101 protein-coding genes, 3 tRNA genes and 3 pseudogenes (1 of these 107 cut by a window edge) are annotated in these 112,569 nt (G+C 70.6%); 60 read left to right on the top strand and 47 right to left on the bottom strand.

The window, feature by feature from the left end; translation table 11 throughout:
• The 3 genes in view from yidD to rpmH are tightly spaced (at most 21 nt apart) and all read right to left on the bottom strand, a layout consistent with a single transcriptional unit that may run on beyond the window.
• Window positions 1–129: the beginning of a membrane protein insertion efficiency factor YidD gene (gene yidD / locus ACZ5NH_RS16465; protein WP_468775807.1), read on the bottom strand. Its footprint begins 237 nt before the window's first position; 129 of the gene's 366 nt are visible here — the first part of the coding sequence; its start codon is at window positions 127–129; the stop codon falls past the left edge of the window.
• On the bottom strand, window positions 126–497 hold the full coding sequence (rnpA, locus tag ACZ5NH_RS16460; RefSeq protein WP_388622802.1) for a ribonuclease P protein component: 372 nt from the start codon (window positions 495–497) through the stop codon (window positions 126–128). Before rnpA ends, yidD begins: the two co-directional genes overlap by 4 nt.
• A gap of 21 nt (window positions 498–518) precedes the next feature.
• Entirely contained in the window at window positions 519–656 is a 138-nt protein-coding gene (rpmH, locus tag ACZ5NH_RS16455; RefSeq protein ID WP_003956500.1) for a 50S ribosomal protein L34, read from the bottom strand.
• A 397-nt stretch (window positions 657–1,053) separates the two neighbouring features.
• Between rpmH and dnaA the strand changes: the two genes are divergently transcribed.
• The 9 genes from dnaA (at window position 1,054) to ACZ5NH_RS16410 (ending at window position 14,043) form a co-directional block, all read left to right on the top strand.
• A complete protein-coding gene (gene dnaA / locus ACZ5NH_RS16450) occupies window positions 1,054–3,036 on the top strand; it encodes a chromosomal replication initiator protein DnaA (RefSeq protein WP_468775805.1) in 1,983 nt (660 codons plus the stop codon).
• Window positions 3,037–3,990: 954 nt separating this feature from the next.
• Window positions 3,991–5,121 carry a DNA polymerase III subunit beta gene (gene dnaN, locus ACZ5NH_RS16445; protein ID WP_388622807.1) on the top strand — a complete coding sequence of 377 codons (1,131 nt, stop codon included), beginning with the start codon at window positions 3,991–3,993 and terminating at the stop codon, window positions 5,119–5,121.
• A 189-nt stretch (window positions 5,122–5,310) separates the two neighbouring features.
• Entirely contained in the window at window positions 5,311–6,186 is an 876-nt protein-coding gene (gene gnd, locus ACZ5NH_RS16440; protein WP_450981530.1) for a phosphogluconate dehydrogenase (NAD(+)-dependent, decarboxylating), read from the top strand.
• A gap of 81 nt (window positions 6,187–6,267) precedes the next feature.
• Window positions 6,268–7,425 (top strand): DNA replication/repair protein RecF, encoded by a 1,158-nt coding sequence (gene recF / locus ACZ5NH_RS16435; RefSeq protein ID WP_451556307.1) that lies wholly within the window; start codon window positions 6,268–6,270, stop codon window positions 7,423–7,425.
• Window positions 7,422–7,970, top strand: coding sequence for a DciA family protein (locus ACZ5NH_RS16430; RefSeq protein WP_450981528.1), 549 nt, complete (start codon window positions 7,422–7,424; stop codon window positions 7,968–7,970). Before recF ends, ACZ5NH_RS16430 begins: the two co-directional genes overlap by 4 nt.
• A 375-nt stretch (window positions 7,971–8,345) precedes the next feature.
• Window positions 8,346–10,442, top strand: coding sequence for a DNA topoisomerase (ATP-hydrolyzing) subunit B (gyrB, locus tag ACZ5NH_RS16425; protein WP_468776188.1), 2,097 nt, complete (start codon window positions 8,346–8,348; stop codon window positions 10,440–10,442).
• Window positions 10,443–10,484: 42 nt separating this feature from the next.
• Complete coding sequence (gene gyrA, locus ACZ5NH_RS16420) at window positions 10,485–13,079, top strand: DNA gyrase subunit A (protein ID WP_468775801.1); 2,595 nt, start codon at window positions 10,485–10,487, stop codon at window positions 13,077–13,079.
• Between the two features lie 18 nt (window positions 13,080–13,097).
• Window positions 13,098–13,832 carry a DUF3566 domain-containing protein gene (locus ACZ5NH_RS16415; RefSeq protein WP_388622819.1) on the top strand — a complete coding sequence of 245 codons (735 nt, stop codon included), beginning with the start codon at window positions 13,098–13,100 and terminating at the stop codon, window positions 13,830–13,832.
• 134 nt (window positions 13,833–13,966) lie between these two features.
• A tRNA-Ile gene (locus tag ACZ5NH_RS16410) sits at window positions 13,967–14,043 on the top strand.
• A 197-nt stretch (window positions 14,044–14,240) separates the two neighbouring features.
• Here ACZ5NH_RS16410 and ACZ5NH_RS16405 read toward each other — a convergent pair.
• Together ACZ5NH_RS16405 and ACZ5NH_RS16400 are read right to left on the bottom strand one after the other, a co-directional pair.
• The gene (locus ACZ5NH_RS16405) at window positions 14,241–18,338 is read right to left on the bottom strand and encodes an nSTAND1 domain-containing NTPase (protein ID WP_468775799.1); all 4,098 of its coding nucleotides are present in this window, start codon (window positions 18,336–18,338) and stop codon (window positions 14,241–14,243) included.
• Between the two features lie 353 nt (window positions 18,339–18,691).
• A complete protein-coding gene (locus ACZ5NH_RS16400) occupies window positions 18,692–19,225 on the bottom strand; it encodes a hypothetical protein (RefSeq protein ID WP_468775797.1) in 534 nt (177 codons plus the stop codon).
• Between the two features lie 252 nt (window positions 19,226–19,477).
• Between ACZ5NH_RS16400 and ACZ5NH_RS16395 the strand changes: the two genes are divergently transcribed.
• Both ACZ5NH_RS16395 and ACZ5NH_RS16390 read left to right on the top strand, forming a co-directional pair.
• Complete coding sequence (locus ACZ5NH_RS16395) at window positions 19,478–19,909, top strand: hypothetical protein (RefSeq protein WP_468775795.1); 432 nt, start codon at window positions 19,478–19,480, stop codon at window positions 19,907–19,909.
• Between the two features lie 106 nt (window positions 19,910–20,015).
• Window positions 20,016–20,216, top strand: a complete 201-nt coding sequence (locus tag ACZ5NH_RS16390) for a ferredoxin (RefSeq protein ID WP_468775756.1) — start codon at window positions 20,016–20,018, stop codon at window positions 20,214–20,216.
• A 16-nt stretch (window positions 20,217–20,232) separates the two neighbouring features.
• Here ACZ5NH_RS16390 and ACZ5NH_RS16385 read toward each other — a convergent pair whose 3' ends face one another.
• Window positions 20,233–21,051 (bottom strand): glycosyltransferase family 2 protein, encoded by an 819-nt coding sequence (locus tag ACZ5NH_RS16385; protein WP_468775754.1) that lies wholly within the window; start codon window positions 21,049–21,051, stop codon window positions 20,233–20,235.
• Window positions 21,052–21,193: 142 nt separating this feature from the next.
• Entirely contained in the window at window positions 21,194–21,541 is a 348-nt protein-coding gene (locus ACZ5NH_RS16380; RefSeq protein ID WP_468775752.1) for a DUF6344 domain-containing protein, read from the bottom strand.
• Window positions 21,542–21,889: 348 nt separating this feature from the next.
• Between ACZ5NH_RS16380 and ACZ5NH_RS16375 the strand changes: the two genes are divergently transcribed.
• Both ACZ5NH_RS16375 and ACZ5NH_RS16370 read left to right on the top strand, forming a co-directional pair.
• Complete coding sequence (locus tag ACZ5NH_RS16375; RefSeq protein ID WP_003999697.1) at window positions 21,890–22,018, top strand: DLW-39 family protein; 129 nt, start codon at window positions 21,890–21,892, stop codon at window positions 22,016–22,018.
• Between the two features lie 191 nt (window positions 22,019–22,209).
• Window positions 22,210–23,637: a hypothetical protein gene (locus ACZ5NH_RS16370; protein WP_468775750.1), complete on the top strand. Its 1,428-nt coding sequence runs from the start codon at window positions 22,210–22,212 to the stop codon at window positions 23,635–23,637.
• Here the strand turns inward: ACZ5NH_RS16370 and ACZ5NH_RS16365 are convergent.
• Complete coding sequence (locus ACZ5NH_RS16365; RefSeq protein WP_468775748.1) at window positions 23,601–24,989, bottom strand: serine/threonine-protein kinase; 1,389 nt, start codon at window positions 24,987–24,989, stop codon at window positions 23,601–23,603. The two genes, ACZ5NH_RS16370 and ACZ5NH_RS16365, sit on opposite strands and share 37 nt — an antisense overlap.
• Before the next feature lie 238 nt (window positions 24,990–25,227).
• Window positions 25,228–25,776 (bottom strand): helix-turn-helix domain-containing protein, encoded by a 549-nt coding sequence (locus ACZ5NH_RS16360; protein WP_388622841.1) that lies wholly within the window; start codon window positions 25,774–25,776, stop codon window positions 25,228–25,230.
• Window positions 25,777–25,961: 185 nt separating this feature from the next.
• Between ACZ5NH_RS16360 and ACZ5NH_RS16355 the strand changes: the two genes are divergently transcribed.
• Window positions 25,962–26,034: transfer RNA gene (locus ACZ5NH_RS16355), tRNA-Ala, on the top strand.
• Window positions 26,035–26,188: 154 nt separating this feature from the next.
• On the opposite strand, the gene ACZ5NH_RS16350 is transcribed toward ACZ5NH_RS16355, so the two are convergent.
• Complete coding sequence (locus tag ACZ5NH_RS16350; RefSeq protein WP_468775745.1) at window positions 26,189–26,893, bottom strand: DUF5324 family protein; 705 nt, start codon at window positions 26,891–26,893, stop codon at window positions 26,189–26,191.
• Between the two features lie 282 nt (window positions 26,894–27,175).
• On the opposite strand from ACZ5NH_RS16350, the gene ACZ5NH_RS16345 reads away from it, so the two are divergent.
• Window positions 27,176–27,706 carry a peptidylprolyl isomerase gene (locus ACZ5NH_RS16345; RefSeq protein WP_388622845.1) on the top strand — a complete coding sequence of 177 codons (531 nt, stop codon included), beginning with the start codon at window positions 27,176–27,178 and terminating at the stop codon, window positions 27,704–27,706.
• A gap of 101 nt (window positions 27,707–27,807) precedes the next feature.
• The gene (locus tag ACZ5NH_RS16340; RefSeq protein ID WP_468775743.1) at window positions 27,808–28,701 is read left to right on the top strand and encodes a rhomboid family intramembrane serine protease; all 894 of its coding nucleotides are present in this window, start codon (window positions 27,808–27,810) and stop codon (window positions 28,699–28,701) included.
• Window positions 28,702–28,934: 233 nt separating this feature from the next.
• Here ACZ5NH_RS16340 and crgA read toward each other — a convergent pair whose 3' ends face one another.
• Window positions 28,935–29,189: a cell division protein CrgA gene (crgA, locus tag ACZ5NH_RS16335; protein ID WP_365720215.1), complete on the bottom strand. Its 255-nt coding sequence runs from the start codon at window positions 29,187–29,189 to the stop codon at window positions 28,935–28,937.
• Window positions 29,190–29,342: 153 nt separating this feature from the next.
• Here crgA and ACZ5NH_RS16330 point away from each other — a divergent pair, with 153 nt between their 5' ends.
• The 6 genes from ACZ5NH_RS16330 to ACZ5NH_RS16305 are packed head-to-tail and all read left to right on the top strand — an operon-like array spanning window position 29,343 to window position 33,630.
• Window positions 29,343–30,131, top strand: a complete 789-nt coding sequence (locus ACZ5NH_RS16330; protein ID WP_388622851.1) for a DUF881 domain-containing protein — start codon at window positions 29,343–29,345, stop codon at window positions 30,129–30,131.
• A gap of 54 nt (window positions 30,132–30,185) precedes the next feature.
• Window positions 30,186–30,893: a class E sortase gene (locus ACZ5NH_RS16325; protein WP_468775741.1), complete on the top strand. Its 708-nt coding sequence runs from the start codon at window positions 30,186–30,188 to the stop codon at window positions 30,891–30,893.
• 52 nt (window positions 30,894–30,945) lie between these two features.
• Window positions 30,946–31,107, top strand: a complete 162-nt coding sequence (locus ACZ5NH_RS16320) for a hypothetical protein (RefSeq protein WP_451004930.1) — start codon at window positions 30,946–30,948, stop codon at window positions 31,105–31,107.
• Window positions 31,104–31,742 carry an aminodeoxychorismate/anthranilate synthase component II gene (locus ACZ5NH_RS16315; RefSeq protein ID WP_351601151.1) on the top strand — a complete coding sequence of 213 codons (639 nt, stop codon included), beginning with the start codon at window positions 31,104–31,106 and terminating at the stop codon, window positions 31,740–31,742. The genes ACZ5NH_RS16320 and ACZ5NH_RS16315 overlap by 4 nt, the downstream gene beginning before the upstream one ends.
• Window positions 31,739–32,845: a class E sortase gene (locus ACZ5NH_RS16310; protein WP_468775738.1), complete on the top strand. Its 1,107-nt coding sequence runs from the start codon at window positions 31,739–31,741 to the stop codon at window positions 32,843–32,845. The genes ACZ5NH_RS16315 and ACZ5NH_RS16310 overlap by 4 nt, the downstream gene beginning before the upstream one ends.
• 29 nt (window positions 32,846–32,874) lie before the next feature.
• The gene (locus ACZ5NH_RS16305) at window positions 32,875–33,630 is read left to right on the top strand and encodes a class E sortase (protein WP_468775736.1); all 756 of its coding nucleotides are present in this window, start codon (window positions 32,875–32,877) and stop codon (window positions 33,628–33,630) included.
• Window positions 33,631–33,726: 96 nt separating this feature from the next.
• On the opposite strand, the gene ACZ5NH_RS16300 is transcribed toward ACZ5NH_RS16305, so the two are convergent.
• Entirely contained in the window at window positions 33,727–34,758 is a 1,032-nt protein-coding gene (locus ACZ5NH_RS16300; RefSeq protein ID WP_468775734.1) for a restriction endonuclease, read from the bottom strand.
• 133 nt (window positions 34,759–34,891) lie between these two features.
• Here ACZ5NH_RS16300 and ACZ5NH_RS16295 point away from each other — a divergent pair.
• Window positions 34,892–35,164 (top strand): annotated as a pseudogene (locus ACZ5NH_RS16295) (sortase domain-containing protein); the annotation flags it as partial.
• Window positions 35,165–35,228: 64 nt separating this feature from the next.
• On the opposite strand, the gene pknB reads toward ACZ5NH_RS16295, so the two are convergent.
• From pknB to ACZ5NH_RS16265, 6 genes are all read right to left on the bottom strand, one after another.
• A complete protein-coding gene (gene pknB / locus ACZ5NH_RS16290) occupies window positions 35,229–37,208 on the bottom strand; it encodes a Stk1 family PASTA domain-containing Ser/Thr kinase (RefSeq protein ID WP_468775732.1) in 1,980 nt (659 codons plus the stop codon).
• Window positions 37,209–37,397: 189 nt separating this feature from the next.
• Window positions 37,398–38,873 carry a peptidoglycan D,D-transpeptidase FtsI family protein gene (locus ACZ5NH_RS16285; protein WP_388622870.1) on the bottom strand — a complete coding sequence of 492 codons (1,476 nt, stop codon included), beginning with the start codon at window positions 38,871–38,873 and terminating at the stop codon, window positions 37,398–37,400.
• Complete coding sequence (locus tag ACZ5NH_RS16280; protein WP_388622872.1) at window positions 38,870–40,321, bottom strand: FtsW/RodA/SpoVE family cell cycle protein; 1,452 nt, start codon at window positions 40,319–40,321, stop codon at window positions 38,870–38,872. Before ACZ5NH_RS16280 ends, ACZ5NH_RS16285 begins: the two co-directional genes overlap by 4 nt.
• 27 nt (window positions 40,322–40,348) lie before the next feature.
• A complete protein-coding gene (locus tag ACZ5NH_RS16275) occupies window positions 40,349–41,893 on the bottom strand; it encodes a Stp1/IreP family PP2C-type Ser/Thr phosphatase (protein WP_468775729.1) in 1,545 nt (514 codons plus the stop codon).
• A gap of 132 nt (window positions 41,894–42,025) precedes the next feature.
• Window positions 42,026–42,556: an FHA domain-containing protein FhaB/FipA gene (locus ACZ5NH_RS16270; protein ID WP_388622877.1), complete on the bottom strand. Its 531-nt coding sequence runs from the start codon at window positions 42,554–42,556 to the stop codon at window positions 42,026–42,028.
• A 10-nt stretch (window positions 42,557–42,566) separates the two neighbouring features.
• On the bottom strand, window positions 42,567–43,430 hold the full coding sequence (locus ACZ5NH_RS16265; protein WP_468775727.1) for an FhaA domain-containing protein: 864 nt from the start codon (window positions 43,428–43,430) through the stop codon (window positions 42,567–42,569).
• Window positions 43,431–44,048: 618 nt separating this feature from the next.
• Between ACZ5NH_RS16265 and ACZ5NH_RS16260 the strand changes: the two genes are divergently transcribed.
• Window positions 44,049–44,132: transfer RNA gene (locus ACZ5NH_RS16260), tRNA-Leu, on the top strand.
• Between the two features lie 382 nt (window positions 44,133–44,514).
• On the top strand, window positions 44,515–45,180 hold the full coding sequence (locus ACZ5NH_RS16255; RefSeq protein WP_468775725.1) for a DUF4097 family beta strand repeat-containing protein: 666 nt from the start codon (window positions 44,515–44,517) through the stop codon (window positions 45,178–45,180).
• A 105-nt stretch (window positions 45,181–45,285) separates the two neighbouring features.
• Here the strand turns inward: ACZ5NH_RS16255 and ACZ5NH_RS16250 are convergent, their stop codons facing one another.
• Window positions 45,286–46,074: an Fpg/Nei family DNA glycosylase gene (locus tag ACZ5NH_RS16250; RefSeq protein ID WP_388622886.1), complete on the bottom strand. Its 789-nt coding sequence runs from the start codon at window positions 46,072–46,074 to the stop codon at window positions 45,286–45,288.
• 426 nt (window positions 46,075–46,500) lie between these two features.
• On the opposite strand from ACZ5NH_RS16250, the gene ACZ5NH_RS16245 reads away from it, so the two are divergent.
• The 3 genes from ACZ5NH_RS16245 to ACZ5NH_RS16235 all read left to right on the top strand — a co-directional run bounded on the left by ACZ5NH_RS16245 (window position 46,501) and on the right by ACZ5NH_RS16235 (window position 49,239).
• Complete coding sequence (locus ACZ5NH_RS16245) at window positions 46,501–47,934, top strand: DUF2252 domain-containing protein (protein WP_468775723.1); 1,434 nt, start codon at window positions 46,501–46,503, stop codon at window positions 47,932–47,934.
• An 82-nt stretch (window positions 47,935–48,016) separates the two neighbouring features.
• Window positions 48,017–48,823, top strand: a complete 807-nt coding sequence (locus ACZ5NH_RS16240) for a hypothetical protein (protein ID WP_468775721.1) — start codon at window positions 48,017–48,019, stop codon at window positions 48,821–48,823.
• A gap of 86 nt (window positions 48,824–48,909) precedes the next feature.
• Complete coding sequence (locus ACZ5NH_RS16235) at window positions 48,910–49,239, top strand: rhodanese-like domain-containing protein (RefSeq protein ID WP_468776186.1); 330 nt, start codon at window positions 48,910–48,912, stop codon at window positions 49,237–49,239.
• A gap of 31 nt (window positions 49,240–49,270) precedes the next feature.
• Here ACZ5NH_RS16235 and ACZ5NH_RS16230 read toward each other — a convergent pair whose 3' ends face one another.
• The 6 genes from ACZ5NH_RS16230 to paaA all read right to left on the bottom strand — a co-directional run bounded on the left by ACZ5NH_RS16230 (window position 49,271) and on the right by paaA (window position 54,249).
• On the bottom strand, window positions 49,271–50,413 hold the full coding sequence (locus tag ACZ5NH_RS16230; protein WP_468775719.1) for an acyl-CoA dehydrogenase family protein: 1,143 nt from the start codon (window positions 50,411–50,413) through the stop codon (window positions 49,271–49,273).
• Window positions 50,414–50,584: 171 nt separating this feature from the next.
• Complete coding sequence (locus ACZ5NH_RS16225) at window positions 50,585–51,649, bottom strand: 2Fe-2S iron-sulfur cluster-binding protein (RefSeq protein WP_468775717.1); 1,065 nt, start codon at window positions 51,647–51,649, stop codon at window positions 50,585–50,587.
• Window positions 51,649–52,176 (bottom strand): 1,2-phenylacetyl-CoA epoxidase subunit PaaD, encoded by a 528-nt coding sequence (gene paaD / locus ACZ5NH_RS16220; RefSeq protein WP_468775715.1) that lies wholly within the window; start codon window positions 52,174–52,176, stop codon window positions 51,649–51,651. The genes ACZ5NH_RS16225 and paaD overlap by 1 nt, the downstream gene beginning before the upstream one ends.
• A complete protein-coding gene (paaC, locus tag ACZ5NH_RS16215; protein ID WP_468775713.1) occupies window positions 52,170–52,901 on the bottom strand; it encodes a 1,2-phenylacetyl-CoA epoxidase subunit PaaC in 732 nt (243 codons plus the stop codon). The genes paaD and paaC overlap by 7 nt, the downstream gene beginning before the upstream one ends.
• Window positions 52,898–53,185 carry a 1,2-phenylacetyl-CoA epoxidase subunit PaaB gene (gene paaB, locus ACZ5NH_RS16210; protein ID WP_190016117.1) on the bottom strand — a complete coding sequence of 96 codons (288 nt, stop codon included), beginning with the start codon at window positions 53,183–53,185 and terminating at the stop codon, window positions 52,898–52,900. Before paaB ends, paaC begins: the two co-directional genes overlap by 4 nt.
• Complete coding sequence (gene paaA, locus ACZ5NH_RS16205) at window positions 53,182–54,249, bottom strand: 1,2-phenylacetyl-CoA epoxidase subunit PaaA (RefSeq protein ID WP_468775710.1); 1,068 nt, start codon at window positions 54,247–54,249, stop codon at window positions 53,182–53,184. Before paaA ends, paaB begins: the two co-directional genes overlap by 4 nt.
• Before the next feature lie 366 nt (window positions 54,250–54,615).
• On the opposite strand from paaA, the gene ACZ5NH_RS16200 reads away from it, so the two are divergent.
• From ACZ5NH_RS16200 to ACZ5NH_RS16190, 3 genes are read left to right on the top strand one after another with little or no spacing between them, the layout of a single operon-like run.
• On the top strand, window positions 54,616–55,545 hold the full coding sequence (locus tag ACZ5NH_RS16200; protein ID WP_468775708.1) for a DUF5819 family protein: 930 nt from the start codon (window positions 54,616–54,618) through the stop codon (window positions 55,543–55,545).
• On the top strand, window positions 55,542–56,765 hold the full coding sequence (locus ACZ5NH_RS16195) for an HTTM domain-containing protein (protein ID WP_468775706.1): 1,224 nt from the start codon (window positions 55,542–55,544) through the stop codon (window positions 56,763–56,765). Before ACZ5NH_RS16200 ends, ACZ5NH_RS16195 begins: the two co-directional genes overlap by 4 nt.
• On the top strand, window positions 56,762–57,517 hold the full coding sequence (locus tag ACZ5NH_RS16190) for a TrmH family RNA methyltransferase (protein ID WP_468775704.1): 756 nt from the start codon (window positions 56,762–56,764) through the stop codon (window positions 57,515–57,517). The genes ACZ5NH_RS16195 and ACZ5NH_RS16190 overlap by 4 nt, the downstream gene beginning before the upstream one ends.
• On the opposite strand, the gene paaN is transcribed toward ACZ5NH_RS16190, so the two are convergent.
• A complete protein-coding gene (gene paaN, locus ACZ5NH_RS16185) occupies window positions 57,514–59,205 on the bottom strand; it encodes a phenylacetic acid degradation protein PaaN (protein ID WP_468775702.1) in 1,692 nt (563 codons plus the stop codon). The two genes, ACZ5NH_RS16190 and paaN, sit on opposite strands and share 4 nt — an antisense overlap.
• Window positions 59,206–59,365: 160 nt before the next feature.
• On the opposite strand from paaN, the gene ACZ5NH_RS16180 reads away from it, so the two are divergent.
• Together ACZ5NH_RS16180 and ACZ5NH_RS16175 are read left to right on the top strand one after the other, a co-directional pair.
• On the top strand, window positions 59,366–60,883 hold the full coding sequence (locus ACZ5NH_RS16180; protein ID WP_468775700.1) for a 3-hydroxyacyl-CoA dehydrogenase: 1,518 nt from the start codon (window positions 59,366–59,368) through the stop codon (window positions 60,881–60,883).
• A complete protein-coding gene (locus ACZ5NH_RS16175) occupies window positions 60,880–61,467 on the top strand; it encodes a TetR/AcrR family transcriptional regulator (RefSeq protein WP_388622922.1) in 588 nt (195 codons plus the stop codon). The genes ACZ5NH_RS16180 and ACZ5NH_RS16175 overlap by 4 nt, the downstream gene beginning before the upstream one ends.
• 15 nt (window positions 61,468–61,482) lie before the next feature.
• On the opposite strand, the gene ACZ5NH_RS16170 is transcribed toward ACZ5NH_RS16175, so the two are convergent.
• Complete coding sequence (locus tag ACZ5NH_RS16170; protein ID WP_468776184.1) at window positions 61,483–62,001, bottom strand: Lrp/AsnC family transcriptional regulator; 519 nt, start codon at window positions 61,999–62,001, stop codon at window positions 61,483–61,485.
• A 190-nt stretch (window positions 62,002–62,191) separates the two neighbouring features.
• Here ACZ5NH_RS16170 and pdhA (ACZ5NH_RS16165) point away from each other — a divergent pair, with 190 nt between their 5' ends.
• The 6 genes from pdhA (ACZ5NH_RS16165) (at window position 62,192) to ACZ5NH_RS16140 (ending at window position 69,207) form a co-directional block, all read left to right on the top strand.
• Complete coding sequence (pdhA, locus tag ACZ5NH_RS16165; RefSeq protein WP_468775698.1) at window positions 62,192–63,346, top strand: pyruvate dehydrogenase (acetyl-transferring) E1 component subunit alpha; 1,155 nt, start codon at window positions 62,192–62,194, stop codon at window positions 63,344–63,346.
• The gene (locus ACZ5NH_RS16160) at window positions 63,343–64,347 is read left to right on the top strand and encodes an alpha-ketoacid dehydrogenase subunit beta (RefSeq protein WP_468775696.1); all 1,005 of its coding nucleotides are present in this window, start codon (window positions 63,343–63,345) and stop codon (window positions 64,345–64,347) included. The genes pdhA (ACZ5NH_RS16165) and ACZ5NH_RS16160 overlap by 4 nt, the downstream gene beginning before the upstream one ends.
• A complete protein-coding gene (locus ACZ5NH_RS16155) occupies window positions 64,347–65,786 on the top strand; it encodes a dihydrolipoamide acetyltransferase family protein (protein ID WP_468775694.1) in 1,440 nt (479 codons plus the stop codon). The genes ACZ5NH_RS16160 and ACZ5NH_RS16155 overlap by 1 nt, the downstream gene beginning before the upstream one ends.
• 69 nt (window positions 65,787–65,855) lie before the next feature.
• Window positions 65,856–66,767, top strand: coding sequence for an NTP transferase domain-containing protein (locus tag ACZ5NH_RS16150; protein WP_468775692.1), 912 nt, complete (start codon window positions 65,856–65,858; stop codon window positions 66,765–66,767).
• On the top strand, window positions 66,764–68,113 hold the full coding sequence (locus ACZ5NH_RS16145) for a molybdopterin molybdotransferase MoeA (protein WP_468775690.1): 1,350 nt from the start codon (window positions 66,764–66,766) through the stop codon (window positions 68,111–68,113). Before ACZ5NH_RS16150 ends, ACZ5NH_RS16145 begins: the two co-directional genes overlap by 4 nt.
• A 113-nt stretch (window positions 68,114–68,226) precedes the next feature.
• Entirely contained in the window at window positions 68,227–69,207 is a 981-nt protein-coding gene (locus ACZ5NH_RS16140; protein ID WP_388622938.1) for an NAD(P)H-quinone oxidoreductase, read from the top strand.
• Between the two features lie 131 nt (window positions 69,208–69,338).
• Here ACZ5NH_RS16140 and ACZ5NH_RS16135 read toward each other — a convergent pair whose 3' ends face one another.
• Complete coding sequence (locus tag ACZ5NH_RS16135) at window positions 69,339–70,130, bottom strand: hypothetical protein (RefSeq protein WP_468775688.1); 792 nt, start codon at window positions 70,128–70,130, stop codon at window positions 69,339–69,341.
• A gap of 174 nt (window positions 70,131–70,304) precedes the next feature.
• On the opposite strand from ACZ5NH_RS16135, the gene ACZ5NH_RS16130 reads away from it, so the two are divergent.
• Entirely contained in the window at window positions 70,305–70,850 is a 546-nt protein-coding gene (locus ACZ5NH_RS16130; RefSeq protein WP_388622944.1) for a bacterial proteasome activator family protein, read from the top strand.
• 121 nt (window positions 70,851–70,971) lie between these two features.
• Here ACZ5NH_RS16130 and ACZ5NH_RS16125 read toward each other — a convergent pair whose 3' ends face one another.
• Window positions 70,972–72,624 carry a Stk1 family PASTA domain-containing Ser/Thr kinase gene (locus ACZ5NH_RS16125; RefSeq protein ID WP_468775686.1) on the bottom strand — a complete coding sequence of 551 codons (1,653 nt, stop codon included), beginning with the start codon at window positions 72,622–72,624 and terminating at the stop codon, window positions 70,972–70,974.
• 343 nt (window positions 72,625–72,967) lie between these two features.
• Between ACZ5NH_RS16125 and ACZ5NH_RS16120 the strand changes: the two genes are divergently transcribed.
• On the top strand, window positions 72,968–74,599 hold the full coding sequence (locus ACZ5NH_RS16120; protein WP_468775684.1) for a protein kinase domain-containing protein: 1,632 nt from the start codon (window positions 72,968–72,970) through the stop codon (window positions 74,597–74,599).
• Window positions 74,600–74,660: 61 nt separating this feature from the next.
• Here the strand turns inward: ACZ5NH_RS16120 and ACZ5NH_RS16115 are convergent, their stop codons facing one another.
• Complete coding sequence (locus ACZ5NH_RS16115) at window positions 74,661–75,677, bottom strand: phosphotransferase (protein WP_451551571.1); 1,017 nt, start codon at window positions 75,675–75,677, stop codon at window positions 74,661–74,663.
• Window positions 75,678–76,196: 519 nt separating this feature from the next.
• Between ACZ5NH_RS16115 and pdhA (ACZ5NH_RS16110) the strand changes: the two genes are divergently transcribed.
• Genes pdhA (ACZ5NH_RS16110) through ACZ5NH_RS16100 form a run of 3 tightly spaced genes read left to right on the top strand, consistent with a single transcriptional unit; the run spans window position 76,197 to window position 79,777 of the window.
• A complete protein-coding gene (gene pdhA / locus ACZ5NH_RS16110; protein WP_451551570.1) occupies window positions 76,197–77,396 on the top strand; it encodes a pyruvate dehydrogenase (acetyl-transferring) E1 component subunit alpha in 1,200 nt (399 codons plus the stop codon).
• A 1-nt stretch (window position 77,397) separates the two neighbouring features.
• Entirely contained in the window at window positions 77,398–78,375 is a 978-nt protein-coding gene (locus ACZ5NH_RS16105) for an alpha-ketoacid dehydrogenase subunit beta (protein ID WP_388622954.1), read from the top strand.
• Between the two features lie 10 nt (window positions 78,376–78,385).
• Window positions 78,386–79,777: a dihydrolipoamide acetyltransferase family protein gene (locus ACZ5NH_RS16100; protein WP_388622957.1), complete on the top strand. Its 1,392-nt coding sequence runs from the start codon at window positions 78,386–78,388 to the stop codon at window positions 79,775–79,777.
• 84 nt (window positions 79,778–79,861) lie between these two features.
• On the opposite strand, the gene ACZ5NH_RS16095 is transcribed toward ACZ5NH_RS16100, so the two are convergent.
• Both ACZ5NH_RS16095 and ACZ5NH_RS16090 read right to left on the bottom strand, forming a co-directional pair.
• Entirely contained in the window at window positions 79,862–80,860 is a 999-nt protein-coding gene (locus ACZ5NH_RS16095) for a BRO family protein (protein WP_468775681.1), read from the bottom strand.
• 112 nt (window positions 80,861–80,972) lie between these two features.
• On the bottom strand, window positions 80,973–81,251 hold the full coding sequence (locus tag ACZ5NH_RS16090; protein WP_468775679.1) for a hypothetical protein: 279 nt from the start codon (window positions 81,249–81,251) through the stop codon (window positions 80,973–80,975).
• A 96-nt stretch (window positions 81,252–81,347) separates the two neighbouring features.
• On the opposite strand from ACZ5NH_RS16090, the gene murJ reads away from it, so the two are divergent.
• The 3 genes and pseudogenes from murJ to ACZ5NH_RS16075 form a co-directional block, all read left to right on the top strand.
• Window positions 81,348–82,916: a murein biosynthesis integral membrane protein MurJ gene (gene murJ, locus ACZ5NH_RS16085; protein ID WP_468775677.1), complete on the top strand. Its 1,569-nt coding sequence runs from the start codon at window positions 81,348–81,350 to the stop codon at window positions 82,914–82,916.
• Between the two features lie 232 nt (window positions 82,917–83,148).
• The gene (locus ACZ5NH_RS16080) at window positions 83,149–83,895 is read left to right on the top strand and encodes a hypothetical protein (RefSeq protein ID WP_468775675.1); all 747 of its coding nucleotides are present in this window, start codon (window positions 83,149–83,151) and stop codon (window positions 83,893–83,895) included.
• Between the two features lie 65 nt (window positions 83,896–83,960).
• Window positions 83,961–84,752: pseudogene (locus ACZ5NH_RS16075) on the top strand (alpha/beta hydrolase); the annotation flags it as partial.
• Window positions 84,753–84,911: 159 nt separating this feature from the next.
• Here ACZ5NH_RS16075 and ACZ5NH_RS16070 read toward each other — a convergent pair.
• From ACZ5NH_RS16070 to ACZ5NH_RS16060, 3 genes are all read right to left on the bottom strand, one after another.
• Window positions 84,912–85,937, bottom strand: coding sequence for a DUF1648 domain-containing protein (locus ACZ5NH_RS16070; protein WP_468775673.1), 1,026 nt, complete (start codon window positions 85,935–85,937; stop codon window positions 84,912–84,914).
• Window positions 85,934–86,284, bottom strand: a complete 351-nt coding sequence (locus ACZ5NH_RS16065; protein WP_388622974.1) for a GntR family transcriptional regulator — start codon at window positions 86,282–86,284, stop codon at window positions 85,934–85,936. The genes ACZ5NH_RS16070 and ACZ5NH_RS16065 overlap by 4 nt, the downstream gene beginning before the upstream one ends.
• Before the next feature lie 100 nt (window positions 86,285–86,384).
• Window positions 86,385–87,296, bottom strand: coding sequence for a D-alanyl-D-alanine carboxypeptidase family protein (locus tag ACZ5NH_RS16060; RefSeq protein ID WP_388622977.1), 912 nt, complete (start codon window positions 87,294–87,296; stop codon window positions 86,385–86,387).
• A gap of 213 nt (window positions 87,297–87,509) precedes the next feature.
• On the opposite strand from ACZ5NH_RS16060, the gene ACZ5NH_RS16055 reads away from it, so the two are divergent.
• Both ACZ5NH_RS16055 and ACZ5NH_RS16050 read left to right on the top strand, forming a co-directional pair.
• The gene (locus ACZ5NH_RS16055; protein WP_468775670.1) at window positions 87,510–88,184 is read left to right on the top strand and encodes a GntR family transcriptional regulator; all 675 of its coding nucleotides are present in this window, start codon (window positions 87,510–87,512) and stop codon (window positions 88,182–88,184) included.
• Complete coding sequence (locus tag ACZ5NH_RS16050) at window positions 88,181–89,488, top strand: MFS transporter (protein WP_468775668.1); 1,308 nt, start codon at window positions 88,181–88,183, stop codon at window positions 89,486–89,488. Before ACZ5NH_RS16055 ends, ACZ5NH_RS16050 begins: the two co-directional genes overlap by 4 nt.
• A gap of 63 nt (window positions 89,489–89,551) precedes the next feature.
• Here ACZ5NH_RS16050 and ACZ5NH_RS16045 read toward each other — a convergent pair whose 3' ends face one another.
• Window positions 89,552–90,376: a maleylpyruvate isomerase family mycothiol-dependent enzyme gene (locus tag ACZ5NH_RS16045; RefSeq protein ID WP_468775666.1), complete on the bottom strand. Its 825-nt coding sequence runs from the start codon at window positions 90,374–90,376 to the stop codon at window positions 89,552–89,554.
• 181 nt (window positions 90,377–90,557) lie between these two features.
• Between ACZ5NH_RS16045 and ACZ5NH_RS16040 the strand changes: the two genes are divergently transcribed.
• Window positions 90,558–91,352, top strand: coding sequence for a carbon-nitrogen family hydrolase (locus tag ACZ5NH_RS16040; RefSeq protein ID WP_468775664.1), 795 nt, complete (start codon window positions 90,558–90,560; stop codon window positions 91,350–91,352).
• 16 nt (window positions 91,353–91,368) lie between these two features.
• On the opposite strand, the gene ACZ5NH_RS16035 is transcribed toward ACZ5NH_RS16040, so the two are convergent.
• Together ACZ5NH_RS16035 and ACZ5NH_RS16030 are read right to left on the bottom strand one after the other, a co-directional pair.
• Window positions 91,369–91,863, bottom strand: a complete 495-nt coding sequence (locus ACZ5NH_RS16035) for an LURP-one-related/scramblase family protein (RefSeq protein ID WP_388622991.1) — start codon at window positions 91,861–91,863, stop codon at window positions 91,369–91,371.
• Window positions 91,864–91,971: 108 nt separating this feature from the next.
• Window positions 91,972–93,012, bottom strand: coding sequence for a helix-turn-helix domain-containing protein (locus ACZ5NH_RS16030; protein WP_388622994.1), 1,041 nt, complete (start codon window positions 93,010–93,012; stop codon window positions 91,972–91,974).
• 52 nt (window positions 93,013–93,064) lie between these two features.
• Here ACZ5NH_RS16030 and ACZ5NH_RS16025 point away from each other — a divergent pair, with 52 nt between their 5' ends.
• The 3 genes from ACZ5NH_RS16025 (at window position 93,065) to ACZ5NH_RS16015 (ending at window position 95,768) form a co-directional block, all read left to right on the top strand.
• On the top strand, window positions 93,065–93,463 hold the full coding sequence (locus tag ACZ5NH_RS16025; protein ID WP_468775662.1) for a cupin domain-containing protein: 399 nt from the start codon (window positions 93,065–93,067) through the stop codon (window positions 93,461–93,463).
• A 263-nt stretch (window positions 93,464–93,726) separates the two neighbouring features.
• Complete coding sequence (locus ACZ5NH_RS16020; protein WP_468775660.1) at window positions 93,727–93,930, top strand: hypothetical protein; 204 nt, start codon at window positions 93,727–93,729, stop codon at window positions 93,928–93,930.
• Between the two features lie 29 nt (window positions 93,931–93,959).
• Window positions 93,960–95,768: an NHL domain-containing thioredoxin family protein gene (locus ACZ5NH_RS16015; protein ID WP_468775658.1), complete on the top strand. Its 1,809-nt coding sequence runs from the start codon at window positions 93,960–93,962 to the stop codon at window positions 95,766–95,768.
• A 31-nt stretch (window positions 95,769–95,799) separates the two neighbouring features.
• On the opposite strand, the gene ACZ5NH_RS16010 is transcribed toward ACZ5NH_RS16015, so the two are convergent.
• The 3 genes from ACZ5NH_RS16010 to ACZ5NH_RS16000 all read right to left on the bottom strand — a co-directional run bounded on the left by ACZ5NH_RS16010 (window position 95,800) and on the right by ACZ5NH_RS16000 (window position 99,352).
• A complete protein-coding gene (locus tag ACZ5NH_RS16010) occupies window positions 95,800–96,057 on the bottom strand; it encodes a DUF6458 family protein (protein ID WP_468775656.1) in 258 nt (85 codons plus the stop codon).
• Between the two features lie 66 nt (window positions 96,058–96,123).
• Window positions 96,124–97,422 carry a M18 family aminopeptidase gene (locus ACZ5NH_RS16005; RefSeq protein ID WP_388623003.1) on the bottom strand — a complete coding sequence of 433 codons (1,299 nt, stop codon included), beginning with the start codon at window positions 97,420–97,422 and terminating at the stop codon, window positions 96,124–96,126.
• 103 nt (window positions 97,423–97,525) lie between these two features.
• Window positions 97,526–99,352 (bottom strand): acyl-CoA dehydrogenase, encoded by a 1,827-nt coding sequence (locus tag ACZ5NH_RS16000; protein WP_468776181.1) that lies wholly within the window; start codon window positions 99,350–99,352, stop codon window positions 97,526–97,528.
• 669 nt (window positions 99,353–100,021) lie between these two features.
• Between ACZ5NH_RS16000 and ACZ5NH_RS15995 the strand changes: the two genes are divergently transcribed.
• The 4 genes from ACZ5NH_RS15995 (at window position 100,022) to ACZ5NH_RS15980 (ending at window position 102,079) form a co-directional block, all read left to right on the top strand.
• Complete coding sequence (locus ACZ5NH_RS15995; protein WP_031172737.1) at window positions 100,022–100,486, top strand: SseB family protein; 465 nt, start codon at window positions 100,022–100,024, stop codon at window positions 100,484–100,486.
• A 6-nt stretch (window positions 100,487–100,492) separates the two neighbouring features.
• Window positions 100,493–100,801 (top strand): hypothetical protein, encoded by a 309-nt coding sequence (locus ACZ5NH_RS15990; protein WP_468775653.1) that lies wholly within the window; start codon window positions 100,493–100,495, stop codon window positions 100,799–100,801.
• Between the two features lie 2 nt (window positions 100,802–100,803).
• A complete protein-coding gene (locus tag ACZ5NH_RS15985) occupies window positions 100,804–100,995 on the top strand; it encodes a hypothetical protein (RefSeq protein WP_468775651.1) in 192 nt (63 codons plus the stop codon).
• A 106-nt stretch (window positions 100,996–101,101) separates the two neighbouring features.
• Window positions 101,102–102,079 carry a pirin family protein gene (locus tag ACZ5NH_RS15980; protein WP_451551552.1) on the top strand — a complete coding sequence of 326 codons (978 nt, stop codon included), beginning with the start codon at window positions 101,102–101,104 and terminating at the stop codon, window positions 102,077–102,079.
• Window positions 102,080–102,136: 57 nt separating this feature from the next.
• Here ACZ5NH_RS15980 and ACZ5NH_RS15975 read toward each other — a convergent pair whose 3' ends face one another.
• Complete coding sequence (locus ACZ5NH_RS15975; protein WP_468775649.1) at window positions 102,137–102,772, bottom strand: MerR family transcriptional regulator; 636 nt, start codon at window positions 102,770–102,772, stop codon at window positions 102,137–102,139.
• Window positions 102,773–102,871: 99 nt separating this feature from the next.
• On the opposite strand from ACZ5NH_RS15975, the gene ACZ5NH_RS15970 reads away from it, so the two are divergent.
• Window positions 102,872–104,011, top strand: a complete 1,140-nt coding sequence (locus ACZ5NH_RS15970) for an AI-2E family transporter (RefSeq protein WP_468775647.1) — start codon at window positions 102,872–102,874, stop codon at window positions 104,009–104,011.
• On the opposite strand, the pseudogene ACZ5NH_RS15965 reads toward ACZ5NH_RS15970, so the two are convergent.
• A pseudogene (locus ACZ5NH_RS15965) lies at window positions 103,975–106,095 on the bottom strand (SpoIIE family protein phosphatase); the annotation flags it as partial. The gene ACZ5NH_RS15970 and the pseudogene ACZ5NH_RS15965 sit on opposite strands and share 37 nt — an antisense overlap.
• Before the next feature lie 229 nt (window positions 106,096–106,324).
• Here ACZ5NH_RS15965 and aspS point away from each other — a divergent pair.
• Complete coding sequence (aspS, locus tag ACZ5NH_RS15960; RefSeq protein ID WP_450981452.1) at window positions 106,325–108,088, top strand: aspartate--tRNA ligase; 1,764 nt, start codon at window positions 106,325–106,327, stop codon at window positions 108,086–108,088.
• Between the two features lie 63 nt (window positions 108,089–108,151).
• On the opposite strand, the gene ACZ5NH_RS15955 is transcribed toward aspS, so the two are convergent.
• Both ACZ5NH_RS15955 and ACZ5NH_RS15950 read right to left on the bottom strand, forming a co-directional pair.
• Entirely contained in the window at window positions 108,152–108,835 is a 684-nt protein-coding gene (locus ACZ5NH_RS15955) for a hypothetical protein (protein ID WP_468775645.1), read from the bottom strand.
• 79 nt (window positions 108,836–108,914) lie between these two features.
• Window positions 108,915–109,262, bottom strand: a complete 348-nt coding sequence (locus ACZ5NH_RS15950; RefSeq protein ID WP_468775643.1) for a hypothetical protein — start codon at window positions 109,260–109,262, stop codon at window positions 108,915–108,917.
• 38 nt (window positions 109,263–109,300) lie between these two features.
• Between ACZ5NH_RS15950 and ACZ5NH_RS15945 the strand changes: the two genes are divergently transcribed.
• On the top strand, window positions 109,301–109,432 hold the full coding sequence (locus ACZ5NH_RS15945) for a hypothetical protein (RefSeq protein WP_468776219.1): 132 nt from the start codon (window positions 109,301–109,303) through the stop codon (window positions 109,430–109,432).
• A 66-nt stretch (window positions 109,433–109,498) separates the two neighbouring features.
• Here the strand turns inward: ACZ5NH_RS15945 and metG are convergent, their stop codons facing one another.
• Both metG and ACZ5NH_RS15935 read right to left on the bottom strand, forming a co-directional pair.
• Window positions 109,499–111,223, bottom strand: a complete 1,725-nt coding sequence (metG, locus tag ACZ5NH_RS15940; protein ID WP_468775641.1) for a methionine--tRNA ligase — start codon at window positions 111,221–111,223, stop codon at window positions 109,499–109,501.
• A 149-nt stretch (window positions 111,224–111,372) separates the two neighbouring features.
• A partial coding sequence (locus ACZ5NH_RS15935; RefSeq protein WP_468775640.1) for a VWA domain-containing protein occupies window positions 111,373–112,569 on the bottom strand: 1,197 nt, incomplete at its 5' end.

Below are 112,569 nucleotides of genomic sequence, written 5' to 3'. Positions count from 1 at the left end.
CGCACCGTGCCGGTCGATGGCCGTGTAGCCGTAGTGGGAGCACGACGGGTAGTACTTGCACACCGGCCCCAGCAATGGACTGATCGTCCACTGGTACAGCTTGATCAGAGCCAGCAGCGGGTACTTCATCGCGCGCCCCCTCCCAGCAGCCGCTGAACGGCGGCGTCCAGGTCTCGGGCCAGCTGTGCGTGGTCTGCGTCGCCCGCTCCGGGCAGCGCTCGTACGACTACCAGGCTACCGGGGGGAAACAGGGCGACTCGGTCACGCATCAGATGACGCAGTCTGCGCTTCACTTTGTTGCGCACGACCGCGCCACCCACGGCCTTGCTCACGACGAAACCCGCACGCGTCGAGGGAGCGCTCTCCCCAGGCGCGTGCGGGTCCGTGGCACCGCTACGAAGGTGGACGACGAGGGTCGGGCGTCCTGCCCGGCGACCTCGTCGGACCGCGGTCGCGAAGTCCTCGCGCCGCCTCAGCCGGTTCTCGGTGGGCAGCACGACGTCATGACCCGATCGGGATCAGGCGGACAGACGGGCGCGACCCTTGCTACGGCGGGACGCGAGAATCGCGCGGCCGGCACGGGTGCGCATACGCAGCCGGAAGCCGTGGGTCTTCGCGCGACGACGGTTGTTCGGCTGGAAGGTGCGCTTGCTCACTCGGGGGCTCCAGAAAGAAATCGGTAGTTGCGGGGTGCCGTCTTGGCTGTCACCGTGCGCCCACGAGTAGCTCGCGTCACGCCCGAGTGCACCGCTTCCCGATCACCTGACGTGACCTGTGCCCATCGGAGGCAGGCGGCAGCAGCCATCGACAACTCGACCTGGTTACGGTACGCGGGGCTGCGCCATCCGGTCAAACCGAGGGTCACGGAGAGACACTATCCACAGGCTGGGGACAACAACTTGAACCGCACCCGCCGCGCTGACTACCGTGGCTGAACTCCGATTCGTTCTTTTGTCCCCCGCCCCGGCGGGTTTGACCCACCCGACCACCCGAAGTACCCCCCGACCCGTCCCGCGATCACACGTTCGTGGGACCTGTGAGAGAGCGTGCCCTGTGGCTGACGTACCCGCCGATCTTGCCGCAGTGTGGCCGCGAGTACTGGAGCAGCTCCTCGGAGAGGGCCGCGGACAGGGTGTCGAGGCGAAGGACGAGCACTGGATCCGGCGCTGCCAGCCGCTCGCGCTGGTCGCGGACACCGCTCTGCTCGCCGTACCGAACGAATTCGCGAAGGGCGTACTGGAGGGCCGTCTCGCGCCGGTCGTCAGCGAGACACTGAGCCGCGAGTGCGGCCGCCCCATCCGTATCGCCATCACCGTGGACGACTCCGCGGGCGAGCCGCCGGCCCCCACGGCGCCGGTGCAGCAGCCGCCCAAGCCGCGCTACGAAGAGCCCGAGCTGCCGTCCGGCCCGTCCTACGAGGAACGGTCCTACGAGGAACGGTCCTACGAGGGCTACGGCCGCCACCGTGCCGTCGAGCAGCCGCCGGCCGAGCAGCAGCCCCGCCCCGACCAGCTGCCCGCCGGCCGCGCGGACCAGCTTCCCGTCGTACGCCCGGCTTATCCCTCCGAGTACCAGCGCCGCGAACCCGGCGCCTGGCCGCGGCCCACCCAGGACGAGTACGGCTGGCAGCAGCCGCGGCTCGGCTTCCCCGAGCGCGACCCGTACGCATCACCGTCGTCCCAGGACGCCTACGGCTCCGGACCGGAGGGCTACGGCTCGCCGTCCCCGGACTACCGCTCGCCGGGCCGGGACCGGCCGTCGTACGAGCAGCAGCGCGGCGACTACGACAATCCGCGCGCCGACTACGACTCGGGGCGTCCGGACTACGACTCCATGCGCACCGAGTACGACCAGCGCGACCCCGTCCGCCGTGAGCTGCCCGAGCAGCCGACGGGTGGCGGCCCGGCGCACCGCGGCGGCCCCGGCCGCCCGGACCTGCCCGCGACAGGCGCCCCCGGCCCGCTGGCCGCACAGCCCGCGCCGGCGAGCGGTCCCGGCGAGCCGACGGCACGGCTGAACCCGAAGTACCTCTTCGACACGTTCGTCATCGGCGCCTCCAACCGGTTCGCGCACGCGGCCGCGGTCGCCGTCGCCGAAGCACCGGCGAAGGCGTACAACCCCCTCTTCATCTATGGGGAGTCGGGGCTCGGCAAGACGCATCTGCTGCACGCGATCGGGCACTACGCGCGAAGCCTCTACCCGGGCACGCGCGTGCGCTATGTGAGCTCGGAGGAGTTCACCAACGAGTTCATCAACTCCATCCGCGACGGCAAGGGCGACAGCTTCCGCAAGCGCTACCGTGAGATGGACATCCTGCTCGTCGACGACATCCAGTTCCTCGCGGACAAGGAGTCGACGCAGGAGGAGTTCTTCCACACCTTCAACACGCTCCACAACGCCAACAAGCAGATCGTGCTCTCCTCCGACCGGCCGCCGAAGCAGCTGGTCACGCTGGAGGACCGGCTGCGGAACCGTTTCGAGTGGGGTCTGATCACCGATGTCCAGCCGCCCGAGCTGGAGACGCGTATCGCGATCCTGCGCAAGAAGGCGGTGCAGGAACAGCTGAACGCGCCGCCGGAGGTGCTGGAGTTCATCGCCTCCCGGATCTCGCGGAACATCCGTGAGCTGGAGGGCGCGCTGATCCGGGTGACGGCGTTCGCCTCGCTCAACCGGCAGCCGGTCGACCTCGGCCTGACCGAGATCGTCCTGAAGGACCTGATCCCCGGTGGCGAGGACTCCGCCCCCGAGATCACGGCCACGGCGATCATGGCGGCCACCGCGGACTACTTCGGGCTGACGGTGGAGGACCTGTGCGGCACCTCGCGCGGTCGCGCGCTGGTCACCGCGCGGCAGATCGCCATGTACCTGTGCCGGGAGCTGACCGATCTGTCGCTGCCGAAGATCGGGGCGCAGTTCGGCGGGCGTGACCACACCACCGTCATGCACGCCGACCGCAAGATCCGGGCGCTGATGGCCGAGCGGCGGTCGATCTACAACCAGGTGACCGAGCTGACGAACCGGATCAAGAACGGCTGACGGCGGCTGCGCCTGGCCTCCGCCGACGTCGAGGGCGCCTTCGGGACACATGTCCCGGAGGCGCCCTTTGGCATGCGCCCCCGTGCCGCGCGCGGGGTCTCCCGGGCCCCTGAGGCACCGGGGGAGGTACGGCTGCCCGCCGCTGCATGGGCACGGCCGAGGGCTGTGGAGTGTTCCTCGTTCGCCCACCGGGTGTTCGATTAAGTGCCGGGTTACGGCCATCCTCCACAGATTCGCTGGGTTTCTTCCGTCCACATGCTGGGGACTGTCGAGTTGTCCCGAACGGCGTCCACAGGGAGCCCGTTCATACGACGTTCGCCCAGCTCAGCTGCCTGTGGAATCGTGGATGAACGATCTCCACAGACTGTGGACGAAGGAAAGATCCACAGGCTGTGCACGAAGTTTTCCACTGACACCCCACAGGCTGGAGCCGGTTGTCCCCAGTGATCACCGGCTTCTCCACATGGCTGTCCACTGTTCGGCAACGCGACGCACCCGCTCACCTCGTCGAGTGAAAGCCGTCACACGAAGGTGCCGGATTGGGGTGTGGGAAACGTGGGTAAACCTGGGGACGCAGCTGGGGAGAACTGCCCTCAGGCTGTGGGCGGGGTGTGCAGAACTTTCCGTTCTCCACAGATGCACCCGGTTGTCCACCGCCGCCACCCACAGGCCCCGTGGACAAAATCTCGGCTCTGAGCTGGGCAAACGAGGTTATCCACGGTATCCACAGGCCCTACTACTACTCCCGACTAGAGAGAGTCCGGCAATCGATTTGAAGCGGGGCCTGTGCACAACTCGCCGTCTCGTGCCCGGCTGCCTCCCGGAGCGACTTGACCCCGACGGGCACCTACTGTCAGTGCGGTGCGTCAGACTGGTCCCCGGTGTCCTTCCCTTCGCAGCGGGCGGTGACACCGAGTCGGAGGACTCAGTAGCAACAGCAGGAGGCGGCTTACGGTGAAGATCCGGGTGGAACGCGACGTACTCGCGGAGGCAGTGGCGTGGGCGGCACGCAGCCTCCCGGCCCGTCCGCCGGCGCCTGTCCTCGCCGGCCTTCTCCTCAAGGCCGAGGACGGCCAGCTGAGCCTGTCGAGCTTCGACTACGAGGTCTCCGCGCGGGTGTCCGTGGAAGCCGAGGTCGAGGAGGAGGGCACCGTCCTCGTCTCCGGCCGACTGCTCGCCGACATCTCCCGCGCTCTGCCCAACCGGCCGGTGGAGATTTCCACAGACGGTGTACGGGCGACGGTGGTCTGCGGGTCCTCCCGGTTCACCCTGCACACCCTGCCTGTGGAGGAGTACCCGGCGCTGCCGCAGATGCCGAACGCCACCGGCACCGTCCCCGGCGAGGTCTTCGCGGCCGCCGTGTCCCAGGTGGCCATCGCGGCCGGCCGGGACGACACGCTGCCCGTCCTCACCGGTGTGCGCATCGAGATCGAGGGCGACACGGTCACCCTGGCCTCCACCGACCGCTACCGCTTCGCCGTCCGCGAGTTCCTGTGGAAGCCGGAGAACCCGGACGCCTCCGCGGTCGCCCTGGTCCCGGCCAAGACGCTGCTGGACACCGCCAAGTCCCTCGGCGCCGGTGACAGCGTCACCCTGGCGCTGTCCGGCTCGGGCGCGGGCGAGGGCCTGATCGGTTTCGAGGGCGCCGGGCGGCGTACGACCACCCGGCTGCTCGAGGGCGACCTGCCGAAGTACCGCACGCTGTTCCCGACCGAGTTCAACTCCGTCGCCGTGATCGAGACCGCGCCCTTCGTGGAGGCCGTCAAGCGCGTGGCGCTGGTGGCCGAGCGGAACACCCCGGTGCGGCTGAGCTTCGAGCAGGGCGTGCTGATCCTGGAGGCGGGCTCCAGCGACGACGCACAGGCTGTGGAAAGGGTCGACGCCCAGCTGGACGGCGACGACATCTCCATCGCCTTCAACCCGACGTTCCTGCTGGACGGTCTGAGCGCGATCGACTCCCCGGTGGCTCAGCTGTCGTTCACGACGTCCACGAAGCCGGCGCTGCTCAGCGGGAGGCCGGCGCTGGATGCCGAGGCCGACGACGCGTACAAGTACCTGATCATGCCGGTCCGGCTCAGCGGCTGACCGTTCGTCCACAGCTGTGCACAGCGCCGGGTGCCTGGTGTGGGCGCCCGGGTGCCTGTGGAAAAGCGCAGGTCGCAGGCCCCACGCATGAGCGCGTATGCCCACAGCTGTGCGTGAAGGGGCGGGTTTAGGCTCGCCTTCGGCACCTCGTGCCTCTCACGCCACACAGCGACCTAAGGAACACAACTGATGGAGCTCGGTCTCGTCGGCCTCGGCAAGATGGGCGGCAACATGCGCGAGCGGATCCGCCGCGCGGGCCACACCGTCATCGGATACGACCGCAACGCGGACCTCGCGGATGTCCACAGCCTGGAAGAGCTTGTGGGCAAGCTCAGCGGTCCGCGCGTGGTCTGGGTGATGGTCCCGGCCGGCGAGCCCACCCAGTCGACCATCGACCAGCTGGCCGAGCTGCTGGAGCCCGGCGACGTGGTCGTGGACGGCGGCAACTCCCGCTGGACGGACGACGAGAGGCACGCCGAGGAGCTGGCGGCCAAGGGCATAGGCTTCGTCGACTGCGGCGTCTCCGGCGGCGTCTGGGGCCTGGAGAACGGGTACGCGCTGATGTACGGCGGCGACGCCGAGAACGTCGCCAAGGTGCAGCCGGTCTTCGACGCGCTGAAGCCGGAGGGCGACTTCGGCTCGGTGCACGCCGGCAAGGTCGGCGCGGGCCACTTCGCGAAGATGGTCCACAACGGCATCGAGTACGCCATGATGCAGGCCTACGCCGAGGGCTGGGAGCTGCTGGAGAAGGTGGACTCCGTGGAGAACGTCCGCGAGGTCTTCCGCTCCTGGCAGGAGGGCACCGTCATCCGCTCCTGGCTGCTCGACCTCGCGGTCAACGCGCTGGACGACGACGAGCACCTGGAGGGCCTGCGCGGTTATGCACAGGACTCCGGTGAGGGACGCTGGACTGTGGAGGCCGCGATCGACAACGCGGTGCCGCTGCCGGCGATCACCGCGTCGCTGTTCGCGCGGTTCTCCTCCCGCCAGGAGGACTCGCCGCAGATGAAGATGATCGCCGCGCTGCGCAACCAGTTCGGCGGTCACGCCGTAGCGAAGAAGTAATCCACAGATCCACCGGGGCGCCCGGCGCGTCCTGTGGATCCACAGCTCATCAGCACTCTGGGGAAGGCCGGCGAAACGACCATGCACGTCACGCATCTTTCGCTGGCCGACTTCCGCTCGTACGCCCGGGCCGAGGTTCCGCTCGACCCGGGCGTCACCGCCTTCGTCGGCCCCAACGGGCAGGGCAAGACCAACCTGGTGGAAGCCGTCGGATACCTCGCGACCCTCGGCAGCCACCGGGTCGCCTCCGACGCGCCCCTGGTCCGCATGGGCGCCGAGCGGGCCGTCATCCGGGCGCAGGTCCGGCAGGGCGAGCGGCAGCAGCTGGTCGAGCTGGAGCTGAACCCCGGCAAGGCCAATCGCGCCCGCATCAACCGGTCCTCGCAGGTCAGGCCCAGGGACGTACTGGGGATCGTACGGACCGTGATGTTCGCGCCCGAAGATCTCGCCCTCGTCAAAGGCGACCCGGGCGAACGGCGGCGGTTCCTCGACGAGCTGATCACGGCCCGGTCGCCGCGCATGGCCGGGGTGCGCTCCGACTACGAGCGGGTCCTCAAGCAGCGCAACACCCTGCTCAAGACAGCGGCCCTGGCGCGCCGGCACGGCGGGCGGAGGGGGGCACCTCCCGGGCGAGCGGATTCGAGCCTGGGGGCGGATCTGTCCACGCTCGACGTGTGGGACCAGCATCTCGCGCGCGCGGGCGCCGAACTGCTCGCGCAGAGGCTGGACCTGATTGCCGCGCTGCAGCCGCTGGCCGACAAGGCGTACGAGCAGCTGGCCCCCGGCGGTGGACCGCTGGCGCTGGAGTACAAGCCGTCCGCGCCCGGCGACGCCCACGCGCGTGAGGATCTCTACGCCCAGCTGATGGCGGCGCTGGCGGAGGCGCGCAAGCAGGAGATCGAGCGCGGTGTCACCCTCGTGGGCCCTCATCGGGATGATTTGATTCTCAAACTCGGCCAGCTCCCCGCCAAGGGGTACGCCTCCCACGGCGAGTCCTGGTCCTACGCGCTCGCCCTGCGCCTGGCCTCCTACGACCTGCTGCGGGCCGAGGGCAACGAGCCGGTGCTGGTCCTGGACGACGTCTTCGCCGAGCTGGACACGCGCCGGCGGGAACGGCTCGCCGAGCTGGTCGCACCCGGCGAGCAGGTGCTGGTCACCGCGGCCGTGGACGACGACGTACCCGACGTGCTGACCGGGGTGCGGTACGCCGTGGCCGACGGGACGGTGGAACGCGTATGAGCACCGACGAACCCACCCCCCGCAACCCGAAGAAGGACGGGGACGAACCCTCCGGTGTCGACCTCGCGCGCGTGGCGTTGCGCGCTGCGAAGGAGCAGGCACGCGCGCGTGGGGACGCGGCGCGGCAGAAGAAGCAGGCCCGCCGCGGTGGCGGGCTGCGCTCCGGCGCGCGCGCCGACGGCCGCGACCCGATGGCGTTGGGCGCCGCGATCAACCGGCTGCTGACCGAGCGCGGCTGGGAGACCCCCGCGGCGGTGGGCGGGGTGATGGGCCGCTGGCCGCAGATCGTCGGCGAGGACCTGGCCAAGCACTGTGTGCCGCAGCGGTACGACGAGGACGAGCGCGTGCTGGTCGTCAGCTGCGACTCGACGGCCTGGGCGACCCAGCTGCGCCATCTCGCGCCCGCGCTGGTCGCCCGCCTCAACGAGGATCTCGGGCACGGCACCGTGCGGATGATCAAGGTGCTGAATCCGGGCGGCCCGGCCCGGCGCTACGGCCCGCTGCGGGCGCCGGGGAGCTCCGGGCCCGGCGATACGTACGGGTGACGTACATCACGTCGAAGAGTGGGGCCGTGCCGTCGGGGCGGCGCCGTATCACACGTGTGGAGAGCCGCCGCGGCACCGGCGGATCGCCATCTGACCCCCCAGTAGCCAAGGGTTGACGGCTCGAAGCGCTGAGTGCCGCTGTGAGCCCCTCGGAGCCCCCATCCGTATATCGGGACCCGATCGAGGCCGGTTCAGGGCGGCACATGGGGACTCAGGTACCGGCAAACCCCCATCGATGTCAGAGCTACCGGTAGACTGGAAGACAATCCCGCCCCATCGTGGGGACCGCCCGGGAAAAGCTGAGCAACGCTGATCAAGGCTTACCACCGCAACATGCCGCAGCCGCTCCGGCAAACCCGCCGACGAGCCCGGCTCGTGCTGTGCCAGAAAGGGCGCTTCGTGGCCGATTCCGGCAACCCCAACGAGAACATCCCGTCCACCGACGCCGGCGCGAACGGCGAGCCCGCCGGGGCCACCGTGAACGCCGAGGCCGCGGCCTCGGCTTCCTACGACGCCAGCGCCATCACCGTGCTCGAAGGGCTGGACGCGGTCCGCAAGCGGCCCGGCATGTACATCGGTTCCACGGGCGAGCGCGGTCTGCACCACCTGGTGTACGAGGTCGTCGACAACTCGGTCGACGAGGCGCTGGCCGGGTACGCGGACACGATCGACGTCACGATCCTCGCCGACGGCGGCGTCCGGGTCGTCGACAACGGCCGCGGCATCCCGGTGGGCATCGTGCCCTCCGAGGGCAAGCCGGCGGTCGAGGTCGTGCTGACCGTGCTGCACGCGGGCGGCAAGTTCGGCGGCGGCGGTTACGCCGTCTCCGGCGGTCTGCACGGTGTGGGAGTGTCCGTCGTGAACGCGCTGTCCACGAAGGTCTCCGTCGAGGTCAGGACCGACGGGTACCGGTGGACGCAGGACTACAAGATGGGCGTTCCGACCGCCCCCCTGGACAAGCACGAGGCGACCGAGGAGACCGGCACGTCGGTCACCTTCTGGGCCGACCCGGAGATCTTCGAGACCACCGAGTACTCCTTCGAGACGCTGTCGCGGCGTTTCCAGGAGATGGCGTTCCTCAACAAGGGTTTGACGATCAAACTCACCGACGAGCGCGAGTCGGCGAAGGCCACCAGCGGCGCGGACGAGGCGGGCGCGGACGAGAAGGCCGAGGTCAAGGCCGTCACGTACTACTACGAGGGCGGCATCGTCGACTTCGTGAAGTACCTCAACTCCCGCAAGGGGGAGGCGGTGCACCCCACCGTCATCGACCTGGAGGCCGAGGACAAGGACAAGAGCCTGTCCCTCGAGGTCGCGATGCAGTGGAACAGCGGCTACACCGAGGGCGTGTACTCCTTCGCGAACATCATCCACACCCACGAGGGCGGTACGCACGAAGAGGGCTTCCGCGCCGCGCTGACCTCGCTGATCAACAAGTACGCGCGCGACAAGAGGCTGCTGCGCGAGAAGGACGACAACCTCACCGGTGACGACATCCGTGAGGGTCTGACCGCGATCATCTCGGTGAAGCTGAGCGAGCCGCAGTTCGAGGGCCAGACGAAGACCAAGCTGGGCAACACGGAGGCCAAGACCTTCGTGCAGAAGGCGGTCTACGAGCACCTCAACGACTGGCTGGACCGCAACCCGGTCGAGGCCGCGGACATCATCCGCAAGGGCATCCAGGCGGCCACCGCGCGTGTGGCGGCCCGCAAGGCCCGCGACCTGACCCGCCGCAAGGGCCTGCTGGAGTCGGCGTCCCTGCCGGGCAAGCTCTCCGACTGCCAGTCGAACGACCCCACCAAGTGCGAGATCTTCATCGTCGAGGGTGACTCCGCCGGCGGCTCGGCCAAGTCCGGCCGGAACCCGCAGTACCAGGCGATCCTCCCGATCCGCGGCAAGATCCTCAACGTGGAGAAGGCCAGGATCGACAAGATCCTGCAGAACCAGGAGATCCAGGCGCTGATCTCGGCCTTCGGCACGGGTGTGCACGAGGACTTCGACATCGAGAAGCTCCGCTATCACAAGATCATCCTCATGGCGGACGCCGACGTCGACGGCCAGCACATCAGCACCCTGCTGCTGACCTTCTTGTTCCGCTTCATGCGGCCGCTGGTCGAGGCCGGGCACGTGTACCTGTCCCGTCCTCCGCTGTACAAGATCAAGTGGGGCCGGGACGACGTGGAGTACGCGTACTCCGACCGCGAGCGCGACGCACTGATCGAGATGGGCCGCCAGCGCGGCAAGCGCGTCCGCGAGGACTCGATCCAGCGCTTCAAGGGTCTCGGCGAGATGAACGCCGAGGAGCTGCGCGTGACCACGATGGACCAGGAGCACCGGGTCCTCGGCCAGGTCACCCTCGACGACGCCGCCCAGGCCGACGACCTGTTCTCGGTCCTCATGGGCGAGGACGTCGAGGCCCGCCGCCAGTTCATCCAGCGCAACGCCAAGGACGTCCGCTTCCTCGACATCTGAGTCGGTCTCAGCTGACCGCACCAGGAAGGATCTTCACCAGCTATGGCCGACGAGAACACTCCGCAAACCCCTGAGACCGAGGGCGGCGAGCTCGCGATGCGCGTCGAGCCCGTCGGGCTCGAGACGGAGATGCAGCGCTCGTACCTGGACTACGCGATGTCCGTCATCGTGTCGCGTGCGCTGCCCGACGTCCGGGACGGCCTCAAGCCCGTCCACCGGCGCGTGCTGTACGCGATGTACGACGGCGGCTACCGCCCCGACCGCGGCTTCTACAAGTGCGCCCGTGTCGTCGGTGACGTCATGGGCAACTACCACCCGCACGGCGACAGTTCGATCTACGACGCGCTGGTGCGCCTCGCGCAGCCGTGGTCGATGCGGATGCCGCTGGTGGACTCCAACGGCAACTTCGGCTCCCCGGGCAACGACCCGGCGGCCGCGATGCGGTACACCGAGTGCAAGATGGCGCCGCTGTCGATGGAGATGGTCCGCGACATCGACGAGGAGACCGTCGACTTCACGGACAACTACGACGGCCGCTCCCAGGAGCCGACCGTCCTGCCGGCCCGCTTCCCGAACCTGCTGATCAACGGCTCGGCCGGGATCGCGGTCGGCATGGCGACCAACATCCCGTCGCACAACCTGCGCGAGGTCGCGGCCGGCGCCCAGTGGTACCTGGAGAACCCGGAGGTCTCCCACGAGGAGCTGCTCGACGCGCTGATGGAGCGCATCAAGGGCCCGGACTTCCCGACCGGCGCCCTGGTGGTGGGCCGCAAGGGCATCGAGGAGGCGTACCGCACCGGGCGCGGCTCCATCACGATGCGCGCGGTCGTCGAGGTCGAGGAGATCCAGGGCCGGCAGTGCCTGGTGGTGACCGAGCTGCCGTACCAGGTCAACCCGGACAACCTGGCGCAGAAGATCGCCGACCTGGTGAAGGACGGCAAGATCGGCGGCATCGCGGACGTCCGTGACGAGACCAGTTCCCGTACGGGCCAGCGGCTGGTCATCGTCCTGAAGCGGGACGCGGTCGCCAAGGTCGTGCTGAACAACCTGTACAAGCACACCGACCTGCAGACGAACTTCGGCGCCAACATGCTGGCGCTGGTCGACGGCGTGCCGCGCACGCTCTCCCTGGACGCGTTCATCCGCCACTGGGTGACGCACCAGATCGAGGTCATCGTCCGCCGTACCCGCTTCCGGCTGCGCAAGGCCGAGGAGCGGGCGCACATCCTGCGCGGTCTGCTGAAGGCCCTGGACGCGATCGACGAGGTCATCGCGCTGATCCGGCGCAGCGAGACCGTCGAGATCGCGCGCGGCGGCCTGATGGACCTGCTGGAGATCGACGAGATCCAGGCCAACGCGATCCTCGAGATGCAGCTGCGGCGCCTGGCGGCCCTTGAGCGGCAGAAGATCGTCCAGGAGCACGACGAACTCCAGGCGAAGATCAGCGAGTACAACGAGATCCTCGCCTCCCCGGTCCGTCAGCGCGGGATCGTGAGCGAGGAGCTGGCCGCGATCGTCGAGAAGTACGGCGACGACCGTCAGACCAAGCTGATCCCGTACGAGGGCGACATGTCCATCGAGGACCTGATCGCCGAGGAGGACATCGTCGTCACGGTCACCCGCGGCGGCTATGTCAAGCGGACCAAGACGGACGACTACCGGGCGCAGAAGCGCGGCGGCAAGGGCGTGCGCGGCACGAAGCTGAAGGAAGACGACATCGTCGACCACTTCTTCGTCTCCACCACCCACCACTGGCTGCTGTTCTTCACCAACAAGGGCCGGGTGTACCGGGCGAAGGCGTACGAGCTGCCGGAGGCCGGCCGGGACGCGCGCGGGCAGCACGTGGCGAACCTGCTGGCCTTCCAGCCGGACGAGGCGATCGCCGAGATCCTGGCGATCCGGGACTACGAGGCGGCGCCGTACCTGGTGCTGGCCACCAAGTCCGGTCTGGTCAAGAAGACGCCTCTGAAGGATTACGATTCGCCCCGCTCCGGCGGCGTGATCGCGATCAATCTGCGCGAGCGCGAGGACGGTTCGGACGACGAGCTGATCGGTGCCGAGCTGGTCTCGGCGGACGACGATCTCCTTCTGATCAGCAAGAAGGCCCAGTCGATCAGGTTCACGGCCACGGACGACTCCCTGCGCCCGATGGGCCGCGCCACCTCCGGTGTGAAGGGCATGAGTTTCCGTGAAGGCGATGAACTTCTGTCGATGAATGTTGTTCGACCCGGTACGTTCGTGTTCACTGCCACCGACGGCGGGTACGCGAAGCGGACCGTTGTCGACGAGTACCGCGTCCAGGGCCGCGGTGGCCTCGGTATCAAGGCCGCCAAGATCGTGGAGGACCGTGGTTCGCTCGTCGGGGCGCTGGTCGTCGAGGAGACCGACGAGATCCTCGCGATCACCCTCTCCGGCGGCGTGATTCGTACGCGAGTCAATGAAGTCAGGGAGACGGGCCGTGACACCATGGGCGTCCAACTGATCAACCTGGGCAAGCGCGATGCCGTGGTCGGTATCGCACGTAACGCCGAGGCGGGGCGCGAGGCGGAGGAGGTCGACGGCGAGGAGGCCGTCGATGCCGCCGAGGGTGCTCAGGCCGGCGGCATGGACGAGGGTGAGGCGCCCTCGGCCGAGTAGCACGAGGAGAGAGTCATCGTGAGCGGAGCCACGGGCGCCGGATCGGCCGGTACCCCCACGGGTACGGAAACGGACGGCGGCGGCCGTGGCTCCGCCGCGCACGGGGCGGGTGCGGGGAGCGTGACCGACCCGCACACGACCAACCTGAAGCCGGTGAAGGTGTCCGCCAAGGACTCCGCCGGCACGTCTGGATCCCAGGGGGGAACTGTGACGGACACCCGAGGCCCGGCCGCGGCCGGCGAGGCGCAGTCGTCGTCTCCGCTCCCCGGGGAGCGGAGCCCGGAGCAGCCCTCCGGGCCGTACCACCCGCCGCAGGCGTATCCGGCGCAGCCGCCCGCCGACGCCGTACGACGGCCCCGTACCGGCGCGCGTACGGCGCCACGCACCCGTAAGGCGCGGCTGCGGGTGGCCAAGGCCGACCCCTGGTCGGTGATGAAGGTCAGCTTCCTGCTCTCCATCGCGCTCGGCATCTGCACGATCGTCGCCTCGGCGGTGCTGTGGATGGTCATGGACGCGATGGGCGTGTTCTCGACGGTGGGCGGCACGATCTCCGAGGCGACCGGTTCGAACGAGGGGAACGGTTTCGATCTCCAGTCGTTCCTGTCGCTCCCCCACGTCCTGATGTTCACGACGATCATCGCGGTCATCGACGTGGTCCTGGCCACGGCGCTCGCGACGCTCGGCGCGTTCATCTACAACCTCTCCGCCGGCTTCGTGGGCGGCATCGAGCTGACGCTGGCGGAGGACGAATAGGCCCTCCGGAGGGCGTACGGACACCCTGCGGGTCCCCTGACCTGACGGTCCCCCGACAACCGATTTTGGGACTGACGTGGTCGTGCGCTAATCTTCAGGAGTCAGCGCGCGGGACACACACCGCACAGCGCGGCGGGGCTATAGCTCAGTTGGTTAGAGCGCATCCCTGATAAGGATGAGGCCACAGGTTCAAATCCTGTTAGCCCCACCAGCACGAAGACCCCCGGTCCGGATGGATCGGGGGTCTTTGGCGTTCGTGGCGTACATGTGTCCGTGGCGCACAAAGGGAACAGAAAAGGCCCGACCGCTGGCGACGGGGGATGCACCAGCGATCGGGCTGTGGCCAAGGGTAACAAGACCGGAGGCCTTGCGGGGCGAAGTCGGGCAGGAATAAGTCAGGTTGGCCGATCAGTGGTCACACGGAGGGTCGTAGGAGAGACGGGGCAGGTACTCGTGCCACTTCTGCGGGGTCAGTACGCCCCGGGTGACCGAGCAGATGTGGTCGATCGCCGCGTCGGACTCCAGGCTCCACAGGCGGACCGTGTCCGTGCCGCTGGAGACGCCGAGGACGCGGCTTCCGGGGCTGAAGGACAGGAACGTGCCCGACTTGGCGTTGGGGCTCATCGACTGGCCGATGGGGGTCGCCGAGTCGGGGTGGCTGACGTTCCACAGCCGTACCGTGTTGTCGTTGCCGCCGCTGGCCAGAACGTGCCCGTCCGGGCTGAATGTCAGCAGTTTCACCGCCTCGGTGTGGCCGGTGAGCGGCCCGCCCAGCGCGGCTGCCGAGGCGGGGTGGCTGATATTCCACAGCCGGACCGTGTCGTCGTCGCTGCCGCTGGCCAGAACGTGCCCGTCCGGACTGAAGGCGATCGCGTTGACCGGGCCCGAGTGCTCGGTGAGCCGGCCGAGCACGGTCGGCCGGGCCGGGTCGGTGACGTTCCAGAGGCGGATCGTGCTGTCCGCGCTGCCGGAGGCCAGGGTGCGGCCGTCGGGGGAGAACGCGAGCGCGTTGACGTAGCCGCGGTGGCCGGTCAGTGGTCTGTCGAGCGCCACGGGGTGCGCGGGGTCGGTGACGTTCCACAGCTGAATGGTGGCGTCGTCGTAGGCGCTGGCCAGGGTGCGGCCGTCCGGGCTGAAGGCGAGCGTGTCGGGCCCCGCGAAGCGCGTCCGCAAGCGGATGGGCGGGCCGGCGGCGACCGGGTGGGACGGGTCGCGGACGTTCCACAGGTACACCGACTGGTTGTTGGTGAGGACGGCCAGGGTGCGGCCGTCGGGGGAGAACACCGGTGCACGATGGCCGCCGTCCGCTTGCATGAACGGTTCCCCCAGTGGCGCGGGCCGCGCGGGCCGCGTCACGTTCCACAACCGGAGCCTGCCGTCCCGGTCTGCCGTGGCCAGCACCCGTCCGTCCGGCCGGAACGCGCCGGTGCGGCCGATGATGTCCGAGGTCGACAGCGACCACAGGCGCACCTTGCTGTCGCCGCTGCCGGTGGCCAGGGTCCGCCCGTCGGGGCTGAACCCCAGCGCGTACATCTCCCCGCTGCTGCCCGCGAGCGGCCCCCCGACCTGTGACGGGGACGACGGATCGGTCACGTTCCACAGGCTGGCGGTGCTGTCCGCGCTCGCGGCGGCGAGCCGGTTGCCGTCCGGACTGAAGGCCACCGACCAGATCGGGCCGGTGTGCCCGGCCAGCGGCGAGCCGAGCACGGACGGGTGCGCGGGGTCGGTGACGTGCCAGAGGCGGATCGTGTCGTCCGCGCTGCCGGAGGCGAGGGTGTGGCCGTCAGGGCTGAACGCCACCGAGTGCACGAGGTCCGTGTGGCCCTTGAGCGCGGTGGGGTACTGCTTCGGCCGGCGGGGGTCGGCCGTGTTCCACAGCAGGATCGTGTTGTCGTCGCCGCCGGCCGCGAGGGTGTGGCCGTCGGGGCTGAACGCGACGCTGCGCACCGCGGCGCTGTGCCCGCGCAGGGCGGTGAGCTCGCTCGGCCGGCGCCGATCGGTCACGTTCCACAGCCGTACCGTGTGGTCCTCGCCGGCGCTGGCGAGGGTGCGGCCGTCCGGGCTGAAGGCGACCAGATAGATCGTGCCCCGGTGGCCGGTGAGCGGACTGCCGAGCAGTCTCGGGCGGGCGGGGTCGGTGACGTCCCACAGCCGGATCGTGCCGTCGTCGCCGGCGCTGGCGAGGGTGCGGCCGTCCGGGCTGAAGACGGCGCTGCTCACCCAGCTGGTGTGGCCGGTCAGGGGCCTGCCCAGCGACCTGGGGTGGCGTGGGTCGGCCACGTTCCACAGCCGGACGGTCCGGTCGTAGCTGGCCGTGGCCAGCGTTCTGCCGTCGGGGCTGAAGGAGGTGAGGTAGACGGCACCGGTGTGGCCGGACAGGAGGGTGGCCAGCGGCGCGTTCACGATCGAGATCAGCCTGCTGTACGTGCCCTCGTCGGCCGGGCGCAGATGGTGCGCGACCAGGTCGAGCTGGGCGGCCAGGGACGGATCCGTGTGCTGGACCCGGTCGGCCTCGGCGAGCACCTGCTCGAAGACGGCGTCGTCCCGCTGCTGCCAGGCGATCACCGCCGACCCGCCCGCGACCAGGGACAGCACCACCAGCGCCGCGACGGCGGCCCGGCTGATCCACACCGTGCGCTTGCGCAGCCGGACGGCCGCGGCCAGGAACTCCATCGCGCTGCGGGTCAGATACGTGTCCCCGGCCGACCGCGCCCAGTTGCGTGCCTGCTCCAGCCGGGAGCCCCGGTAGAGCAGCGAGCTGTCCCGGCCGGAGTCCTCCCAGGCCCGGCCGTCCTCCTCCAGGCGCTGGCGCAGCAGTTGGTCGCCCCGGTCGTCGTCGATCCAGTGCCGCAGCCGGGGCCAGGCGTGCAGCAGCGCCTCATGGGTGATCTCCACGGTGTCCGCGTCCAGCGTCACCAGCCGGGCCTGTACGAGGGCCTCCAGGGACTCCTCCGTCTTGCCGGGGTCCGCCGACTCCTCCGCCAGCTGCCGCCGGGTGCCCCGCCGCCGTGTGGCCTGGGTGTCCTCGCCCAGCCGGACCAGCCGCAGCAGGAGCAGCCGGGCGGCCGTACGGGCCGCGGGGTCCAGCCCCGACCAGGCACGCTCGGCGGTGGCCGCGACCGCCCCCTGGATCCCCCCGGCCGCGCGGTAGCCGGCCAGCGTCAGCCGTCCGGCCTTGCGGCGCTGCCAGGTGGCGAGCAGGGCGTGCGAGAGCAGCGGGAGCACGCCCGCGTCGTGTGCCCCGCGCGGTCCGTCGGCGCTGACCTCGCGGACGATCAGCTCGGCGAGCCCCGGTTCCAGCTCCAGGCCCACCGCCTTGGCCGGACCGGTCACCGCCTCGCGCAGCTCGGCGCTGGTCAGCGGGCCGAGCACCATATGCCGGTGCTGGAGCGCGTCGGCCAGTTCCGGATAGCCGAGGCACTGCTCGTAGAAGTCGGCGCGGATGCCGAGGACGACGAGCACCGGTGCGGGCTCGTCCGAGTCGGGGGGCGGGGTGCAGGCGGCGTGCAGGAGCTGGAGGAACGTGCGCCGGTCCGCCTCGTCGGAGCAGAGCGTGAACGCCTCCTCGAACTGGTCCACGACGACGACCGGGCGGCATTCGGCGGTCGTCTCGCGGCGGGCCCACTCCGACACGGCCTCGCGGGCGGCCCGAGCCACCCATGGGGAGTCGGAGCCGGGAACCACCGGATTCTCCGTGGCCTCCTGTTCGGCCCGACGCGCGTCGGCGGCGACCGTGCCGAGATCGGGGATACGGCGGACCAGCTCACCGAGGGGGTCGGCACCGGGGACCAGGTACAGGACGCAGTCGGCGGTGGTTTCCTGCGGAGCCCGGGGTGGTGCGGCGCTGGTGTGAGGTGCGGCGCTGGTGTGCGGTATGCCGGTGCGTCCGTCGTGGAGCGCGCCGCCGCGTACGGCGGGGACCAGGCCGGCGTTCAGCAGGGAGGACTTCCCGGCTCCCGAGGCGCCCACCAGCATCACCAGGCCGCCGGTCCGCTCGGCCGCGCGGAGCTGGGCGATGAGTGCGCTCGTGCTCCGTTCCCGGCCGAAGAACCACCGGGCGTCCTCCTGCCGGTAGGGCGCGAGCCCTCGGTAGGGGCAGACGCCTCCCGTGACGGGCGGGTCCTGAGCGGGAGGCCGCCGGTCGTCTTCCGAGGGCGACGCGGGCCGGTCGCCCACCGGGTCGGCCAGCGCCCGCTCCCACAGCCGCTGCCAGTGCACGAGGTCGTACAGTCCTGTGGACACCGGCGCGGGCCGCAGTCGGCGTGCCTCCGGTATCAGGATGTGCAGCACCGCCGCCAGGGCGGTGAACTGGGCCGGCACGTTCTTGGCCCGGCGCCAGTCGCTGATCCGCTGCGCGGACACCCGCACGGGCCGCCCGCGCTCGTCGACCCGCTGCAGTCGTACGACCGCCTCGGAGACGCTCTTGAGGGGAGGGTTTCCAGCCTCCTTGTACAGCAGCGCGAGGCGCTCGGCGAAAGCTGTGCGTGCCCCTGAGTCGGAACTCAAGGCCCCACCCCTTTACGTTCCCCCGCATCTGGACGTCCGGACCGGAAAACCCACCCTATACGCCTGACCTGCGAATAAGCACCGGACCAGAAGTCGCGGTCTCCTCGGCGTGAGCAACAGATGGCAGGATCCGGACCCGGTGGTGGAACCGTCACACACCGTCCGGACAGGCCACGGCCCCGTGCTCGGACGGAGAGCCCCTGATGCCGAAGGATCTCGGCCAATTTCCATCGAACACCTCTGCCCGTCCGCTACCGGTCCCCACGAGGGGAGGGACCGGTACCGGACGGGCAGAGGGGTGTGGTCCGGGGGCGGGGGGATGTTTCACGTGAAACACCGCCCATGCCGCCGCTTCAGCCGGTTGTCGTGTTCACCTTGAGCCATCCGGCCGCGCGGGCCATGACCACGGCGTGGCGTTCGGCCTCCTCGGCTGAGGCGTTCAGGGCCGCATCCCGCCCCAGCGCACCGCCACCGGCCGCGAGAGCGGCGGCCTGGGACGCCGCCAGCGCCGCACGCAATGCTGCGGCGGACGCGGTGGCGGACGGCATGACTGAGCTTGTGGCGTCGGCGTCGTCCCGTGTCGCGGCCACCTGGGCGGCCAGCGCTGCGGTGGCGGCGGCGTTGCGGGCACAGCGGGCGTCCGCAGCGGGGTCAGGGGCGGCCGTGGTGAGCGCGGCGAGCGACTCGGCCGACAGCCGCAGCGCGTTGGCGGCCCGGCCGACGGGGCCTGTCGGGACGACCTCGGCCGCGTCCTGGCCGACACCGGCGTACCGGCATGCGGCGACGGCACGGTCGTAGGCGCTCTGCGCGCGTGCCCTGTGGAGCCTGTGCAGCGCCTCGGTCTCCTCCGTGGCCGCTGCGGCCGCCGCTTCTTCCCGTCCGCTCATCCTCGGCCTCCCTCGTCCGGGACGACACCGCACCACACCCCTGGTCCTGGGTGCGGGCAGGGTGCCACGTCGGCCTCCAAGAGGCCAGAAGCACGCGGCCGAGAGTCCGGAGTGCGCTGGATATCTGATTAACCGTCAGATACGGTGTCGGCGGCTGTTCCCGAAGGTGAGCGACCCGTTCCCGAAGGGGTGAGTGTCATGCACAAACGTCCCCCGTGTCCGCGACCGCCCGGTGCTCCGCGCTGGGTCGCGATGTTCCATCAGCCCTCCCGGAACTCCTGGACGGTGGGCGCCGAGTCCCCCGACCGGGCGCCCGTGCTGTACGCCGTCGGAGACATGACCCAGACCGTGCGGGCGCGCGGCGAGGAGGTGACGGTCGCGCTGTGGGGGCCCAAGGACGGCGCCTGGCATCTCTTCGACGCCGCGGCAGGCGAGGCGTCCGCTCCCGCCCGGGCCACCTCGGCCGACCCGGCCGCCGCGCCGGGCGCCGGTGAACCGGCCAAGCTCGCGGAACGCATGACGGACCGCCGGCACCAGGTGCTCATGGCCGGCCTGAGCAGGGCGGGCCTGTACGACCTGAGCGCCGAGGACGGCGAGGCGGTGCGGACGATGGCCGACCTGCTCGACGAAGCCACGGTCCGCCGGGTGGCCCACTGGCTCTCGGTGGCAGGCCGGGAGGGCTAGCGCCGACCGGGCCGAAACGCGATCATCAGCGTCGACAGGGCGGGTTCAGCGGGCGGTTCGCCGGGCAATGACGTCCAGGAAGCCACCGTCCAGGGCTGGAGGATGCATGAAGGTCTCCGTCGACCGCTCCCTGTGCTACGGCTCTGCCGAGTGCGCGCACCGGGCGCCGGCCGTGTTCGCTTTCGAGGACGGCTACGGCGTCGTACGGCCCGGCAGGGCGGAGTCCGGCGACGACCCGCAGGTCCAGGAGGCGGCCGAGAAGTGCCCCTCGCAGGCGATCGCGATCACGGACCAGGGGCCCCGGTGAGCACTCCTGGAGCGGCTCAGGCGGTGGACGACGTGCCGGCCGGCCCGGCCGGGTAGGACCACCCGAGGTCGGCCAGTGCGCGCGCCCGGGCCTCGGCGACCGCCATCCGGGCCGTGCGCTCGACAGGGTCGACGTGGGACACCTGGCCCGTGACCTGGCCCTCCCACTTGCGGTACAGCAGGCCGACCTCCGCCGAGAACCAGCCACGGCTCACCGCGTCCAGCGCCAGCAGCAGGCCCGTGTCCTCGGACGCCGGCAGGGCCATCCAGCCGCCGAGCGCGATGAGCAGCTCACGCCGGACGCACAGGGTGGCCGGATGGACCGGTGCGCGGAAGTCGTGCCGCTTCCAGTGATCGAGCACGGCACCGCGTTCGAGCGGGCCGTCGTCCGGGTTGCCGGGGAAGCCCACCGTCGAGCCGTCCGGCAGCAGGTCCAGAGCCTGGGACGTCGTCCAGCCGACGCTGTGGTGCGCCTCCAACACGGCCACATCGCGGGCCAGCGCGCCGGGCGCCAGCCGGTCGTCGGCGTCCAGCACCTTCACATACGCGCCCCCGGCGCGTGCCAGTGCGATCGTGCGGGCGACTCCGGGCCCGCCCGGCCGGCCCCGGCCGAAGCTCACGCGGGTGTCGTCCGGGACATGGGGGCGGACCTCGTCCGTCGTACCGTCCTGCTGGATCACCCACTCCCACTCCCAGTCACCGGGAAGCCGCTGCTCGCACAGGGACGCGTAGGCGTCCGGCAGGAAGCGCGCGGACGGGCCGTGGACAGCGGTGACAACGGTGACGCGCCGGGTCACGGCAGCACTCACCACCTTTCCGGGGGTGTTGTCGGTCATCCTCCCAGGTCATACACCCCATACAGCTGGCAACAGCGCGAGACCCCCGGCCGAACCCGGCCGGGGGTCTTTCCGTGTCGACTGGTGCGTACGCAAGTCGCCTTGGTGTCGAGACGTTGCGGTACTGCGTGGAGGCTGGAGATCAGCAGTCGAGCGTGGACGCCGAGTGCTCCGCGGGGGTGGTCGTGGTCTCCGCCTCGGTGTCGATGAGGGGACGCTGCCGGCAACGGGGGGACTTTCCGTGGGCCTCGGCCCGGATCCGCTGTTTCATCGTGGGGGGCAGGGCCCTGGTGTGGGACCAGGACCAGTGTCGTGGCGCCGGGATCGTCGGGATGGTCTTGTGCGCGGTGCCGGTGCTCGGGTTCTCGGGCCGGGGTGCGGCCGCCGCGGTCGTGGCGGTCGTGGTGGTGACGAGTCCGAGCGCCGTGCACAGCGCGAGGAATGCGGTGACGATGGCGGTCCACAGCTTCATGACCTTGTTCTGGGTCATGGCCCCTCACTTTCGGGTTGGGCGATTTGCGTACTTTGCTCATGATGTGTATGTGGGCCGCGAAGTGGTGGACCGACGCCCGCTGCGCGGCGATGTTCCGATGAACACCACTCGGATGGCCGTAAGAGGGTCGGAAAACCCCAAAACCTGGTGAGAGGGAGTGAAGGTGGAGCAAAGTAACCGTCCGTGGGAGTGTGATCACCCTGCGATCGGACTGGCGCCGGACCTGGGCTATTGCGCTGCCGGAGGCGGGAGTTGGGGCCCGGCGCAGGTCACCGATCGGTATCGGTCGGTGTGTATAGTCGGGCGCCAGAGGTCCCCTACGTCAAGGAAAGACGAGGTCGCGCGGTGAAGAAGCTGCTCCTGGTCGCACTGGCCGCCATCGGCGGGCTCCTCGTGTACCGCCAGATCCAGGCGGATCGCGCCGAGCAGGATCTGTGGACGGAGGCGACTGACTCCGTGCCCACGGGTTCGTGAGTGCCGATAACAGAATCTGAAACAGGCCCCGACCGCCTTCGCGGTCGGGGCTTTGTGCTGCCCGCCCTCCGCCCGTGCCGGGCGTGCCGGGCGTGGCGGGCGTTTCGGACGGCTGTACGCGTTGTCCGGGTGGCGCAGGGGCTTACGGGGCAGGATGGAGCGCGGTCCGCTACGACTGGGGAGGGCGGCAGGTGCGGAAGCGTACGGCGTGGTGGCGGCGGTACCGCCGGGCGGTCCCTGGTGTCTTGCGGACGGCCCTGCTGCCGCGGCTCCTGCTGCCGGGGCTGTGCGCGCTGCTCGTCCTGCCCTGCGGTACGGCATCCGCGTACGGGAGCGGCACGGCATCCGCCCACGGGAACGCGGCCCGCGCCGAGAACGGGCCGTCGGCGTCGTACGCCTTCGCGCCCGGCGCCCGTACCGTCGCGGGCACGGCGGGCACCGCGGCGGCACCACGGCTGGACCCGGGCCGCACCTACCGCAGCTCCCTCCCGAGAAACGGACGGCTCTATTACCGGCTCGACCTCGGCGCCACCGACACGGCCTACGTCCCCGTCACCGCCGTACCCCCGGCGGACGCCACCGTCTCCGCCACCGACGGCATCAGCGTGTCGGTCCAGGACGCCACCGGCACGCCCTGCTCCTTCGCGGGCGCCCGCTTCGGCGCCGGGCTCAGCCCGCGCCCGGTCACCGCGCTGGGGCAGCGGGAGGCCGGAAGGGCGGTGTGCCAGGGCAGGGGGACGTACTACGTGGTCGTCCGGCGCCTCGACACCCAGGGCTCCGGTACGGCCGCCCCCACGCAGCGCTGGGACCTGGAGATCGCGCCCGTCACGGAACCGCGTACGGCGCGGGCCGGGGCCACCACGCCGCCGCAGGCCTGGGACTCCGCCACGCCCGAGCCGCTCACCGGTGAGCCCCGCGACCGTACCGGCGGCGCCGGTTTCGCCTCCGCGAGCCCACTGGGCCAAGGGGTCTGGCGGACATCCCTCGTGCCCGGCGAGACGCGGTTCTACAGAGTGCCGGTCGACTGGGGCCGACAGCTCCACGCCTCCGCCGAACTGGCCGGCGCCACCGGGCACGGCTATGTCGGCGGCGCCCTGAACCTCTCCCTCTACAACCCCGTCCGCGGCCTGGTCGAGGACACCGCCCTCGGCTACACCGGCACACAGAAGCCCGCCGTACTCGCCCCGCTCCCGCCGGTGGAGTACGCCAACCGCTACGCCGTTCCAGCCGGCGTGACCTCCGTCCGCTTCGCCGGCGACTACTACCTGGTGCTGCATCTCAGCGAGCAGATGACCGGCACCTTCGGGCGGGGGCCCTTCGGGGTGACGCTGCGGGTCCGGCTGGCCGGGCGGGCGCACGCCGGCCCGGAGTACGCCGGGCGGCCCGTGCCGGGGGAGGTGTTCACGGTCACGGAGCGGGACCGGGAGGCGGCGCTCACCGGGAGCACCGGGGGCGGGGACGACCCCGTGATGTGGCTGGTCGCGATCGGCGGGATCGGCCTGGGTACAGCGCTGCTGCTGGTCCTCGCCGGGTGGACGGTGACGGCGCGGCGCGCTCGGCCGAGCCAGTGGGCTCAGCGGGCTCAGACGCGGGTCAACGCCCAGAAGCCCACCGCATAGCAGGCCAGGGCCAGCAACAGGATCGGGATCGCGACCCTGGCCGGCGGCCCGGGCCGCCGCTTCCGCCTGGCCCGGCGCGCCGCACGCCCTCGCACGGCCGCGCCTGAGATCGGCGGAGCCGGAGAGGGAACCTGCGCGGCCGGAGCGGTATACGCGGCGGTGGAGGCATCGACACGATGGCCCGCCATCGCGCCGGGGGTGTGGGGAGCGAGGGGTTGCGGCTGTTCGGCGTACGGGGGGTAGACGTACGAGGGGTATGGGGAGGGACTTACGACCTGCGGCGCCCGCGGCTCGGAGACCGGGGGCCCCTGGGACGGCGCCTGGGGCTCCTGAACGGAGGCCGGAAGCTCCTGGGGCGGCGGCAGACGGAAACTGCCGGTGTCCGAGAGCGAGCCGGTACCGCCACCGCCGCCCCCCGCCAGGCTCGTATCCGTGTCCTTGGTCAGGTCCAGGGCGACTCCGGAGGCCCTCCTGTGCGGGCCGTCGGGGCCGAACCCGGGCGGGAGCGGACCGAGTTGGTCGAAGATCTCGATCAGCTCGTCGTCGGGCTCGGGCTCCGGCAGGAGTTCCGCCGCGGAGGCGAGCGCTTTGCGCGCACCCGTGGCGGTGCGGAAGCGCGCGGCCGGGTCGGGCTGGAGCAAGGTGGCCGCGACCTGCCAGAGCGGTTCCGGGATGCCCTTGGGCGCTCCGGGCGTCCCGTTCTCCGCGAAGTGCTGCACGAGAACCTTGGTGTCAGGCTTGGCGCCTTCCAGCAGATACAGCGCGACCAGGCCCACGGCGAACAGGTCGGCGGGAAAGTCGGGTTCGGCGCCGAGCAGCTGCTCCGGGGCGAGGTAACCGGGCGTGCCGACCACGAGGTTGGTCTCCGTGAGACGGGGCTCGCCGAGCCGCATGGCGATGCCGAAGTCGGACAGCCGCAGCCGCGGCCGCCCGGTCCCGGTCGCCTCCAGGAGGAGGTTGGCGGGCTTGATGTCGCGGTGGACGACGCCCTCGGCGTGCACGGCGGCGAGACCGGACAGGAGCTGGTCGAGCAGGGTGCACACGAACGCCGGCGGCAGGGGTCCGTAGTCACCGACGAGGTGGACCAGGGAGCCGCCGGCGACCAGGTCCATGGTGAAGAGCACCTTGTCGTCGTCGGCGGCCCAGCTGGCCGGGGCGAGGACATGGGGGTGGTCGATCCGCAGGGCCTGCTCCCGGACGAAGCGCAGCAGGGAGTGGGCGTCACGCTGCTGGAGCACCTTGGCGGCCACATAGCGCCTTCGGCGGTGGTCCCAGGCACGCCATACGGCGCCCACGCCCCCGCGTCCGATCGGGTCGGCCAGCTCGTACCGGCCGGCGAACACCTCACCCATGGCAGCCCATCGCTCCTCCCCCGGAACCCGCGCCGGTCACCCTGCCCCTTTGTTTCCCCGCTCCCCCTCGGTTCCCCCTGATCCCCCCGTGATGAGTGATACAGCCCCCGTGATGAGTGATACGACCCCGCTCCGCGTTCGAGAACCGGTCCCCCCATGGACCGCCCCTCGCGCCCGGTCGCCCGGACTGTGCCCCGGCCCGGCCCCCGGACCCCCTCCGTGGACCGGGCCGTGGGGCCTAGTTCTGGTGGGACTGATAGTGCGCGACGGCGTCGGAGGTGCGGCCGGCGCCGTAGACGCGCAGGAACTCCGCCAGCTCGGGATGCGCCGGCGCGAGGCTGTCCGCGGCGTCGATGATGTCGCCCGCGGCGGCCACCGAGCGCAGCAGCGACTGGATCTCGCGGACCACCCGCTTGACCGTCGGTGCCCCGGAACCACTCGTGGTCTGGGTGGTGTTGTTGAGCACGGAGCCCCCCTGCGACTTCTTGATCTCGTCCATGCGCTCGGTCGCCTCGGCGGCGCTCACACTGCCGTCCGCGACCTGCGCCGCCAGCTCCTGCAGCAGCTGCACCCGCTGGACAACGGCAGGATTGCCGATCTTCGCGCGCTGGCCGCTCATCAGCTGCGAGAGCATCGGAGCGGACAGCCCCAGCACCGCGGCGAGACGGGCCTGGTTGAGCCCGAGATCATCGATGAGCTTACGGAAGAGCGCCCCCAACGGCTCCCCGTACCAGTTCCGCTGCAGCTCCCGCGCTCTCGCGGTGGCTTCCTGCTGTGCGGCGTCCATTGCGTCTCCCCATCGCTTCCCCTAAAAGACCGCGCGGTTCGCTGTAGCGAACCACGTCGAGCATCTTACGGAGCGTGGTCATTCGCGGGGACCCCCAATCTTTTTGCGGGATACCGGGGGTGACCCGGTACTCTGGTCTGCGGCGCCCGCCGGAACGCGGTTCCTCCGGCCGGTCGCTGCTTCCCGGGGCCTTAGCTCAGTTGGTAGAGCGCCGTCTTTGCATGGCGGATGTCAGGGGTTCGACTCCCCTAGGCTCCACCCCAAAAAATGCCTCCCGACCTGCGGAAACACAGGTCGGGAGGCATTTTTTCGCCGGCAGGCCGCGCCGCGGGACGGGCCGTGGGCAAGCGAGCGTCAACTCGACTGTCCCACGGCCCGCTTGACGACCGACGTCATGCGATCGTTTCCGGTGCTACTGCTCGTCGTCCTCGTTCGAGGCATCCTCCTCGGCCTGCTTCGCCTGCACCTCGGGGTCCAGGGCCGAGGTACCGCTGCCGTCCACCGAACTGATCCGGCCGCCCGACTCCGGTACCTCCGTCGCGGCCGGCGGTTCGACCAGCCAGTCGGGGTTGGCCTGCTTGTCCCACCACTTCCAGGCGGCGAAGGCACCACCGGCCAGCACGGCCAACAGCGCCAGCGCCTTCACGCTCCGGCCGGCCCTGGACCGGCGCTCGTGCCGACGGACCAGCTTCTGGATCTCCTCCGCCGAGACCTGACCGCGCAGGGCGGCCAGGGCGGCTGCGCCACGCGCGGCGGCCTCCTCACGGACCGGAGCCGTCGCGGCCACGGCCTGCTCGATCCTCGGACGCGAGTACTCGGCGGCCTGCCGGGCGGCCTTGCGGGCGCGGACGGCGGCCTCCTGAGCCGCCAGATCCACCTTCGGCGGCACATGCGCACGAGCCTGCTCCAGACGCGGGGCGAGCCGGGCGTCGTACTGCACGCGGGCCTGTTCGGCTGCCTGGGACACCACGGGCGCCAGCCGTACGCGTGCCTCCTGCGCGTAGAGCGCGGCACGCTCCTTGGCTGTGTCTGCGTAGGGCGCCACCACTTCCGCGGCGTGCAGCACGCTGTCCTTCGCCGAGCCGGTCGCGGCGCGCACGCTGTCGATGCGGGTCACGGGTTCCTCCTCCTCGGTGGCGTACGGTATTTCGACTTTCCACCCTTTTAAGGATCATGCCTGCCGATGGTCCGCGCGGCATGCGAGGGCGGGCATATGGGTGCTGATTGCTCCCTTCGGAGCCATTCCCGGTAATTCCCGGGCAACCCGATCCTGCGGTCGACACTGCCACGAATCGGCGCCGCGCGCTGCCTTCCGGGCGGAACTCGTGGCTGCCGGGCGACGTACGGGCCCGGCCGTGCGAGGATCGGGGAGTCACAGAAAGACAACGGAAGGCAGATCGTGGCTGAGCAGCTTTACGCCACCCTGAAGACCAACCACGGCGACATCGTGGTCCAGCTTTTCCCGAACCACGCGCCGGAAACGGTCAAGAACTTCGTCGAGCTGGCCCAGGGCGAGCGCGAGTGGACCCACCCCGGCACGGGTGAGAAGAGCAGGACGCCGCTCTACAACGGCACGATCTTCCACCGTGTCATCAGCGGCTTCATGATCCAGGGCGGCGACCCGCTGGGCAGCGGCATCGGCGGCCCCGGCTACAAGTTCGGGGACGAGTTCCACCCGGACCTGTCCTTCAACAAGCCGTACCTGCTGGCCATGGCCAATGCCGGCCCGGGCACCAACGGCTCGCAGTTCTTCATCACCGTCGCCCCGACGACGTGGCTGAACCGCAAGCACACCATCTTCGGCGAGGTCACCGACCCGGCCAGCCAGAAGGTCATCGACGCCATCGCCGCCGTCCCCACCGGCCGCAACGACCGCCCGGTCAAGGACGTCGTCATCGAGTCGGTCGTCGTCGAGAAGCGCGAGGGCTGAGCCCACCGCCAGAGGGAACAAAACGCCCCGCTCGTCCGTAACAAGGATGAGCGGGGCGGGGCATTGCCGGGGTGCAGTCCCATGACCGACAAGGGGAACCGATGGACCACGCCGAAGGCAGTACGCAGGACGCCGCCCACCGCGTACCCGTGTGCTACCGGCACCCGGACCGCGAGACCGGTGTGCGCTGCACCCGCTGCGAGCGCCCCATCTGCCCCGAGTGCATGGTCAGCGCCTCGGTAGGGTTCCAGTGCCCCGAGTGCGTGCGCGGCGGAAGCGGCACCGGACACGCGCCGACGGCGTCCCGGCCCCGCACGATCGCCGGCGGCTCGGTCACAGCCGACCCACGGCTGCTCACCAAGGTGCTGATCGGCATCAACCTCGCCGTGTTCCTGGCGCAGATCGCCCTGGGCAACACCCTCACCGACCGGTTCGAGCTGATCGGCCGGGCCCAGTTCTCCCTGTTCGGACCGCTCGAAGGCGTCGCCGAGGGGCAGTACTACCGCCTGCTGACCTCGATGTTCCTGCACGGCGGCTACGCCCACATCCTCTTCAACATGCTCAGCCTCTGGTGGATCGGCGGCCCCCTGGAAGCGGCCCTGGGCCGCGCCCGCTATGCCGCGCTGTACTTCGTCTCGGGCCTGGCGGGCAGCGCGCTCACCTACCTGCTCGCCGACCCCACCCAGCAGTCCCTCGGCGCCTCCGGAGCGATCTTCGGCCTCTTCGGCGCGACCGGCGTGCTGATGCGCCGGCTCAACTACGACCTGCGCCCGCTCGTCGCTCTGCTGGTGATCAACCTGATCATCACCTTCACCCCGGCCATGCACATCGCCTGGGAGGCCCACATCGGCGGTCTCGTCGCCGGTGTCGGCGTCGGCTACGCGATGGTCCACGCGCCGCGCGAGAAGCGGACGCTGGTCCAGTACGGCACCTGTGCGGTCGTACTCGCCGTCGTGGTGGTCCTCACGCTGGTCAGGACCGCTCAGCTCACCTGATACCGAACCGTTGTCCACAGGCTGTGCCGGATCTTGTGCACCGTGTGCGGGCACAGCTGTGCCCCCTGTCGCTCGGATGTGTTTCCGCAGGTCGGGCAGGAAGCCAACAGGTGTATGAGGGGTGGTGCGCCAGTCATACCGGCGTCAACGCCCGATGGGTTATCCACAGATCGTCGTTCTTTTCCCCATGTGGACAACCCTGTGGATAACTCAGTGGACAGCCCTGGGCAGAGCTACTTCCACTGCGTGGAGACACCGAAGCCCGCGGCGATGAAGCCGAAGCCGACCACGATGTTCCAGTTGTCCAGCGCATCGATGGGCAGCGAGCCGTCGGTCACATAGAAGACGACGATCCAGGCCAGGCCGATGATGAACATGGCCAGCATGACAGGCGCGACCCAGCCACGGCTGTTCAGCTTGATCGCCTGGGCCTGCTTCGCCGGCGGCGGCGTGTAGTCGGCCTTCTTGCGGATACGTGACTTCGGCACGAGGGTCTCTCCTGTCGATGCGCTGCGTGGCCGCGCAGGTAACCGGTTCGGGGCTCGGGGCAGCGTACAAGTGGTCGGCATGACGACTGTGTGTGCTCCCCCGGGCGTCCGTTAGCGTAGTGCTTCCGTGGCGCCGAAGGAGATAAGGGTACGTTGAGCAATTCTGCCGACTCCCCCGGGACGCAATCAACGGGCTCCGGCCCTGGCCGCCGCATGCGTGTCCGCCCCGCACGGATGCTCACGGCGGCCGTCTTCGCGCTCGCGGGACTGATCTTCTTCACCAGCTTCGACACGGCCAAGGGCACCGACATCCGCCAGGACGGCTCCCTGCTGAAGCTGTCGGACCTGATCCAGCAGCGCAGCCGCAAGAACAAGGAACTGGACGAGTCCGACGCGGCCCTGCGCGGCAGCGTGGAGTCCCTCGCCGAGAGCGACGACGGCAGCAGCAAGGCGCAGGACCGCAGGCTGAGCGGGCTGGAGAAGAGCGCCGGCACCCAGAAGCTCACCGGTCACGCCATCACCGTCACCCTGAACGACGCCCCGCCCAACGCCACTGCCAAGCTCCCCGGCTATCCCGAGCCGCAGCCCGACTATCTGGTCATCCACCAGCAGGATCTGCAGGCCGTGGTGAACGCGCTGTGGCAGGGCGGCGCCCAGGGCATCAAGGTCATGGACCAGCGGCTGATCTCCACCAGTGCAGTGCGCTGTGTCGGCAACACGCTGATCCTCCAGGGCCGGGTCTACTCACCGCCGTACAAGATCACGGCGGTCGGAGATCCGGACAAGCTGCAGCAGGCCCTCGCGGCGAGCAAGGCGATCCAGACCTACATGGTGTACGTCAATGTCTACGGCCTCGGCTGGAAAGTCACCGACGACGGGACGGTGACTCTTCCCGGCTACTCGGGCACAGTGGATCTGCACTACGCGAAGCCCGTGCAGTAGCCGGCAGCAGCCCTTGGCCGGCCGTCCGCCAGCCGTCCGTCAACGGAGGCGCCGGTGCGCGTGATCGTCCGGACCGTCAGCGAGCTGTGCATCACCGTCGGCAGCCTGATCGTGCTCTTCGTCGCCTATGTGCTGTTCTGGACGGGTGTGCGGGCCGACAGTGCCATGAATGACCAGATCGACCAGCTGCACCGGCAGTGGGCGCAGGGAAGCATGCGGCCGCCGGCCCCGGGCAAGAAGGCGGCCGCCGCGGGCGAGCAGACGGTCGCCGTGACGAAACCGGCGCCGTACCACTACGGCAAGGCCTTCGCGATCATGTACATCCCGCGGCTCGGTTTCACGTGGAACAAGCCGGTCCTGGAGGGCACCGGCCGGGACGTGCTGGCGAAGGGACTTGCCCACTACGCGGGTACCGCCCAGCTCGGCCAGGAGGGGAACTTCGCGGTGGCCGGTCACCGGCGCACGTACGGCGACCCGTTCAAGGACTTCCCCGAGCTGCGGACCGGGGACGCGGTCGTCCTCACGGACGGGACGACCTGGTTCACGTATCGGATCGACAAAGGGCCCTACAAAACCGTGCCGACGGACGTTGAGGTCATCGACCCTGTGCCACGTAAGTCCGGGTATACGCGTCCGGGCAGGTATCTGACGCTGACCACCTGCGATCCGGAATGGGGGCACAGTCACCGGCTGATCGTCTGGGCGCACCTGGACGCCACACAGTCCGTGGAGGCAGGCGAACCGAAGGCTCTGCGCCGTTAGTCTGGTGGCGTACGGCGTGAGTCAGGTGCCGTGGGGATACGGAAGGAACGGCATGTACGGCTGGATCTGGCGGAATCTGCCGGGGAACGCGTGGGTGAAGGCGTTCATCTCACTCCTACTGATCCTGGCCGTGGTCTACATCCTCTTCCAGTACGTCTTTCCGTGGGCCGAACCGCTGATGCCCTTCAACGATGTGACGGTGGACAACCAGTGAGTGCGCGGATTCTCGTCGTCGACAACTACGACAGCTTCGTCTTCAACCTCGTCCAGTACCTGTATCAGCTGGGTGCCGAGTGCGAGGTGCTGCGCAACGACGAGGTGTCGACGGCGCATGCCCAGGACGGCTTCGACGGGGTGCTGCTCTCGCCCGGACCGGGGACGCCCGAGGAGGCCGGGGTGTGCGTGGACATGGTCCGCCACTGTGCGGCCACCGGTGTGCCGGTCTTCGGGGTGTGCCTCGGCATGCAGTCGATGCAGGTGGCGTACGGCGGTGTGGTGGACCGGGCGCCGGAGCTGCTGCACGGCAAGACCTCGCTGGTGGAGCACGAGGGCAAGGGTGTCTTCGCGGGCCTGCCCTCGCCCTTCACGGCGACCCGTTACCACTCCCTGGCCGCCGAGCCGGCGACGGTACCGGCCGAGCTGGAGGTGACCGCCCGCACCCACGACGGCATCATCATGGGCCTGAGGCACCGTGAACTCCCCGTAGAGGGCGTGCAGTTCCACCCCGAGTCGGTGCTGACCGAGCACGGGCACCGGATGCTGGCCAACTGGCTGGTGGAGTGCGGCGACCAGGGCGCCGTGGCGAGGTCGACGGGGCTGGCCCCGGTGGTGGGCAGGGCCACGGCGTGACCGCGTTGCGCCCGGAGCGCGAGACCGATGCCTCGTACGGGGATCAGTCGTACGAGGCTTCCGGTGCGCTTGGGGACTGGGACGCGGCGGGTGCTGCGTACCAGGGGTCCTACGAGGGGTCGTACGACGAGCCGTACCGGCCCGTGCTGGACGACGAGACGATGGCGCTGCGGATCCCCGATGATCTGCCGCCGGGCACGAAGAGGGAGCCCACAGGCGCCTCTGCGGCCTCTTCCGCCTCGTCTGCCACCGGACCCGCGGTCGGTGGTCGTGCGGCCCGCAGAAAGGCCGCCAAACGCCGTGGAGGCCGTGGTGGACGCCATGGCGGCGGGCGGGAAGCGGCACCCGCGGAGCGGGGGGAGCCGGCGGAGCCCGGTCGGCCGTTGTCCCGGATGGAGGCGCGGCGGCAGGCGCGGCTGCGCAAGCCGGGCCCGGGCGTCATCGCGAGCCGGGCGATCGGTGAGGTGTTCATCACCACCGGTGTGCTGATGCTCCTGTTCGTCACCTATCAGCTGTGGTGGACCAATGTCCGCGCCAACGCGCAGGCGGGCAGCGAGACGCACCAGCTCCAGAACGACTGGGCGAGCGGCAAGCGCAACCCGGGGGTCTTCGCGCCGGGGCAGGGTTTCGCCATACTGCACATCCCCAAGCTGGACGTGGTGGCGCCGATCGCGGAGGGCGTCAGCACGGAGAAGGTGCTCAACAAGGGCATGGTCGGGCACTACGGCGAGCCTCCCCTGAAGACGGCGATGCCGGACGCCAAGACCGGCAACTTCGGACTGGCCGCCCACCGCAACACGCACGGCGAGCCGTTCCGGTACATCAACAAGCTCCAGCCCGGTGACGCGGTCGTGGTCGAGACGCAGGACACGTACTTCGTGTACAAGGTGACCTCGACGCTGCCGGTGACCTCGCCGGCCAACACGAGCGTGCTGGATCCCATCCCGAAGGGCTCGGGCTTCACCAAGCCCGGCCGCTACATCACCCTCACCACCTGCACGCCGGAGTTCACCAGCAAGTACCGGCTGATCGTCTGGGGCAAGATGGTCGAGGAACGCCCGCGCAGCAAGGGCAAGCCGGACGCGCTCATCGAGCAGGGCTGACGCGAGTAAGGGCAGAGGCAGAGGAAACTGTGGCAGCGACCGCCGACGACACCGAAGAACACACGGACGCGTTCGATTCGAGTCCCGCCCGGCGGGGCCGGCGTCCGGGCCGTATAGCGACGGCGGTCAGCGTCCTCGGTGAACTCCTCATCACAGCCGGGCTGTTGCTCGCCCTGTTCGTCGTCTACTCCCTGTGGTGGACGAACGTGATAGCGGACCGCAAGGCGGACAAGCAGGCCGAGAAGGTCCGCCAGCACTGGGCGCACGCCACGGACTCCGGTCCGGGTGCGCTGGACACCAAGGACGGCATCGGTTTCCTGCACGTTCCGGCCATGAAGAACGGCGTGGTGCTGGTCGAGAAGGGCACGGGCACGGACGTCCTCAACGACGGCGTGGCCGGCTACTACACGGACCCGGTCAAGGCCGCGCTCCCCATGACCGGCAAGGACGGCAACTTCACCCTCGCCGCCCACCGGGACGGGCACGGCGCCAAGTTCCACAACATCGACAAGCTGAAGAAGGGCGACCCGATCGTCTTCGAGACGCGGGACGACTGGTACGTCTACAAGGTGTACTCGGTCCTGCCGGAGACCTCGAAGTACAACGTCAAGGTCATCGACCAGGTCCCGAAGGAGTCCGGCAAGAAGAAGCCGGGCCACTACATCACGCTGACGACATGCACGCCGGTGTACACCTCGGAGTACCGGTACGTGGTGTGGGGCGAGCTGGTCCGGGTGGAGAGGGTGAACAGCGAGCGGACGCCGCCGGCGGAGTTGCGGGGCTGACAGAGGTTCTTCGAGTACCGCTGTCCTCTAGCATGTCGAAGGTCCGAAGCCGCAACCACCTTTTGCGGCTTCGGACCCATGTGTGTCAGGCCGTGCCTACTCCAGCACCTTCAACGGCTCCCCGGCGCTCCATTCCTCAAGCAGCCCTCGGTGTACGGCCGTGATCCCCGTGTCGGCGGCGATGCGCACAGCGTCGGGGGTGAAGGGGCAGGTCGCCACGAAGAGTGCCACTTCCGCGCTGTACAGAACCTTGGCAGCGCCCACGAATTTCTGCACGTCGGGGCTGGTGATGTTGAGGTAGGGCGCGAACCGTTTGCACTGGACGACAAGGCTTCGCCCGTCGGCCGTGCGCCCGGTGATGTCGACACCCCGGTCTCCGTGCCCGCCCTGCACGACGACGTTGGTGCATCCATCACGGCGCAGCAGTGTGGCGATGTGTTGCTCGAACGCGCGGCCGTTCATGGCGTCCATGACGGCCATGACTCCGACGGCGGGTCGGTCGTCTTGCGTCCCTTCGAGCCGCTGCAGCCGGGCATGGTGTTGATGGAGCCGTCGTTCGATGCGCTGAACTCCCGCCCGTAGAGCGATCAGCTCCTTGCGGTGTCCGCTCGACGTTTCGATCAGGACGTTGAACATCGGCACGACCGTCTTGCCGAGGATGTGGGTGATGCGTTGGTCGATGCGGTCGTCGAGGGAGGCGATATCGCTGTAAAGGGAGTTTTCCACAGGCTGCGTGCGCGCCAGGCTCTCCGTGTCCAGAAGGTACACACGCACCTGACGTGCGACTTCGCTGTCCCGGAGCAGCATGGCGACGTTGAGGACTGCGCGGCGGGAGAACAGCGCCAGGGACCGAGTGCGTGACTGGATGCCACTGAGCTCCTTGAAGGAGCTCAGTTCTGAACCGGTCAGGACTCGGTACCCGCTTGCTTCCAGCTCCGCACGATGGTCGACGACGAGAGAACGGATGGTCTTGATACCCACCTGGAAGTAGGTGGCCACCATCGCCGTCGTGACATGCATCCCGTCCGGGAGCAGCGACAGTGCCTTGACTTTGTCGAGCACGTCCGTGCGGTCCAGCACGCTGCTGCGCAGTGTCTTCGATTCCAGCAGCGCCGATTCGTTGATCACGTTCTGCCCTTCGGTTCGCCGTAGCCATTTGGCAGGGGCAGAGACTCGATTCCCCACCCCACCCGATCAACGAGCCCTGTCATATGACGACACGATCGGTAGGAGCACTGCTGTGCGATCACGGTGGATGTGAGTGAAGAAGGGCGACCCGGTCGTCTTCGAGACGCGGGACGACTGGTACGTCTACAAGGTGTACTCGGTCCTGCCGGAGACCTCGAAGTACAACGTCAAGGTCATCGACCAGGTCCCGAAGGAGTCCGGCAAGAAGAAGCCGGGCCACTACATCACGCTGACGACATGCACGCCGGTGTACACCTCGGAGTACCGGTACGTGGTGTGGGGCGAGCTGGTCCGGGTGGAGAAGGTGGACAGCGAGCGGACGCCGCCGAAGGAACTGCAGGGCTGACAGAGCATATGAGTGGGCCCCTGCCGGAAAGTACCGGCAGGGGCCCACTCGGGTGTGCGGGGTGTCAGCCGTTGAAGCCACCGAGGAGGCCGCCGTTGCCGCCGCCGACGTCGACGGTGGTCAGGACGATCTGGGTGTTGCTCGGGTCGGCCGGGGTGCCCGGGGGCGGGGTCTGGCTGGTGACCCGTGCCTTGTCGTCCTGGGGTCCGTTGACCTGGATCTGGTTGAAGCCCTGCTGCTGCAGGGTCTGCACGGCCTGCTTCAGGGTCTGGGTCGTGACGTTCGGCACCGGGGTCTGCTGGCTCTGCTGGAACACGCTGACGGTGAGGGCGATGGGCGTGTTCTTGTCGACCTGCTGGCCCGGCTGCGGGTTGGACGCGGTGACCTTGCCGTTGTCGTCCTGGTTGGTGGTGGGGGTGTTGTTGCAGGTCGGCACCAGGCCCAGCTGCGTCAGCTCGGCCTTGGCCTGGTCGCAGGACTCACCGATGATGGTGTTGGGGACGGTGACCTTGTCCTCGGGCTTGGCGACCGTCAGGGTGATCTTGGAACCCTTCTGGACCTCCGCGCCGAGATCGGGGTTCTGCTTGATGACCGTGCCGGCCGGCTGCGTCGAGACCTCGTCCTTGCGGACGACGTCGAACTTGTACTTGTCGCCTTCGAGCGTCGCCTTGGCGTCGTCGAAGGTCTGTCCGAGAACGTTCGGCACGGCGACCTTCGGCGCGCCCGTCGACACCGTCAGGTCGACCGTGCTGCCCTTGTCCACATTCGTCTTGGGCTGCGGGTCCTGGTCGCAGACATTGCCCTTGGCTTGGGCGTCGCAGGGCTTCCTCGTGATCGACAGCTTCAAATCGACGTTGTCGGCCATCTTCTTGGCCGAGTCCTCGGTCTGGCCGACGAACGTCGGCACCGCCACCTTGCCGTTGCCCGTGTTGCCGCCGCTGGCGACCCACTTGCCGATCAGGATCGCGCCGATCAGGACGAGGATGCCCGCGACCACCAGGAGGATCGTGGAGGTGTTGGACTTCTTCTGCTGCTGGCGACGGCGGCCGGACGGCTCGTCGTAGCCGTAGCCGCCGTCCGGGTTCATCGGCGGGAGCATGCTGGTCGCTCCGGCGCCGGAGTCCGGGCGCAGGGCCGTCGTCGGCTGGTCGTCCGGGTAGCCGCCGTAACCCACCGCGCCCATCGCGGCCGTCGCCGCGACCGGCTGGCCGTCCAGGCAGGCCTCGATGTCGGCGCGCATCTCGTCGGCCGACTGGTAGCGGTAGTCCGGGTCCTTGACCAGCGCCTTCAGGACGATCGCGTCCATCTCGGGCGTGATCTCGGGGTCGAAGACCGACGGGGGCTGCGGCTCCTCACGGACGTGCTGGTAGGCCACCGCGACGGGGGAGTCGCCCACGAAGGGGGGCCGTACCGTCAGCAGCTCGTACAGCAGGCAACCCGTCGAGTACAGGTCCGACCGGGCGTCGACCTGCTCGCCCTTCGCCTGTTCCGGCGACAGGTACTGGGCCGTGCCGATGACCGCGGCCGTCTGGGTCATGGTCATGCCGGCGTCGCCCATGGCGCGGGCGATGCCGAAGTCCATGACCTTGACCTGGCCGTTGCGGGTCAGCATGACGTTGGCCGGCTTGATGTCGCGGTGGACGATGCCGTTGCGGTGGGCGTACTCCAGGCCCTGGAGGATGCCGATGGTCATCTCCATCGCGCGCTCCGGCAGCAGCTTGCGGCCGCTGTGAAGAAGCTCACGCAGGGTGGAGCCGTCGACGTACTCCATCACGATGTACGGGATGGAGACCCCGTCGATGTAGTCCTCACCCGTGTCGTAGACCGCGACGATCGCGGGGTGGTTGAGCGAGGCGGCCGACTGGGCCTCCCGGCGGAACCGGGCCTGGAAGGAAGGGTCGCGTGCCAGGTCGGCGCGCAGGGTCTTCACTGCCACGGTGCGGCCCAGGCGGGTGTCATGCGCGAGGTAGACCTCCGCCATGCCACCACGGCCGAGCACCTGGCCCAGCTCGTACCGGCCGCCGAGGCGACGCGGCTCTTCCATAGCTACCTACCAGCCCTCTCCGTCGGTCTCGGCCGCACAGTGGTGTGCGGCCGGAGGCTGCCGTCCGGGCCTACCGTACCCGGCTCGCTTTGTGTGACCTGGCCAAGCCAGTAACCCGATACAGGACCGGTATCGCAACGTGCGCCGATGTGAAGGAGACGTGAGCGGTGTCACTTCCTGGTGGCGAGGTCACTTCTTGGACTTGATGACTGCCTCCATGACGTTCTTCGCGATCGGCGCGGCCAAGCCGCCACCGGAGATGTCGTCGCGGTTGGCGCTCTCGTCCTCGATGACCACGGCGACCGCGACCGGCGAGCTGCCGTCGGGCAGCTTGGCGTAGGAGACGAACCATGCGTACGGGTTGGCGCTGTTGGCCACACCGTGCTGCGCGGTGCCGGTCTTGCCGCCCACGGTGACGCCGGGGATCTGCGCCTTCGTACCGGTGCCCTGCTTGACGACCGTCTCCATCATGGACTGCAGGATCTGCGCGTTGGCCGGCGACAGCGGCCGGCTCATCTCCTCCGGCTGGGTCTTCGCGACCGGGTCGAGGTTGGAGGACTGCAGTTCGTCGACCATGTACGGCTTCATCAGCTTGCCGTCATCGGCGACCGCCGAGGCGACCATGGCCATCTGCAGCGGGGTGGCGGCGGTGTCGAACTGGCCGATCGAGCTGAGCGCCGTCTGCGGGCGGTCCATCTCCTTGGGGAAGACGGACGCGTTCGACCGCACCGGGACGAACTGCTCGGAGTTGAAGCCGAACTTCTCGGCCTCCTTCAGCATCTTGTCCTTGCCGAGCTGGGCACCGATGTGACCGAAGACCGTGTTGCAGGAGATGCGCAGCGCCTCCCGGAGGGACACGTTCTTGCACTGGATGCTGCCCTCGTTCTTCAGCTCGCGCGTGGTGTCCGGCAGCGTGTAGGGCTGGGGGGAGTCGGTGGCCTGGTCCGCCGAGTTGTACAGCCCGTTCTCCAGCGCGGCCGCCGCGGTGACCAGCTTGAACGTGGAGCCCGGCGGATAGGTCTCGCGCAGCGCGCGGTTGAGCATCGGGTCGGCCGGGTTGTTCGCCTTCTGGAGGCTGTTCCAGGCCTTGGCGTCGCTGTCGGAGTAGCCCGAGAAGGACGAGGGGTCGTACGACGGGTAGGAGGCCAGCGCCAGGATCTTGCCCGTGGACGGCTCCAGCGCGACCACCGCGCCCTTGCCGCCCTGTGCCTTCAGCCCGTCGAACGCGGCCTTCTGCGCGGCCGCGTTCAGCGTGGTGACGACGTTGCCGCCCTGCTTCGGCTTGCCCGTGACCATGTCGAGGGTGTTGCGGAAGAAGAGCCGGTCGTCGTTGCCGGTCAGGATGCCGTCGTCGAGCTTCTCCAGCTGGCTGCCGTCGAAGGCCTGCGAGGAGTAGCCGGTGACCGGGGCCCACATGGGCCCGTCCTTGTACGTCCGCTTGTACTTGAAGTCGCCGCTCTTGGACTCCACGGAGCCGGTTATCGGGTTGCCGTCGACGATGATGTCGCCGCGCGGGTGGGCGTAGCGCTCGATGGCGACCCGGCGGTTGTCCTTCTCGGTGGCGAGCTGGTCGGCCTTGACGTACTGGAGGTAGTTGTCCCGGATCAGCAGGGCCAGCACGAGCAGGCCGCAGAAGATCGCGATCCGGCGCAGGGGCTTGTTCATGACGGGCGGACCACCTGGGTCATCTCGGCGTCGGGGTTCGTGGCGGGGCTGGGCGCCGGGCGGCGGGCGGTGTCGCTGATGCGGATGAGGATGCCGATCAGCGCCCAGTTGGCCAGCACGGAGGAACCGCCGTACGCGACGAACGGCATCGTCATACCGGTCAGTGGGATGAGGCCCATCACACCGCCGGCCACGACGAACACCTGCAGCGCGAAGGCGCCGGACAGGCCGACGGCGAGCAGCTTGCCGAACGGGTCGCGGGCGGCGAGGGCGGTGCGCAGGCCGCGTTCCACGATCAGGCCGTAGATCAGCAGCATCGCCATGATGCCCGCGAGGCCCAGCTCCTCGCCGAAGGTGGCGAAGACGAAGTCGGAGTTGGCGGCGAACTTGATCAGGTCCGAGTGACCCTGGCCCCAGCCGGTGCCGAGGGTGCCGCCGGAGCCGAACGCCCACAGAGACTGCTGCAGCTGGTCGGAGTGGAGGATGCCGTCGTGGGTGACCTGGCGGCTGAGCTGGTACTCGCGCATCGGGTTGAGCCAGGCGTGCACACGCGTCTGGATGTGCGACTCGAAGCTCGCCACGCCGACGGCGCCGACCGCGGACATCAGCAGACCGAAGACGATCCAGCTGGTCCGCTCGGTGGCGACGTACAGCATGATGACGAACATTCCGAAGAACAGCAGCGAGGTGCCGAGGTCGGTCTCGAAGACGAGGATGAGGATCGACATCGCCCAGACGACCAGGATGGGGCCGAGGTCGCGGCCGCGCGGCAGGTACAGGCCCATGAAGCGGCGGCTGGCGAGGGCCAGGGCGTCGCGCTTCACCATCAGATAGCCGGCGAAGAAGACGGCGAGGACGATCTTCGCGAACTCACCGGGCTGGAGGGAGCCCAGGCCGGGGACGCGGATCCAGATCTTGGCGCCGTAGATGTCGGCCCCGAGGCCCGGCACCAGCGGCAGGAGCAGCAGGACCAGGGCGCAGACCATGGAGATGTACGTGTAGCGCTGCAGGACGCGGTGGTCCTTCAGGAAGATCAGCACCGCGGCGAACATGGCGATGCCCAGCGCGCTGTACAGCAGCTGGCGGGGCGCGGCCGCGGCGAAGTGGGGCAGCGACTGCAGCAGCTTCGACTGGTCCAGCCGCCAGATCACTACGAGTCCGAGCCCGTTGAGCAGCGTGGCCAGCGGCAGCAGCAGCGGGTCGGCGTACGGGGCGAACTTCCGTACGGCGAGATGGGCGACGCCGGCCAGCAGACCGAGACCGAGGCCGTAGGACAGCAGCCCGGCGGGCACCGAGTTGTTGATGGCCAGGCCCACGTTGGCGTAGGCGAACACCGGGATGGCCACGGCGAAGACCAGCAGGGCCAGCTCGGTGTTGCGGCGGCTCGGCGCGCCGATCGCGCCGATCGTGGACGTGTGGTGCGTCGGCGAGTTAGTCGTACTGCTCATCGTGTGACAGGGCCTCTCGCGGCTCGGCTACTGCTTGCCGCACTGATCGACGACCTTCTTCTCATCCTCGGAGAGGCTCGGGCCGGGGTTGGGGGTGGTGGACGCGGACGGCGGCTTCGAAGGGTTCTTCGTAGCGGGCGCCGAACCGGATGGGTGCGGTGTCGGTGTGGCCTTGGACGTGAAAGCGGTACGGGTGGTTCCCGTGGTGCCCCCGGCCTCGCCCTGGCCCGTCTTCGCGTTCTGCCGCGATGCGACGGCCGTGCGCTCCGCCTGCTTCTTGCACGCGGAGGCCTGCACCGACAGCGCCTGGATCTTCGCCTGCGCCTGCTGCAGACCGCCCGCCGCGATCGTGTTCTTGACCTGCTTCTGCTGGTAGGGCGGCAGGTACTTGAGTTCGATCTCGGGGTGGTCCTTCTCCACCTTCGACAGCGACACCCAGGCCAGGTCCTGGCTGATGCCGCGGTACAGCGCCACGTGCTCGTCCTTGGCGCCGACGTAGTACTGCGACTGGGTCCAGCGGTAGCCGCCGTAGAGGCCGCCGCCGATCACGGCGAGGGCGAGCACGCTGTAGAAGGATCTCTTCAGCCACTTGCGCCCACCGCGCGGCTTGGTGAAGTCGCCGTCGGCGTAGTCGTCGAAACTGCCCGCCGGGATGTACCCGGTGGTGTCGCCGGAGCCGGGCGGGCCGAACTCGCCGCCGCCGTGCCCGGCTGCCCGGCGGCCCAGGTGCGAGGCGCGGCCGGCCGGGGTCTGCATGATGCCGTTGTCGTGCAGATGGTGCTGGTTCTCGGCGACCGCGCCGACCACGACCGGCTGGTCGGACAGCTGCCCGGCGAGGGTGTCACCGGTGTCCAGGTCGAGGACGTCGGCGACGATGACGGTGATGTTGTCGGGGCCGCCGCCGCGCAGCGCGAGCTGGATCAGCTCCTGCACGGTCTCCTGCGGGCCCTGGTAGCTGGCGAGGGTCTCCTCGATCGTCTGGTGGGAGACGACGCCGGACAGACCGTCGGAACAGATCAGATAGCGGTCGCCGGCCCGGACCTCGCGGATGGACAGGTCGGGCTCGACGTGGTCGCCGCTGCCGAGGGCGCGCATCAGCAGGGAGCGCTGGGGGTGGGAGGTGGCCTCTTCCTCGGTGATCCGGCCCTCGTCGACGAGCCGCTGCACCCAGGTGTGGTCCTGCGTGATCTGCGTGAGCACCCCGTCACGCAGCAGATAGGCGCGGGAGTCGCCGACGTGGACGAGCCCGAGCCGCTGCCCGGTCCACAGCAGTGCGGTCAGCGTGGTCCCCATGCCCTCCAGCTGGGGGTCCTCCTCGACCATGGCGCGCAGCTGGTCGTTGGCGCGCTGCACGGCGACGCCGAGGGAGGTGAGGATGTCGGAGCCGGGCACGTCGTCGTCGAGGGTGACCAGGGTGGAGATCACCTCGGAGGAGGCGACCTCGCCGGCCGCCTGGCCGCCCATGCCGTCGGCGATCGCGAGCAGCCGCGGACCGGCGTAGCCCGAGTCCTCGTTGCCCTCCCGGATCATGCCTTTGTGCGATCCGGCGGCAAAGCGCAGTGACAGACTCATGCGCACCTCGCCCGTCGGCTCCGAATGCAGCCGGTCGTGTCGAGCCACACTGCCCACCCTCCGGTCGGGAGCGCGCCGGAGGCCGGGGTGCGGCCTGCTTCCGCGTGCTCGCTCCGCTCGCTCATTGTCGTACTACTTCCGCAGCTCGATGACGGTCTTGCCGATGCGGATCGGCGCGCCCAGCGGGATCGGCGTGGGAGTCGTCAGCCGGGAGCGGTCCAGGTAGGTGCCGTTGGTGGAGCCGAGGTCCTCGACGATCCACTGACCGTCGCGGTCCGGGTAGATCCTGGCATGACGGCTGGAGGCGTAGTCGTCGTCCAGCACGATCGTGGAGTCGTGCGCCCGGCCCAGCGTGATCGTCTGCCCCTGCAGCGCGACCGTCGTGCCGGTCAGTGTGCCCTCGGTCACCACCAGCTTGGCGGGGGCGTTGCGGCCGCGCCGGCCGCCGCCCTGCTGGCCGCGCTGCTGCGGGGGCGCCGACTGCTGCCGGGCCGCCTGCTGCCGGCCCTGCGCTTGCGCACGCCCGGCCTCCCTGCGCGATCCGCGCTGGGTGACCCGCGTACCGAACAGGTCGCTCCGGATGACCTGCACGGCCACGATCACGAACAGCCACAGTACGGCCAGGAAACCCAGCCGCATGACCGTGAGGGTCAGCTCTGACATTGCCCCCGCTTCACCCTTCGGCTTGCCTATAGATAACGGTGGTGCTGCCCACGACGATCCGCGAGCCGTCGCGGAGCGTAGCGCGGGTGGTGTGCTGCCCGTCCACCACGATGCCGTTGGTGGAACCGAGATCCTGGATCGTCGAGGGCGTTCCGGTCCGGATCTCGCAGTGCCGGCGGGAGACGCCGGGGTCGTCGATCCGCACGTCGGCGTCGGTGCTGCGGCCCAGCACCAGCGTCGGGCGGGAGATCTGGTGGCGGGTGCCGTTGATCTCGATCCAGTAGCGGGTGCGCCCGCCGCTCGCCGGGGCGGCCGCGGGCCGCTGGGTGGCGGGCTGGGGGTATCCGTAGCCGCCGGGGCGGGCGCCGGGCGGCGGTGCGGCCGGCATCGGGGGCGCGCCGGCGGGCGCGGCGGGCGGATAGCCGTACCCGCCCGGGCCGCCCTGCCCGGGACGGCCGGGGACCGGGGCCGCGGGGGCCTGCTGTCCCTGCTGGCTGCTGGAGGAGGCGAGGGTGCGCGAGCGCACCCGGTACAGGCCGGTGTCGAGGTCGTCGGCCTTCTCCAGGCTGACCTTGATCGGTCCCATGAAGGTGTAGCGCTGCTGCTTGGCGTAGTCGCGCACCATGCCGGCCAGCTCGTCGCCGAGCTGCCCGGAGTACGGGCTGAGGCGCTCGTAGTCCGGCGCGCTCAGCTCCACGATGAAGTCGTTCGGTACGACGGTCCGGTCACGGTTCCAGATCGTGGCGTTGTTGTCGCACTCACGCTGGAGCGCGCCGGCGATCTCCACGGGCTGGACCTCGGACTTGAAGACCTTGGCGAAGGTGCCGTTCACCAGACCTTCGAGACGCTGCTCGAACTTCTTCAGGACTCCCATGGGGCACCTCCTCCGTCCTTGCCGTTGCCTTGCCCTGCTGTGTGGCCGCTGTCTTGCCTGTACTGCCGGTTCCGCTGGTGCTGCGCACTGATCGTATCTACGCGTCCGGCAATCAGCCGGTTCCCCCAGCGGCTCCCCTTCGAACTCCCGGTGCGCAGTCCCGCTGCCATGGATCGTAGAGGGGGGCGAAGACCAGTGTCCCGCACCTGGCTGTGGACCCGGCCCGGCTCCTGGGGAGATGCCGGGGAACGGTACGAGGTTGATACGTGAACCGAGTCTCCTTGATACGTGGGGGAGGGATGGGGCGGGTAGGAGGGGGCGGTTGGGGGCGTTGTGGGGGGACGGGTTTGGGGATCGGGGCGGGGCGGTGGATGGGGTGTTGTGGGCTTGGGGCGGGGGTCGGTGGGGAGTTGGTGGTTCGGGTGGGGGCTGACGGGGGTCGTGGCGGGCCTGGGTGGGGGCCTGGTGGGGTCGTGGCGGGTCCGGGGCTGTCTCGGGGGTCCGGGGCTGTCTCGGGCCGGAGGGAAGCGATGTGAACCCACCCCGTACGACGTGCTAATGTTCTGGGTGTCGGAAGGGGCCGGCCCGAAAGGGCGGGAACCGGAAGACACACCCAATGCGCGGGTGGCGGAATAGGCAGACGCGCTGGATTCAGGTTCCAGTGCCCGCAAGGGCGTGGGGGTTCAACTCCCCCCTCGCGCACAGAGACGAGACGGGTCTCTGTCGGTGACGGAAGTCACCGGCAGGGGCCCGTTTCGGCGTTGTGGGCCCGTTTCTTATTGTGTCCCGGTTTGTGATGAATCGCACAGACTGGTGGCGGACGTAGGGGACCCATCTGTGAGCTATCTCACGAGCGAGGCCGACGATGCCTCCTGTCGCCGCCGGCTCCCTCACCGCAAACGCGGCGTCGTCTTGCCTCCGTTGAGGCAACTTCTCGCCATCTCGTGGTCCATTCTTCCGGACGTTTGGCAATGATTGTTGGCAACTACTTGCCAATGGCTGGGCAACCGCCCTACCGTTGCTGTCGTTCGCCGCGCGGACCCCTCGCGGCCGACCCGAAAATCCACGGGAATAGGAGCGCACGATGCAGAAGTTCGACACCCCCGCCCCGGTCTCCGTCGTCCTGGACATCCCCGCCGGACGCGTCCGGTTCATCGCCGCCGACCGTGCCGACACCACCGTCGAGGTCGGGCCCGCCGACCCGGCCAAGAGCCGCGACGTGAAGAGCGCCGATCAGACAGAGGTCGCCTACGCCGACGGCGTCCTGCGGATCCGCGTCCCCGAGCCCCGCAACCAGCTCTTCGGCCCGTCGGGATCCATGGAGGTCACGGTGCAGTTGCCTGCCGGCTCCAGCGTCGAGGCCAAGACCGGCAGCTGTGAACTGCTGACCGTCGGCCGTCTCGGCGACGTCGCCTTCGACGGCGCGTACCGGCGGATCGAGATCGACGAGGCGGCAGGCGTGCGCCTCAGGGCGGTCGACGGCGACGTCCAAGTCGGCCTGCTCACCGGCCCCGCGGAGATCAGCACCGCACGGGGCGACATCCGGATCACCGAGGCCGCGCGCGGCACGGTCGTGCTGCGCACCGGCTCCGGCGACATCACCGTCGGCGCCGCCGCCGGGGTCTCGGCCGTCCTGGACGCCGGCACCACCCACGGCCGTATCAGCAACGCCCTGAAGAACGACGGCACCGCCGAACTCGACATCCGTGCCACCACCTCCCACGGCGACATCACCGCCCGCAGCCTCTGAAGGAACAGAACCAGGACCCTCCGGCTCACAGCCTGTGGACGGAGGGGGCCGGCCGGGTCGTGCGGGGCCGGTCCCCGGTTCTCCCGCGGTTCAGGTATCCAGGGTTCAGGACCGGCTCGGCTGGCACCGCGGGCACCACACGGTGCCCCGGCCCCCCAGCCGGGAGCGGCGCAGGTGGGTGCCGCAGCGGGGACAGACCGGGTCGGGGTCGTCGCGATGGCCGGTGAGCCACCCGTCGCGCGGTGGCACGCAGCCGGCGTTGACCGAGGAACGCAGCGTGCGCCGCATGTGGGAGTACAGGTGCCGGCGTTCGCTCTCCGTCAGATCACCGGCCCGGGTGCCGGGGTGCAGCCCGGCACGCCACAGGATCTCGTCGGCGAGCAGATTGCCGAGCCCGGCCAGGACCGACTGATCGGTCAGCGCGGTCTTGATGTGACCGCGGCGCGCGCGGAGCCCGGCCTCGAAGTCCTCACGGTCCACTGCCAGCGCATCGGGACCCTGACGGTCCAGCAGCCGGGCGACGCCGGAGTCGTCGTCGGCCAGCCACAGGCCCTGGAGCTTGCGCTGGTCGCGGTAGCGGAGCTGGCGGCCGCCACCCAGGTAGAACAGGACGCGGTCGTGGGCCTCGACGGCGTCGTCGGGATCGGCGCAGAGCAGCCGACCGGTCATACCGAAGTGCAGCAGGACGGTCGGGCCGCCGGTGTGAGCGAGCAGCCACTTGCCGTGCCGCTCCGGCTCGGTGAACCGCCGGCCCTCCAGTGCCTCGCGGAGCCGCCGTGCGCTCACCCCGTGCAGGACGCCCGCGTCGCACACGTCGACGCGGCGGATCTCCCTGCCCTTCGCGCAGGACACGAGCACCCTGCGGAAACCCTCGACGTCCGGCAGCTCAGGCACGGCGGACGCCACCCTGCCGACTGACGACGCCCTGCGCTTGACGGGGGCACGACGATCGAGCCGGAGCCGGAGCCGGAGCCGGAGCCGGAGCCGGAGCCGTAGCTGGAGCCGTAGCGGCTGGGGGCGCGGTCCCTCGTTTCTGTCTCGGGGCCATGGCAGCCTCCTCGCTGCGCCGGGCCTGTGCCGACACGGATGGCGATTCCGAAGGCGGGGGTGTCGTGGGGCGCGTCGCGCCGGGCTCGCGGGGACCGTGGGTACGACGCTGCCGACGGCCGTCCACCCGAGTGCCCTCCGCGTCGCCGTTCGTACCGTGCCAGGCCGTCATCCACAGGGTCTGACGCGTTCCGGGCGTCCGCTGTACCGTCTGCACGAGTTGATGTTCGTGTGGATGTTCGTGCCGAAGGGCGTTCGGGGGAGGCGGTCGCGGTGACCGGAACCGGTGGGGAAGTGCTGGCGGACACGGTGGACCAGGAGACGCGCCGGCTGCCGCGGGTGCGCGGGTTCGCCCAGTGGCCGCGGCAGGGCTCGCCCAGGGACGAGGGCAAGGCGCTGCGGACGAGCGTGCCGCGCGGCGCGCACCGCACGCTCGACCTGGACCCCTCCCGCCCCGACGCGGTGAGCGCCGTCATCGAGTCCAACGCCGGCCGTATCGAGGAACTGACCCCCATCCGCGTCGGACGGATGGCCGCGACCCCGTTCGCCTTCCTGCGCGGCTCGGCCGGACTCATGGCGTACGACCTGGCCCGCACCCCCATGACCAGGATCGGCACCCAGATATGCGGAGACGCGCACGCGGCCAACTTCGGCCTGTACGGCGACCACCGCGGCGACCTCGTCATCGACCTCAACGACTTCGACGAGACCGTGTACGGCCCCTGGGAGTGGGATCTGAAGCGGCTCGCCGCCTCCCTGGTGCTCGCCGGGCGGGAGGCCGGCGCCGACGAGGACACCTGCCGTACCGCCGCGCGGGACGCGGGCGGCGCCTACCGCCGCACCATGCGCCTGCTCGCCAAGCTGCCGGTGCTGGACGCGTGGAACGCCATCGCGGACGAGGAACTGGTCTCCCACACCGACGCCCACGATCTGCTCGGCACCCTGCAACGGGTCTCCGAGAAGGCCCGGGCCAACACCAGCGGCCGGTTCGCGGCGAAGTCGACCGAGGAGGCGGCGGACGGCGGACGCCGTTTCGTGGACGCCTCACCGGTCCTGCGCCGCATCCCGGACGCCGAGGCGGCGGCGGTCGCCGCGTCCCTGGAGGAGTACCTGACGACGCTGCCCGAGGACCGGCACCCCCTGCTCGCCCGGCACGCCGTCCACGACGTGGCCTTCCGCGTGGTCGGCACCGGCAGCGTCGGCACCCGGTCCTATGTCGTCCTGCTCCTCGACCACCGCGAGCAGCCGCTGGTCCTCCAGGTGAAGGAGGCCCGCCCCTCCGCGCTCGTCCCGCATCTGGCCACGGCCGGGTTCGAGACGCCGCCGGTGGCGCACGAGGGCCGACGGGTCGTCCTCGGCCAGAAGCGGATGCAGGTGGTCAGCGACATCCTCCTCGGCTGGACCACGGCCGGTGGCCGGCCCTTCCAGGTCCGCCAGTTCCGCAACCGCAAGGGCAGCGTCGACCCCGCCGCCCTCGCCGCCGACCAGATCGACGACTACGGCCGGATGACCGGCGCCCTGCTGGCCCGCGCCCACTCCCACGGCGCCGACCCCCGCCTGATCGCCGGCTACTGCGGCAAGAACGAGGAACTGGACGAGTCGATAGCCACATTCGCGGTCACCTACGCCGACCGCACCGAGGCCGACCACGCGGAACTGGTGACGGGCATCCGAACGGGACGCATCGCGGCGGAGCTGGGCGTGTGAGGCGGGGGCTGGGCTCCCCACCCGGCAGACCACCGACAGCCCTACGGCACCCCGCCGCATCTCCACCCCCTACCCTGTTCGCGTGACGACCCCCGATGCCGAACAGTCCCCGCGCCCCGAGGAGCGGCTCGAACAGGCCGTACTGGCCGCCGAGCAGGCGTTGATCGAGTACGAGATCGCCGTGGAGACGTTCCGCGTCGAGGTCGAGAACTTCTCCCGGCTGCACGAACAGCGGCTCGGCCCGCTCTACACCCGCATCGAGGTGCTGGACGCCGAGATCGCCGAGGCCAGGGCCGCCCGCACCGGCGACCCGGAGGACATCAGCCGCGCCGAGGAGGCCCGCGCGCGGATCCTGCCGATCCCCGGCGTGGAAGAGCTGTTGCACGGCTGGATGGACGGCCACGGCCTCTTCCCGGAGGCCGCCGCCATGCTGAGCGACCAGGCCGTACGGCCCCCGGAGCGGGTGCGGCCCAGCGAGGAGGCCCGCAAGCTCTACCGCGAGCTGGCCCGCAAGGCGCACCCCGACCTGGCACAGGAGGAACCGGAGCGGCAGCGGCGTGAGGAGTTCATCACCCGCGTCAACGCCGCCTACGCCCGCGGCGACGAGACCCTGCTGAAGGAGCTGGCCGAGGAGTGGGCGGCCGGCCCGGTGCCGCCCGAGCGGCGCCCGAGCCCCGCCGAGGAGCTGTACGCCCGCCTCGAATGGCTCGCCCAGCGCAAGGAACTGCTCACCCTCGTCGCCCGTGAACTGGAGGAGGGCGCCATCGCCGGCATGCTCCGGCTCGCCCCGGACGACCCCGACGGGCTGCTCGAGGAGATCGCCACCAAGCTGCGCTCCGACATCGCCCAGCGCGAGGCGGAACTGGCGGCCCTGCTGGAGCAGGGCTGAGCCTGGAGCAGGGCCGAGCCGCGGCTCGGCCCGGCCGGCTCCGGGCAGCTTCGGGTAGCGTCGGGGGCATGAGTTTCGGAGCTGGTGTGCCCACGGTCGAGGTCGCGGACCTCAAGGACAGCGACTTCCTGCTGGACGTCCGCGAGGACGACGAGTGGCAGGCGGGCCACGCCGAGGGGGCGCTGCACATCCCCATCAGCGAGTTCGTGGCCCGCTACGGCGAGCTGACCGAGGCCGCCCCGCGGGACGGCCGTGTCCACGTCATCTGCCGCTCCGGCGGCCGCTCGGCGCAGGTCACCATGTACCTGGTCCAGCAGGGCATCGACGCGGTGAACGTCGACGGCGGCATGCAGGTCTGGCAGGCCGCGGGCCGCCCGGTGATCACCGACGACGGCCGGCCCGGCTTCGTGCTGTAGCAGCTTCCCCGTGTCCCCGGGGGCCGCGCGGTCAGCCCAGCGGATGGGCGGCCAGCAGATCCCCGAGCCTCTCCTCGTGCGCCGCCGCCGGGCCGAGCGCCAGCTCCAGGTGCTTGGCCCAGGCGTGATAGCGGTGCAGCGGACAGTCGGTGTCGGCGCCGAACCCGCCGTGCAGATGCTGCGCCGTCTGCACCACCCGGCGCACCCCCTCCGCCGCCCAGATCTTCGCGACCGCGACATCCCCTGAGGCGGGCAACGCCCCCGGCGCCCCTGAGGCGATCCGCCAGGCGGCCTGCCAGAGGGTGGCCTCCATGGCGCGCAGATCGATGTACCGGTCCGCGGCCTGCACCGCCACCGCCTGGAAGGTCGCGAGCGGGTACCCGAACTGCTCCCGCTTTCCCGTGTACTCGGCGGTCATTCTCAGCACTCGCTCGCCCAGCCCGAGAGCCAGCGCGCAGTTGCCGGTGACAAGCAGCGCGTACAGCCACTCCCAGGCGCCGTCGGCCTCGATGACGTCGTCCGCGTCGATCCGCACGGAGGTGAGCCGCAGCTCGGCCAGCCGCTCCCCACTGGTGGACACCTGCTCGGCGAGCACCACCCCGTCCTGCTCGCGCGCCACCAGCGCGAGCACGGTCCGCTCGGCAGCCGCGCCCTCGGGGTGCGCCGGTACGACGACGAGATCTGCGTCGTACGCCCACGGCACCGCCGTCTGCACCCCGTCCAGCACCCAGACCGGACCGTCCCGCCGCGCGCCGACGGCCAGTTCGGCCGGGTCGTGGCCACTGCGGCCGTTCGCCGCGACGGTCAGCACCAGCTCACCCCGTCCAGCTCGCGCGAGCACGCGCCCCGCCAACTCCGCGCCACCGTAGGCCTGTACGGCCGCCGCCGCCGCGCTGTGCTCCAGCAACGGCACCCGCGCGAGCACCTTGGCGGACTCCCGCAGCACCAGGCACAGCGCGATCGCGTCCAGACCGGAACCGCCGTGCGCCTCGTCGAGCAGCAGACTCAGCAGGTCCGCCTTGGCCAGCCGGGACCACAACTCCCGGTCGAAGCCCTCGGCCACGGCACCGGTGGTGAGCGCTGGGCTGGGCACCGCGTCCGGTGCCACACCGGCGAACACCCCGCACGCCGCCTCGGCCGCCGCCCGCTGCTCCTCGCTGAAGGTGAAGTCCACGGCCTGTCCTTCCGACGGGGTGGGTGTCGGTGATCTGACGAGGCGTCAAGATAGAACAGGTTCTAGGAGAAGGGAATGGTGTGGAGTCTTCGGTGTTCCTGGGGCCCCTCCCCCTCCCCCCACCCTCCCCACCCCCGCTGATCGTGCCCGCCGAGTCGGCGCACGCCCCGCTCAGCGATCGAAGTCCAGCTCCACCTGCTCTGTCAGCGGATGCGACTGGCAGGCCAGTACATAGCCGGCTTCCGTCTCCTCCGACTCCAGGGCGAAGTTGCGGTCCATGCGGACCTCGCCGGAGACCAGGAAGGCACGGCACGTCCCGCACACGCCGCCCTTGCACGCGTAGGGCGCGTCGGGGCGGTTGCGCAGGACCGTCTCCAGCAGCGTCTCGCCGTCGCGCACCGGCCAGGTGCCGCCGCGTCCGTCGAGCCGGGCGGTGACCGTGCTGTGCGCGGGTGCCTGGGCGGTGGCGGCCGGGGGCGAACCCGCATCCACGTGGAAGATCTCCTGGTGGATGCGGGACCGGTCCACGCCCAGTTCCCGCAGCGCCTGCTCGGCGCCCCGCACCAGCCCGTACGGCCCGCACAGGAACCAGCCCGCGACCTCACCCACCGGCAGCAGCGCGGGCAGCAGCCCGGTGAGCCGCTCGCGGTCGAGCCGGCCGGACGGCAGACCCGCCTGCTGTTCCTCGCGGGAGAGCACGGTCACCAGCTGGAGCCGCTCCGGATAGCGGTCCTTCAGGTCGGCGACCTCCTCCAGGAACATCGTCGTGGCGGCCGTGCGGTCGCTGCGTATCAGGCAGAACCGGGCGGCCGGCTCGCGGGCCAGCAGTGTGGAGACGATGGACAGCACCGGGGTGATGCCGCTGCCGCCGACGACCGCCGCGTACAGTCCCGGCGCAGGTTCCAGGGTGAAGCGGCCGGCCGGGGTCATCACCTCCAGGACGTCGCCGACGTTGATCTCCTTCAGCGCGTAGGCGGAGAAGGCTCCGCCCTCGACGAGCCGCACGCCCACCCGTAGGGTGCCGGGGCCCGCGCCGGCCGGGTCGGGCGCGGGGGAGCAGATCGAGTAGGTGCGCCGTATCTCGGTGCCGTCGACCTGTCGGCGCAGCGCCAGGTGCTGGCCGGGTGAGTGCCGGTACTCCTCGCGCAGTTCGGGCGGGACGGTGAAGGTCAGGGCGACGGAGTCGTCGGTGATCCGGTCGACCTCGGCCACCGGGAGCGGGTGGAAGCGCGCCATCACAACTCCTTGAAGTGGTCGAAGGGTTCACGGCAGGCGAGGCAGCGGCGCAGTGCCTTGCACGCGGTGGAGGAGAACCTGCTGAGCAGCTCGGTGTCGGCGGAGCCGCAGTGCGGGCAGCGGACGGGCTCGGCCTCCGTCGATGCTGGGCGTGTCGGTCCGAGGGTCAGCGGCACCGGGCCGGACGCGCTGCGCACCCGTGGGGGAGCGATGCCGAACTCCTGGAGTTTGCGGCGCCCTTCGGGGCTGATGTCGTCGGTGGTCCAGGCGGGGCTGAGCACCGTGCGGACCGTGACCTCGTGCATGCCGTGGGCGCGCAGCACCCGTTCGATGTCCACGCTCATCGCCTCGATGGCGGGGCAGCCGGTGTAGGTGGGGGTCAGGTCGACCTCGACCGTGCCGGGGCCGTGGAGACGCACCGCGCGCACCACGCCCAGCTCCTGGAGCGTGAGCACCGGCAGTTCGGGGTCGGGCACCGAGCCGGCCAGCTCCAGCAGTTCCGTCTCCAGGGCGGTGGTGGTCACCATGTCGCCCCCGGGTGGCTGCGGTGCAGATGCTGCATCTCGGCGAGCATCCGCCCGAAGGGTTCGGTGTGCAGGCCCTGGCGGCCGGCGCCGGCCGACCACGCGCCGGTGCGCGGTCCCTCGGGGAGGGGGAGTGTGGCCTGGCCGAGGACGTCCTGGACGGACTCCTGCCAGCGTTTGTCCAGGCGGGTCCAGTCGGCGTCGAGGCCGTCCACCGGCTGGAACATCTCACCGGTGAACTTCCACAGGGCCTGGCAGGCGCGGCGCATCCGCTCGTGGCTGGTCTCCGTGCCGTCGCCGAGGCGGAGGGTCCACTGCTCGGCGTGGTCGCGGTGGTAGGCGACCTCCTTGACCGCCTTGGCGGCGAGGGGCGCGAACGGCCCGTCGGTCATGGCCAGTTCGGCGTAGAGCAGGTGCTGGTAGGTGGAGAAGTACAGCTGGCGGGCGATCGTGTGGGCGAAGTCGCCGTTCGGCTGCTCGACCAGCTGGAGGTTGCGGAAGGCCCGCTCCTCGCGCAGGTAGGCCAGTTCGTCCTCGTCGCCGGCCATGGACAGCAGGACCCGGGCCTGGCCGAGCAGGTCGAGGGCGATGTTGGCGAGGGCGACCTCCTCCTCCAGGACGGGGGCGTGCCCGGCCCACTCCCCCAGCCGGTGGGAGAGCACCAGGGCGTCGTCGCCGAGGGCGAGGGCGGCTGTCACCGGGACGGTGGCGGGGCCGGTGGCGGTCACAGGTGCTTCACCCCTTCCGGGATCTCGTAGAAGGTCGGGTGCCGGTAGGGCTTGTCGGCGGCCGGCTCGAAGAAGGGGTCCTTCTCGTCCGGTGAGGACGCGGTGATCGCGGTGGCCGGGACGACCCAGATGGAGACTCCCTCGCCGCGGCGGGTGTACAGGTCGCGGGCGTTGCGCAGGGCCAGCTCCGCGTCGGGGGCGTGCAGGCTGCCGGCGTGGGTGTGGGAGAGGCCGCGCCGGGAGCGCACGAAGACCTCCCACAGGGGCCAGTCGGTGGTGCTCATGCTCGCTCCGCTCCTGTCGCGTGTGCTGTGTCGTTGCCTGTCTCAGCGGTGCTGGTCGCGCCGGGCGTGCTGCCAGTGCCGCCGGTGCGCTTGGTCGCGTAGGCGGCGGCCGCTTCCCGCACCCATGTGCCCTCGTCGTGGGCGCGCCTGCGCTGGGTGATCCGCTGTTCGTTGCACGGGCCGTTGCCCTTGAGGACCTCCCAGAACTCCGTCCAGTCGATCGGGCCGAAGTCGTAGTGGCCGCGTTCCTCGTTCCACCGCAGGTCCGGGTCGGGGAGGGTGAGGCCCAGGGACTCGGCCTGGGGGACGCAGATGTCGACGAAGCGTTGGCGCAGCTCGTCGTTGGAGTGGCGCTTGATCTTCCACTCCATCGATTGTGCGGAGTGCTGGGACTCGTCGTCGGGTGGGCCGAACATCATCAGGGAGGGCCACCACCAGCGGTCGACCGCGTCCTGAGCCATCGCGTGCTGTTCCGGTGTGCCCTTGCTGAGGGCCAGCAGCAGTTCGTAGCCCTGGCGCTGGTGGAAGGACTCCTCCTTGCAGATCCGCACCATCGCGCGGGCGTACGGGCCGTAGGAGCAGCGGCACAGCGGGACCTGGTTGGTGATCGCGGCGCCGTCCACGAGCCAGCCGATGGCGCCGACGTCGGCCCAGGTCAGGGTCGGGTAGTTGAAGATCGAGGAGTACTTCTGGCGGCCGCTGTGGAGCTTGCCGAGCAGTTCGTCGCGGCTGGTGCCGAGGGTCTCGGCCGCGCTGTACAGGTAGAGGCCGTGGCCGGCCTCGTCCTGGACCTTGGCCATGAGGATCGCCTTGCGGCGCAGGGAGGGCGCACGGGTGATCCAGTTGGCCTCCGGCTGCATGCCGATGATCTCGGAGTGCGCGTGCTGGGCGATCTGCCGGACCAGGGTGGCGCGGTAGGCGTCGGGCATCCAGTCGCGCGGTTCGATGCGTTCGTCGGCTGCCACGGCCGCGTCGAAGGCGTGTTGGAAGGCCGCCGTGTCGGCGGTGTCCGGTGCGCCGTCCGCCTGTGTGCGGGCCGTGTGCTGCGCGGCTGCTGTGGCCATGCGGTCCCCCTGACCTCGGGCTCTGCGGTGGACTGTCCCGACCGATCGTTCGGTCCGTGCGCATCAATGGTGTGCTGGGCCGGCGTGGGGTGTCAACCGCTGTGGAAAACTCCGGTGGGCAGCCTGTGGACAACGTGCGGAAGCGGGGGTAGGGCGGGGTGCCGGGCCGTACACGTGGTGAGGACCACGGCCGTGGCTCGTACCCGGGGCTGCGCCCGGCGGCCGGGGCTGAGTACCGTTCCGTGCTGACGCCGAGTGTGGCGCACGTGAGAAGTGGGGCACGTGGCGGACACCGCATCACTGAGGTGGACGACCGAGCCGGGCCACTGAACCGAAAGACTGAGCCGAAACGGGGGACGGGGCGGAATGGACGCGTACGACGAGGACCCGGGGGCCCGACCCGACCCCGGCGGGTCGGCCCGGGCGCGTCTCCCGGAGCCTTCCCCGACCGGCGCGGATTCCAGGGAAGACGTGGATTCCCGGGAAGGCATGGAGTCCTCGGCCGACATGGATGCGCGGGCCGACGAGGAGTCCTCTCTCGGTGTGGGTCCTCGGGCGGGCAAGGATTCCCGGACGGGCGCGGCTGCCGTCCGCGGTGAAGGTGCCGGGGCTTTCGGGGCCGAGGGCGCCGTGCCGCCCGCCGCGCCCCGTACCGGCGTGGCAGCCCTCTCCCCCGGCTACCAGGTCGCCGCGGCGCTGGCGCTCGCGGTAGTCGGTGTCGCCGCCTGTGTGCATCTGCTGATGGTGTTCCTCAGCCTCGCCCCCACGAACACGGTGACCAAACAGCACGGCAACGCCGTCGCCGAGTGGGTGTACCCGGAGTTCGAGCAGAACTGGAAGCTGTTCGCGCCCAACCCGCTGCAGCAGAACATCGCCGTCCAGGTGCGCGCCGTGGTGCGGGCCAAGGACGGCGGGCTGCGCACCATCGGATGGACCGACCTGTCCGCCCAGGACGGCGCCGCGATCGACGGCAATCCGGTGCCGAGCCACGCGCAGCAGAACGAGGTGCGCCGCGCCTGGGACTTCTTCACCGCCACGCACAGTGCCGACAACCGCCCCGACCGCATGCGCGGCGCCCTGTCCGAGCAGTACCTGCGCCGGATCGTGGTGATGCGCCTGTACCGGACCTATCCGGCCGACCGCGACGGCGTCATACAGCGCGTGCAGATCCGTTCCAGCACCACCAATGTGCAACCACCCGAGTGGAGCGGTGAGCGCGTGTCCGACAAACCCGTCTACCGCGTACTGCCCTGGTGGACCGTGACGGCCGACGAGGCAGCGGGAGGTGTGCGGTGAACAGGTTCTCCCTGACCCTCTGGCGCGGTGTCGCCAAAGTCACCGAGTCGGCTCTCGGGCCGTACCAGAGCGCCGTCATACGCATTGGGTTCGCCGCGACCTGGCTGCTGTTCCTGCTGCGCGAGTTCCCGCACCGCCAGGAGCTGTACGGCCCGGCCGGGCCCTGGGGCTGGAACCTCGCCAAGGAGCTGACCGCCGACAACCACGCCTTCACTGTCCTGCTGTGGTCCGACGGACAGCTGTGGTTCGAGTGCTGCTACCTGCTGGCGATCCTCGCCAGTGCGGCGCTGCTGCTCGGCTGGCGCACCCGGACCGCGTCCGTGCTGTTCATGGTGAGTGTGCTGTCGCTGCAGAACCGCAGCGTCTTCGTGGGCGACGGCGGCGACAACGTCCTGCACCTGATGTCCTTCTACCTCGTGTTCACGCGCTGCGGGCAGGTGTGGTCCCTGGACGCGCGGCGGGCGGCGCGCCTCCAGGCGGCACGCGCGCGTGGGGAGCGGCTCTCCGTCGACCCGGTGGGCTCGTCCCTGTGGGCGGTGTCCGGCCTGGCGCTGCTCATGGCGGCGTTCACCGGCCGGTTCGACAACGGCTGGCTGATCCCCGCACTGCTGTGGACCGCCTGGGCGGTGCTCGGTGTGTGGTGGGCCGTCGGCCGCTGGACGAAGTCTCCGCAGCCGCGGATCCTGCTGGACGTCGTCACCAACGTCCTGCACAACGGCGCCCTGTGCGTGATCATGGCGGAGGCCTGCCTGATCTACGCGACGGCCGGCTGGTACAAGATCCAGGGCTCGCGCTGGCAGGACGGCACCGCCGTCTACTACCCGCTCCACCTGGACTACTTCTCGCCCTGGCCCGGGCTCGCCGACCTGATGTCCTCCAGCGGCACGGTCATGATGATCGTGGCCTACGGCACGGTCATGGTGCAGGTCGCCTTCCCGTTCACCCTGTTCAACCGGCGGGTCAAGAACGTCCTGCTGGTGCTGATGATGACCGAGCACGCGATGATCGCGGTCGTGCTCGGCCTGCCGTTCTTCTCGCTGGCAATGATCACCGCGGACGCGGTCTTCCTGCCGACGCCGTTCCTGCGCCGCCTCGGTGCGCTGGTCGCACGCGCGCGTGGGCCGCTCGTCCCGCGTGAGGACCGTACGGTGCCCGCGCCCCGCTCCCCCGAAAGCAGCCCCGAGGAGAGCCCGCAGGGCCGCGTAGGGTTCACGGCATGACCGATCCGCTGACGCGCTGGCGCGAGCACGCCGATGACGCCGTGCTGCTCGACGGCTTCCACGCCCTCAAGCACGCGCTGCGCTTCGGGGCCGAGGTCCCGGTGGCGGTCACCACCGACCGGCGGGCCGCGCTCGCCCTCGCCGAGGACCTGGCCGCGGACGTACGGGACGCGCTCGACACGCTGCTCACCGAGGTGCCCACGCAGGCGTACGCCTCGCTCGTCCCGCGGCCCCATCCGACCGGCGTGGCCGCGCTCGCCGTACGGCCGTCCCGCGAGGCCAACCTGCGCAGGCTCACCCACACGCCCCGCACCGCGCCCGTCGTGGTCCTGGACAACCCGCGCAACCTGGGCAACGCCGGTGCCGTGATCCGGCTGGCCGCCGGTTTCGGGGCGACCGGCGTGGTCACCACAGGCACCCTCGACCCCTGGCATCCCACGGTGGTGCGCGGTGGCGCCGGCCTGCACTTCGCGACGGCCGTGGAGCGGCTGGCGGTCGACGAGCTGCCCCCGGGACCGGTGTTCGCACTGGACCCCGAGGGCGACGACATCCGGGGCGTGAAGCTCCCGGACGACGCCGTCCTCGCCTTCGGCTCGGAACGCAGCGGACTGTCGGCGCAGCTACGCGCGCGTGCAGACCATCTGCTGCGACTGCCGATGCGCCCCCAGGTCTCCAGCTACAACCTCGCCACCAGCGTGGCGATGACGCTGTACCACTGGAGCGCGACCGGGGGCGCGCTCCAGAGTTCCTAGGCCTCCCGGCGCACCTCGACTACCCGGAACCGGTTCGCGACGAACGCGCCGTCGCACAGCGCTGCGTTCGCCGCCGGGTTGCCGCCCGAGCCGTGGAAGTCGGAGAACGCGGCGGTCTGGTTCACGTACACCCCGCCGGTCAGGTTGAGCGACAACTGCGCCGCCTCCTCCAGGCACACCTCCTCGACGGCCCGCGCCACCTCGCTGTCGGTGGTGTAGGCGCCGACCGTCATCGCGCCCTTGTCACGGACCGTGCGGCGCAGCAGCTCCACCGCGTCGTTCGCCGAGTCGACCGCGACGGCGAAGGAGACGGGGCCGAAGCACTCGTTCATGTAGGCGGCCTCGTCGTCCGGCTTGGCGCCGTCCAGCTTGACGATGACCGGGGTGCGCACGACCGCCCCCGGGAAGTCCGGGTTGCTGATCTCCCGCGAGGCCAGAGCCACTTCGCCGAGGCCGGCGGCGGCCTCCAGACGGGCCTTGACGTCCGGGTTGACGATCGCGCCCAGCAGGGCGTTCGCGCGGGCGTCGTCGCCGAGGAGGCCGTCGACCGCGCGGGCGAGGTCGGCGGTGACCTCGTCGAAGGTCTTGGGGCCCTCGTCGGTGCGGATGCCGTCCCGGGGGATGAGCAGGTTCTGCGGGGTGGTGCACATCTGGCCGCTGTACAGGGACAGCGAGAACGCCAGGTTGGACAGCATGCCCTTGTAGTTGCCGGTGGAGTGCACGATCACCGTGTTGACGCCGGCCTTCTCGGTATAGACCTGCGCCTGGCGGGCGTTGGCCTCCAGCCAGTCGCCGAAGGACGTCGACCCGGTGTAGTCGATGATCCGGACCTCGGGGCGGGTGGCGAGCGTCTTGGCGATGCCCTCGCCGGGGCGCTCGGCGGCCAGTGCCACCAGGTTCGGGTCGAAGCCCGTCTCGCTGAGCACCTGGCGCGCGGTCTGCACGGTGAGCGCGAGCGGCAGGACCGCGCGCGGGTGGGGCTTGACCAGGACCGCGTTGCCGGTGGCGAGGGAGGCGAACAGTCCCGGGTAGCCGTTCCACGTCGGGAAGGTGTTGCAGCCGATGAGCAGGGCGAGGCCGCGCGGGACCGGGGTGAACTGCTTGGTGAGGGCCAGCGGGTCGCGTTTGCCCTGGGGCTTGGTCCACTCGGCCGTCTCGGGCGTGCGAACCTGCTCCGCGTACGCGTACGCCACCGCCTCCAGGCCGCGGTCCTGGGCGTGCGGGCCGCCGGCCTGGAACGCCATCATGAAGGCCTGGCCGCTGGTGTGCATGACCGCGTGCGCGAACTCGTGCGTCCGGTCGCTGATCCGCTTGAGGATCTCCAGGCACACCAGCGCCCGGGTCTCCGCGCCCGCGTCCCGCCACGCCCGCTGCCCGGCCTTCATCGCGGGGATCAGCACGTCCACGTCCGCGTGCGGGTAGCCGACGCCCAGCTCGATGCCGTACGGCGAGACCTCGTCGCCCACCCAGTCGTCGGTGCCGGGCTGGCCGAGGTCGAGGCGGGTGTGCAGCAGGGCGTCGAAGGCGGCCTTGCCCGCCGCCGCGTCCAGGCTGCCGTTCTCGCCGTAGGCCTTGGGGTGCTCGGGGTGCGGGGACCAGTACGCGCGCGTGCGAATCGCTTCCAGTGCCTGGTCCAGGGTGGGCCGGTGCTTCGCGATGAGCTCGTGGGTGGTCAGTTCGGCGGCCATGCGGGACCAACTCCTCGTCTGGGGAACTCTTCGTCGAGTTCATTGACCTGGCAGAAAGAGCAGCGGGATCGGGCGGTCAGAGCTAGAGTAACCGAACGATCGGTCGGGACAAGGGGGCCTGCCGCATCTGTGGAAAACGCCGTGCGGGAGGATCGCGGACATGACAGCACTCGACCTCAGCAGCCCCGTGGCCGTCGTCGGCACCGGCACCATGGGCCAGGGCATCGCCCAGGTCGCTCTGGTCGCCGGCCACCCCGTGCGGCTGTACGACGCCGTCGCCGGGCGCGCCCGTGACGCGGCAGCGGCGATCGCCGCGCGCCTCGACCGGCTCGTGGACAAGGGCAGGCTCGCGGCCGCCGACCGGGATGCGGCCCGCGCCCGCCTGACGCCCGCGGAGAACCTCGCGGAGCTGGCGGACTGCGCCCTGGTCGTCGAGGCCGTCCTGGAGCGGCTGGACGTCAAGCAGCAGCTCTTCGGCGAGCTGGAGGACATCGTCGCCGAGGACTGCCTGCTCGCCACCAACACGTCCTCGCTGTCGGTGACGGCCATCGGCGGCGTCCTGCGCCGGCCCGGCCGTTTCGTGGGCCTGCACTTCTTCAACCCGGCCCCGCTCATGCCGCTGGTCGAAGTCGTCTCCGGGTTCGCCACCGACGTCACGTCGGCCACGCGCGCGTACGAGACCGCCCGCGCCTGGGGCAAGACCCCGGTGGCCTGCGCCGACACCCCGGGTTTCATCGTCAACCGCATCGCCCGGCCGTACTATGCCGAGGCCTTCGCCGTCTACGAGGCCCAGGCCGCCGATCCGGCCACGATCGACGCGATCCTGCGTGAGTCCGGCGGCTTCAGGATGGGCGCCTTCGAGCTGACCGACCTCATCGGGCAGGACGTCAACGAGTCCGTCACCCACTCGGTGTGGCAGTCCTTCTTCCAGGACGTGCGCTTCGCCCCGTCCCTCGCCCAGCGCCGGCTGGTGGAGTCCGGCCGCCTCGGCCGCAAGACGGGCCACGGCTGGTACGACCACGCCGAGGGCGCCGAGCGGCCCGAGCCGCACACCGCCGACAAGGAGCAGCCGCCCGCCTACGTCGTCGCCGAGGGCGGCCTCGGCCCGGCGGCCGAACTGCTCACCCTGATCCGCGAGGCGGGCATCCAGGTCCGCGAGGAGGCCGAGGACAACGGCACCCGCCTGGTGCTGCCCGGCGGCGGCCAGCTGGTGCTCGCCGACGGCCAGACCTCCGTGGAGTTCCGCGACGTCGTCTACTTCGACCTCGCCCTCGACTACCGCACCGCCACCCGCGTCGCCCTGTCCGCCTCCCAGGACACCTCGCCGCGCACCCTCGCCGAGGCCGTCGGCCTCTTCCAGGCCCTCGGCAAGGATGTCAGCGTCATCGGCGACGTCCCCGGCATGATCGTCGCACGCACGGTCGCCCGGATCATCGACCTGGCCCACGACGCCGTCGCCAAGGGCGTCGCCACCCAGGAGGACATCGACACGGCCATGCGCCTCGGGGTGAACTACCCCCTCGGCCCCTTCGAGTGGGACCGCAGGCTCGGACGTGAGTTCGCCTTCGACGTCCTGGACGAGATGCACGAGCGGGACCCCTCCGGACGCTACGCGCCCTCCCTCGCCCTCTACCGCCACGCGTACGCCATCGACGACAAGCGGGAGGGCACCTCATGACCACGGCCAAGCGCGACACCTACACGCCCGAGACGCTGCTCTCCGTGGCCGTCCAGGTGTTCAACGAGCGCGGATACGACGGCACCTCCATGGAGCACCTGTCCAAGGCGGCCGGCATCTCCAAGTCGTCGATCTACCACCACGTCAGCGGCAAGGAGGAACTGCTGCGCCGTGCCGTCAGCCGCGCCCTGGACGGGCTGTTCGCCATCCTGGACGAGGAGTACGCGCGCGTGGGGCGGGCCACCGACCGGCTGGAGCACGTCGTACGGCGCATGGTCGAGGTGCTCATAGGCGAGCTGCCGTACGTGACGCTGCTGCTGCGGGTGCGCGGCAACACCGCCACCGAGCGGTGGGCGCTGGAGCGGCGGCGCGACTTCGATCACCGGGTGGCGGAACTGCTGAAGGCCGCGGCGGCCGACGGCGACGTACGCGGCGACGTCGAGGTCCGGCTGGCCACCCGGCTGGTCTTCGGAATGATCAACTCGATCGTGGAGTGGTACCGGCCGGACCCACGCGGCGTCGGCGAACGCGAGGTGGCCGACGCCGTGGTCAGGCTGGTCTTCGGGGGCCTCAAGCAGAGCTGAGTCAGTCTCCCCTGCTCACGTCTCCGGCTCCAGATCCTCCTCCTCGAACACCAGCAGCGTGCGGGTGCTGAGCACCTCGGGGATCGCCTGGAGCCTCGTGAGCACCAGCTCGCGCAGCGCCCGGTTGTCGGGCGTGTGCACCAGCAGCAGCACGTCGAAGTCACCGCCCACGAGCGCGATGTGTGAGGCACCGGGCAGCTGCCTGAGCTGCTCGCGGACCGTGCGCCAGGTGTTCTGGACGATCTTCAGCGTGATGTACGCCGAGGTGCCGTGCCCCGCCCGCTCGTGGTCGACGCGCGCGCTGAAACCCCGGATCACCCCGTCCTCGACGAGCCGGTTGATACGCGCATAGGCGTTGGCGCGCGAGACGTGGACGCGCTCGGCCACGGACCGTATCGAGGCACGGCCGTCCGCCTGGAGGATTTTCAGGATGTCCTGATCGATGGCGTCGAGCGGGCGCGGCGGCGGCAGCGCCGTGCCGTCCAGCGGGCGTGACAGCGGGAACGCGGTGCCGTCCTGCGGTCCGTCGGCCATTTGTTCAGATGCCATTGCCCCCCGCTCCCTCGCCGTGGACGTCCTGCGTTCATTGCAGGCTGTGGAGAACCGTTTGTCCACAGCCTGGCGGGGGCTGTAGCCAAAATGTGCCAACGACCGAACAATCGGTTGGTGAGGCGCCTCACAGCCGACGCGCCTCCCGTAGCCGCTCCCACGAGGAGGTGCCGTCATGACGGTCATGGAGCAGCGGGGCGCGTACCGGCCATCGCCGCCGCCCGCCTGGCAGCCCCGTATGGACCCCGCGCCGCTGCTGCCCGACGCCGAGCCCTACCGCGTCCTCGGCACCGAGGCGGCCACCAAGGCCGACCCTGACCTGCTGCGCCGGCTCTACGCCCAGCTGGTGCGCGGCCGCCGCTACAACACGCAGGCCACCGCGCTCACCAAGCAGGGCCGCCTCGCCGTCTACCCCTCCAGCACCGGCCAGGAGGCCTGCGAGGTCGCCGCCGCCCTGGCCCTGGAAGAGCGCGACTGGCTCTTTCCCAGCTATCGCGACACCCTCGCCGTCGTCGCTCGGGGCGTGGATCCCGTCGAGGCCCTCACCCTGCTGCGCGGCGACTGGCACAGCGGCTACGACCCCTACGAACACCGGGTCGCCCCGCTCAGCACCCCGCTGGCCACCCAGCTGCCGCACGCCGTCGGCCTGGCGCACGCCGCCCGCCTCAAGGGCGACGACGTCGTCGCGCTCGCGATGGTCGGCGACGGCGGCACCAGCGAGGGCGACTTCCACGAGGCCCTGAACTTCGCCGCCGTCTGGCAGGCGCCGGTCGTCTTCCTCGTGCAGAACAACGGCTTCGCCATCTCCGTCCCGCTCGCCAAGCAGACCGCCGCGCCCTCCCTGGCCCACAAGGCCGTCGGATACGGCATGCCGGGCCGGCTGGTCGACGGCAACGACGCGGCGGCCGTGCACGAGGTCCTCAGCGACGCGGTACGGCACGCGCGCGCGGGCGGCGGACCGACTCTCGTGGAAGCGGTGACGTACCGCATCGACGCCCACACCAACGCCGACGACGCCACCCGCTACCGAGGCGACGCCGAGGTCGAGGCCTGGCGCGCCCACGACCCGATCGACCTGCTGGAACACGAGCTGACCGAGCGCGGGCTGCTCGACGAGGCCGGCATCGAGGCCGCCCGGAAGGATGCCGAGGCGATGGCAGCCTCGTTGCGCGAACGCATGAACCGCGACCCCGAACTGGACCCCATGGCCCTCTTCGACCATGTCTACGCCGAGACCACCGCCCAACTGCGCGAACAGCGCGCCCTGCTGCGGGCCGAGCTGGAAGCCGAGCAGGAGCGGCACGGCGAGCAGGAAGGCGGCGCCCGATGACCACCGTCGCCGTCAAACCCGCCACCATGGCGCAGGCCCTCACGCGCGCGATGCGCGACGCGATGGCCGCCGACCCGGCCGTGCACGTCATGGGCGAGGACGTCGGCACCCTCGGCGGTGTCTTCCGGGTCACCGACGGCCTCGCCAAGGAGTTCGGCGAGGACCGCTGCACCGACACCCCGCTCGCCGAGGCCGGCATCCTCGGCACCGCCGTCGGCATGGCCATGTACGGCCTGCGCCCGGTGGTGGAGATGCAGTTCGACGCCTTCGCCTACCCGGCGTTCGAGCAGCTCATCAGTCATGTCTCCCGGATGCGCAACCGCACGCGCGGCCGGATGGCCCTGCCCATCACCGTCCGGGTCCCCTACGGCGGCGGCATCGGCGGCGTCGAGCACCACAGCGACTCCTCCGAGGCCTACTACATGGCCACGCCTGGACTGCACGTGGTCACGCCCGCGACCGTCGCCGACGCCTACGGCCTGCTGCGCCAGGCCATCGCCTCCGACGACCCGGTCGTCTTCCTGGAGCCCAAGCGGCTGTACTGGTCGAAGGACTCCTGGAACCCCGAGCATCCCACGGACGTGGAGCCCATCGGCCGTGCGGTGGTGCGCCGGCCGGGCCGCAGCGCCACGCTGATCACCTACGGCCCCTCCCTGCCGGTCTGCCTGGAGGCCGCCGAGGCCGCCCAGGCCGAGGGCTGGGACCTGGAGGTGATCGACCTGCGCTCGCTGGTGCCGTTCGACGACGAGACGGTCTGCGCGGCCGTACGACGCACGGGACGCGCGGTCGTCGTCCACGAGTCCACCGGGTTCGGCGGGCCGGGCGGCGAGATCGCGGCCCGGATCACCGAGCGCTGCTTCCACCACCTGGAGGCGCCGGTGCTGCGCGTGGCCGGCTTCGACATCCCCTACCCGCCGCCCATGCTGGAGCGGCACCACCTGCCCGGCGTCGACCGCATCCTGGACGCCGTGGCCCGGCTGCAGTGGGAGGCCGAGGGCTGATGGCACAGGTGCTGGAGTTCAAGCTCCCCGACCTCGGCGAGGGACTCACCGAGGCGGAGATCGTCCGCTGGCTGGTCCAGGTCGGTGACGTCGTCGCCGTCGACCAGCCGGTCGTCGAGGTCGAGACGGCCAAGGCGATGGTCGAGGTGCCCTGCCCGTACGGCGGTGTGGTCACCGCCCGCTTCGGCGAGGAGGGCACCGAACTGCCCGTCGGAGCGCCCCTGTTGACAGTGGCGGTGGGGCCGCAGGCCCCGGCGGGGGACGGCGAGGGGTCGGGCAACGTCCTGGTCGGATACGGCACCTCGGAAGCTCCGGCCCGGCGCCGGAGGGTGCGGCCGACGCCGCTGGTGACGGGTGCCGCGAACACCGGTGTGGACGGCGCACGGAGCACGAGCGCGCCCTCCGGCACGGTCCCGGCCGGGCGGCAGAGCCCGGCTGCGGCCTTCGGGGCGGTGCGACCGGACGGACCGGCCGCCTCCAACGGCACGGTGTCCACCGGGACGGCCCACGCGCGCGTGGACGCGTTCCGCGCCGAGGGCCCGGTCCCCGTGATCTCTCCCCTGGTCCGCCGGCTGGCCCGCGAGGGCGGGGTGGACCTGCGGCAGCTGGCGGGCTCGGGCCCGGACGGGCTGATCCTGCGCGCGGACGTCGAGGGCGCCCTGCGGGCCAGGGCCACCCCGGCGCCCCTGGCGCAGGAGCCGGTCCGCGCCGCGAGCCCGTCGGCAGCCGCCGCCTCGGCCACGCGCGCCGGGGGCACCCGCATCCCCCTCAAGGGCGTGCGCGGTGCCGTCGCCGACAAGCTCTCCCGCAGCCGCCGGGAGATCCCGGACGCCACCTGCTGGGTCGACGCCGACGCGACCGAACTCATGCGCGCGCGTGCCGCGATGAACGCGGCCGGCGGACCGAAGATCTCCCTGCTCGCGCTGCTCGCCCGCATCTGCACGGCCGCGCTCGCCCGATTCCCCGAGCTGAACTCCTACGTCGACACCGAGGCCCGCGAGATCGTCCAACTCGACCAGGTCCACCTCGGGTTCGCCGCGCAGACCGAACGCGGGCTCGTCGTGCCGGTCGTCCGGGACGCCCACGCGCGCGACGCCGAGGCACTGACCGCGGAGTTCGCCCGGCTCACCGAAGCCGCCCGCACCGGGACGCTCACACCCGGGGAACTCACCGGCGGGACCTTCACGTTGAACAACTACGGCGTCTTCGGTGTCGACGGCTCCACGCCGATCATCAACCACCCCGAGGCGGCGATGCTCGGCGTCGGCCGGATCGTCCCCAAACCATGGGTCCACGAAGGCGAGCTGGCCGTGCGGCAGGTCGTGCAGCTCTCGCTCACCTTCGACCACCGGGTGTGCGACGGCGGCACGGCGGGCGGCTTCCTGCGGTACGTGGCGGACTGCGTGGAACAGCCGGCGGTGCTCCTGCGCACCCTGTGACGCGCGCGGGGCCCGGAAGAAGGGCCCCGCGGAAGATATGACCCACGCCCCTCGGGACATACTCGGGGGGTGACCGACAACGCCCTCGCCGCTCCCGGGACGCCCGTGCCGTACGACGCCGTCGTGCTGGCCGGCGGCGCCGCCCGGCGGCTCGGCGGCGCCGACAAGCCCGGTCTGCGGGTCGGCGGCCGGGCGCTGCTCGACCGGGTGCTCGCGGCCTGCGCCGGCGCCGACACGACCGTCGTGGTGGCCGACCGGCGGCCCACCGCGCGGCCGGTGCGCTGGGCGCGCGAGGAGCCGCCGGGTGCGGGACCGGTCGCGGCGCTGGAAGCCGGCCTGCGGCACACCACCGCCGAACACGCGGTCGTCCTCTCCGCCGACCTGCCCTTCCTCCGGCCGGCGACGCTGCAACGCCTGTTGACCGCCCTCGGCGACACCGGCGCCGACGGTGCGCTGCTCACCGACACCGACGGCCGCGACCAGCCGCTCGTGGCCGCCTACCGCACCGCCGCGCTCCGCCGCGAACTGGCCGCCCTCGCGGCCGGACCCGACGGCCTGACCGGACTGCCCCTGCGCCGGCTGACCGGCGCCCTCAGCCTCACCCGCGTCCCGGACCCCCTCGCGTCCTTCGACTGCGACACCTGGGACGACCTCGTCAACGCCAGGGCACGCATCAGGGAGCATGGGCACGTGCTGGATGAATGGATCTCCGCAGTCAAGGACGAGCTGGGCATCGACCTGGACGTCGACACCGGCGTGCTGCTCGACCTGGCCCGTGACGCCGCGCACGGCGTGGCCCGGCCCGCAGCCCCGTTGACCACCTTCCTCGTCGGCTACGCCGCGGCCCAGGGCAAGGGCGGCCCCGACGCGGTCGCCGAGGCCGCCCGCAAGGCGGCCGCGCTCGCGCTGCGCTGGGGGGAAGAGAACGGCGGGGGCGGGAAAGAGAACAGCGGGGGCCCGAGCGCCCCGGACGCCGGATGACCGCCCCCGGAACCCGGGCCGGAGCGCCCGCCGGGGACAGCGACGACCTCGACGTCGAGGAGGCCCTGGCCCTCGTGAGGGAAGCCAAGGACGACCGCGCGGGCCAGGTCCCCGCTCCGGCACCCGAAGCGCACGGCGAGCGGCACCGGGCCACCCCCTGGGCCGGGGCCCGCGAGATCGCCGCCCGCGCCGCACGCGCCCGCACCCGCCGAGCCCCCGTCTCCATGCCGCTCGGCGACGCCCTCGGGCTGGTCCTGGCCGACCCGCTCGACGCGCTCACCGACCTGCCCTCCTTCGACACCTCCGCGATGGACGGCTGGGCGGTCGCCGGACCCGGACCCTGGGACGTACGGGACGAGGGTGTGCTCGCCGGGCACGCGCAGCCCGAGCCGCTCACCGACGGCGAGGCGGTCCGGATCGCCACCGGTGCCCGCATCCCGTCCGACACCACCGCCGTCCTGCGCAGCGAGCACGGCCGTACTGACGCACAGGGGCGGCTCCACGCCACGCGCGAGATCGTGCACGGCCAGGACATCCGCCCGCGCGCCCAGGAGTGCCGCAGCGGCGACCAGCTGCTGCCGGTCGGCACCCGGGTCACCCCCGCCGTCCTGGGGCTCGCGGCGGCGGCCGGATACGACACCGTCACCGCCGTACCGCGGCCCCGCGCCGAAGTCCTCGTGCTCGGCGACGAACTGCTGGCCGAGGGACTGCCGCGCGACGGGCTGATCCGGGACGCGCTCGGCCCCATGCTGCCGCCGTGGCTGCGCGCGCTCGGCGCCGAGGTCGTCGCGGTGCGCCGGATCGGCGACGACGCCGAGGCCCTGTGCCGGGCCGTCGCCGGCTCCGCGGCCGACCTCATCGTCACCACGGGCGGCACCGCGGGCGGACCTGTCGACCACGTCCACCCCATCCTGGAACGCATCGGCGCCGAACTCCTCGTCGACGGCGTCAAGGTGCGGCCCGGCCATCCCATGCTGCTCGCCCGCACCAAGGACGCCCAGCACCTCGTCGGCCTGCCCGGCAACCCCCTCGCGGCCGTCTCCGGCCTGCTCACGCTCGCCGAGCCCCTTCTGCGCACGCTGGCCGCCCACCCGGCCCCGGAGCGGTACACGCTGCCGCTCAGCGAGGCGGTCCAGGGGCATCCGTACGACACCCGGCTGATCCCCGTGGTGCTGCGCGGCGACCGTGCCGTACCGCTGCACTACAACGGTCCGGCCATGCTCCGCGGCATCGCCGCCGCCGATGCGCTGGCCGTCGTACCGCCGGGCGGAGCACGGCAGGGTGAGGAGACGGAACTCCTGGATCTGCCGTGGGCGACCGCCGGAATCGAGGTGTGTTTCACGTGAAACGTCCGGTGCTGCACGGGATGAGGTGGGCCGGCGGGTGACCATCGTGCGGGCGTATTCACGCTAGCGGGTCTGCCCCGGAGACGCCATCCCCGAGGAGTAGCGTCACGGGCATGTATGCGATCACGATTCCCGAACCTGGTGGTCCCGAGGCGCTGGTGTGGGCGGAGGTCCCCGATCCGGTGCCCGGCGAGGGCGAGGTGCTGGTCGAGGTGGTGGCCAGCGCCGTCAACCGAGCCGACATCCTGCAGCGGCAGGGCTTCTACAACCCGCCGCCCGGTGCCTCCGCCTACCCCGGCCTGGAGTGCTCCGGCAGGATCGCCGCGCTCGGGTCCGGAGTGTCCGGCTGGGCCGTCGGCGACGAGGTGTGCGCTCTGCTCTCGGGCGGCGGGTACGCCGAGAAGGTCGTCGTACCGGCCGGGCAGTTGCTGCCCGTGCCCGAGGGGGTCGACCTCAAGCGGGCGGCCGCGCTGCCCGAGGTTGTCTGCACGGTCTGGTCCAACGTGTTCATGATCGCCCATCTGCGGCCCGGTGAGACGCTGCTTGTGCACGGCGGGTCCAGCGGCATCGGCACCATGGCGATCCAGCTCGCCAAGGCCGTTGGGGCCAAGGTCGCGGTGACGGCCGGTACGAAGGAGAAGCTGGAGCGGTGCGCCGAGCTGGGCGCGGACATTCTCATCAACTACCGCGAGCAGGACTTCGTCGCCGAGATCGAGCAGGCCACTGGGGGTGCGGGGGCCGACGTCATCCTCGACAACATGGGCGCGAAGTATCTGGACCGCAATCTCCAGGCGCTTGCCGTCAGTGGGCGGCTCGCCATCATCGGTATGCAGGGCGGGGTGAAGGGGGAGCTGAACATCGGCACGCTGTTGAGCAAGCGGGCCGCGATCAGTGCCACCTCCCTGCGGGCGCGTCCGCTGAGTGAGAAGGCGGCGATCGTGGCCGCGGTGCGGGAGCATGTGTGGCCGTTGCTGGCCGGGGGGCATGTGCGGCCGGTGGTGGATCGGGAGGTGCCGATGGCCGAGGCGGCCGAGGCGCATCGAGTGGTGGAGGCCAGCGGGCATGTGGGGAAGGTGCTGCTGGTGGCGGCGTAAGGCCGGGGACGTCGTAGCGCTGGGGAGTCCATGACGCCGGCGAGCTGGAGCGGTGCCGGGTGCCGGGCTCGGGGTTGTCGCCGGGTGCCCGAGTGCCGGTTCGGCGGTGCGGCCGGCAGCGGCCGGGCCGGTCAGTCTCTGCGGAGTCGGAGGCCCAGAAGGGCCAGGGCCAGGCCCAGGCCTATGAGCACCAGACCGGTGCCCAGGGGCAGTATCTGGAAGACCGGCCCCGAGGTGTTCTCGTGCTGGGGGGCGGCGTTCCGGGGCGGGGGGTGGTCGAGGCCCGCCTCGTCGGGGACCGTCGAGGCCGTCGGCGTCGTGGTCGGGAGCTGTGCGGTCTCCGGTTCCTCCGCCCGACCGGCGCCCGGGGCCCGGTCCGTGCCCGGGGCCCGGGTGGGGACGGGGTCGTCGTCGCCCTCCACCTCGGCCGCGGGGCCGTCCGGCCGGCCCGGCCGCATCCGCCCCTCGCCGGCCCGGCTGCCCGCACGGGTCGGCTCGACGACCGTCGGACGGTACGAGGCGGAGGCGGAATCGGAGGGTATGGGGGGGATCGGGATCATGGGGGAGACGGGCGAGGGCCCGACAGCCGGGGAATGGCTGTGACGGTGACCGTGACCGTGAACGGGAATCCGGCCGTGATCGGGGCCGGTGGAGTATGGGGGCTCCGGGGTGGCGCCGGTCATGGGTTCGCGGCCTCCGTGCGCCGAGAGTCCGGGGCGGTCCGCGGGTCCGCGTGCGGGGTGGTCCGCGTCGTAGGGAGTCGGCTGGTCCGCGGGCCCGGGTGTGGCGGAGCTTCTCGGGCCGGGGTGGGTGGTGTACGCCGTCGTGGTGTGCTCGATGAGCGCGTCGTACGCGGGCAGGCCCACCGCGAGGACGAGAAGCAGCCGTATGCAGCGGCGTGTGGTGCGCAGCCATGGAGTCACGTCGGTGACCTCCCGGAGCCCGGATGTCGTGATCGATGGTTGACCGACGGAGATAAGCCTCACATTCAAGGGCGATCGGGGCATTTCAGAGTGGGCCGTCGGGTCTAAACGGTGGATCAGCCCTAAGAGGGGGCACGACGGTGATGAGGTATACGGGTGCGAGAGAATGGCGGCATGGAGATGCCGAGGAACGAACGGTCGCCGGAAAACCCTCAGATCCTCGTCGTAGGCCAGGACGGGATGGCGCTCGGCGGCGGCAACGGGGACATGGAGTCCCGTGAGACCCCGGTGACGGAGCAGGTGGAACAGCCGGCCAAGGTGATGCGGATCGGCAGCATGATCAAGCAGCTCCTGGAGGAGGTGCGCGCGGCTCCTCTGGACGAGGCGAGCCGGGTGCGGCTGAAGGAGATCCACGCCAGCTCGGTGAAGGAGCTGGAGGACGGCCTCGCGCCGGAGCTGGTCGAGGAACTCGAGCGGCTGTCCCTTCCGTTCACCGACGACGCCACCCCGAGCGACGCGGAACTGCGCATCGCACAGGCGCAGTTGGTGGGCTGGCTGGAAGGCCTCTTCCACGGGATCCAGACGACGCTGTTCGCCCAGCAGATGGCCGCGCGGGCCCAGTTGGAGCAGATGCGCCGCGCACTTCCGCCCGGGGTGACGGGACACGAGGGCGGTGACGACCCGCGCGCCGGCGGCCGGGCCGGCGGCCCGTACCTGTAACGACCCAGGCCGTACCCGAAACGACCGGGGCCCGGCACGGAAAGTGCCGGGCCCGACCTTGTGCGAGAGGCCTGTCACACGTCGGTCCGGGTTGAGCGGGCCGACGGATCTCGCGGCGTACTCAGCTGGGATTGCCCGTCGAGACGCTCAGCTCGATGGTGCCCGGGTTCTTCGGGTCGATCTCCGCGCCGGCGGCTGGGAATTGGTCCAGCACGGTGCCGTCGCCCCAGGTGTTGTCGGCCTCGGGCTTGACCTTGTACTGCCATTTCGCGGCCTGGAAGCACGCCTTCACCGAGTCGATGTCCTTGTACCGGAAGTCGGGCAGCTGCACCTTCTTCGCGTCGTTCCAGGACTCCGTCGGGTCCGTGCACTTGGTCTTGTCGATCACCCGGGTCCGGTCCGGCCCGCGGTAGCCCGCCTGGTGGGAGGCGGACGCCGAGGCGCTCGCGCCGCCGCCCCCGCCCTTGTCGTCACCGCCGCTGCTGTTCAGCGTCAGCGCGACGATCAGGGCGACGACCGCGACGAGCGACACCGCGACCGAGCCGATGATCACCGGCCTGTTGCTCTTGCCACCGCCGGAGCCCGGAGCGGACGGCTGCCCGGCCGTCTGCGGCGACATGACGTACGGCGGCGGGGTCGGCGCGGCCTGCGGAGCCTGCGGGCCGTACCCCATCGAGGGCGGCGTGTGGTAGCCGCCCGGGTGCCCTTGCTGGGGATAGCCGTAGGCCGGGGCCGGCGTCTGCGGGGCGCCGTACGGGCCCGGCTGGTACGGCGCCTGGACCGGGCCGGGGGCCGGCTGGGCGGTCCGGTCGACCGGCGGGAAGACCGCGGAGCCGACACCCGCGCCGCTCTGCGTCGGCCCGGCGCCCGGCACGATGCTCGGCGCGGCCGCCTGGAAGGACGCGGCGACACGCAGACACTCGTCGCGCATGGCCTCGGCGGTCGGGAAACGCTCGTTCGGGTTCTTCTTCAGCGCGCGGGCGACCAGCGCGTCCACCGCGGGCGGCAGCGCACGATTGATCGAGGAGGGCGCGACCGGCTCCTCCTGCACATGCGCGTACGCGATCGCGAGCGGCGAGTCCGCGTCGAACGGCAGCCGCCCGGTGACCAGCTGGAACAGCATGATGCCGACCGAGTACAGGTCGGAACGGGCGTCCACGCCACGGCCGAGGGCCTGCTCGGGCGACAGATACTGCGGGGTGCCGACGACCATGCCGGTCTGCGTCATCGACGTCACACCGGACTGCATGGCGCGGGCGATGCCGAAGTCCATGACCTTGACCACGCCGCGCTTGGTCACCATCACGTTGCCCGGCTTGATGTCGCGGTGGACCAGCCCCATCTCGTGGCTGATCTCCAGCGCGGCCAGCACGTCCGCGGTGACCTTCAGCGCCCTGTCCGCGGGCATCGCGCCGTACTGCCGGATGTCCTGCTCCAGGACCGAGCCCAGCGGGCGGCCCTCGACGTACTCCATGACGATGTACGGAGTCGTCAGACCGCCGAGATCGTCCTCGCCGGTGTCGAAGACCGACACGATGTTGGTGTGCGTGAGCTTCGCCACGGCCTGGGCCTCGCGGCGAAAGCGCTCACGGAAGGCCTGTTCCCGGCCGAGTTCCGTGTGGAGGGTCTTGATCGCGACCTGGCGGTCGAGCACGGCGTCGTACGCCAGGTGCACCGAGGCCATGCCGCCCTCGCCGAGCAGGTCCCGCAGCTGGTATCGGCCGCCGGCCAGCGACTGCCCCGTGTACCGGCCGTGTGTGCCGTCCTGGCTCATCTCTCCGTGTCCCCCACTGGCCGTCCGGCACCTTCGCTCATCGCACGGGCCTTGATCGAATGTGTCATTCCCGGCCAAGTCTGCCCCAGGGCACTGACACGTCAAGCTCGGTGCCCGTTCCGTGACCGTACGCGCAAGAAGCGCCGTGCAAGCGTTACAGGGGGCGTACGACCGCCACACAGAATTTGCACGACAGCGCGTGCTACAGGTTTCATGGCCGGTCAGGCTTCGGCCGGTCCCGGTTCCGGTTCCGGACCGGTGGCTCATGCCGAGGCTGTAGCGTGGCCGACGGAGACCGTGACAACACCGCGCATACCGCGGGCAGAAACGACGGCGAGGACTGATGGACCAGACGCAGCGCGCCCAGGGCCCGTCCGACCCCGAGGCGAGTGGCGGCGGTATGTCGGATGCGCCGGAGATGTGGGGCAACGGAGGGCTCGTCGGCGACGGCCGGTACCGGCTGACCCACAGGCTGGGCCGGGGCGGCATGGCCGAGGTGTTCGCGGCCGAGGACGTACGGCTGGGCCGTACCGTCGCGGTCAAGCTGCTCCGCGCGGACCTGGCCGAGGACCCGGTCTCCAAGGCCCGCTTCACGCGTGAGGCGCAGTCCGTCGCCGGCCTCAACCACCACGCGATCGTCGCCGTGTACGACTCCGGCGAGGACTTCGTCGGCGGCCAGTCCGTGCCGTACATCGTGATGGAGCTGGTCGAGGGCCGCACCATCCGCGATCTGCTGCTGAACGCCGAGGCGCCGGGTCCCGAGCAGGCCCTGATCATCGTCTCCGGGGTGCTCGACGCGCTCGCCTACTCGCATCAGCACGGCATCGTGCACCGCGACATCAAGCCCGCCAACGTGATCATCACGAACAGCGGCGCCGTCAAGGTGATGGACTTCGGCATCGCGCGCGCCCTGCACGGCGCGTCGACAACGATGACACAGACCGGCATGGTCATGGGCACGCCGCAGTACCTCTCCCCGGAGCAGGCGCTCGGCAAGGCCGTGGACCACCGCTCCGACCTGTACGCGACCGGCTGCCTCTTGTACGAACTCCTCGCGCTGCGGCCGCCGTTCACCGGCGAGACCCCGCTTTCGGTGGTCTACCAGCACGTCCAGGACATCCCCACCCCGCCCTCCGCGGTTTCCGACGGCTGCCCGCCGGAGCTGGACGGCCTGGTCATGCGCTCGCTCGCCAAGGAGCCGGACGACCGCTTCCAGACGGCCGAGGAGATGCGCGGCCTGGTCCAGTACGGCCTGCAGATGCTGTACGACCAGGGCGGGCACACCGGCACCTGGAACACCGGCCCGGTGGAGGCGCACGACGGTCGGCACACCCCGGCGGGCGGCTTCACCGGGACGACCGTGATGCAGCACCCGGGCGACTTCGGCTCCGGGACGGCGCAGATCCCGCAGCCGATGCTGCCGCACGGTTACGGCAACGGCGACGACGGCGGCTTCGAGGGGCACGGCAACAAGGGCAGCGGCCGCGGCAAGCTGTGGATCCTCGCCGTGCTCGCGGTGATCGCGATCGCGGCCGGTGTCGCGTTCGCACTGAACCACAACACCGGTGGCACTGGTACGGGCACCGACACCACGCCGCCGGCGACGCAGTCCCAGAGCACCAAGGACGACACGACCTCACCGACCCCGTCGGACAACACCACGGACCAGCCCTCGGACACGGCCACCGACAACGGCTCGGGATCGACCTCGGGCGGTTCCGACTACACCCCGTCGGACCCGCAGACCTCGCAGTCGCAGAGCACGGGGCCGACGGACCAGCCGACGGACACGCAGACCGCGCCGTCGCAGTCCCAGAGCCCCACTGGCGGCGGCACGGACAGCGGCACGACCACCGGCGGCACGAACACCGGTGGCACCGGCCCCACCGGTCCCACCGACCCCACCGGCACCGCCAACGGCGGTACCACCGTCGGGAACGCGGCGGACGGCGGCGTGGGCAACACCACCGGCTGAACGACTCCGGCACCGCCCTCCACGGCGTCCTGCTGAGCCGGCACTGGCAGGGCAGGCGCCGTCACTCGGTGAACGCGTCGCACACCGCGTCGTACTCGCGTGTCCACCACACCACGAGCGCCGACGCGGCCGGGAACTGGCAGTCCGCGCGCGTGTCACCGCGTTCGTAGTGCCAGCGCAGCATCCAGAAGTCGTTCAGCCGCTCCCACCACACCCGGTGCACGGCCGCCGCCAGTTCGGCGGCCCTGGCGCCGGCCGCGCGCCGGTACGCGCGCGCGTACGCGCGTACCTTCGGCAGGTCCAGGGTGCCCGCGGGGCGTACGAAGAAGATCGCCGCGGCGCGTACGGCCTCCTCCGCGCGGGGCTGCACACCCAGCCGGTCCCAGTCGACGATGGCCGCCGGGGTGCCGTCCTTGTAGAGCACGTTGAACGGGTGGAAGTCGCCGTGCACCCAGCCCACCGGCCCGCCGCGCGGCGGGCGCCGGTCCGTGTGCTGCTCCAGGAGCGTCCGGCGTTCCAGCAGCCGGTGCCGGGCCAGCTCGTCGAAGGCGTCGGCGGGGCGGTGCCGGCGCACATGGGCGAGCAGGTCGTCGATGAGCGTGAAGGTGTCGGCGGGGTCCGCGCTCTCCACGGGGTGAGGGCTCGTGGCCGGGCGCGTGCGCCCCTTGGGTGGCATCACACGCTCAAGACAGGCGTGCACGGCGCCCAGGAGCGCCCCGAGGCGTGCGCTCTCCCCCCGCGTGAGCTGTCCGCCGTGGCGGTGCCTGCCGTCGATCCAGGGGTGCAGGGCGTAGGCGTGGCCGCCGACGACGGCGACCGTGCGGCCCTCGCGGTGCGCGAGCGGTACGGCGACGGGGACGCCGAGGTCGGCCAGGCGCTGGGTGGCGCGGTGCCGGCGCTCGATGGCTGCCGGGTCGGCGGTGTCCGGATCGAAATGGTGCTTGAGGAAATAGCGGCCGCGGGTGGTGCGCAGCCGGTAGCCGCGGTTCAGCAGGCCCTGGTCGACCGGCTCACAGGTGAGGGCGGTACCGGCGGCGTACAGGCGCAGCAGGGCGCCCAGAGGGGGCGCGAGGGACACAAGGGGTGGTACACATGAGCGCGGCACGCCGCAGATGTTAGGGCACGAAAAACCGCCGTGAGCTGGGGCTTGTCACAGACGGTCGCCGGTGATCGCTTTCGGTCACTCGATGAGCATGCCGTGGGCTTTTGTCAAATGGTTCCGCTGCTTCCGTCCTTCTCGCCCTGGATACGGATGGCATAAGCGGCGCAGCCGGGTTCACACGCAAACAATTCGACTCTTCCCGTGACACGGGTGAGCGGGTTAACGTTCCGTTGCTTCGGCGTTGAAGCAGGGCTGTGACCAGCACGCTTCCACACCTCCCCGATTTACTTGGAAATCCAAGCAAAATCGCAGGTCAGGTGGGGTTTCACAGAAATGTGGAGCACTGGGTAACGTGATGGTTGCAGGGCGCTCGCCGGGGCACCTGTCACGCCTGTACCCGGCCGAGTGGCACCCACCCCGTGCCCGGTGGTCGAAACAGGTGAGCCGCACTGGCCTACCGGCAACCCCGGGGGCCGGAACGACGGAGGAGCACACGTGACCGTGGACAGCAGTGCCGCGCGCAAGCCGCGACGCAGCGCCGCAGGCAAGGCCGGCACCACCGGCAGCAAGACCACCCGCACCACCCGCGCCGCCGCGAAGAAGAGCACCGAACCGGAGCTCGTACAGCTGCTGACGCCGGAGGGCAAGCGGGTCAAGAACGCCGAGTACGACGCCTACGTCGCCGGCATCACCCCCGAAGACCTGCGCGGCCTGTACCGCGACATGGTGCTCACCCGCCGCTTCGACGCCGAGGCCACCGCCCTGCAGCGCCAGGGCGAGCTGGGACTGTGGGCCTCCCTGCTGGGCCAGGAGGCCGCCCAGATCGGCTCCGGCCGGGCGCTGCGCGACGACGACTACGTCTTCCCGACCTACCGCGAGCACGGCGTCGCCTGGTGCCGCGGCGTCGACCCGACCAACCTGCTCGGCATGTTCCGCGGCGTGAACAACGGCGGCTGGGACCCCAACGGCAACAACTTCCACCTGTACACGATCGTCATCGGCTCACAGACGCTGCACGCCACCGGCTACGCGATGGGCGTGGCCAAGGACGGCGCCGACAGCGCGGTCATCGCCTACTTCGGCGACGGCGCGAGCAGCCAGGGCGACGTGGCCGAATCGTTCACCTTCTCCGCGGTCTACAACGCGCCCGTCGTGTTCTTCTGCCAGAACAACCAGTGGGCGATCTCCGAGCCGACCGAGAAGCAGAGCCGTGTGCCGCTCTACCAGCGCGCGCAGGGCTTCGGTTTCCCGGGCGTACGCGTGGACGGCAACGACGTGCTGGCCTGCCTCGCGGTCACCAAGTGGGCGCTGGAGCGCGCCCGCAGCGGCGAGGGCCCCACCCTGGTCGAGGCGTACACCTACCGCATGGGTGCCCACACCACCTCCGACGACCCCTCCCGCTACCGCGGCGACGAGGAGCGGCTGGCGTGGGAGGCGAAGGACCCGATCCTGCGCCTTCGCCGGTACCTGGAGGTCTCAAACCACGCGGACGAGGGATTCTTCGCGGAACTCGAGGCCGAGTCCGAGGCGTTGGGCAAACGAGTGCGCGAAGCGGTCCGTGCCATGCCCGACCCGGACCACTTCGCCATCTTCGAGAACGTGTACGCGGACGGGCACGCGCTCGTCGACGAGGAACGAGCGCAGTTCGCCGCCTACCAGGCGTCGTTCGCTGACGCAGCTGAAGGGGGTCGCTGAGATGGCCGAGAAGATGGCGATGGCAAAGGCCATCAACGAGTCGCTGCGCCGCGCCCTGGACGAGGACCCCAAGGTCCTCGTCATGGGTGAGGACGTCGGCAAGCTCGGCGGCGTGTTCCGGGTGACGGACGGCCTCCAGAAGGACTTCGGCGAGAGCCGCGTCATCGACACCCCGCTGGCCGAGTCCGGCATCGTCGGTACCGCGATCGGTCTGGCGCTGCGCGGCTACCGCCCGGTGGTGGAGATCCAGTTCGACGGCTTCGTCTTCCCGGCCTACGACCAGATCGTCACCCAGCTCGCGAAGATGCACGCGCGCTCGCTGGGCAAGGTCAAGATGCCGGTCGTCGTCCGCATCCCCTACGGCGGCGGCATCGGCGCGGTCGAGCACCACTCGGAGTCCCCCGAGGCGCTGTTCGCGCACGTGGCGGGCCTGAAGATCGTGTCTCCGTCGAACGCGTCGGACGCGTACTGGATGATGCAGCAGGCCATCCAGAGCGACGACCCGGTGATCTACTTCGAGCCCAAGCGCCGCTACTGGGACAAGGCCGAGGTGGACGTCGAGGCGATCCCCGCCCCGCTGCACAAGGCCCAGGTCGTCCGCGAGGGCACCGACCTCACCCTGGCGGCGTACGGCCCGATGGTGAAGCTCTGCCAGGAGGTCGCGGCAGCCGCGGCCGAGGAGGGCAAGTCCCTGGAGGTCCTGGACCTGCGCTCGGTGTCGCCGCTGGACTTCGACGCCATCCAGGCCTCGGTGGAGAGGACCCGCCGTCTGGTCGTGGTCCACGAGGCACCGGTGTTCTTCGGCTCCGGCGCGGAGATCGCCGCCCGGATCACCGAGCGCTGCTTCTACCACCTGGAGGCACCGGTCCTGCGGGTCGGCGGCTACCACGCCCCCTACCCGCCGGCCCGCCTGGAGGAGGAGTACCTGCCGGACCTGGACCGCGTGCTCGACGCCGTCGACCGCTCGCTGGCGTACTGAGGAGAAGGTCGTGACGACGATGACGGAAGCGTCCGTACGCGAGTTCAAGATGCCGGACGTCGGCGAGGGACTCACCGAGGCCGAGATCCTCAAGTGGTACGTCCAGCCGGGTGACACGGTCACCGACGGTCAGGTGGTGTGCGAGGTCGAGACCGCCAAGGCGGCCGTCGAACTGCCCATCCCCTACGACGGGGTGGTCCGCGAACTCCACTTCCCCGAGGGCACCACGGTCGACGTGGGCACGTCCATCATCGCGGTGGCGGTGGCCGGCGCGGAAGCCGCCGAGGCCCCGGTCGAGCAGCCGCAGACAGCTGTTGAGGAGCCCGAGCCCGAGGCCAAGCCGCAGGGCCGCCAGCCGGTCCTGGTCGGGTACGGCGTGTCGACGTCCTCCACCAAGCGCCGCCCCCGCAAGGGTCCCGAGGTCACGGTCCCGGCGCCGGCCCAGGCGATCCAGACCGAGCTGAACGGCCACGGCCACGGCGCGGTCGCCGAGAGGCCCCGCCCGCTGGCCAAGCCGCCGGTGCGCAAGCTGGCCAAGGACCTCGGCGTCGACCTCGCCACGATCACCCCGTCCGGCCCGGACGGCATCATCACCCGCGACGACGTCCACGCGGCGGCCACGCCGAAGCAGGCGGAGCCGACGCCGACCCCGGTCGCCGCGGCTCCGGTGACGCCGGCCCCCGTCGCGTCCTACGACGGCGCTCGCGAGACCCGCATCCCGGTCAAGGGCGTCCGCAAGGCCACGGCGGCGGCGATGGTCGGCTCGGCCTTCACCGCGCCGCATGTCACGGAGTTCGTGACGGTCGACGTGACCCGCACGATGAAGCTGGTCGAGGAGCTGAAGCAGGACAAGGAGATGCAGGGCCTGCGGGTCAACCCGCTGCTGCTGATCGCCAAGGCCCTGCTGGTCGCCATCAAGCGCAACCCGGAGATCAACGCGTCCTGGGACGAGGCCAACCAGGAGATCGTGCACAAGCACTACGTCAACCTGGGCATCGCGGCGGCCACCCCGCGCGGCCTGATCGTGCCGAACATCAAGGACGCGCACGACAAGACGCTCCCGCAGCTGGCGGAGGCGCTCGGCGAGCTGGTCTCGACGGCCCGCGAGGGCAAGACCTCCCCGGCGGCCATGCAGGGCGGCACGGTGACCATCACCAACGTCGGCGTCTTCGGCGTCGACACCGGCACGCCGATCCTCAACCCGGGCGAGTCGGCGATCCTCGCGGTCGGCGCGATCAAGCTCCAGCCCTGGGTCCACAAGGGCAAGGTCAAGCCGCGTCAGGTGACGACGCTGGCGCTGAGCTTCGACCACCGCCTGGTCGACGGCGAGCTGGGCTCGAAGGTGCTGGCGGACGTGGCGGCGATTCTGGAGGAGCCGAAGAGGCTGATCACCTGGGCGTGACGGCTCCGGGTGGGTAGCGTTGGCGCCTGAGGGGCGCGGCCGCAAATTCGTCTTGCGGCCGCCCCCTCTGCTCTTCGGAGTTGTTCAGGGCTGGTTCAGCACGTACACCGGCGCCCCGTCCTCGGCTCCGCCGCGCGATCGGATGCAGGCGTGTTTGCGCAGCAGCCGCAGACATTCGTTGACGCGATGCACCGAGAGGCCCGTACGGGCCGCGATCGATTCGAGCGACTCGCGCAGCTCGCCCTTCTCCACGAGAACCGGGGCGATGACCACGGCCACGGTCCATACGTCGGTCGTGACGGAGAGGCGTTGCCGCCAGTCGGCCAGTACGGAAGCCGTGGCGGGCAGCACACCGGCGTGCCCACCGGGCGTCCGAGAGCTCGATACCAGGGCGTCGAGCCGGTCCGCGATCCGTTCCATGGCCCGGACCATGGCCTGCTGCACGGCGAGGGTGGCTTTCTGCGTGGCCGGCATCTCGCGCTGCAGAGCCAGCTTTTCCCTCCGCAGAACCAGCGTTTCCTCCTGCGGGTCGATCGATTTGTGCTGACCGTTCGCCAACTCCTCGTCCAGCTGAAAATCGTGCGCCTCGAGGCGGACGATGGCCTCGGCAACCTGCGCGGGCATGGCGTACGCGATCGGAGCGCCCGGCTCGAGGGGCTGCACCTCGGCCTCTTCCAGGGTGTAGGAACCCTCCCGCTGCACGGTCTCGATCACTTCCACGGCCCACTGCTTGAAAGGGGCGGCAGCAGGTTTCGTGCATGCAGTGACGAGATGGAGCAGCCCTTGAAGGTCGAGGAGATTCAGGTCTCGACGCCACTCCCTGCCTGCGGGAATGCCGAGACCGTATCGTCCGCTCACGGTCTCGAGACTGTCTCGGTGCTCTTGGGGGACGTGATCAGAGAGTGCCTTGGTCGGACTGGTGTGCCCCAGTTCCCTGCACACATCCACCGCCGGAAACCAGTGACTTCCGTCCGGCATGGTCAGCCGCCGCACGCGGGCTCCGGTCGCCGCGTACACGAAGTCGCTGATGTCGATCGCCTCGTGCCGTTCGGACGAGTCGGGTCGCTTGCTGGGTTCGCTCATGTGAACCACCTCCGCAGCGGAACGTAGAGCGGAGAAATTCGAATATGCCAGCTGCAACAGTGATGTTCACGATTGGGGGTGAAATCTGCGGGAAACTCCGGACACCTGCGGCTCAACACGTTTGGGGGAGCAGCCGGCACGGCACCCCGCGTTCCTTGGCTCCGCCGTTTCCGTCCGGTTCCAACCGGTACAAGTGGGCCTTCGGTGCACGCGTCACCGCCTCCGTCAGGGCGCCACCGGTGAAAAGCGCGCCGACGCCGTCCTCCACCGCCCAGCCGGCCGACAGCTCACCGGTGGCCACTGCCGCTTGTGCCTCGGACCATGCCCTGCCCTCGAAGGTCTTTGCCATCGATATAGAAGCCGTACCTTCCTCGCAGCCGTTGATCGTCAACTGCCGTAGATTTGGCGCATGGTAACGGGGGAGAAGGCCGCAGCTCGGCATGCGAGACCCACAGCGGAAGCGGGCGTCGGGCGGGCCTCTGTGCTCATGGCCGGGGGGACCGTCGTATCGCGGGCCAGCGGGCTGATCCGTCAGGTGCTGCAAGGAGCCGCGCTCGGGACGGGGCTGCTCGCGACCACGTACAACACCGCCAACACCGTGCCGACCAGTCTGTACACCCTGCTGATCGGTGGTGCGCTGAACGCCGTGCTGGTGCCGCAGTTGGTGCGCGCCCGGGCCACCCATGCCGATGGCGGGCGGGCGTACGAGCAGCGGCTCGTGACTCTCGTCGTCAGTGTGCTGGCCGTTGGGACCGTGCTCGCCGTGTGGGCGGCGCCGGAGATCGTGAGCCTGTACATAAGGGACACGCCCAAGGAGCACGCGGCGTACCGGCTGACCGTCGTCTTCGCCCGGTTCCTGCTTCCGCAGATCTTCTTCTACGGGCTGTTCGCCATCCTCGGCCAAGTGCTGAACGCTCGTGAGAAGTTCGGCGCCATGATGTGGACGCCCGTGCTCAACAATGTCGTCCTCGTGGCGATGTTCGGCGTCTACCTCGGGATGATGACCGTCCCGCACTCGGTCGCCGACGTCACCGACGCCGAGGTCCGCTGGCTCGGCATCGGCACGACTCTCGGGATCGCCGTGCAGGCCCTCGCGCTCATCCCTTTCGCCCGCATCGCAGGCTTCCGCTTCCGGCCCCGTTTCGACTGGCGCGGCGCGGGACTCGGGTCCGGGATCCACGCGGCCAAGTGGACGCTGCTGTTCGTGCTGACCAATCTGGTCGCCCTCACCGTCGTCACCAACTACGCCAACGCCGCCGACCAGCGGCTGCCGAAGGCGGGCGTGGGTTACACGGCGTACAGCTACGCGCAGACCATCTGGATGCTGCCCCAGTCCATCGTCACCGTCTCGCTCGTCACCGCTCTGCTGCCGCGCATGAGCAAGGCGGCGGCCGAGGGGCGGATCGCTGATCTGCGTGCCGATCTGTCCCGGGCGCTGCGGGTCAGCGGAGTCGTGATCGTCCCGGCGGCCTTCCTGTTCACCGCACTCGGACCGGACATCGCCGTCCTCCTCTTCGCCCACGGCGCCGCCGACGCCGCCACGGCCCAGCCCCTGGGGCACATGCTCCAGGCCTTCGGGCTCGGCCTGATCCCGTTCTCCGCGCAGTACCTGCTGCTGCGTGGCTTCTACGCCTTCGAGGACACCCGTACGCCGTTCCTCATGGCCGTGTGGATCGGGGTCGTCGACATCGCGCTCGCCACCGCCTGCCATGTGCTCCTGCCCGCGCGGTGGGCGGTCACCGGCATGGCCGGCGCCTACACCGTCTCCTACTTCGCCGGGCTCGTCCTCACCGCCCGTCTGTTGGGCCGCCGCACCGGCGGCCGGCTGGACGACGGCACCCTGCGCGGCACCTACGGCAAGCTGCTGTGCGCCGGAGGCGTCGCGGCGGTCGCAGGCTGGGCGGCGGCGCGGGGCTGTGCCGGGGTGGTGGGGCACGGCACGGCGGGGGCGGTCCTGGCAACCACCACCGGCACGCTGGCACTCGCCGTTGTCTATCTGCTGCTGGCCAGGGTGTTGAGGATCGGCGAGCTTCGGCGGATTCCCGGCTTTCGCTGACAGTGCATGCCACTAATTGCCGTATCGCGCACCATCCCTGATGCCGCATCAGGGAGTGATCAGGGTGCCGTCGGGGAGGTCACGGATGATGACGGAGGGACCGCGGCGGCACGCTGGTGACATGACGAAATCCGCTGCCGTTCGCCCCGGTTCCTCCCCTTCGCCTGACGTGGCTTCCTCCGCCTCCCCACCCTCCTCACCATCCTCGGCCTCATCCACCTCCGTCCGCCGTGTGGCCGCCCTCGCGGGCGTCGCCGTCCTGGCCGGTACGGCGGCGGTGTGCGCACCTGGTGTGGCCTACGCGGCGCCTCGCGTCACCGTCGCCTCCGCGACCGACTTCGGCGACTGCCCGGCACTGCCCGACCGCGTCGACCCGAGGCGATGGAGATGCGAAGTGCATACGGCCGCCCCGCGGTTGACCCTCGGCACGGTTGCGGTGAACCTCGCCCCGATCACCATGACGCATGCCGAAGGTCCGATGCCGGACGGCAGCAAGGGCCAGGTGTGGGGTGCGATGCACAGCTCGCCCACCGCTGTGCCGGGAGGACTGACCGGCACACCGGCGGGGGATCGCGCGGCCGTCCTGGGACTGGCGATACAGCCGGAGTACGGCGGGCGGTCCGACTTCTACACCGGGCGGTTCAGCCTCCGCTTCGGGCTCCTCGGCCCGTTGGTGCCGCGGGGCTGCACCATCGGCGCGGGCGAACCCGTCGACTTCCAGCTGAAGCGCTCCGGTCCCTCCAAGTGGGTCTCCCAGGACCCTCCGGTGATCGAGTTCTCTGCCTACGACGACACCTTCACCGCCCCGGCCGCCGAACACTGCGGACCCCTCACCGCACTCCTCAACCGCCGTCTCGGCCTGCCGGCGGCCGAAGGGAACCTGTTGTCGTACGACGCCTCGTACACCTTCAAGACCTACGACCAGCTCCCCGTCCGTGACGACGGCAAGGAACAGAAAGGAGGGAACCTTTCGCGCTGACGCCGACTCCTGACCCGGCGACGCGGGCGCGACGGGGGACCGCACCGGCTCGATAGGGGTCAGGCATGGCACCGCACACCGACCGTCCAGACCGTCCACTGCCGAGGGACGAGCGTGCCGAGCACCGTCTGCTGGACGTGCGCTCCACCCGGATGCATCTCGCCGAGTACGGCGGCACCGGCACCCCGCTGCTGATGCTGCACGGCTTTCCGCAGCACTGGTACGCCTGGCACAAGGTCGCCGGGCAGCCGGCCGACGCATACCGGCGCGACGGATACCGGCTGCTCTGCCCGGACCTGCGCGGCTTCGGCTGGTCGCGGATCACGCCGGGCGGCTACGACATGGACGGCCTGGCGGACGACGCGCTCGCGCTGCTCGACACCCTCGGGCTGGAGCGGGTCGGGCTGGTCGGGCACGACTGGGGAGCGCATCTCGGCTTCCGGCTGTGTCTGAGGGCGCCGGAGCGGTTCACCGGCTACCTCGCGCTGAACATGACCCACCCCTGGCCCCGGCACCGCGCGGTCCTGCCCAACCTGTGGCGGCTGTGGTACACCGCGTTCGTCGAGTACCCGGTGCTCGGGCGGGCCGTGCTGCGGCACTGGCCCGGCTTCACCCGCTTCCTGCTGCGCCACCAGGTCGCCGACCCGGCGGCCGTGTGGACGCAGGCGGAGGTCGCCGAGTACGCCACCGCCATCTCGGAGAACGCCCCCGCCGTCCAGTCCCTGTTCTGGCAGTACGTCCTGCACGACATCCCCGCGCTGCTACGGGGCACCGCGCGGCGGCAGCGGCTGACCGTGCCGACGCTGCTGCTCGGCGAGGAGCGGGACAACGTGGTCGTGCCGTCGATGCCGGCGGGCGCCGAGCCGTACGCCGACGAGCTGCGTGTGCGGCTGGTGCCGGGGGCCGGTCACTTTATGGCCAGGGCGTTCCTGTCCTGGGCGGCCCGGACCAGTGCGGCGGCCGTGTCCCAGGGTGCCGTCCCGCCGTCGTCCTCCCCCTGGATGTCCATGGCCGGCTCAGTCCCGCGACCGCAGCGCGTTCAGCAGGGCCGCGCCCCGTTCGGCGTCGTCCACGCTCACGGCGAAGTCCGTGCGGCGGCCGCGGGGGCGTACGACCAGGCAGTCGCCGGCGCGGAGCATGACCGTCGTGCCGAGGCCGCTGAGGCGGTAGCCCCAGCCGCCGACCTGGGAGGGCTGCCGGCGCTCGGCGCGGGCCGACTCGATGGCGGTCGGCGACCAGTGGCGGGCGGGCCAGCCGAGCGGGCCGAACGACACCTCCAGGCCGGCTTCCGACACCTTGGCCTGGACGGAGGAGGAGAGGGCACCGGTGAGGGAGACGGTGGCGCAGACGACGCACAGCGGGACCAGCACGGTGGTACTGGCCAGACCGGCGACCAGTGCCACCAGCGCGCCGGCGGCGATCAGGCCGGTCAGTGCGGCCAGTAGCTGCAGCCAGGGGTTGGCCGTGCGGGAGAACCACACCAGCCGCTCGCCCTCGGGCAGGTTCAGCGCGGGGGTCGGGGCGGCCGGCGGGGTGGAGCCGGTGCGGGTGGTCAGCCACCAGGCCACCACCCCGGCGACCACCGCGAGAGCTAGGGGGAGCACTACTCCGAGCGCCGGTTCGCGGGCCTCGTGCCAGTCGGTGCGGTCCAGGTTCGCGCGGACGACGGAGGCCTGTGCGCCGACGAGCACCGCCGCCGTGGGCGCCAGGGCGATCGCCCGCCAGGGGCGTGCGGCCGGCCAGGAGCGGCGCCATCGCACGCTCAGCGCGAGGGCGATCAGCAGCCAGATGCCGGCCGGGAACAGGGAGGCCTGCCACAGCGGCATCGAGCCGTCGGGGGCGGCACCCCCGCTCCAGTGGGTCGCCAACCGGTCGGGCAGCCGGCCGCGCGCGGCCCAGGGCAGGCCCGCGAGCAGCGCGGCGACGGCCACCGTGCATCCCGCGAGCGTCCAGCGCCCGGCGCGCCTTCGGGCACCCGTCCACTCGTATCCGCCGCGGTCCCGGTCGTACTCGTCCCGGGCCCGTTCGTCCCCGTCGGTCATGTCGTGGTCCCCCGGATCATCTCGATGAGGTCGGTGCGGCTGTAGCCGAGCCGGGATGCCTCCGCGACCAGCTCCCGCACTCTGATCTGCAGTCCGGAGCGCCGGGCCGCCCCTTCGGCGACGGTGATCCCGCGGCCGCGGCGGAACTCCAGCAGGCCCTCGTCCCGCAGTTCGCGCAGGCCGCGCAGGACGGTGTTGACGTTGATGTCCAGGGCCGTGGAGAGATCGCGGGCCGAGGGCAGCCGGTCGCCGGTGCGGCACTCGCCCTCGGCGATGGCCCGCCGGATCGCCGCCGCGACCTGCTCGTGCAGGGGGCGGGTGTCGGTCTTGTCCAGACGCAGCAACATGGTGCCAATGACACTAGCACCATCGGCTTCATTGTGCGCCCCGGCAGCGGAACGGGCCCGCCGCTGGCGTGCGACGGGCCCGTGGGTGTCCGGTGAGGTGTCAGCCGAGCTTGGCGAAGCCGTAGTCGAGGAGCTTCTTCGCGTCCGCCTCGCGCTGGGGGATGGAGGTGGAGGCGAGGACGGTGCCGATGATCGTCTTGTTGTTGCGGGTGGCGGCGAAGACCAGGCAGTAGCCGGCCTCCGGGCCGGAGCCCGTCTTCACACCGATGGTGCCGCTGTAGCTGCTGAGCAGACCGTTGGTGTTGGTCCACGGGGCCATCGTGCGGATGCTGCCCGTCTTGGTGATCGTCTTCGCGGTGTACGACTTCGTCTTGACGACCGCGCGGAACGTGGAGTTCTGCATCGCGCTGCTGGCGATCTTCGTGAGGTCGCGCGGCGTCGAGTAGTTGTTGCCGTTGCCGATGCCGTCGAAGGAGTCGAAGTGCGTGTTCGTGAGCTTGAGGCTCTTGGCGGCGGTGTTCATCTTGCTGATGAAGTTCGACACGCGCGCGGCACGGGTGGTGCCGGTGCCGTACGTGTCGGCGAGCGCGTAGGCGGCGTCGCAGCCGGACGGCAGCATCAGGCCGTACAGCAGCTGGCGGACGGTGACCTTGTCACCGACGATGAGGTGCGCCTGGGAGGCGTTGTTCGCGACCACGTAGTCGCTGTACGCCTTCTGGATCGTCACCTTCTTGTCGAGGTTGAGGTTCGACTGCGCGAGCACGACCTTGGCGGTCATGATCTTGGTGGTGGAGCCGGTGGAAAGCCGGGTGTCCGCCGCCTTGGTGTAGAGCGTCGTACCGCTCACGTTGTTCATCACGTAGCCGCCCTTGGCCACGATCGTGGGCGTCGTGAGGGCCTGAGCGGGCGTCGCGGTGAGGGCACCGGTCGCGAGCAGCGCGCCGGAGGTGACGGCGACGGCGGTGGCTCTGCGGATGCGGGTGGTGCGGGTGCCCTTAATGCCGGTAATCAAAGTGATGTACCCCGATTGTCGTGAATGCCCCTGAAGTGCGGCCGAGTTGAGGTGGCAAGAGCAGAGGGCCGCACGTGTGAGACACGTAAGTAGCACAGAAGGTTGCGCGGTTGCTGTGTGCGATCTTCGTCACATCCACCGTCGCGTCCGCCGCCGCGTCCGGATGCTGGACGCCGCTGCCACATGCGTACGTGTTGTATCTATCCTGTGGACATGGAGACGGCCGTACAACAGCACACCCGCCGAGACCCCAAGCCCCCGCCCGCCGCCGACCGCGTGTACGCCCACGTCAAGCAGGGCGTTCTCGACCGGCGCTACGAGGGCGGCACCCTGCTCACCGAAGGGGAGCTGGCCGAGGCCGTCGGGGTCTCGCGCACGCCCGTGCGGGAGGCGCTGCTGCGGCTGGAGGTCGAGGGCCTGATCCGGCTCTACCCGAAGAAGGGCGCGCTGGTGCTGCCGGTCTCCGCGCAGGAGATCGCGGACGTGGTGGAGACCCGCCAGCTGGTCGAGGAGCACGCCGCCCGCAAGGCCGTACCCGCCCCGCCCGGGCTGCTCGAGCGCCTGACCGGGCTGCTGGAGCTGCAGAAGGCGCAGGCCGCCGCCGGTGATCTGGCCGCGGCCGCGGTGACCGACCGTAACTTCCACGCCGAGATCGTGCGCAGCGGCGGCAACGAGATCCTGTCCCGGCTCTACGACCAACTGCGCGACCGGCAGCTGCGGATGGGCGTCGCCGTCATGCACTCCCATCCCGACCGGATCGCCAAGACGCTCGCCGAGCACGAGGAGATCCTGGACGCGCTGCGTGCCGGGGACGCGGAGGCGGCCGTCGGGGTCGTGCACCGGCATGTGAGCTGGTTCGAGCACCTCGCGCGGGGTGAGGTCCGATGAGCGCTCCGGCGCGCAACCTCACCCTTCCGGGTGATCCACCGGGCGGCCGACGCGCCGTCACCGTGTGGTCCATAGGCGTCGCCGTCTACTTCGTCGCGGTCATCTTCCGTACGTCACTGGGCGTGGCGGGGCTGGACGCGGTGGACCGCTTCCATGTGAACGCGTCCGCCCTGTCGACGTTCTCCATCCTCCAGCTGCTGGTCTACGCCGGTATGCAGATACCCGTCGGCCTGCTCGTCGACCGGCTCGGCACGAAGCGGGTGCTGAGCATCGGGGCGGTCCTCTTCACGGCCGGTCAGCTGGGCTTCGCCTTCTCGCCTTCGTACGGCACCGCCCTCGCCTCCCGTGCCCTGCTGGGCTGTGGTGACGCGATGACCTTCATCAGCGTGCTGCGGCTCGGCACCCGCTGGTTCCCGGCCCGGCGCGGGCCGCTGGTCGCGCAGCTCGCGGGGCTGGTCGGCATGGGGGGCAACCTGGTCTCCACACTGGTCCTCGCCCGGCTGCTGCACGGCATCGGCTGGACCCCGGCGTTCGCCGGCAGCGCGCTCGCGGGTGTCGTCGTCCTCGTGCTGACGCTGCTGTTCCTGAAGGACCATCCCGAGGGGTACGAGCCGGAGCCGGCGCCGCACCAGGGCACGGCGTATGTGCGCCGGCAGATCGCGGCGGCCTGGCGGGAGCCGGGGACCCGCCTCGGACTGTGGGTGCACTTCACCACCCAGTTCCCGGCGATGGTGTTCCTGCTGCTGTGGGGCCTGCCGTTCCTGGTCCAGGCGCAGGGGCTCGGCCGGGCCACGGCCGGTGAGCTGCTGACCCTGGTCGTGCTGTCCAACATGGTGATCGGGCTGGTCTACGGCCAGATCATCGCCCGGCATCACGCGGCGCGGCTGCCGCTGGCGCTGGGCACGGTCGGGGCGACCGCGCTGCTGTGGGCCTCGACGCTGCTGTATCCCGGTGCGCATGCGCCGATGTGGCTGCTGGTGGTGCTGTGCACGGTGCTGGGGGCGTGCGGGCCCGCCTCGATGATCGGGTTCGACTTCGCGCGGCCGGCCAATCCGCCCGAGCGGCAGGGGACGGCGTCCGGTATCACCAACATGGGTGGTTTCGTCGCCTCGATGACGACGTTGTTCGCGGTCGGGGTGCTGCTGGACGCCACCGGGGACGACTACGCCGTGGCGTTCTCGGCGGTGTTCGTGCTGCAGGCGCTGGGCGTGTCCCAGATCCTGCGGCTGCGGGGGCGGGCGGCCCGGCGCGAACGTGAACGGCTGGTGGCGAGCCGGGTGGAGACGGTGCACGTTCCCGCATAGGTGCCCTGTGCCGGTGCGGGCCTCACCGGGGGCTGCCGCCCTCAGCCCCCGCATCCACCGGCACTACGGCGTCACCGTGAAGTTGCGCAGGATCGCCGCCGTCAGGTCCGGATCGCCCTCGGTCTTCACCCGGTCGGCCACCGCCTCCGGGGTCACCCGGCCGCAGGCGAGGCGGACGTAGGTCTCCCAGTCGAGGGTGAGGGCGGCGGCGGGGCCGAGGGCCGGGGCGGTTTCCAGGGTGCCGCGGCCCTGGATGTCGACGCGGATGGTGCGCAGGAACTCCACCGGACCGTGCACGTCGAAGACGATGGCCGAACTGCGCGGTGCGTCCGCGTCCTTCGCCACGACCTTGGGGAGTGCGTCCAGGAGCACGTCCCGGGTCACGTGCGCGCCCGGCGAGTCCAGGTTGCCGGGGCGGCCGAGGGCCGTACGCAGGTCCTGCTCGTGCACCCATACGTCGAAGGCGCGGGCGCGGTAGGCCTGTTCCACCGTGATCTCCGCGCCCAGCGGGCCGCGGACCGTGGCGCCCGGGTCACGCGACTCGTTGCGCAGCTGGCGGTTGCGGCGGATGACCGTGTACTCCAGCTCGGCCGTCATCTCCGGCGCCGTGTGGTGGCGGCGGACGTCGACCTGCACCTCCGTGTACCGCTGGTGCTCGGTGGTGACGTGGAAGAGGTCACGGGGGAGGGAGTGGATCGGGCGCGGGTCGCCGAGCATCTCGCAGTCCATGCCGATGACGTGCGACACGATGTCCCGGACCGACCAGCCGGGGCAGGGGGTCCGCCGGTTCCACTCGCCCTCCGCGAGCGACTGGACCATCTCGGATATCGCGTCGATGGAGTGCGTCCAGGCGTCGGCGTAGGGCTGGAGGGTGGGATGCAGACTCACGGAACGGGACCCCTCGGCGGTCGGTACACGGGCAGGTTGTGGCGGCGTTGCCAGCGGGCGGCGGCGGCACTCGGCGGGTGTCTGGGAGGCTAAGTTACGCTGCCCGCAGGCACCCCGGCAGTGCTTTCGTGTGACGATCGTAGGCCTGTGTGGACGACTCGAATGCCAGGACGGTGGTAGTGTGCGCGCCTCGCTGATCCAGATCGCCGTGAACGAGGACGAATCGGTCGACACCCGGCGGCAGCGGGTGGCCGCGCTGGTCCGGGAACAGGCCGGTGCCGACCTGGTGGTCCTGCCCGAGCTGTGGACCACCGGCGCCTTCGCCTACGAGGAGTTCGGCCGCGAGGCCGAGCCACTCGAAGGGCCGACGTACGAGACGATGGCCAAGGCCGCGAGTGACGCGGGTGTCTGGCTGCACGCGGGCTCGATTCCCGAGCGTGACCCTGACGGGCCCCTCTACAACACCTCTCTCGTCTTCTCCCCCTCCGGTGAGATTGCCGCCGCCTACCGCAAGATCCATCGCTTCGGCTTCGACAAGGGCGAGGCCGTGCTGATGGGCGCCGGGCGGGACCTGGTGACGGTCCGGCTGCCCGGGACCACGCTCGGCGTGGCCACCTGCTACGACCTCCGTTTCCCCGAACTCTTCCGGTCACTGGTCGACGCCGGCGCCGAGACACTGGTGATCCCGGCGGGCTGGCCCGAGCGGCGACGCGCGCACTGGACGCTGCTGGCTCAGGCGCGGGCGGTGGAGAACCAGGCGTTCGTGCTCGCCTGTGGAACGGCCGGGACGCACGCCGGAGTTCCGCAGGCGGGTCACTCGATCGTGGTGGATCCGTGGGGCGAGGTGCTCGCCGAGGCGGGCCCGCACGAGGAGGTCCTCACCGTCGACTTCGACCCGGCGAAGGTCGCCACCACCCGCGAGCAGTTCCCGGCGCTGAAGGACCGCGTGCTGGGGCTGGAACCGCCGCGCCGCTGAGGCCTCTCGGCCGGCCTCAGTCCCCTTCCCGCTCCTTCTGCGCGAGGTGGATCACACACACCGCCACCGCGATCAGCAGGGCCGGGTCCGCGTCCTCGCGCACGATGTCGACACCGTAGGTGTCGCGGAGGGTCAGCCGGCGGCGGGAGATCACGGCCAGGAGTTCGCCGTCGTACTCGATGGCGAACTCGTGGTCGAGGATCTTGCCGCTGACGTCAAGTTCGGTGCCGTCGACCAGGGACACCCGGTAGTGGTTGCGCAGCAGGGACAGCCGTTTGCGCTTGATGGTGGCCAGGCCCTCGCCGTCCCGCTCGATCACCATCGTGTCGCGCAGCGCCAGCATCTTCTGGTGGATGTCGATCAGCACGCGCCCGTGGGCGTCCTTCAGCTGGAAGGTGTCCCGCAGCCGCATGGCCTTGCCGTCGACGAGAAAGACCTTCCGGCCGTGCTCGTCCTCGATCCAGTAGTCGTCACCGATGCCGAGCAGCCGGTCGTGTACGAGGAGTCTCATGCGGGTACCGTTCCCCGCCGCGCGTTGATCATCACGGTCCGGCCAAGGGCGCCTGCCGGTTGCGCTCGGCACGGCCCTCCGGAGCGAGTCGCCTGCTGATCGCGCTCATCAGGACCTTCCGGACCGAGCCGCCCGCCGGTCGGACTCGCCAGGCCCCGTCGGCCCGAACCGCCTGCGGTACGCCGATGGGCTGAGCCCCGTCTCCCGGCGCAGCCGGGCCCGCAGGTTGGCCGCCGTACCCAGGCCGCAGCGGGCCGCGACGACGTCCAGGCGCTCCTCGCCGCGCTCGATCAGCCGGCAGGCCAGCGCCACCCGCTCCCCGGTGAGCCAGGCCAGCGGGGTCGTACCCAGCTGCGCGCGGAAGCGGCGGTGCAGGGTGGCGGGGCTGACGGCCGCGCGGGCGGCGAGGTCCGCCACGGTCAGCGGTTCGCCCAGCCGCTCCTGCGCCCAGGCCAACAGCGGGCCGAGCGACTCGTCGGGCACCTCGGGCACCGGACGCTCCACGAACTGCCGCTGGCCGCCGTCGCGGTGGGCGGCGAAGACCAGGCGCCGGGAGACGGCGTTGGCGAGTTCGGCGCCGTGGTCGCGGCGCCAGAGGTGCAGCCCGAGGTCGAGCGCGGCCGCGCTGCCGGCGGCGGTGAGGATGTCGCCCTCGTCCACGAACAGGACGTCCGGCTCCAGCAGCACCTTGGGATGCAGGTCCCGGAAGGTGTCTGCCCACATCCAGTGGGTGGTGGCCCGGCGCCCGTCGAGCAGTCCGGACTCGGCGAGGGCGAAGCTGCCCGTGCAGAAGCTGACGATGCGTGCCCCGCGCGCGTGGCTGCGCCGGATGGCCTCCAGGACGTCGGCGCCGCGCGGTACGACGTTGTCGGGGCGTCCGGGGACGACGAGGGTGTCGGCCTCGTCCACCGCCTCCAGGCCGGGTACGCCGGTGAGGGTGAAGAAGCCGTGGTTCATCCGGATCCGCGGGCTGGGCGTGCACAGCGTGACCGTGTACAGCGGCCCCCGGTCGCCCAGTTCGGGCCGGGGCAGTCCGAACAGTTCGGTCGCGACACCGACCTCGAAGGGGTTGGTGCCCGCGTCCACGATCACGACGACCCGGTGCGGCGGCACGACCCGGTGCGGGGGCTGAGAGGATCCTTGCGGCATATGCGATTCCTAGCACTCGTGGGGCGGTACCGGAACCCCGCACGATGACCCCATGGAACCCATCTCCGAACCCATCGCCCTGGACAAGGCGTTCGCCTCCTTCGCCGAGTGCTGGAGCCCGCGCATCGTCGCCGCCGTCAACGACTACGACGTCCGGATCGCCAAGTTCGAGGGCGAGCACGTCTGGCATGTGCACGAGAACACCGACGAGTTCTTCCTGGTCCTCGACGGCGAGGTGCATCTCGGTGTGCGCGAGCCGGCCGGTGAGCGCACGCTCGTCCTGACCAAGGGCTCGGTGTTCACCGTCCCGCGCGGCACCTATCACAAGCCGTCCGCGCCCCGCCGCGCCGAGGTCCTCCTCTTCGAGCCCACCGGCACCCTCTCGGTCGGCGACCGGCACGAGGAGGTCCCGGACTATGTGGATGTCACGACGGGCCGCGCGCTGACGTAGGCACGCGCCGAGTTCAGCGTTTGGGACGAGGAGCGCGGCTTCCGGAAGTACACGAGTGTCGTCCGTCCGTACCGGGATCCGCACACCGGCTGTCCCGTCTTCGTAGGTGAGGGAATCGTCACGGTGGAGGAGCAGCAGCGGATCGTCGCTGCGCTGGAGTCCAGGACCCGACTTCGGGGCGATGGTGTCGGACGTCCGGTCCGCGGGGCTGCTCATCTCCTTACTGGACTGCTGTTCTGCGCCGTCGACGGTGCGGTACACGCATGAGCAAGAACGGCACCTCGTACGTGTGTCAGGGTGTGCGGCTGGGGCACACCTGCCCAGGAGCCAGGGCGATGGCCGCCCGTGTCGAGGAAGCGGTGGTCGACGCCTTCCTGCGGGTGACCAGGGCTCCGGGCCGGGGGCGACGGTTCGGTCCCGAGAAACGGCTTCGGATCGTCTGGGTGCGCGAAAGCCACGAGGAATAGCCTGGGCTCATGCGTGGTTGGGCTGGATCATGGCAAAGCACGCACGCGTTCGGGCCCCCGAACTGATCGGCAAGGGTGGCTGGATCAATACGGGTGACAAGGAGCTCGGTCTCGCTGAGCTCCGAGGACGCATCGTAATTGTTGATTTTTGGACATTTTGTTGCGTGAACTGCCTTCACGTCCTGGACGAGCTGCGCGAGCTGGAGGAGAAGCACCGGGACACGGTGGTGATCATCGGTGTGCACTCCCCGAAGTTCGTGCACGAGGCCGAGCACCAGGCGGTCGTGGACGCCGTGGAGCGGTACGGGGTCGAACATCCGGTGCTGGACGATCCCGAGCTCGCCACCTGGAAGCAGTACGCGGTGCGCGCCTGGCCGACCCTCGTCGTGATCGACCCGGAGGGGTACGTCGTCGCCCAGCACGCGGGCGAGGGGCACGCGCACGCCATCGAGCGGCTGGTCGAGGAGCTGGAGGCGGAGCACGAGGCGAAGGGCACCCTGCGCCGCGGCGACGGGCCGTACGTGGCGCCGGAGCCCGAGCCGACGACCCTGCGCTTCCCCGGCAAGGCCCTGCTGCTTCCGTCCGGGCACTTCCTGGTCAGCGACACCACCCGGCACCAGCTGGTGGAGCTGGCCGAGGACGCCGAGACCGTCGTACGCCGTATCGGCTCCGGCACGCGCGGCTTCGCGGACGGCGGTCCGGAGGAGGCCGCCTTCAACGAGCCGCAGGGCCTGGCGTTGCTGGAGGACGGAGCGGTGGTGGTGGCCGACACCGTCAACCACGCCCTGCGCCGCCTCGATCTGGCCACGGGCGCGGTGACCACCCTGGCCGGCACCGGAAGGCAGTGGTGGCAGGGGTCCGCCACCTCCGGTGCGGCCCGCGAGGTCGACCTCTCCTCGCCCTGGGACGTGGCGGTGTTCGGCGGCCGGGTGTGGATCGCGATGGCGGGCGTCCACCAGTTGTGGACGTACGACCCTGTGGCGGGCACGGTCGCCGTGGCGGCGGGCACCACCAACGAGGGCCTGGTCGACGGGCCCGGGGCGGAGGCCTGGTTCGCCCAGCCCTCCGGTCTCGCGGCGACCGCCGAGCGGCTGTGGCTCGCCGACTCCGAGACGAGCGCCCTGCGCTGGGTGGACCTCGACGGGCATGTCCACACGGCGGTCGGCACCGGCCTGTTCGACTTCGGCCACCGGGACGGCGCGGCCGGCCAGGCCCTGTTCCAGCACCCGCTGGGCGTCACCGCCCTGCCCGACGGCTCGGTGGCGGTCGCCGACACCTACAACCACGCCCTGCGCCGCTACGACCCGGCGACCGGCGAGGTCACCACGCTGGCCACCGACCTGCGCGAGCCCAGCGACGCCGTGCTGGTGGGTGAGGACATCGTGGTCGTGGAGTCGGCCCGGCACCGGCTGACCCGGCTGCGGCTGCCCGAGGAGGCGGTGCGCGTGGAGTCGGTCGCCCACCGCACCCGGCGCGCGGCGACCGAAGTCGCCCCCGGCAGACTCCGGCTGGACGTCGTCTTCCAGGCCCCCGCGGGTCAGAAGCTGGACACCCGATACGGTCCCTCGACGCGTCTGCTGGTCTCCTCGACCCCGCCCGAGCTGCTGCTGAAGGGCGAGGGAGCGGACCCGGACCTGAGCCGTGACCTGGAGCTGAACCCGGAGGTCACGGAGGGCGTCCTGCATGTCTCGGCGATGGCCGCGAGCTGCGACGACGATCCTGCGAACGAGTACCCGGCCTGCCATGTCCACCAGCAGGACTGGGGCGTCCCGGTCCGTCTCACCGAGGGCGCGCCGGACCGCCTGCCGCTCGTCCTCGCGGGGATGGACGAGCAGTAGGCAGGTGCACTCGTCGGATCAGGCGCTCGCGTCAGACGCCGTACCCGTCGGTGTAGCCCTCGTCGCGGTAGTGGTGGTGATGGTGCGGGTCCTCCTCCACCACCGGTGCCGACGGGACCACGACCCGCCGGCGCCGTGCGATGCCGCTGAACGTGGCGACGCCGATCAGGCCCACGGCCATCAGGATCACGCCGACGACGTCGAGGTTGACGCCGCGCATGTGCCAGTCGGTCGCGAATGTGAGGATGGCTCCCACGGCTATGAGGATGATGCATCCGCCGAGCCCCATGAGACCTCGCCTCCCCTTCCGGTACCGGAATCTCCGGTATCGGCCGGGTACCCGGCGAGGTCCCGGCTAGCCCTCCAGAAAGGCAGTCAGGGCGTTCGCCAGCAGGAACGGATCGTCGGCACCGCACAGTTCACGGACGCTGTGCATGGAGAGGACCGCGACGCCGATGTCGACCGTGCGGATGCCGTGGCGGGCCGCGGTGATGGGGCCGATCGTCGTGCCGCACGGCATGGAGTTGTTGGAGACGAACGACTGGAAGGGCACGTCCGCCTTCTCGCAGGCCGCCGCGAAGATCGCCCGGCCCGAACCGTCCGTGGCGTAGCGGTTGTTGACGTTGACCTTGAGGATCGGGCCGCCGTTGACCCGCGGGTGGTGCGTCGGGTCGTGCCGCTCGGCGTAGTTGGGGTGCACGGCGTGGCCGGTGTCGGAGGACAGGCACACCGTGCCGGCGAAGGCCCGGGCCCGGTCCTCGTACGAGCCGCCGCGGGCGAAGACCGAGCGCTCCAGCACGCTGCCGAGCAGCGGGCCGTCCGCGCCGGTGTCCGACTGGGAGCCGTTCTCCTCGTGGTCGAAGGCGGCCAGCACGGGGATGCGGGTGAGCGGGGCGCCGGAGGCCGCGGCCGAGACGAGTGCGGCCGTGGCCGCGTGCACCGACAGCAGGTTGTCCATGCGCGGGCCGGCGACCAGCTCCCGGTCTCGGCCGAGGTAGGCGGGGGCCTCCACCGGGTGCGTCATCAGGTCCCAGCCGGTGGCCGAGCCGGCCGGGAGTCCCGCCTCCTGCTCCAGGAAGGCGATCAGATCGCCGTCGCGCACATCGTCGCCGAGGCCCCAGACCGGCTGCAGATGACGCTGCTTGTCGAGCTTGAGCCCCTCGGAACTGACCGAGCGGTCCAGGTGGATGGCCAGTTGGGGCACGCGCAGCAGCGGCCGGTCCACGTTGACCAGGACCGTGGAGCCGTCCCGCAGGCTCAGCCGGCCGGCCAGGCCCAGGTCGCGGTCCAGCCAGGAGTTCATCAGCGGGCCGCCGTAGATCTCGACGGCGACCTGACGCCAGCCGTGCGCCCCGCTGTCCGGCCGCGGCTTGACGCGGAGGTTCGGGGAGTCGGTGTGCGCGCCGACGATGTGGAACGGGGTGTGCGGCTCGGCGCCCTCGGGGACGTACCAGGCGATGATCGCGCCGCCGCGCAGCACGAACCTGCCGCCGCTCGCCGAGTCCCATGCGTCCGTCTCGGCGACCTGCCGGAAGCCCGCCTTCTCCAGCCGCTCGGCGGTGTTCGCCACGGCGTGGTACGGCGTCGGGCTCGCCGCCAGGAAGGACATCAGGTCGTCGGTGTGGCCGCGGTCGAAGCGGGCTGGTGCGCTCATGGGTTCACCTTAACGACGTGCACGGGCCCGCTCCCGGAAAGGGAGCGGGCCCGCACAGGGAATCCGCAGGAATCCGCAAGTACCTGAAGAACGCGGCCTGGTCCTAGAACGCGGCCTCGTCCAGCTCCATCAGGTCCAGCTCGACACCCGAGGCGACCTTGCGGGCGAGGGTGACGCCCGGCAGGACGTTCGCCGCGAAGAACTTCGCCGCGGCGATCTTGCCGGTGTAGAACGCCTGGTCCTTGCCGGAGGCCGTGGCCAGCTTCTCGGCGGCGATCGCGGCGCCCTTCAGCAGCAGGTAGCCGACGACGACGTCACCGGAGGCCATGAGCAGCCGGGTGGTGTTCAGGCCCACCTTGTAGATGTTCTTGGTGTCCTGCTCGGTGGCGGCGAGGTCGGTCAGCATCAGGCCGACGATCGCCTCCAGCTCCACGGCCGCCTTGGCCAGGTGCTCACGGGCGCCGGCCAGCTCGTCGCCGCCGGTGCCGAGCGCCAGGAACTTCTTGATGTCCTCGGCGAGGGAGTTCAGCGCGGCGCCCTGGTTGCGGACGATCTTCCGGAAGAAGAAGTCCTGGCCCTGGATCGCGGTGGTGCCCTCGTAGAGGGTGTCGATCTTGGAGTCACGGATGTACTGCTCGATCGGGTACTCCTGCAGGAAGCCGGAGCCGCCGAAGGTCTGCAGCGACTGCGCGAGCTGCTCGTAGCCCTTCTCGGAGCCGTAGCCCTTGACGATCGGCAGCAGCAGGTCGTTCAGCGCGTGCTCGGCGGAGGCGTCCTCGCCGGCCGCCTCCTTGAGCTGGATCGCGTCCTGGACGGAGGCGGTGTACAGCACCAGGGCGCGCATGCCCTCCGCGTACGCCTTCTGCGTCATCAGCGAGCGGCGCACGTCCGGGTGGTGGGTGATGGTGACCTTGGGCGCGGCCTTGTCCATGAACTGCGCGAGGTCGGGACCCTGGACGCGCTCCTTGGCGTACTCCAGCGCGTTCAGGTAGCCGGTGGACAGCGTGGAGATCGCCTTCGTGCCGACCATCATGCGGGCGAACTCGATGATGCGGAACATCTGGCGGATGCCGTCGTGCTTGTCGCCGATGAGCCAGCCCTTGGCGGGGTGCTGGTCGCCGAAGGTCATCTCGCAGGTGTTGGAGGCCTTCAGGCCCATCTTGTGCTCGACGTTGGTGGCGTAGACGCCGTTGCGATCGCCCAGCTCGCCGGTCTCGAAGTCGAACTCGTACTTCGGCACGAGGAAGAGGGAGAGCCCCTTGGTGCCCGGACCGGCGCCCTCGGGACGCGCGAGCACGTAGTGGAGGATGTTCTCGGACATGTCGTGCTCACCGGAGGTGATGAAGCGCTTCACGCCCTCGATGTGCCAGGAGCCGTCCTCCTGCTGGATCGCCCTGGTACGGCCGGCGCCCACGTCGGAGCCCGCGTCGGGCTCGGTGAGCACCATCGTGGAGCCCCACTGCTTCTCCACGGCGATCTTGGCTATGTGCTTCTGGACCTCGTTGCCCTCCTCGAAGAGGATGCCGGCGAACGCCGGGCCCGAGGAGTACATCCACACGGCCGGGTTGGCGCCCAGGATCAGCTCGGCGTAGGCCCAGATCAGGGAGCGCGGCGAGGTGGTGCCGCCGATCTCCTCGGGCAGGCCGAGCCGCCAGTACTCGGAGTCCATGAAGGCCTGGTAGCTCTTCTTGAAGGACGCCGGGACCGGCGCGGTGTTGGACTCGGGGTCGAAGACCGGCGGGTTGCGGTCGGCGTCGGCGAAGGACTCGGCCAGCTCGTTCTCCGAGAGGCGGGTCATCTCCTCCAGGATGCTCTTCGCGGTGTCGACGTCCATCTCCTCGAAGGGGCCGGTGCCGTACACCTTGTCGCGCCCCAGTACTTCGAAGAGGTTGAACTCGATGTCGCGGAGATTCGACTTGTAGTGCCCCATGGCGACGGCTCCGTAGAGGGATCGGCGAGGCACTGACTCCTCGCACCTAGTTCACGTACCAACAAGTGGCCACGATGATGCTACCCGTCGGTAATAAGAAGCAACCCCTGCCGGGTCAAGTGTGAGAAGGGTCTACTCCGGCGTGTCCTCCGGCCCGTCCGTGAGCAGGGCCGCCCAGTGCTCCGCATGCTCGGCGAAAGCAAGGTGACCGCCTGGTATCCCCGCCGGCCGGGCTCCCGGGCCACCAGCTCCACGTGCTCCGGTGTCCCCTCCGGCACGGCCGCCGCCTCTCCTTCACCGCCGCCTCCAGTTCCTCCGGGGTCATCGCCTCCAGCGCAGCCGGACTCAGGGAGTGGGCGAACAGGAAACCCCCGGTCAGCGAGAGGCGGGACACGTCGAACCGATCGATGCCCCTCCGCGTCGGCGACCGCCACCAACTGGTCCGCCAGGTCGTCCAGTTCGGGCGGCCTGGTGGCGCGCGGGGTGCTGCCCGCGCCCGGATGGTCGGTGCCGATCAAACCGTGTACCGCGCGCGAGGAGCAGGGCGGGGCGGGACGTGCTGTCGGGCATGAGGCCCCCCGGCACGGAACCTGACAGGATTGTCTAGCGACAGCTACATAATTTCTCCCGGACGCCACCGTGCCGCTCCCGCTCGGTACGCTTGCCCGCATGTACGGCTACGACCAGAACGTCGGTGCTCAGCAGCAGTACGCCGCACCCCAGCAGCCGATGGCCGGCGGCTACGGGCAGCAGCCGCCGCTGTATCCCGAGCCGTCCCCGCCCTCCCTCGCGGACGCGGTGCGTGCCTTCACCACCGGGCAGATGTCCGCCGAGGACTTCCAGCAGATCTTCGCCACGTCCAAGGTGTACTGCCCGCGTGGCGACACCCCCGGCTTCCTCGCCCTGCACAACACCCAGCAGCCGGTGATCCCGATGTTCACCTCGCTCAAGGAGCTGCGCCGGTACGCGGGCAAGGAGTCCAAGTACTTCGTGATCACCGGTGCCGAGGTGATCGACCTGCTGCCCACCGGGTACGGCTTCGTCCTGGACATGGAGGGCGAGCACCGGATGGTCTTCGACGCGAAGGCGGTCGAGCAGATGGTCGACTTCGCCATGCGGCGGATGTACGGCTAGCCGGCCGTGCCGCGCGGACGTCGGCTGTGGTGGGCCGGGGGTGGGGTCTTCGCGCTGACGGCGTGCGTGCTGGGGATCGCCGGAGGGGTGGCGTCCGTCGTCGTCTGGTTCTGCGTCCCGGCTCTGGCCGCCTGCGGCTGCCTGTCCACGATGAGCGGCCGGCGGCTGGTGCGCGCGGCCTGGGTGCTGCGCACCCGGGGGGTCGCGGCGGAGGGGCGGCTGGAGTCGTTCCGTGAGATCAGCGTCGAGAACGGACCCCTGACGCGCTATGTGTACGCCTGCACGGATGCCCGGGGGCGCGGCGCGAGTGTGTGAGCATGGACACGGGCGGTGCCGCTTGGGTGCGGGTCCTGTACGACCCCGCGGACCCCGACGGGAGCAGTCAGGTCGGAACCGGTACCGCGGGAATGCTCGTCTTCGGCGTCGTCCTGCTGCTGGTGGGCGGTATTCCGGTCCTGGTGGGCAGTGCCGGGGCGGCCGTGGTCGCGGTGACGTCCGCCTTTGTGTGAGCCCCATGCCGTGGAGCCCGGAGGGAATTCCCTCCGGGCTCGTTCTGTTGGGGGTGGCAGAAAGTTCAACGCTCAACTAAAGTGAGCGCACAAGGAGGTACCGACCATGCCTGCAGTGACCGTCGAGAACCCGTTGACGCTGCCCCGCGTGACCGCTCCCGCCGACGCGGTGGCGCGTCCGGTGCTCGTCGTCACGACCGCTCCGAGCGGCTTCGAGGGCGAGGGCTTCCCGGTGCGCCGGGCGTTCGCGGGGATCAACTACCGCCACCTCGACCCGTTCATCATGATGGACCAGATGGGCGAGGTGGAGTACGCGCCGGGCGAGCCCAAGGGCACCCCCTGGCACCCGCACCGCGGCTTCGAGACCGTGACCTACATCATCGACGGCGTCTTCGACCACCAGGACTCCCAGGGTGGTGGCGGCACCATCACCAACGGCGACACGCAGTGGATGACGGCGGGCTCCGGTCTGCTGCACATCGAGGCGCCGCCGGAGTCCCTCGTCGTGTCCGGCGGTCTCTTCCACGGCCTGCAGCTGTGGGTGAACCTCCCGGCCAAGGACAAGATGATGGCGCCGCGCTACCAGGACATCCGCGGCGGCAACGTCCAGCTGCTGACGACTCCGGACGGCGGGGCGCTGCTGCGGGTCATCGCGGGCGAGCTGGACGGCCACAAGGGTCCGGGCATCACGCACACCCCGATCACGATGATCCACGCGACCGTCGCGCCGGGCGCCGAGGTCACCCTGCCCTGGCGGGAGGACTTCAACGGTCTGGCCTACGTCCTCGCGGGCCGCGGCAGCGTCGGTACGGACCGCCGACCGATCCACCTCGGGCAGACCGCGGTGTTCGGCGCCGGGTCCTCGCTGACCGTGCGCGCGGACGAGAAGCAGGACTCCCACACGCCGGACCTGGAGGTCGTCCTGCTCGGCGGACAGCCGATCCGTGAGCCCATGGCCCACTACGGCCCGTTCGTCATGAACACCAAGGAAGAGCTGATGCAGGCCTTCGAGGACTTCCAGAAGGGGCGGCTGGGAACGGTTCCCGCGGTGCACGGCATGACCGGCGAGGGACCGCGGGCCTGAAACCCGGTTGGCTGGAAGGGCCGGCGATCGCCCGGGGCGGCGACACCGCTGTCTTTGCTAGGCCGACGGCGTCGACATCCGGGCCGAGGCGTTCTCCTGGGCGATGCGGCGTAGTGCGGCCATTGCGGTGTCGCCCAGGACTGTGCCCAGTACCACGGTCTCGATCTTGCCGTCGACAGTCGGTACGCGGGCCACGGTGGCCAGTTCGGCCTCGGCGAGGCGGGCGGCCGCCGAGGCGTACTCGTCGAGCAGCGCCAGCAGATCGTCCCGGCCCAGGTCCCGGTACGTCATGACGAGCTGTACCAGCGCCGCCCAGCCGGGGTGCCTCGGCCGGGCCTTCCAGCCGTGCCGGCGCACCAGCTCGGCCACGTCCGCCTCGGCCCGCTCGCGGTCCTGCGGGGTGCCCCGGTCCCCGGCGGTCCGGCTGACCGCGGACTGGGCGGCACCGAGCATCGAGTGGACGGTGCGGTCCGGAGCGTCCATCCGGGCGAGCACCTGGCCGACCGCGGTCACGGACATGCCGCCGACCTCCAGCATCGCCCGGATGAGCTTCAGCCTGCGGACGTGGGAGTCGTCGTACCGGACCTGGTTGGGGCTGGTGCGCTCGCCGGGCGGCAGCAGGCCCTCCCGTGCGTAGAACTTGATCGTCGGAACCGGGACCCCGGTGCGCTGCGCCAGCTCTCCGATACGCATGGGGCGAGGATACGAGCCTCCCGGCCCGCCGGAGCGGCACCTCACCCGCCCGGCCCCGCGCGGCAGGACACCGGTCGCCGCCCATGATCGGCTGGACGCGTGCAGCTGTTGCCCGACCCCGTTCGACGCCTCGCCGCCTGGTGCGCAGTGCTGCTGCTCGTCGCCGGGGTGGGCTGGGTCGGGGTACGGCTGTGCGGGGAGTTCCGTACGGCCGTCACCCCGGTGCTGCTCGCCCTGCTCGGTACCGCGCTGCTCGGCCCGTTGTACCGGCGGCTCGTGCGCACCGGGGTGCAGGCGTCCGTGGCGGCCGGGCTCACCTGTGTCGCCGTCGTGGCCGTTGTCGGCGGTGCCGTGTACATCGTCGTCGCCGCGCTCATCGACACCGGCGACCAGATCATCGCCTCGCTGCGGGACGCCGCCAAGGGTGTCGCACAGCACTTCGGGGCGGTCGGCACCGGTCTCGACGACCTCGCCGCGAACTCGCGCAAGCTGCTGAGCAAGTTCGGGGGCACGGCCGCGTCCAACGTCATCAGCGGGGTCAGCGTCGTCGGCGAGTCCATCGCCATGGCCGTGCTCGCCCTGCTGCTCGTCTTCTTCTTCCTGCGCGACTCCCACCGGGCCGTGGAGGTCCTGCGGGCCGTCGCGCCCGGCGGCACCGCCGACACCCTGGAGGCCGTCGCCCGGCGGGCCTTCGAGGCGGTCGAGGGGTTCATGCGCGGGACGACCCTCATCGCGCTCATCGACGCCGTGTGCATCACCGTCGGCCTGCTGGTTCTCCGGGTGCCCGGCGCGGTCGGGCTGGGCGCGCTCGTCTTCGTCGGCGCCTACATCCCCTACCTCGGCGCCTTCATCTCCGGCGCGGTGGCCGTCCTGGTCGCCCTCGCCGACCGCGGCTTCGTCATCGCGCTGTGGGCGCTCGGGGTGGTCCTCGCCGTGCAGGTGCTGGAGGGGCATGTGCTGCAGCCGGTCATCCAGAGCCGGACCGTGCAGATGCACCCGGCCGTGGTGATGCTCGCCATCACCGCCGGGGCGTCCGTCGCGGGGATCCTCGGAATGCTGCTCGCGGTCCCGCTGACGGCGGCCGCCTTCGGGGTCGTACAGGAGCTGCGGACGCGTTACGCGGCGCCCTCCGACACATCGCCGTCCGGTTCGTCGCCGGTCGGTGCGCCGCCTCCCGCCACGCCCCCCTCGGTCGCGCCGGCCCCCGATGCACCACCGGACGCACCCCCGGACTCGTAGAGCTCGAACCAGATGCTCTTGCCCTCGCCCCGCGGGTTCACCCCCCAGGCATCCGCGAGCAGCTCGATCAGCATCAGGCCGCGGCCCGAGGAGGCCAGCTCGCCGGGGTGGCGCTTGTGCGGCAGGTCGTCGCCCGCGTCGGTGACCTCCACCCGCAGCCCGCGCACCCCCGCCTCGTCGGTCACCTCGGCGAGCAGCAGCGCGTCGGTGTCGGTGTGGACGAGAACATTGGTGACCATCTCGGAGACCAGGAGCACCGCCGAGTCGACCTGCTCGGGCGAGGCCCAGTCGTGCAGCAGCTCGCGCAGATGCCGGCGGGCCTCGGCGATCCGGTCCGGCTCGTCCTGCTTCACCGACAGCAGGGTGCGCCGTACCGCGGCCCGTACGGCGCCCTCCAGCGGCCTGCCCAGCAGCAGCAGCGCGATGTCGTCCTCGCGGCGGTCGGCCAGGGGGCCGGTGGTGTGGTGCGAGGACGGCCCGTGCACGCCCTGCACCAGCGCGTCGGCCAGCGACTCAAGATCGACCCCGTCGCCCCCCGGGTGCGCCTCCAGGATCGTGCGCAGCCGGTGCCAGCCGCTGTCCATGTCGTGTCCGCCGGTCTCGATCAGGCCGTCGGTGCAGAGCATCAGCGTCTCGCCGGGTTCCAGGGTGAAACGGGTCGTCGGGTAGTCCGCGTCCGGGTCCACGCCCAACGGCGGCCCGCCCGCCGTCGGCCGCATCATCACCGTGCCGTCGGCCATCCGGATCGCCGGGTGCGGGTGCCCGGCACGGGCGATCTCCAGCATCCCGGTCGCCGGGTCGGTCTCCACGTACACGCAGGTCGCGAAGCGGATGTCGGTCATCTGGTCGTCGTGGGTGATGCCGTGCAGGAACCGGGAGGCGCGGGTGAGCACGGCGTCCGGGCGGTGGCCCTCGGCGGCGTAGGCGCGCAGGGCGATGCGCAGCTGTCCCATGAGACCCGCGGCCCGTACGTCATGGCCCTGGACGTCTCCCATGGCCAGCGCGAAACGGCCGGAGGGCAGCGGGATCATGTCGTACCAGTCGCCGCCGACCTGGAGACCGCCGCCGGTCGGTATGTACCGGGCGGCCATCTGCATGCCGGGGATCTCCGGGCCGAGCGTGGGCAGCATGGAGCGCTGCAGGCCGTCCGTCAGCTCCCGCTCCGATTCGGTGACCTCCGCCCGGGACAGCGCCTGGGCGAGCATCCGGGCCACCGTGGTCAGCACGGCCCGCTCGTCGGGCGTGAACGCCACTGGATAGGCGAAGGCCGCCATCCAGGCGCCCATCGTGCGTCCGGCCACCGTCAGCGGCAGGAAGGCCCACGAGCGGCGGCGGAAGTGCCGGGCGAGCGGCCAGGTCGCCGGGTAGCGGGTCTTGTACTCCTGGGGCGAGGACAGATACACCGCGCGGCCGGTGCGAACGACCTCGGCCGCCGGATAGTCGGTGCTCAGCGGCATGTTCGAGAAGGGGTTCATGGCGCCGGGCTGGTGCCCGTGCTGGCCGGTGATCGTCAGCCGGTCGCCCTCCGCGCCGAACACCACGAGCCCGTCCGGGGAGAACCCGGGCATCGACAGGCCGCCGGCCACTCGCAGCACCTCTGCGGTGGACCGTGCCTCCGCCAGCGCCCGGCCCGCGTCCAGCAGAAACGCCTCCCGCGAGCGCCGCCAGTCGCCGGTGACCGCGCTGCGGGCGGCCCGGGTGCCCGGGGTCGGTTCGGTGACCTCCTGGAGGGTGCCGATCAGCTCGTACGCCCGCCGCTCGGGATCGAAGGACGGCTTGGACCGGCTGCGGACCACCCGCAGGACGTTCCCCTGCTCGTCCATGATCCGGATGCGCACCTCGGCGAGCGTGCCCTCGTCGACCGCCAGCGGGACCACACCGGTGATCTCGTTCCAGTCCTCCGGGTGCAACCGGGCCCGGGTCTGGACCTCCGTGAGGGTGGTCGGCTCCGCGGGCAGCCCGAGCAGCCGCGCCGCCTCCGCGTCCACGGTGACCAGTCGGGCGGCCGTGTCCCAGTGCCACAGCCCGGTCGCGAGGGCGGCGAGGACATCCCCGACGGACGGGAGGGGCTCGCCTGTACGCATTCGCCCACTTTAAGAACGTCTGACCGATAGCTGCCACCGTAGGAAAGGAGGATCCCGCACCCCGGACACTCGGAGGATCCTCCAGTGCGACGCGGGGAAGGCGCGGGAAATGGTGGGGAGCCGATCTTTGGCTGCCCGGTACCCTTGATGGGTCCGGGCCCCGTGCCCGTTCTCGCCGGGGAGAGCACCCCTCCCCCGCAGACCCACACACGAAGGACGATGAACGACGATGCATCGGTACAGGTCCCACACCTGCGGCCAGCTCCGCGCCTCTGACGTCGGCACCGACGTCCGGCTGAGCGGCTGGCTGCACAATCGGCGCGACCTGGGCGGCATCCTCTTCATCGATCTGCGCGATCACTACGGCATCACGCAGCTGGTGGCCCGCCCCGGCACGCCCGCGTACGAGGCCCTGGACAAGATCTCCAAGGAGTCCACGGTCCGCGTCGACGGCCGCGTTGTTTCACGTGGAACCGAGAACATCAACCCCGACCTGCCCACCGGCGAGATCGAGGTCGAGGTGGCAGAGGTCGAGTTGCTGGGCGCCGCCGCGCCGCTGCCGTTCACGATCAACACCGAGGACGGGGTCAACGAGGAGCGGCGCCTGGAGTACCGCTTCCTGGACCTGCGCCGTGAGCGCATGCACCGCAACATCCTGCTGCGTACGTCGGTGATCTCGGCGATCCGCCACAAGATGGCGGCGATGGGCTTCAACGAGATGGCGACGCCGATCCTGAGCGCCACCTCCCCGGAGGGCGCCCGCGACTTCGTCGTCCCCTCCCGCCTGCACCCCGGCAAGTTCTACGCGCTGCCGCAGGCCCCGCAGCAGTTCAAGCAGCTGCTGATGATCTCCGGCTTCGACCGCTACTTCCAGATCGCGCCCTGCTTCCGCGACGAGGACGCCCGCGCCGACCGCTCGCCGGGCGAGTTCTACCAGCTCGACGTCGAGATGAGCTTCGTCGAGCAGGAGGACGTCTTCCAGCCGATCGAGCAGCTCATGACCGAGCTGTTCGAGGAGTTCGGCAACGGCCGCCACGTCACGTCTCCCTTCCCGCGGATCCCGTTCCGCGAGGCGATGCTGAAGTACGGCTCCGACAAGCCGGACCTGCGCGCCAAGCTGGAGCTGGTCGACATCACCGATGTCTTCGAGGGCTCGGAGTTCAAGGCGTTCGCCGGCAAGCATGTGCGCGCGCTGGCCGTCCCGGCCGTCCAGGACCAGCCGCGCAAGTTCTTCGACCAGCTCGGCGAGTTCGCCATCTCGCTGGGCGCCAGGGGCCTGGCCTGGGTCCGTGTCGGCGAGGACGGCGCGCTGTCCGGCCCGATCGCGAAGTTCCTCACCGAGGAGAACGTCGCCGAGCTGACCAAGCGCCTGTCGCTGGCCCCCGGCCACGCGGTCTTCTTCGGCGCGGGCGAGTTCGACGAGGTCTCCAAGATCATGGGCGCGGTCCGCGTCGAGGCCGCCAAGCGCGCGGGCCACTTCGAGGAGGGCGTCTTCCGCTTCTGCTGGATCGTCGACTTCCCGATGTACGAGAAGGACGAGGAGACCGGCGCGATCGACTTCTCGCACAACCCCTTCTCCATGCCGCAGGGCGGTCTGGAGGCCCTGGAGACCCAGGACCCGCTGGACATCCTGGGCTGGCAGTACGACATCGTCTGCAACGGTGTCGAGCTTTCCTCCGGCGCCATCCGGAACCACGAGCCGGAGATCATGCTCAAGGCCTTCGAGATCGCGGGCTACGACCGGGAGACCGTCGAGGAGAAGTTCGCCGGCATGCTCCGCGCGTTCCGCTTCGGCGCCCCGCCGCACGGCGGCATCGCCCCCGGCGTGGACCGCATCGTCATGCTCCTCGCGGACGAGCCCAACATCCGCGAGACGATCGCCTTCCCGCTCAACGGCAACGCCCAGGACCTGATGATGGGCGCCCCGACCGAGCTGGAGGAGCCCCGCCTGCGCGAGCTGCACCTGAACATCAGGAAGCCGCAGCCGAAGTAGTACGGCACAGGATTCAAGGGAGAGGCCCGGCACCCCGGCGTGGGGATCCGGGCCTCTCCGTCGTCAGTCCCCGTCCTCCGCGTCGGGCGACGCGCCGTCCTCCAGCAGTCGCTCGGCGATGTCGTCGGACCACTGCTGGGCCCAGGCGCGCAGGGCGGTGACCTGCTCCTGCGTCAGGCCGTACCGGATGAAGTCCGCGTCGGAGTAGAAGTCCGTCCCCGTCAGCCGGGACTGCAGCGTCGGCAGATCGAAGGGGTCATGGGCGTGCCGGCGGCCCAGCTCCTCCAGATCGGGGAACGAGAACCGGGCGGCCGCGGCCCGCGCGTCCACCAGATCGACGGCGGCGCCACGGTCGTACAGCGCACGGACCTTCGTCCCCACGGCGTCCTCCAGGGAGAGCGCGGGACCGTACTCGGTCAGCTCCGGCGGCTGCCAGAACGCTTCCTTGTGCAGGGTGAGGACGCACGGCTCGCCGGTCGGCGGGTCGGTGACGGTCAGTTGCGCGGTGAGCGCGGTGAGCGCTCCGGTCCGCACCTGCCGACCCCGCGCCTCCAGGGCCGCACCGACGGCATACGCCATCCGGTCGGTTGGCTCCGGACTCTCCGTCGCGAGGTCCACGTTCCCGTGCGGCCGTTCGACCAGCCCGTGGGCCTGGAGCGCATAGCCTCCGGCCAGGACCAGGGAGAAGGGCGTGCCCAGCGTCAGGGCGGCGCCGATGAGGCGGAGATGGGCTTCGGGGTGGTTCACCGGGCGGCCGGGCGGGGTCGTAGGAGCATGGTCGGAGTTCCTCCTGGGCGCTCGGCACCGAGTGGACGGGCCAGGCAAGTCAGGCAGGCTCGGTGGTGGTGGTGATGCGCTCGCGAACGGCGTCGGAGACGGCGAGGCCGCGCACCTCAAGGACGCGGAGGATCCCCTTTGCCTCGCCTTCTGCCTTTCTTTGGAGGTACGCCGTCTCACGGACCGTTCCCCGGCCGGGGAAGTAGGTGACGAAAGAAGACATGATGTCCTTCCAATTCTCTCCGGCCGGGCTGCCGGCCAGGTTGACGTCAGGGAACTCGTAGAAGTAGTCGGCGGTCTCGGGGTCGGCTTTCCGGACTTCCAGAAGGGCGCGGTCGATTGCGTCCAGTATGGCGTCGGCGTCGCGGCTGCGGGCGTGTGCCAGCGCCGAGAGCATCGCCGGCGCCAGGTTCTTCGTACGCCCAGCTGGACGCCTTGGCCGGCAACTCCAAGAAGATCAGGACGACCGTGAACTGGACGCCGACGCTCACCGCGGGCCTGGAGACGTCCGCGAAGAACCTGCCGGCGGAACTGGCGACCACCACCGGCGCCAGCGTGCTGAAGTAACCCGGGTGACGTACACGGCGGGCCCGGGAAGAGGTTCTTCCCGGGCCCGCTGGGGCGTCGGAGGCATCAGCCCTGCTCGCCGCCGAAACGCTCCTTGTACGCCGCCAGGTCCTCGTCGGTCAGCTTGGCGAAGAGGACCGGGGGGACCGTGAAGGGCGTGCCGGCGGGGACGGTGGTGAGGGACCTGGCCTCGGCCTCGGTGATCCAGGTGGCGGTGTCGTCCTCGAGGGAGAAGGCCTGGCGCATGGCCGCGGCCGTCGCCGGGATCAGCGGCTCGGAGACCACCGCGTACAGGTGGATCAGGTTCATCGCCGTACGCAGGGTGAGGGCCGCGGCGTCCTTGTCGGTCTTGATCTGCAGCCAGGGGGCCTTCTCCTCCAGGTAGGAGTTGCCCGCCGACCACAGGGCGCGCAGGGCCGCGGCGGCCTTGCGGAACTGCATGGTCTCCATGTGGCCCTCGTACTCGGCGAGGAGTTCGGCGATCTGCTCGCCGAGCTTCGTCTCGGCCTCGCCGGGGGTGCCGCCCGCGGGGACCTCCTCGCCGAAGCGCTTCTTCGAGAAGGACAGCACGCGGTTGACGAAGTTGCCGAGGGTGTCGGCGAGGTCCTTGTTGACCGTGGCGGTGAAGTGCTCCCACGTGAAGGACGAGTCGTCCGACTCGGGCGCGTTGGCGATGAGGAAGTAGCGCCAGTAGTCGGCCGGGAGGATGTCCAGGGCCTGGTCGGTGAAGACGCCGCGCTTCTGACTGGTGGAGAACTTGCCGCCGTAGTACGTCAGCCAGTTGAAGGCCTTGACGTAGTCGACCTTCTTCCACGGCTCGCGCACGCCCAGCTCGGTGGCCGGGAACATGACGGTGTGGAAGGGGACGTTGTCCTTCGCCATGAACTCGGTGTAGCGGACCGGGTTCTCACCGGAGTCCGCGTCGTACCACCACGACTTCCAGTCGCGGTTCTCCGGGTCCTGGTCGGCCCACTCCTTGGTCGCGCCGATGTACTCGATCGGCGCGTCGAACCAGACGTAGAAGACCTTGCCCTCGGCGGCCAGCTCCGGCCAGGTGTCGGCCGGGACCGGGACGCCCCAGTCCAGGTCACGGGTGATCGCGCGGTCGTGCAGGCCCTCGGTCAGCCACTTGTGGGCGATGGAGGAGGCGAGCTGCGGCCAGTCCTTGTCGTGCCGGGCCACCCACTCGCGGACCTCGTTCTCCAGCTTGGACTGGAGGAGGAAGAGGTGCTTGGTCTCCCGCACCTCCAGGTCCGTGCTGCCGGAGATCGCCGAGCGCGGGTTGATCAGGTCGGTCGGGTCGAGCACCCGGGTGCAGTTCTCGCACTGGTCGCCGCGGGCCTTGTCGTAGCCGCAGTGGGGGCAGGTGCCCTCGACATAGCGGTCGGGGAGGAAACGGCCGTCGGCGGGGCTGTAGACCTGGCGGATCGCCCGCTCCTCGATGAAGCCGTTCTCGTTCAGCTTGCGGGCGAAGTGCTGGGTGATGTCGCGGTTCTCCGGGGAGGAGCTGCGGCCGAAGTAGTCGAACGCGAGGGCGAAGCCGTCGTAGACGGCCTTCTGCGCGTCGTGCGCCTGGGCGCAGAACTGGTCGACCGGCAGGCCCTGCTCCTTCGCGGCCAGCTCGGCCGGGGTGCCGTGCTCGTCGGTGGCGCAGATGTACAGGACGTCGTGGCCGCGCTGGCGGAGGTACCGGGAGTACACGTCCGCCGGGAGCATGGACCCCACCATGTTGCCCAGGTGCTTGATCCCGTTGATGTACGGAAGGGCGCTGGTGATGAGGTGTCGAGCCATCGTGGCTGCTCCCAGGTCGCTGCTTTTCTGCGGTTTCGAACCTTGAAATCGTAGCCGACATGGGTGGGCCGCCCGTTTCCCGTTTTGCAGAGTGGGAAGCGGGCGGCCCGGCGTCACCGAGGGTGACTGTCCGTCGCGGGTCGTCCGTGTTACGGGCGCCAGGAGGCGAGGACGCCCTCGTACAGCTCCGCGTCGGTCAGCTCGCGGGGGGTGGGGCCCGCGTGGAAGAAGGAGGCGTTGGCTGTCTTCAGCTTGCGGAGGTAGTCGAAGGCCTTGTTGTCGTGCTCTCCGAAGGCGACGAAGGAGAAGAAGACGGCGGGGTGGGTGTCCGCCGCGGCGGTGAGGGCCTGGGTCGCGGGGGTCTTCGCGTCCGGGGCGCCGTCGGTCTGGAAGACGACGAGGGCGGGGGTGGCGGGGGTGGTGCCCTTCTCGTACTCGTCGTAGTGGGCGAGTACGGCCTCTACGGCAGCGTGGTAGCTGGTGCGGCCCATGCGGCCGAGGCCGGCGTGCACGTCGTCGATCTTGGTCTCGTGGTCCGGGGTGAGGGTGAGGTCGGTGGTGCCGTCGATCTCCGTGGAGAAGAAGACGGTGTGGACCGTGGCCTCCGGGTCCAGGTGGGCGGCGAGGGCGAGGGTCTGGTCGGCGAGGGCCTGGGCGGAGCCGTCCTTGTAGTACGGGCGCATGCTCGCGGAGCGGTCGAGGACGAGGTAGATCTTGGCGCGGGTGCCGGTGAGGTCGGTTCTCTTCAGGGCGGCTGTGGCGGCCTTGTAGGCGGTGGCGAGGGAGGGGGTGCGGGACTTGACCTTGGCGAGGGTGGTGGCCGCCGCCGCCGGTGTGGGGGCCGGTTCGTTCGCCTCGGCTTCGCCATCGGCGTCGGTGTTCCCACCCGCACCACCCGTGCGGCTTTCGTCGTCGACTGCGGGTGGCCCCTGTGGGGTGTCCTCGCCGTCGGCGGCTTGCGGGGCGGTCGTCTCGTCGGTCGGTACGGCCGGCTCCTCCGCCGTCACCGACACCGCCTCGACGGCCTCCTGCGCCTCAGCCTCTGGCGTCTCCGCGGGCTGGGGCTCGGGCTGTTCTTCGGCCTCGGTCGTCTCTTCGGCCTTCGGCTCGGGCTGCGTCTCCGCGGCCTGCGCCAGTTCGGGCTGTTCTTCGGCCTCTGGCGTCTCCGCGGGCTGGGGCTCGGGCTGCTCTTCGGCCTCGGTCGTCTCTTCGGCCTTCGGCTCGGGCTGCGTCTCCGCGGCCTGCGCCAATTCGGGCTGTTCTTCGGCCTCTGGCGTCTCCGCGGGCTGGGGCTCGGGCTGTTCTTCGGCCTCGGTCGTCTCTTCGGCCTTCGGCTCGGGCTGCGT

The sequence above is a fragment of the Streptomyces sp. NPDC031426 genome (genome assembly GCF_055581585.1).
Note: the sequence above shows the minus strand (reverse complement) of the source record. Positions and strands in the feature narration are given on the sequence as shown.

What these genes read in the sequence shown, in the direction of transcription:
- gnd (WP_450981530.1), top strand. Translation starts at nt 5,311, where the DNA reads ATGGAGCTCGGTCTCGTCGGCCTCGGCAAGATGGGCGGCAACATGCGC.
- recF (WP_451556307.1), top strand. Translation starts at nt 6,268, where the DNA reads ATGCACGTCACGCATCTTTCGCTGGCCGACTTCCGCTCGTACGCCCGG.
- ACZ5NH_RS16430 (WP_450981528.1), top strand. Translation starts at nt 7,422, where the DNA reads ATGAGCACCGACGAACCCACCCCCCGCAACCCGAAGAAGGACGGGGAC.
- gyrA (WP_468775801.1), top strand. Translation starts at nt 10,485, where the DNA reads ATGGCCGACGAGAACACTCCGCAAACCCCTGAGACCGAGGGCGGCGAG.
- ACZ5NH_RS16400 (WP_468775797.1), bottom strand. Translation starts at nt 19,225, where the DNA reads ATGAGCGGACGGGAAGAAGCGGCGGCCGCAGCGGCCACGGAGGAGACC.
- ACZ5NH_RS16395 (WP_468775795.1), top strand. Translation starts at nt 19,478, where the DNA reads ATGTTCCATCAGCCCTCCCGGAACTCCTGGACGGTGGGCGCCGAGTCC.
- ACZ5NH_RS16390 (WP_468775756.1), top strand. Translation starts at nt 20,016, where the DNA reads ATGAAGGTCTCCGTCGACCGCTCCCTGTGCTACGGCTCTGCCGAGTGC.
- ACZ5NH_RS16385 (WP_468775754.1), bottom strand. Translation starts at nt 21,051, where the DNA reads ATGACCGACAACACCCCCGGAAAGGTGGTGAGTGCTGCCGTGACCCGG.
- ACZ5NH_RS16380 (WP_468775752.1), bottom strand. Translation starts at nt 21,541, where the DNA reads ATGACCCAGAACAAGGTCATGAAGCTGTGGACCGCCATCGTCACCGCA.
- ACZ5NH_RS16365 (WP_468775748.1), bottom strand. Translation starts at nt 24,989, where the DNA reads ATGGGTGAGGTGTTCGCCGGCCGGTACGAGCTGGCCGACCCGATCGGA.
- ACZ5NH_RS16360 (WP_388622841.1), bottom strand. Translation starts at nt 25,776, where the DNA reads ATGGACGCCGCACAGCAGGAAGCCACCGCGAGAGCGCGGGAGCTGCAG.
- ACZ5NH_RS16340 (WP_468775743.1), top strand. Translation starts at nt 27,808, where the DNA reads ATGGACCACGCCGAAGGCAGTACGCAGGACGCCGCCCACCGCGTACCC.
- ACZ5NH_RS16320 (WP_451004930.1), top strand. Translation starts at nt 30,946, where the DNA reads ATGTACGGCTGGATCTGGCGGAATCTGCCGGGGAACGCGTGGGTGAAG.
- pknB (WP_468775732.1), bottom strand. Translation starts at nt 37,208, where the DNA reads ATGGAAGAGCCGCGTCGCCTCGGCGGCCGGTACGAGCTGGGCCAGGTG.
- ACZ5NH_RS16285 (WP_388622870.1), bottom strand. Translation starts at nt 38,873, where the DNA reads ATGAACAAGCCCCTGCGCCGGATCGCGATCTTCTGCGGCCTGCTCGTG.
- ACZ5NH_RS16280 (WP_388622872.1), bottom strand. Translation starts at nt 40,321, where the DNA reads ATGAGCAGTACGACTAACTCGCCGACGCACCACACGTCCACGATCGGC.
- ACZ5NH_RS16275 (WP_468775729.1), bottom strand. Translation starts at nt 41,893, where the DNA reads ATGAGTCTGTCACTGCGCTTTGCCGCCGGATCGCACAAAGGCATGATC.
- ACZ5NH_RS16270 (WP_388622877.1), bottom strand. Translation starts at nt 42,556, where the DNA reads ATGTCAGAGCTGACCCTCACGGTCATGCGGCTGGGTTTCCTGGCCGTA.
- ACZ5NH_RS16265 (WP_468775727.1), bottom strand. Translation starts at nt 43,430, where the DNA reads ATGGGAGTCCTGAAGAAGTTCGAGCAGCGTCTCGAAGGTCTGGTGAAC.
- ACZ5NH_RS16255 (WP_468775725.1), top strand. Translation starts at nt 44,515, where the DNA reads ATGCAGAAGTTCGACACCCCCGCCCCGGTCTCCGTCGTCCTGGACATC.
- ACZ5NH_RS16225 (WP_468775717.1), bottom strand. Translation starts at nt 51,649, where the DNA reads ATGGCGCGCTTCCACCCGCTCCCGGTGGCCGAGGTCGACCGGATCACC.
- paaD (WP_468775715.1), bottom strand. Translation starts at nt 52,176, where the DNA reads ATGGTGACCACCACCGCCCTGGAGACGGAACTGCTGGAGCTGGCCGGC.
- paaB (WP_190016117.1), bottom strand. Translation starts at nt 53,185, where the DNA reads ATGAGCACCACCGACTGGCCCCTGTGGGAGGTCTTCGTGCGCTCCCGG.
- paaA (WP_468775710.1), bottom strand. Translation starts at nt 54,249, where the DNA reads ATGGCCACAGCAGCCGCGCAGCACACGGCCCGCACACAGGCGGACGGC.
- ACZ5NH_RS16200 (WP_468775708.1), top strand. Translation starts at nt 54,616, where the DNA reads ATGGACGCGTACGACGAGGACCCGGGGGCCCGACCCGACCCCGGCGGG.
- ACZ5NH_RS16190 (WP_468775704.1), top strand. Translation starts at nt 56,762, where the DNA reads ATGACCGATCCGCTGACGCGCTGGCGCGAGCACGCCGATGACGCCGTG.
- paaN (WP_468775702.1), bottom strand. Translation starts at nt 59,205, where the DNA reads ATGGCCGCCGAACTGACCACCCACGAGCTCATCGCGAAGCACCGGCCC.
- ACZ5NH_RS16180 (WP_468775700.1), top strand. Translation starts at nt 59,366, where the DNA reads ATGACAGCACTCGACCTCAGCAGCCCCGTGGCCGTCGTCGGCACCGGC.
- ACZ5NH_RS16175 (WP_388622922.1), top strand. Translation starts at nt 60,880, where the DNA reads ATGACCACGGCCAAGCGCGACACCTACACGCCCGAGACGCTGCTCTCC.
- ACZ5NH_RS16170 (WP_468776184.1), bottom strand. Translation starts at nt 62,001, where the DNA reads ATGGCCGACGGACCGCAGGACGGCACCGCGTTCCCGCTGTCACGCCCG.
- pdhA (WP_468775698.1), top strand. Translation starts at nt 62,192, where the DNA reads ATGACGGTCATGGAGCAGCGGGGCGCGTACCGGCCATCGCCGCCGCCC.
- ACZ5NH_RS16160 (WP_468775696.1), top strand. Translation starts at nt 63,343, where the DNA reads ATGACCACCGTCGCCGTCAAACCCGCCACCATGGCGCAGGCCCTCACG.
- ACZ5NH_RS16155 (WP_468775694.1), top strand. Translation starts at nt 64,347, where the DNA reads ATGGCACAGGTGCTGGAGTTCAAGCTCCCCGACCTCGGCGAGGGACTC.
- ACZ5NH_RS16145 (WP_468775690.1), top strand. Translation starts at nt 66,764, where the DNA reads ATGACCGCCCCCGGAACCCGGGCCGGAGCGCCCGCCGGGGACAGCGAC.
- ACZ5NH_RS16140 (WP_388622938.1), top strand. Translation starts at nt 68,227, where the DNA reads ATGTATGCGATCACGATTCCCGAACCTGGTGGTCCCGAGGCGCTGGTG.
- ACZ5NH_RS16130 (WP_388622944.1), top strand. Translation starts at nt 70,305, where the DNA reads ATGGAGATGCCGAGGAACGAACGGTCGCCGGAAAACCCTCAGATCCTC.
- ACZ5NH_RS16125 (WP_468775686.1), bottom strand. Translation starts at nt 72,624, where the DNA reads ATGAGCCAGGACGGCACACACGGCCGGTACACGGGGCAGTCGCTGGCC.
- ACZ5NH_RS16120 (WP_468775684.1), top strand. Translation starts at nt 72,968, where the DNA reads ATGGACCAGACGCAGCGCGCCCAGGGCCCGTCCGACCCCGAGGCGAGT.
- ACZ5NH_RS16105 (WP_388622954.1), top strand. Translation starts at nt 77,398, where the DNA reads ATGGCCGAGAAGATGGCGATGGCAAAGGCCATCAACGAGTCGCTGCGC.
- ACZ5NH_RS16095 (WP_468775681.1), bottom strand. Translation starts at nt 80,860, where the DNA reads ATGAGCGAACCCAGCAAGCGACCCGACTCGTCCGAACGGCACGAGGCG.
- murJ (WP_468775677.1), top strand. Translation starts at nt 81,348, where the DNA reads ATGGCCGGGGGGACCGTCGTATCGCGGGCCAGCGGGCTGATCCGTCAG.
- ACZ5NH_RS16070 (WP_468775673.1), bottom strand. Translation starts at nt 85,937, where the DNA reads ATGACCGACGGGGACGAACGGGCCCGGGACGAGTACGACCGGGACCGC.
- ACZ5NH_RS16065 (WP_388622974.1), bottom strand. Translation starts at nt 86,284, where the DNA reads ATGTTGCTGCGTCTGGACAAGACCGACACCCGCCCCCTGCACGAGCAG.
- ACZ5NH_RS16055 (WP_468775670.1), top strand. Translation starts at nt 87,510, where the DNA reads ATGGAGACGGCCGTACAACAGCACACCCGCCGAGACCCCAAGCCCCCG.
- ACZ5NH_RS16050 (WP_468775668.1), top strand. Translation starts at nt 88,181, where the DNA reads ATGAGCGCTCCGGCGCGCAACCTCACCCTTCCGGGTGATCCACCGGGC.
- ACZ5NH_RS16035 (WP_388622991.1), bottom strand. Translation starts at nt 91,863, where the DNA reads ATGAGACTCCTCGTACACGACCGGCTGCTCGGCATCGGTGACGACTAC.
- ACZ5NH_RS16030 (WP_388622994.1), bottom strand. Translation starts at nt 93,012, where the DNA reads ATGCCGCAAGGATCCTCTCAGCCCCCGCACCGGGTCGTGCCGCCGCAC.
- ACZ5NH_RS16025 (WP_468775662.1), top strand. Translation starts at nt 93,065, where the DNA reads ATGGAACCCATCTCCGAACCCATCGCCCTGGACAAGGCGTTCGCCTCC.
- ACZ5NH_RS16020 (WP_468775660.1), top strand. Translation starts at nt 93,727, where the DNA reads ATGAGCAAGAACGGCACCTCGTACGTGTGTCAGGGTGTGCGGCTGGGG.
- ACZ5NH_RS16015 (WP_468775658.1), top strand. Translation starts at nt 93,960, where the DNA reads ATGGCAAAGCACGCACGCGTTCGGGCCCCCGAACTGATCGGCAAGGGT.
- ACZ5NH_RS16010 (WP_468775656.1), bottom strand. Translation starts at nt 96,057, where the DNA reads ATGGGGCTCGGCGGATGCATCATCCTCATAGCCGTGGGAGCCATCCTC.
- ACZ5NH_RS16005 (WP_388623003.1), bottom strand. Translation starts at nt 97,422, where the DNA reads ATGAGCGCACCAGCCCGCTTCGACCGCGGCCACACCGACGACCTGATG.
- ACZ5NH_RS16000 (WP_468776181.1), bottom strand. Translation starts at nt 99,352, where the DNA reads ATGGGGCACTACAAGTCGAATCTCCGCGACATCGAGTTCAACCTCTTC.
- ACZ5NH_RS15995 (WP_031172737.1), top strand. Translation starts at nt 100,022, where the DNA reads ATGTACGGCTACGACCAGAACGTCGGTGCTCAGCAGCAGTACGCCGCA.
- ACZ5NH_RS15985 (WP_468775651.1), top strand. Translation starts at nt 100,804, where the DNA reads ATGGACACGGGCGGTGCCGCTTGGGTGCGGGTCCTGTACGACCCCGCG.
- ACZ5NH_RS15980 (WP_451551552.1), top strand. Translation starts at nt 101,102, where the DNA reads ATGCCTGCAGTGACCGTCGAGAACCCGTTGACGCTGCCCCGCGTGACC.
- ACZ5NH_RS15975 (WP_468775649.1), bottom strand. Translation starts at nt 102,772, where the DNA reads ATGCGTATCGGAGAGCTGGCGCAGCGCACCGGGGTCCCGGTTCCGACG.
- aspS (WP_450981452.1), top strand. Translation starts at nt 106,325, where the DNA reads ATGCATCGGTACAGGTCCCACACCTGCGGCCAGCTCCGCGCCTCTGAC.
- ACZ5NH_RS15950 (WP_468775643.1), bottom strand. Translation starts at nt 109,262, where the DNA reads ATGCTCTCGGCGCTGGCACACGCCCGCAGCCGCGACGCCGACGCCATA.
- metG (WP_468775641.1), bottom strand. Translation starts at nt 111,223, where the DNA reads ATGGCTCGACACCTCATCACCAGCGCCCTTCCGTACATCAACGGGATC.